Genomic DNA, 110,142 nt, shown 5'->3' with positions numbered 1-110,142 from the left:
GCACCCGTATAGGCGCCGCGCGGCGCCTGTTCCAGGGCCGCGATGATTTCCATGCAGCGCACCTTGGGGCAACCGGTGATGGTGCCGCCGGGGAACGTCGCGGCGATGACTTCGCCTGGCGTCACGTCGTCGCGCAGCCGTCCGCGCACATTGGACACGATGTGGTGAACGTGCGCGTAGCTTTCCACCACCATCAACTCGTTGACCTCGACCGAACCCGGCACGCAGACACGCCCCAGGTCGTTGCGTTCGAGATCGATCAGCATCACGTGTTCCGCGCGCTCCTTCGGGTGCGTGCTCAACTCGCGGATGCGTGCCACGTCGTCATCGCCCGGCGTGCGCGGCCGCGTGCCGGCGATCGGTCGCGTCTGCGCCAGGCCGTTGCGCACTTCCACCAGCCGCTCGGGCGACGAGCTGACCACGGCCCATCCAGGCTGCTGCACCATGCCTGCGAAGGGCGCGGGGTTGGCTTGCCGCAGCGATGCATACAGCTGGGCCGGCTGCGGCGGCAGCGCATAGTGCGCACGCCACTCGCGCGACAGATTCACCTGGAAGATGTCGCCGGCCAGCAGGTGTTCGTGGATGCGCGCCACGCCATCAAGGAACAGCGAGGGGTCATCCTCGTCGCAACGGTCCGGGCGAGTCACGGCAGGTGTCGGCGCGGCAGCAGCGAGATCGGCCTCCATCGCGTCGAGCAGGGCCTCGTGGCCCGGCTCGGCGACGAGCAGCGTGCGGTCGCCTTCGTGATCGACCACGATGGCCGCGGGACAACGCAACGCCAGCGCAACCGGCAGTGGCGCCGGCGAACTCAGCTGCAGGCGCGGCTCGACCTCTCCCGCCAGTTCGTAGGCAAGCAGCAACAGCCAGCCACCATGGAACGGCAGGTCGTCCGCGTCCCGGCACGAAGACCTGTCTGCGCGCCAGGCGTCATCGAGCGCATCGAGAAAATGGCCGGACCGCTCGTTGCCCTGCCCGTCCAGCAGCCGGCCATCCGCATGGAGCGTCAGCGACGCCTGCGGAAAGGCAAACAGGATGTCGTAACGCGACTGCGGGGTACCGCGCGTCACGCTTTCGAGCAGGCCGGGATAGCGATCCGGAAATGCAGCGGCCGGCGCGAGCAGATCGCGCCGGCCGTGCAAGTGACGACAATGGACGTTCAACGCGCCGCTCAAACGCGGCGGAATGCCAGCGTGCCGTTGGTACCGCCGAAGCCGAACGAGTTGGAGATGACGACGTCGAGCTTCGCTTCGCGCGCCACGTTCGGCACGAAATCGAGATCACAGCCTTCGCCCGGCTCATCCAGGTTCATGGTCGGCGGCAGCACCTGGTCGCGCAGTGCCAGGATGCTGAAGATGGCTTCCACGCCGCCGGCCGCGCCAAGCAGGTGGCCGGTCACGGACTTGGTGGAGCTCATCGCCAGCTTGTAGGCGTGATCGCCGAACACGCGCTTGGCGGCCAGCACCTCGCCGAGGTCACCCAGCGGCGTCGAGGTACCGTGTGCATTGACGTACTGCACCTCGGTCGGGTTGAGGCCGGCATCCTTCAATGCGCTTTCCATGCAACGCGCCGCACCTTCGCCGCCCTCGCTGGGCGCGGTGATGTGGAAGGCGTCGCCGCTCATGCCAAAGCCCACGAGCTCGGCATAGATCTTCGCGCCGCGCGCCTTGGCGTGTTCGTACTCTTCCAGCACCAGCACGCCGGCGCCATCGGACAGCACGAAGCCATCGCGGTCCTTGTCCCACGGACGGCTGGCCTTGGTCGGCTCGTCGTTGCGCGTGGACATGGCCTTGGCCGAGCAGAAGCCCGCCATCGCCGTGCCGGTGGTGGCGAACTCGGCGCCACCGGCGATCATCACGTCGGCATCGCCGTACTGGATCATGCGCGCGGCCAGGCCGATGTTGTGCGTACCGGTGGTGCACGCGGTCACGCAGGCGATGTTCGGGCCCTTCAGGCCGTACATGATCGACAGGTGGCCCGAGACCATGTTGATGATCGAGCTGGGCACGAAGAACGGCGACACGCGACGCGGGCCCTTGTCGTGCAGTTCGATCGAGGTGTGCTCGATGGTATGCAGGCCGCCGATGCCGGCAGCCACGGCCACGCCGATGCGCGGCGCGTTGGATTCGGTCACTTCCAGCCCGGAATCGCGCAGGGCTTGCGTGCCCGCGGCAATGCCGTAATGGATGAACGGATCCATCTTCTTGATCTCTTTCGGGGCAATCCACTGCGCCGGATCGAAATCGCGGACCTGACCGGCGATGCGCGTGGCATAGGCGGTGGCGTCGAAATGGGTAACCTCACCGATGCCGCTGACGCCCTTGAGGATGTTGTCCCAGGCGGTAGCGATCTCGTTGCCGACCGGCGAAATGATGCCGAGGCCGGTTACAACCACACGTCGTTTGCTCATGCTGATCTTCCCTCGTGTTTCCGTGGTGCTGCCGCCAGCGGCAGCGTTTCCGCGTCATCGCGGCCACGTCATCCGGGCCGGGTGGCCCGCTTGCGCGCACCATACGGGATCGGACGTTGCAAAATGCAGAAACGAAAACTGCGCCAATGTGGCGCAGCTTCCGGTATCGCCAGTGGGCAAGCGCATCACGTGGACGCGCCGGCCGCAACGGAGCGATCACTCCTTGGTATGGGCCTTGATGTAATCGACGGCCTGCTGCACCGTGGTGATCTTCTCGGCTTCTTCATCCGGAATCTCGGTCTCGAACTCTTCCTCGAGGGCCATCACCAGCTCGACGGTGTCCAGCGAATCCGCGCCCAGATCGTCCACGAACGAAGCGTTCGCCGTGACTTCATCCTCCTTCACGCCCAGCTGCTCGATGACGATTTTCTTGACGCGCTCTTCGATGGTGCTCATGTTGCCAATACCTCCCAAGGAGTAGTTACCTGTCAACGCCGGCCCGAGGCCGGCATATGGCCGGCGGATTGTAGTGGCTAAGCCCTGAGGCCGCCATGGTCCGCCAGCGATGGATGGGCGCAGGCCACGGGACCGGCGCGAAAGAAGCAATTGTCTCCTAAAACCGTTCCGCTGGCGACAATTCCTCGTTAAGCCGGCCCGCGCCGGCCCGCCGGGAGGCCATGGCACCCCGGCTGTTTCAAACAGAAGGGAGGTCGAACGCGTCGCCATCCCCGCCATTTCGCCCTTACGGCATGTACATGCCACCGTTGACGTGCAGCGTTTCGCCGGTGATGTAGGAGGCCGCCGGGGAGGCCAGGAAGGCGACCGCCTTCGCAATATCGGACGCTTCGCCCAGGCGACCCAGGGCGATCTGGCCAAGCAGGGCCTGCCTGGACTCTTCCGGCAGGGACCGCGTCATGTCGGTATCGATGAAGCCCGGCGCCACCACGTTCACCGTGATGCCACGCGAACCGATCTCGCGCGCCAGCGACTTGGAGAACGCGATGATGCCCGCCTTGGCAGCGGCATAGTTGGACTGCCCGGGATTGCCGGTCAGGCCGATCACCGACGCGATCGAAATGATGCGGCCCTTGCGCGCCTTCATCATGCCGCGCATCACCGCCTTGGAGGTGCGATAGACCGAGGTCAGGTTGGTGTCGAGAATGGCCTGCCAGTCGTCCTCGGGCATGCGCATCAGCAACTGGTCGCGCGTGATGCCTGCATTGTTGACCAGGATCGAGATGGCGCCGAATTCCTTGGTGATCTCGCCGATCAACGCCTCGACAGCCGCGCCATCGGTCACATTGAGCGCGCGGCCGTGGCCGCCGTGCGGCGCCAGTCGTTCGCCGATGGCCGCTGCACCACTCTCGCTGGTGGCGGTGCCGATCACGGTCGCGCCCTGCGCCGCCAGTTCATCGGCAATGGCCGCACCGATACCGCGGCTGGCGCCCGTGACGAGGACGATTTCACCCTGGAGTGTCTTGCTCATCTGTCATTTTCCTTTGGATGGCTGGACGTGCATACGTCCAGCCGCGTGAATCGTGCGAAGCCACCTGGCCTCGTCGCCATGGAGTTCGCCTGGCTCAGGCCCACTCGGTACGCGTGGCTTCGATCTCCGCCGGCGTGCCGATGGCGCGCGCTTCGACGGACTTGTCGATGCGCTTGATCAGGCCGGCCAGCACCTTGCCCGGGCCGGCCTCGGCAACGCGCGTGGCGCCACCGGCGACGAGCGCCTGCACGCATTCGGTCCAGCGCACCGGCAGGTAGAGCTGGCGCTGCAAGGCGCCGCGGATATCGTCCACCGTGGCATAACTGCGCGCCTCGGCGTTCTGCACCACCGGAATCGACGGCAGCGTCCACTGGATCGAACCCATGCGCTCGCCCAGGCGATCGGCGGCGTCGCGCATCAGCGCGCAGTGCGAGGGCACCGACACGGCCAGCTTGATGGCCTTCTTCACGCCCTGCTCGGCCAGCCTGGCCAGCGCGCGGTCCACCGCCTCGGCGTTGCCGGCGATCACCAGCTGCCCCGGCGAATTGAAGTTGGCCGGCGATACCACCTGCCCCTGCGCCACTTCTTCGCAGACGGCGGCGATCTGGGCATCGTCGCCACCAAGAATCGCGGCCATCGCGCCCACGCCCGGCGGCACGGCCGCCTGCATCAGGCGACCACGCTCGGCCACCAGCGCCGCCGCGTCATGCAGCGAAATGGCACCGGCGCACACCAGCGCGCTGTATTCGCCCAGGCTGTGGCCCGACAGCTGCGCCGGCTGCGCGCCGCCGAGCTTCTGCCACACGCGCCAGACGGCCACGCTGGCGGCCAGCAATGCCGGCTGCGTGTTTTCGGTGCGATTGAGGTCTTCCTCCGGACCCTGCTGGCTGAGCGCCCACAAGTCGACGCCGGCACCCTGCGAGGCTTCGTCGAAGGCAGCCTTCACTTCAGGGTGTACGGCGGCCAGTTCGGCCAGCATGCCGACGGATTGCGAGCCCTGGCCCGGGAACACGAAAGCGAGGGTGGCAGCGGTCTGAGTCATGGAGCGAGGGTTTTCCGGAAGCGAAAAACGGAATGGTGCCAGTAATGGCAGCCATACGCAGCTGTATATGGGCGCGGGAGGGGGTGAACGTGGGGTGCGTCACCCTTGGCGGGTGTCCTGGCCTGGCAGGACAAGCGGGGCCCGTGACGACCGCAAGGCGGCTTCGAAGGGGCCTTGCATTTCGTTTCGTCTCATGACCCTCGTCCTTGTGAAGGACGCGGCGACCGGGCTCGCCTGCGGCGGGCTTCCGACCTCCTGCCGGAGGCCGGGTCACTTTTCTCTGTGTGGCCAGAGAAAAGTAACCAAAAGAGAGGCCACCCCGATGTCGCGCCTTCCGGGCTGCGCCCTCCAGGTGCGCGGGCGGGTTCCGGCGGTTTGTCGACAGGGCCTCCTGCCCTGACGACAAACTGGCCGGCATCCCTGCCGGCCACCCTCCGGGCTTTTCCCTCCACCCGCCCGCCGCGCCACAGGGGAATGGAGGTCAAATGCAAAGTGCCACGAGCGACGAGCAACGAGCCACGAGCCTTCGGCTCTTGATCCACAAGGCCCCTGTGCGGCGGTGAGGGACGGACGATCAGGCCCCGCAGGGGTGCCTGGCAGGGATGCCAGGCACTTTTCGCCAGGGCAGGATGCCCTGTCGAAAAGCCCGGCCGGCCCTCACGGACTTGCCGGGCCATCGGCCCGGCAAGCGCCAAGCGGGGTGCTCTTTCTTTTGGTTACTTTTCTTTGAGCACGCAAAGAAAAGTAACCCGGCCTCCGGCAGGAGGGCGGAACCCCGCCGGAGGCGAGCCCGGTTGCCCCCGCGCTCACAAGCGCAGAAGGCGCTGGATCCCCACGTTCGCGGGCATGACGAACATCCGGACCAAAGCCAGGCGAAGAACATTCCGCGCTTCAAGCGAGTCCGGCTTGGGCCCAGATGACGCGCAACCGGATCAGCACATCGCGGAACACAAAAAAAATGCCGCCCACATAGGGCGGCATTCTCAAACCAGAGACCAGCGCGACGTATCAGTAGCGCAGCAACGCCGAAGCCCAGGTAAAACCGCCACCGAATGCCTCCAGCAGCAGGTTCTGCCCACGCTGCACCTTGCCCGAGCGCACGGCGTAATCGAGCGCCAGCGGCACCGAGCCGGACGAGGTGTTGGCGTGCTCGTGCACCGTTACGACTACCTGTTCCATCGGCATGTTCAAGCGCTTGGCCGTGGCTTCGATGATGCGCAGGTTGGCCTGGTGCGGGATCAGCCAGTCGATCTGCGAGGCTTCCATGCCGGCGGCCTGCAGGGTTTCGTCGACCAGCGAATCGAGCGTCTTCACCGCGACCTTGAACACTTCGCGGCCGGACATGTTGATGCGCACGCCATGGTTGGGCTCGTCCTTGAAACCGACCGAGACGCCAACCGGGTTGTACAGCAGGTGCTTGAAGCCGCCATCGGCGTGCAGGCAGGTGGCGAAGATGCCCGGCTCTTCCGAGGCTTCCAGCACGACGGCGCCGGCGCCATCGCCGAACAGCACGCAGGTCTCGCGCTCGTTCCAGTCGATCATGCGGGTCAGCGTTTCCGCGCCGATCACCAGCACCTTCTTCGAATGGCCGCTGCGGATGAACTTGTCGGCCACGCCCAGTGCGTAGACGAAGCCCGAGCAGGCGGCGTTGACGTCGAACGCCGCGCAGCCGTTGGCACCGAGGCGGTGCTGCACGAGGCAGGCGGTGGACGGGAAGATGATGTCGGGCGTGGTGGTGCCCAGCACGATCAAGTCGATCTCGGACGCCTTGACGCCAGCGGCATCGAGCGCGCGCTGCGCCGCGAGGGTCGCCAGGTCGCCGGTGGTTTCGCCGTCGGCGGCAATATGGCGCTTCTGGATACCGGTGCGCGTGCGGATCCACTCGTCACTGGTTTCGACGATCTTTTCGAGATCGGCGTTGGTCACCACGCGGTCGGGCAGCGCACTGCCGGTGCCGGTGATGCGGGCGTAAATCTGGGCCATTAACTTTCCATGAAGCTGTGGGGGCGAAGCAGGCTGCGCGCGGGCGCTGCAGCCGGTTGCCAGTCCGCCAACGTTACGTGGGTGATCGCCTAAACGCAAAGCGGCGCGAAATCGCGCCGCCCTGCGGAACCGTATCCCTTGCGGGAACGATCAATCCTCTTCGACCACCGAGGTGTTGGTGTCGATGACCTTCTTGCCGCGGTAGTAGCCATCCTTGGTGACGTGATGGCGCAGATGCACCTCGCCACTGGTCGGATCGGTGGCCAGCTGCACGGTCTTGAGCGCATCGTGCGAACGACGCATGCCGCGGGTGGACGGGGTCTTGCGGCTCTTGGCAACGGCCATGGCTACTCTCCAGCTAAATCAACGTTTCTTGAGTTCGCGCAAAATCGCGAACGGGTTATCGGAACGCCCTTCGCCCGAGGAGGTTTCCTCAGGCTCGTGGCCTACTACTTCATCGGGCAATGTGCTGTCCGGGTTCACCGGGACCAGCGGCAGTGCCAACAGCAATTCATCTTCGATCACATCCACCAGGTTCAGCTTGCCGTCGTCGGCCACGAGCAAGGGCTCGCAACCCGGCGGCAGGGCCGATTCCTCGCGCTCGAGGCGGATCAGGCCCAGGCGGCTGTCCAGCGTTACCGGCAGCACGAAGGGCTCCAGCGTACGTTGGCAAATCAGTGTCAGCGGGGCCTGGACACGCACGTCGAGGTACGCCGTACCAAACTCGTCCCGCCCAAAATCCAGCTCGTATTGCGCTGTCCCGTCAGTGCTCGCCAAGGCACCGCCCAGCCGCTGCATGGCGGCTATGGGCAATGATCCCTGGAACGAACGCCGCGCCGAGACCATGCGCCAAGCGTCCACGGACTCTGGCAGTGTCACGGACATAGACATGAAATCTTAGGATTACAACCCCTTGAAGTCAACGGGCCTGGCACACCGAAACACTCCGGGGGCGCCATTTTGCCTGAATGCGCCCAGTACGGCAGACTGCGAATACCTTCGAACTGCGAGCCGACCGTCCCGTGAATGCCTATCTGACGCTCGGCATGGCTGCCCTGGTGGCGCTCTCGGTGGTGGCGATCGGCCTGGCCATCTTCTATCGCCGTCGCCTCGACCGCCGCGCAGGCAGCCTGCACGTCCTGCTGCAGCTGGCGGACCGGCTGGAGGCGGATCTCAAGACCTGCCGGACCGGGCTGCAACAGGCCCATGCCGTGATGTCGGTGAACCCCGACCAGCCAGCCAGCGGGGAAAAAGAAGCGCGCCAGGCGATCGATGCGGGCCTGCGCTCCCTGCTGCAGCAACGCATATGGATCCGCGACAAGGCGCCCCGCGCCAGCCAGGAACAGCTGGATCAGGCAGTCCATGCCATGAACGAAACACGGGACAGGTTGCGCCCCTTGCTCGCCGCCCTGGATGACGCCCAGCACGAACTGGACAGCGCCATGCGCGAGCATATCCGGCGGGATTACGAAGCATGAGCGTGCCGCGGCTGGTCCTGGGCTCCACCTCGCGCTACCGCGCCGAGCTGCTGCGCCGCCTGTACGCCGACTTCGAGCAGCGTGCGCCCGGCACCGACGAAACCGCGCTCCCCGGCGAAACACCGCGCGCCCGTGCGCTGCGGCTGGCCGTGGCCAAGGCCCACGCCGCGGCGCAAGGGCTGGATGACGCGCTGGTGATCGGTTCGGACCAGGTCGCCGAGCTGTCAGGCGTGGTGCTGGACAAACCCGGCACCGAGGAGCGTGCGCGGGCCCAGCTGACGGCCAGCTCCGGCCGCGAAGTGCATTTTCATACCGCGCTGTGCCTGCACGACACGCGCAACGGGCAGGATCTCGTCCACGTCGACCACACGCTGGTGCGCTTTCGCAGCCTCGACGCCGGCGAAATCGCCCGATACATCGAACGCGAGCAACCGCTCGACTGCGCCGGCAGCTTCAAGTGCGAAGCGCTGGGCATCAGCCTGTTCGAGCGCATCGAGAACGACGACCCCACGGCGCTGATCGGACTGCCGCTGATTGCGCTGGGCCGCTTGCTGCGTGAAGCCGGCATCGCCCTGCCCTGACGCGCCAGCTCACTGCCCGGCCGCATGGGCAAGCTGCCAAAGCAGGCACTCGTCGCCCGTGCCTGAGGTCGTCGGACCCGCGGCAACGCGGCCCGCATAGAAAGCGATGCGCTTGCGCCCGGCGAACAGGTCCAGCCGGCGCAACGGTTGCGGCTGCTCGATGCGACGGCACAGTGAGCGCAGCCAGTCCGGCCGGTTGCGCTCCCGCACGGCGGTTTCCTCCACCGCCAGCAACATGGGCTCACCGGCATGCGCGGAGCGCAGCGCCGCTTCGTCGCGTCGCCACGCGGCCAGTTGCGGTGCGCGCCCATGCTTTACGTTGAGCGAGCTGTCGAGCACGTACACCGGCACGCGACCGTCCAGCTGGAAATCGATTTCCGCGGCGAGCATGAAATTGTCTGCCACCAGGACACCGGGATGACCGGCGAGCAACGACTGCGCCACCTCGCCACTCTCGCGCCAGCCGACGAAGCGCCCAGGGAAAGCCTTGACCCCGGCCAGCGCGCGCGTGCCACCGGCGTCGGTGGCCATGCCCAGGTAGAGCAGCCCGCCGAGCTGGCCGATCGTCGCCAGCACGAAGATCGCCACCAGCCATTTTTCATGCACCTGCCGCACGTCGCGAAGCAGCACCGGCAAGGCTGCCAGCAACGGCAGGTATCCAGGCAATGGCCAGTGCGCGCGAAAGCGCAGGTCGTCGGCGAACAGACCGAGCACGAAATAGCTGACGATAAAGACCAGCGAGACGACGGCGATGATGTCCCAGGGCGAACGCTCATCGCCGCGGAGCTTCCACGCACGCCAGGCCGTCCACAGCAACAGCAGGTACAGCGGCGGCGTGCAGGCGATGGCCTGCTCCAGTGGCTGAACCAGCGCATCGGCATGGAAGCTCCACGGATTGCGCTCGACCAGCTGGAACGCCACGCCCGCCCCGCGCTGTTCCCAGTTGGAGATCGCCAGCGGAACCAGTCCGATCGCGGCGACGCCCAGCGCCGCCCAGAAGCCGGGCCGACGCCACTGCCGGCGACCGCGCGGCGTGATCACGCATAGCAGCAACCCCGCCAGCATGGGCATGGCGGCGCGATAATGGCTAAGCCAGCACACGGCCAGCGCCGCGCCCAGCAGCAGCCAGTCGCGCAAGTGATCGCCGTCCATGGCCCGCGCCAGCGCCAGCACGGCCAGCATGGTCGCCACGGTCAGCGGCACATCCGGCACGGCCAGCACGCCCAGGCTGCCCGCCAGGGGCAAGGCGAGGCATAGCAGACCTGCCTGCCATCCTGCGCGTTCATCGAAGGCCTCGCGGGCAAAGGCGCGAACCAGCCATGGCAAGGCGCTGCCCAGCAGCAGGAACGGCCAGCGCATGCCGAGCAGGCCGTGCCCGGCCACGGTCTCGCCCAGGCGGATGAGCCAGGCGGTCAGTGGCGGGAGGTCGCTGTAACCCCAAGCAAGCTGCCGACTCTCCTGCCAGTAGAACGCCTCGTCACCAAACGGCGACAGACTTGCGGCAAGCATCAACTTGATGAGGAACAGCGCCAGGAACCCGGCCAGGAACGCCGCTCGCCAGCGCGCGAGGCCGACGACTACACTGGTGCCGTCACGCATGGGCCACGCCCTGCATCGTCATTCCCCACTGCCAGAAACCCATGTCCGCCATCACTCCGCTGCACGATGAATCGCTACGTACACGCCTGGATGCCGCCATGGCCCAGGTCAACCGCGTGCTGCTGGGCAAGCCGCGCCAGGTCAAGCTCGCCTTCACCTGCCTGATCGCCGGTGGACACCTGCTGCTGGAGGACGTGCCCGGCGTGGGCAAGACCACGCTGGCGCATGCACTGGCCGCCAGCTTTGCATTCGACTTCCAGCGCGTGCAATTCACCAGCGACCTGCTGCCGTCGGACATTATCGGGGTGAGCGTCTACGAGCGCGAGACGGGCCAGTTCCGTTTCCATCCCGGCCCGATCTTCACCGGCCTGCTGCTGGCCGATGAGATCAACCGCGCCACGCCCAAGACGCAGAGTGCCTTGCTGGAGGCGATGGCCGAAGGCCAGGTCACGGTGGACGGCCAGACGCACGTGCTGCCGCAACCCTTCTTCGTGGTGGCCACGCAGAACCCGCTCGACCTCGCCGGCACTTTTCCGCTGCCCGATTCGCAGCTGGACCGTTTCATGTTGCGCGTCTCGCTGGACTATCCCGACGCTGCCGCCGAACGCGCCCTGCTTACCGGCAGCGACCGCCGCGACCTGCTCGCCCAGCTCACGCCGCAGCTCGATGGCGCCGGCCTGGCCGAACTGTCGCGCCGTGCGCAGGCGATCACGGCCAGTGGTGCCCTGCTCGATTACCTGCAGGCACTGCTGGCGGCGAGCCGCCGGCACGCCGATATCCGCGTGGGCCTGTCGCCGCGCGCGGGCCTGGCCCTGCTCGGCGCCGCGCGCGCGTGGGCGCTGTTGAGCGGGCGCCAGCACGTGCTGCCCGAGGACATCCAGGCCTTGTTCGTGCCGCTGGCGGCGCATCGCCTGGTACCGACCCGCGGCGCCAGCGGAGACAGCCTGGCGCGCAGCCTGCTCGCCGACGTCGCGGTGGGCTGATGCTCGCCACGCTGCGTCGCGCGCAAGCGTGGGCCGAGCGACGCCTGCCCGCGCTGACCCGCTACAAGCGGCCGGAAAGCCTGCCCATCGTGCTGCACCGGCGACGCATCTACATCGTGCCCAGCGCGTTCGGGGGAGGCTTCACCGTGCTGCTGCTGGTGATGCTGATGGGCTCGCTCAACTACACCAACAACGCCGCCCTGCTGCTGACCTGCGCGCTCGGCTCCGCCGGCACGGCCAGCATGCTGGTGGCGTTCCGCAGCCTCAACGGCCTGCGCCTGACCGGCGTCCGCCAGGGGCATGCCATCGCCGGCGAACCGCTGTCGCTCCAGCTGGTCTTTGGCGGCAGCGATCATGCGCACCCGTCGCTGCACGCCGACATGGAAGGCCAGACCGAATCGTTCGCGCTTGCCGCGCATGGCGACCGGCTCGTCACCATGGACCTGGCCACCTCGCGGCGCGGCTGGCAGCGCCTGCCGCGGATCAAGCTGTGGACGCAGTGGCCACTTGGGTTGTTCCATGCGTGGAGCTGGATCCATCCCGACCAGGCCGTGCTGGTGTGGCCGCGCCCGGAGACGGGCGGGCCGCCGCCGTTTGCCTCGGGCGAACAGGGCCAGCGTCAGCGCCTGCACCAGGGCGAGGACCTCGCCGCGCTGCGTGACTATCGGCCCGGCGATCCGCCACGGCACATCGCATGGAAGACCAGCGCCCGCCACGATCAGCTGCTGGTGAAGGATTTCGAGCAACCCGAGTTGCGTGAGGAGTGGCGACTGGACTGGCGTCACCTGCCCCAGCTTGCGCCGGAAGCGCGCATTGCGCGGCTGGCGCGCTGGCTCGGCGAGGCCGAGTCGGCCGGTCGCGCCTTCAGCCTGTGGCTGCCCGACGAAGATATCGGCCTGGGCAGCGGTCGCAGTCACTACGCGCGTTGCATGAACGCGCTGGCACGCCTGCCGTGATCCGCTTCAGCCTGTTCCGGCGCAAGCCGCGGGCGCCCCTGGGCGCGCGCGCCTTCGACCTGCTGTGCCTCACGGTCGCCGTGGTGCTGCTCGTGCACCTGCCGCACATGCCGGCGTGGTTCGGCGCCGCCCTGGGCGTCGCGCTGGTCCTGCGCTGGTGGCAGCGTCGACGGCAGGGCGGGCGCGCTCCGCTCTACCTCAAGTTGCCGCTGGTGGCCCTGCTCTCGGCCGCGGTGATCTTCCACTACGGCACGCTGTTCGGGCGCGAACCGGGTGCGGCATTGGCCGTCGGCCTGCTGGTACTGAAGCTGCTGGAAACGGATGCGAGCCGTGACGCGCGCGTCGGCGCATCCTTCGCCTGCTTCGCCCTGATGACGGCGCTGTTGTTCGACCAGGGCATGCTCGCCACCGGGCTGGTGGCGCTGGGCCTGCTCCCGGCGCTGGCAACCTTGCGCGCGCTCGAACCCGCCCATGGCAGCACCAGCCTGCCGCGCGAACTGCTGCCCGCACTGCGGCTGCTGGTGGCGTCGCTGCCGCTGGCACTGCTTGCCTTCGTGCTGGTGCCGCGCCTGAGCTCGCCGCTCTGGGGCGCACCCAATTCACCGCAAGCGCGAACCGGCCTCAGCGACGAAATGTCGCCGGGTGATTTCTCCGAACTGCTGACCGACGACCGGCCGGCCATGCGGGTGAGCTTCGAGGACACGCCGCCACCGACCGCCCAGCGCTACTTCCGCGCCTACGTGATGTGGGACTACGACGGCCGCCGCTGGAGTCATCGCGAGACCGACGGCCAGCCGGCCGAAGTGGAGGCGCGCGGCCAGGCGGTGGCTTACACGGTGAACCTCGAGGCCAGCGGCCAACGGGTGCTGCCGGCGCTGGACGTGCCGGTCGATGCGCCGCCGCAGTCGCAACTGACGCCCGACCGCGAAATGCTGGCCGCGCAGCCCATCCATGATGTGCTCACCTATAGCGCGCGCTCGGCCCTGAGTTACCGCCTGCAAGCGCAGCTCGACGAGCAGGATCGCCATCACGGCCTGCAGCTGCCTGCCGGCGACAACCCGCGGGCACGGGCGCTTGCCGCGCGCTGGCGGACGCAATTCGGCCAGGACGATGCTGCCGTGGTGAAGGCGGCACTGAGTCTGTTCCACGATGGCGGGTTCAACTACACGCTGGCCCCCGCACCGCTGGGCCGCAACGCCGTGGACGACTTCCTGTTTTCCACCCGCGAAGGATTCTGCGAGCACTACGCGTCAGCCTTCACCGTGCTGATGCGTGCGGGCGGCATCCCTGCCCGTGTCGTCACCGGCTATCAGGGCGGCTACTGGAACAGCCTGGGGAACTACCTGCTGGTGCGTCAGTCGGATGCCCACGCGTGGAGCGAAGTGTGGCTGCAGGGTCGTGGCTGGCAGCGCGTCGATCCGACCGCGGCGGTGCGTCCGGAACGGGTAAGCCTTGGCATCGCGGCAGCGTCCGGCACGGCGACCGACTGGGCGCCCGATCGCTGGTGGCTGGGTGCGCGCAACCGCTGGGACATCGTCAACCGCTGGTGGAACCAAGGCGTTATCGGCTTCGACGCGCTTCGACAGCATGGACTGTTGACGCCGTTCGGATTGCGCGATACCGACGCAGGCATGCTCGGCCTGCTGTTGGCGGTCGGTGCATCGCTGTTCGCCGCCATCGGCCTGGCCTGGGCCATGTGGAAGCGGCCGCCAGCCGATCCGGCCCGTGCCGCGATGCAGTTGCTGGAGCGCCGGCTGGCATCGGTGGGCGTCGCGCGTCGCCACAGCGAAGGACCGCAACACTACCTCAGCCGCGCGGCGCGGGCGCTTCCGGCCCAGCGTGCCGAGCTGGAGCGATTGATGGGCACGTACCTGGAGCTGCGCTACGCCTACGACGAACCACCTGTGGACCTCTTGAGGAACTTTCGACAGGCTGCGCGGGACTTTCGACCGCGCCGCATGATCAAATGATCTTGAACCGTGGATGCCCCGCGTCCACTACACGATGGAGACTGTGTCATGTCCATGTACAAGCCGTTGATCCTCGCGACCGCCGTAACCATGCTGGCCGCCTGTGCAACGGTGCCGCAGCCATTGCAGGGCACGTTCACCGAGATCTCCTCGGTCGCCGCCCAGCAGGGTGGCGCCGGCGGCGCCCAGGTCCGCTGGGGTGGCCAGATCATCAAGACGGAGCCGGGTCCGCAGGAAACCTGCTTCTATGTGCTGTCGCTGCCGCTCGACGACCAGGCGCGCCCGAAGAGCACCAGCGACAACACCCAGACCCAGGGTCGTTTCGTGGCCTGCCGCGCCGGTTTCTATGATCCGGAAGTCTTCACGCGCGGCCGCGACATCACCGTCACCGGTGCGCTGCAGGGCGCGGTGTCGGAGAAGGTCGGCGAGTACACCTATGCCTATCCGCGCGTCGAGGCCAACGTGGTCTACCTGTGGCCCGAGCGCGTGTACTCGACCTATCCGGCTGGCTACTACGACCCGTTCTGGGGTCCGTACTGGGGCCCGTACTGGGGACCGTACTGGGGTGGCCCGTGGGGCTGGGGTGGCTATTACGGCGGCTATTACCGCACGCGCGTGATCGTTCCCCATCCCATTCCGCACCCCGCGCCGCGGGGATGAGCTTCGACGAAAACGCCGGCCCAGCGCCGGCGTTTTCTTTTCCCTTTCCGCTCGGGCGCGTGGGCGGGCGGCGAGCCGTCCGCAGGCGTCGATCAGCCGGGCGGCCAATGCATGGGGCGTCCGCCCAGCAGATGCACATGCAGGTGGAACACCGTCTGCCCGCCGTGCTCGTTGCAGTTGATCACGGTGCGATAGCCCCGTTCCGCCAGGCCCTGGCTGCGCGCATAGGCGGCGGCGGCCAGCAACAGCTTGCCCAGCAGGACGGCGTCCGCCGCCGTGGCATCGTCGAGGGTGGCGATAGCCTGCTTCGGCACGAACAGCACATGCACCGGCGCCTGCGGGTTGAGGTCGCGGAAGGCCAGCACGTCGTCGTCTTCATAGACGATGTCGGCGGGAATTTCGCGGCGGATGATCTTGCCGAAAATGGTGTCGCCCATGTGCAGACTCCTCGCTAGGACAGGCGCAGCAGCATACCGTGTGCTGCGGGCGCCACGAGCCTGAAACCGAATTGCTGGTAGAACTCGAACGCGGTGCCTTCGGCGATCAGGCCAATCATGGCGCGCGACGGCGCCCGCGCATGCACCTCGTCCATCAGGGCCTGCATGATGCGCCGGCCCCAACCCTGCCCCTGCCACGCCGGTGCCACGGCGATGTCGACCACGAACAGGAACAGTCCGCCATCGCCGACCACGCGGCCCATGCCGATCAGTTCGTCGCCCTCGCGCACGCAGACAGAGCACCAGCTGGCCGGCAGCCCCGTGGCGGCGGCCTCGGCACTCATCGCGCTCAGGCCCGCTGCGCTGCGCAGTGCACGATATTCGTCTGCGGCGGGCACCTCGAGCGCAAGCCGCGGTGCCATCGGCATCACTCCGCCGACTGGCGGCTGCCAAAGGCATGCGCCAGGGTGCCGCGATCGACGTATTCCAGTTCGCCGCCCAGCGGCACGCCATGCGCCAGGCGGGTCGGCCTGACGTTGGCGGCACGCGCGAGCTGGGCCAGGTAATGCGCAGTCGCCTCGCCTTCCACGGTGGGGTTGGTGGCAATGATCATTTCTTCGATCTCGCCTTCGCCCAGCCGTTCCGCCAGTTGGTCCAGGCCCAGCTCTTCCGGGCCCAGCCCGTCCAGCGGCGAGAGCCTTCCCAGCAGCACGAAATACTGCCCGCGATAGCCCGTAGCCTGCTCGATTGCGGCCAGCTCGGTGGGTGACTCCACCACGCACAGCACCTGCCGGTCGCGGCCGCTGCTGGCGCAGAGCGGACACACCGGGTCTTCGCTGAAATTGCGGCAGCGCGAGCAATTGCCGATCTGGCGCATCGCCTGGTCCAGCGCCTGCGCCAGGCGCAGGCCACGCTCGCGGTCGCGCTCCAGCAGATGGAAGGCCATCCGCTGCGCGCTCTTGCCGCCCACGCCGGGCAGGCAACGCAAGGCTTCGATCAGGTCGGTAAGGAGTTTGCTCATGAACCCAATGAGCGCTGCGCCGCAACGCGGATGTCAGGGGAAAGCCCGGCGCTGGCTGGCCGGGGGTTTGCCGCAGGAGCGGCCAGTCAGAACGGCATCTTGAAGCCGGGTGGCAGGTTCAGGCCCGAGGTGACCCCGCCGAGCTTGTTCTTGCTGACCTCGGCCACCTTGTTCACGGCGTCGTTGACGGCGGCAGCCACCAGGTCCTCGGCCATCTCCGGATCATCGGCGAACAGCTTGCGGTCGATCTGCACGCGGCGCACTTCATGGGCGCCCGTCATCAGCACGCTGACCAGCCCGCCACCCGCGCTGCCGGTGACCTCCAGCCTGGCGATCTCTTCCTGCGCACGCTTCATTTCGTCCTGCATGCGCTGGGCCTGCTGCATCAACTGCCCGATCTGTCCTCTCATGACGCGACTCCGTAATCTCTGTCAGTTCTCAAACGGCTTGATCGACTGGGGCACCACGCGCGCGCCGAATTCGCGCTTGAGCGACTGCACCAGCGGATCCTCTTCAATGGCCTGTTCGGCGGCCGACTGCGCGACCTCGCGCGCATTGGCGGCGCGCGCCGCCGGCGTCTCCGCCGCCGCGCCACGCTCCTCGACGAAGCGCAGGCGAATGCGCTCGCCCAACACCTGGCCGATGCGCTCTTCCATCTGGCTCACCATCGGCTCGACCGCCAGGTGCATGTGCGCCGGCTGCAGGGCCAATACCAGCGTGACCCCATCGCGCTCGCGCAGGGCCGCATTCTGGGCCAGCTGGCCCAACGGTCCCCGCAGGTTGGCCTGTTCGATCAGGCTGTCCCAATGCGGCAGGCCGCGCGCATCCAGCTTCAGCGTTTCGCGCGGCGCCACGACCGCAGGCGCCGCCGGGGCGGGCGCAGCGCGGGGTGTCGGCACCTCGGCCACGCTCGCCACGTGCATGCGCTCGTTCATGATGGGGGGCGCGGCGCGCGCCGGCGACGCCGGCGATGCAGATACGCGCGCTGCAGGGCTCGCCGCCGGGCGTTCGATCTGGCTGGCTCCGCCCTCGGCCGGACGGAACGCCAGCATGCGCAGCAGCGTCATCTCGAAGCCGGTGCGGGCGTCGGGCGCCAGCGCGAGGTCACGGCGACCCGTGGTGGCGATCTGGTAGTAGAGCTGCACGTCCTCGGGGGCGAGTTGCTGCGAAAGCGCCACCAGCGCGCTGTCGTTATTGCTGTCTTCGTCCGGTCGGTAACCGGGCACCAGCTGGGTCAGCTGGATGCGATGCAGGACGCTGGCGAGGTCGTCCAGCACGCCGCCGAAATCCGGCGAGTACGAGGCGATACGGGTGCATTCGGCCATGAGGGCCTCGCCACTGCCCGCCGCCAGCGCGTCGAGCAGACCGAGCACCTGGCCACGCGCGACGCTGCCGAGCATGGCGCGCACGTCGTCCACGCGCAGCGAGCCGCCGCCATAGGCAATCGCCTGGTCCAGCAACGACAGGCCGTCGCGCAGCGAGCCGTCGGCACCGCGTGCCAGCTCCGCGATCGCGGCGTCCTCGTAGGGAATGCTCTCCGCACCCAGGATGTGGCGCATCTGGCCCGAGATCTGTTCGGGCAGCAGCCGCTTCAGGTTGAACTTGAGGCAGCGCGACAGCACCGTCACCGGCAGCTTCTGCGGGTCGGTGGTCGCGAGCAGGAATTTCACGTGCGGCGGCGGCTCTTCCAGCGTCTTCAGCAGCGCATTGAACGCCGGCTTGGAGAGCATGTGCACTTCGTCGACCAGGTACACCTTGAAGCGACCCCGCGCCGGTGCGTACTGCGCGTTCTCGATGACCTCGCGCACGTCGTCCACACCGGTGTTGCTGGCCGCGTCGATTTCCAGCAGGTCCACGAAGCGGCCGGCATCGACCGCCGTGCAGACGGCGCATTCGCCACAGGGATCGGCCGATTCGCCACGCTCGCAGTTCAGCGACTTGGCGAAGATGCGCGCAATGGTGGTCTTGCCGACGCCGCGCGTACCGGTGAACAGATAGGCATGGTGCATGCGCCCGGTGTCGAGCGCATTGGTGAGCGCGCGCACGACATGTTCCTGACCGACGAGTTCGGCGAACTTGCGGGGGCGCCACTTGCGCGCGAGTACCTGATAGGACATGCCGGGATACCTTGGGGCGAAGACCGATTGTGCCAAGTCGCCGGGGGCAAGTCAGTAAGCTTCGCCAGGAATGGCCCGGCCGGCGGCACGACAGGCCCGAAAAGGCGGCGGCCCTGCCAGCCACACCCCGGCACCCGAATCATTCGCTACCGTTGCTCCCTTCCGGGCCTGGCGGAGTTTACGAACTATCGTCGCGGGGGGACCGACAGGGCCACCATAAACGTGGACGACGGCATCTGCCGATCGTCTTTTTGTCGCGCCGACCCTAGGTCGTCGCGCTGTTCAAACTGGCGGAGAGGGCGGGATTCGAACCCGCGATACGGGGATAAGCCGTATACACACTTTCCAGGCGTGCTCCTTCAACCACTCGGACACCTCTCCGCACGCAAAACCTGTACTTCGACCATCCACGCCGGGCGCAATGGTTCGGCCCGTCCTGGGCCTCACCCCTCGCTTACGCGAGGGGCCAGCCTGCGGCTGTCCAAATTCGTTCCAGACGAATTTGTCGAACCCGCGATACGGGGATAAGCCGTATACACAACTCCAGGCCGGCTGTTTCGACCACTCGGACACCTGTCCGCAATGGTGAAACCTCGTTGCCGGACGCCTGGCCCGGCAAAGAGGCGAAAGAATAGCGGCACGGGGCCTTTCGTACAAGATAGCCCGGCGGGCGAACGCGCTCAGCCGGCATCCGGTCTCAGCGGGGATGGCGGCGGCAAGGCCACGCGCTCATCCGGCCGTGCGATGGCGTAACCGCGTCCCTGCAATGCCGCACCGTCGGCCTCGCTGCCGTAGTGATACAGGCGCAGGCGCTGGCGCAGTGGCTCGGGGTACTCGCGTTCGATGTCATCGATGCCGGTATGCGACGGATTGCCGACCAGGCCGCAGTCGTGCGCAATCACTTCCGTATCGCCTGCCACGCGCGCCAGCACTTCCGGAATCGGTCGCGTGTCGCCGGTGTAGGCAAAGCTGCCCGCCAGTGCGACGCCGTAGGACGTCCCGGCCATGTGATGGCGCGTGCCGAACACATCGAACCAGTGCCCATCGAGCCAGAATCCGCGCGTGCACGGCACCAGCTGGAATGCTTCCCAGAAATTCGCGCCGCCCTCGGCCAGCACGTTCGGATAGTCCGCCACGCGCCCCTGCAGCCAGGTCAACAGCCCGGCATGGATGAAAACCCGCGTGCGTCCACGCCATTGCGCATCAAACCAGAGTCGGAAAAACAGCCGCTCCATGCCGCCCACGTGGTCCATGTGGGTGTGCGTGATGTACAGCGCGCGCGGTGGCTCGCCGTAGGCGGCGAGGTAACGATCCAGCGTGTCGGGGCCGCAGTCGATCAGCAGCAGCGGGGCGCCATCGCGCTCCAGCACGACGGCCGACGAACCCAGTTCAACGGCATGCGCGGCACCGACGCCAAGAAAGTGCAGATTCCAGTTCATGCGCGCAGGGTACGCTCGTAGCGATAGATCAGGGGCTTCCACAACGCCTCCTCGAACGCGGCCACGCCCTGCCCGGCCGCGCCCAGCTTCACCAGCGAGCGACGCAGTCGCTGCAGGTTGGCCTGCTGCCAGGCCTCGGCCGGCTGGCGCTGGCGACCGCGGTCGAAATCGATGAGGAACAGATCTTCGGCGGCCACCAGCACGTTGTGTGCGTTGAGATCGGCATGCCAGATGCCGGCGCGATGGAATCGCGCCACCAGCGCACCCACCAGTTCGGCCATCTCGGCATCGAGCCGGCCCGCCGCCAGGCATTCGGCCAGGGTCTGGACGTCGGCGATGCGGCGCGTGATCAGGTCGGCGGTATAGAACAGGCCGGTCCGGCGATAGCGGCAGGCCACGGGTTGCGGGCCCGGCAAGCCGAGCGAGGCGATGACGCCCAGCAGCCGAAACTCGGCGAACGCGCGCGTGCGCTCGGCACCCGTCCAGAGATAACGATCACCCATCAGGATCGCCACCCGGCCACCGCGCCGGTAGTGGCGCAACACGCATTCGCCCGCTGGCGTGTCGATGATGGAAACACCACCGCGACCGCCGCCCGCCTGGCGCAAGGCACCACGTTGCCGCCACGCATCGGGCTCGAACCAGTCGTTGTCGACTTGTGGTGACACCGCAGCGTCGAACAGAATCGCCCCAGCGGCGTCTTCGCGGATTCGCTCCTGCATCGCCACCCCCTTATCGACGCGCGCCCTGCCCCAAGTCCTGCGATTCTAGCCCAATGTCCCAGCCTTCCTCGATCTGCCTGCTGCGCACTTCCGCCATCGGCGACGTCACCCACGTGGTGCCGCTGGTGCGTACCCTGCAGGAAGCCTGGCCAGGGACCGAGCTGACCTGGATCGTGGGAAAGCTGGAACGCCGCCTGGTTGGCGACCTGCCGGGAGTGAAATTCCTCACCTTCGACAAGGGCGCCGGTTTCGCCGGCATGCGCGCGGTGGGCGCGGCCTTGCGCGGCCAACGCTTCGATGCCCTGCTGCAGATGCAGGTGGCGCTGCGCTCCAACATGCTGAGCCTGTTCGTCAAGGCACGCCAGCGCATCGGCTATGACCACGCGCGCGCGAAGGACGGCCACGGCCTGGTGATCAATGAGCGCATCCCGGCACGCACGGGCGAGCACGTCCTCGACGCCCTCGGCAGTTTCTGCGAACCGCTGGGACTGCGGCAGACCCAGGTGCGCTGGGATATCCCGATTCCCGACGAGGCCCATGCCTGGGCCGCAGGACAACTGCCGGGCGACCAGCCCACCCTGCTGGTCAGCCCCACCTCCAGCCACGTGCTGCGCAACTGGCGTCCCGAACGCTACGCAGCGGTGATGGACCATGCCAGCGCCCGCGGCTGGCGCGTCGTGCTGGTGGGCGGTCCGTCACCGCTCGAACGCACCATGGCCGATGCCGTGCTGGGCGCGTGCCGGCGGGCGCCGCTCGACCTAACCGGCAAGGACACGCTCAAGCAGCTGATGGCCATGCTGGCACGCGCCCCCATGCTGCTGACGCCCGACTCGGGCCCCATGCACATGGGCAATACCGTGGGCTGCAAGGTGCTCGGCCTGCACGCGGCCAGCAACCCCGACCGTTCCGGCCCCTACTCGGACCGTCGCTGGTGCGTCGACAAATACGACGAAGCCTCGCGCAAATACTTCGGCAAGCCAGCCAGCGAGATTGCCTGGGGCAGCAAGATCGAAAAGCCCGGCGTGATGGACCTGATCGGCGTGGACGAGGTGATCGACCGCTTCGAGGCCTGCGCGGCCTTCCTGCAACTGGCCTGAGCGATCCAGCCGGGCAACCGGTGTCCGCCACCAGCTCATCCCGGCCTTCGCCGGGATGACCTGCACGGCGCCGCTCAGGGCGCGCGGTAATCCTGGTACGACTTCTCTTCCACCAGCTGCGAGCCCAGCTTGAGATTGATCTCGCGCTTGACGGCCGCACGCTCGTCGTTGCGGAAATAGACCGCGCGGGCCAGCTCGATGAACTCCGCGTCGAAGGCCTGCGCCTTTTCCTTCAGGCGGATGCGGTCCTCGATATCCCACAGCGCCTCATTGACGGCCAGCAGGCGTCCGCGCTCGTCCGCGATATCGGTATGCGAGGCCGGATGGGCGGCCCAGGTGGCATTGAGCAGGTCCAGCTCGGTCCGCACATTGGCCAGCTTGGCGGGGTCGGCGATCTGCTTGGACTTGATCTCCAGGATGGTGATCTTGTCGATCAGCTCGCCATAGGAAACCGGGACTTGGATAAGGCTCATGGAAACTCCAAAGGGCTCGGCTGACGCGCCGTGATGGATTTATCACGACATCCCGCCAGTAATTCGTACATGATAATCGGTGTCTTGTCCGATGGTTCAGTCTGCCTCATTAGACTGATGCCAACTGACGCCACACCCGACCCCGAGGAGAGAGTTCATGCTACCCCCCCGTTTTATCGTGTTGCCCCTGGCCGCCCTGCTGGCCGTCGCTTCGTTTGGCGCCAACGCCGAGCAGGCCCGCAGCAACGGCAACGTGCTGGTCCGCAACGATGGCATCTTCATCCGCTGCGACCAGTGCGGCACGGTGGAATCGATCGACCAGAACATCACCCAGGGCAGTGACCACAGCATGGCCGGCACCATCATCGGCGGCATCGCCGGCGGCGTGCTGGGCAACCAGGTCGGCAAGGGCAAGGGCAACACCCTCGCCACCGTGGCCGGTGCCGTCGGCGGCGGCTACGCGGGCAACCGCATCGGCGCGAACAGCGGCGCCGGCAAGCAGAGCTTCTCGCTGCGCATCCGCATGGGCAATGGCGCGTCCAGCAATGTCCAGGTGGCGGACGCCAGCGCGATTCGCGTGGGCGACCTGGTGCAGATCGATCCGAACGGCAACATCACCCGCATCCAGTAATCGGGTAGGCGTCGCCGCGAACGAGCCGGCCCTCGCGGGCCGGCTTTTTCATGGGCGATCAACCGGCGCGAGGGGCTGCCAGCCGGGCCGCCAGATCGTCATGAAACGCAGGCGGCAACATCGCGCGCACCGGCACGGCCCACCAGTGCGCCTGGGCGAAAGGACGGCATTTCACCGCGTCTTTCTCGGTCATCAGCACCGGCTTGCCGTCCGCAAACGCGAGGTCGCCCGCCACGAAGGCGTGATGGTCGGGAAACGCATGCTCGATCACGCCCATGCCCAGTGCCCGCAGGCTGGCAAAGAAACGCTGGGGGTGACCGATGGCCGCCACCGCATGCACCGTCTGTCCCGCGAATTCGAACAGCGGCCGCGTGTGGTCGTCGACCAGGGCCCGCGCCAGGCCACCCTGCAACTGCATGGGCACGTCGCCGGGCGCAACCACACCGCCGTTGCAGATGCGGAAATCCACCTGCTGCAAGCGCGACATCGGCTCCCGCAGCGGGCCCGCAGGCAGCAGGCGACCGTTGCCGAACCGGCGCACGCCGTCGATCACGCAAATCTCCACGTCCCGCGCCAGCGCGTAATGCTGCAGGCCGTCATCGGCGATCACCACGTCGCAGCCGGCCGCGACCAGCAGGCGGGCCGCCGCCGGACGATCACGCCCCACCGCCACGGCCACGCCGCTGGCGCGGATCAGGCACGGTTCGTCGCCGACCATCGCCGGATCCGGCGCGGCGCCCAGCAACAGCGGCTCCTTCTGCTTGCCGCCATAGCCCCGGCTCACCACGCCCGGTGTGTGGCCGCGGCGGCGCAAGGCGTCTGCCACGGCAATGGTCACCGGCGTCTTGCCCGTGCCGCCCACGCTGAGATTGCCGATGACCACGACGGGCACGGGCAGCCGCACGCGGCGCAGCACGCCCACTCGATACAGGCCGCGCCGCAGGCGGATCGCCGCGCCGTAAAGCGCCGCCAGCGGATGCGTCCACCAGGGCACCCGTCCGATGCCATACCAGGCCGATTCGAGTCGTTCGGCCAGCGCCATGCCCGACTCCTCAGTCGCCACTCTGGCCATGGAACTGCATGCGATGCAGCGCCGCGTAGTGGCCATCGAAGGCCAGTAGTTCGTCGTGCGTGCCACGTTCCACGATGCGCCCCTGCTCCATCACGGCGATCTGGTCGGCGTGCTCGATGGTGGACAGGCGATGCGCGATCACCAGCGTGGTGCGATCGCGCATCAGGTGCTGCAGTGCCTGCTGGATCAGCCGCTCCGATTCGGTATCCAGCGCACTGGTCGCCTCGTCCAGCACCAGGATCGGCGCATTCTTCAGGATTGCGCGGGCAATCGCCAGGCGCTGGCGCTGCCCGCCGGACAGCAGGTTGCCGCCCTGCCCGATCGGGCTGTGGATGCCCTGCGGCATGCGCTGGATGAACTCCATCGCGTTCGCGGCTTCCGCGGCGGCCACGATGTCGGCCTCGCTGGCGCCGGCCAGCTCGCCATAGGCGATGTTCTCGGCCACGGTGCCGTCGAACAGCACCACGCTCTGTCCGACCCAGGCAATCTGCCGGCGCAACGATGGCAGGGTGAACGTTTCATAGTCGGCGCCGTCCAGCAGGATGCGACCACCGCTCGGCGCGTTGAAGCGCGGCAACAAGCTGACCAGGCTGCTCTTGCCGCTGCCCGAACGCCCCACCAGCGCGGTGACCGTGCCCGGGGCGCAATACAGGTCGACACCGCGCAATGCTTCGAAAGCGTTGCGCGAATAGACCAGCCGCACGTCCTCGAAGCGGATGTCGCCCCTGGCCCGCTCGAGCACCCGCGTGCCGGTGTCGACTTCGGGCGGCAGGTCGATGATCTCGAACAGGTTCTCGGCCGCGGAAATGCCGCTCTGGATGTTCGACTGGATGTTGGCCAGGCGCTTGAGCGACGGCATCATGCCGCCCATCGCCGTCAGCACGGCGATGAACACACCGGCGGAAATCTTGTCGATCTCGCCCGGCCGGGTCGCCAGGAACACCATCACGGCCAGCGCGAGCGCTGCCACCGTCTGGATCGCTGAACTGGACGATGCATTGGTCGCGGCGACCTTCAGGTTGAGGCGACGCGTGCGATTGGTGACATCGTCGAAACGCGACGCGGCGGACTGCTGGCCGCCGTAAATGCGAATTTCGCGGTTGGCCTCGACCGATTCTTCCACGGCGCCCGTCACCGAACCCATCATGCCCTGGATACGTCGGCTGATGGAGCGATAGCGACGGCTGACCACCGAGGCGATCAGCATGATCAGCGGCACCATGATGAACAGCACCATGGTCAGGTAGGCGCTGGTGCTGACCATGACGTACAGCATGCCGAGCACGGTGATGCCCTCGGTCACCACGACCTTAACCGCATCGGTGGAGGCCGATGCGACCTGCTCGCTGGTATAGGTGATGCGCGACACCTGGTGACCGGAGTGCTCTTCACCGAAAAAGGTCGCGGGCAGGCGCAGGTAGGAGGCGAACACGTCGCGCTGGAGCGACTGCACGACGTTGCGGCCGACGTAGGAGACCCCGTAGCTGCTCAGGAAGGTGCCGATGCCGCGCACGAGGAAGATCAGGATGATCCAGATCGGCATCCAGAAGATCAGGACCTGGTCCTTCTCCGCGAACAGCTTGTCGATCATCGGCACCAGCAGCTTGGTGAACACCGCCAGGCCGCCGCCATCGATGATCATGCCGACGATGGCGATCACGCCTACGATCCAGAAACGCGCGGTGTACCCCAGCAGGCGCCGGTAGATCTGGCGCGTGTGTGCGTCCCAGATCGCGACCTTGTTGCCGCTCATTGGCCCTTGTCCGCCTGGGCCGGCGTCGTGGCGATGGAAAGGCGGGTAAAGCCAAGCTGGCCCAGGGCGTCCATGGCCACCACCACGTTCTGGTGCGAGGTCATCGCATCGGCGCGGATGGTTACCTGGCGCTCGCGATCGTCGCCGGCTGCATTGGCGATGGCCTGCTTGAGCGGCTCGACGCCTTCACCGAGGACTTCATCGCTGCCCACGTAGTAGTGCCCGTCGCGGTCCACCACCACGGTGAGCGCGGGCGCCTGCATGTCGCGCTCCTCGGCGCTGGCCTTGGGCAGCGTCACCTGCATCCGCGAATGCTGGATGAAGGTGGTGGTGAGCACGAAGAACATCAGCAAGGTGAGCAGCACGTCGATCAGGGAGATCACGTTGATCTCGAAATCGTCGTGCCGACGATCATTACCGATACGCATGCGTCAGCTCGCGCTCGACTCGGTGGCGGCACGGCCGGTGACGCGCGGCCGCTGCGGCGCAGTCGGCTGGCTGAAGGTCAGCTCGTCCAGCAGGCTGGTGGCTTCCCTTTCCATGTCGACGCAGTAACCGGCCACCTTGGAGCGGAAGTAGCGGTGCAGCACGTAAGCCGGGATCGCCACCACCAGGCCGGTGGCGGTGCAGATCAGTGCCTCGCCGATGCCGCCGGCCATCTTCATCGGATCGCCCACGCCGCCCTTCATGACGTCCATGAACATGCGGATCAGGCCGATGACCGTGCCCAGCAGGCCGAGCAGTGGGCCGATCAGTGCGACGGTGCCGAGCGTATTGAGGTAACGCTCCATGCGGTGCACGACGTGGCGACCGGTGTCCTCGATGCGCTCCTTGATCAGCTCGCGCGGACGGTTGCGCACCGCCAGCGCCGAAGCCAGCAGCTCGCCCAGCGGCGAACCGTGGGCAAGCGCGGAGAGGTGATTGGCGTCGAGCTGGCCGGAACGGGCCCAGTTGCGCACTTCATCGCCCAGCCCGGGCGGCAGCACCGAGCGGCGACGCAAGGTCCAGCAACGCTCCAGCACGATCGCCAGGGCGACCGCAGAACAAATCAGGATGGGCAACATCGCCCAGCCACCAGCCATCAGGATTTCCAGCACAACGACTCCGCGCCACTCGATTGGTTAGGAAGGGCGCATCATAACAGTCTCGTCCGGCCGTTCCGCGGCACCGGTGGCAGTTGTGAAATGCCTCGCGCATGCCCGCGACGGCGCCGCCCGTTCATCGGGCCGGACCCGCCGAAACTCATTCGCGCCAGTAGCGAGACTGCCGCCGGCGCCAGGTCGCGGCCACATAGGGTGCCCGGTCCGGGGGAGCGTTGATCTGGACCGCGCCGGCGGTCGCCGTATTCAACCAGGGCACGCCGGCTGCCTCGTAGCGCTGCATGACGGCAGCGTTCGGGTGGTGGAAGCGATTGCGCCAACCAGCCGACACCAGGGCCTGCACGGGCGAGACGGCCTGCAGGAAGGCGGCGCTGGACGAGGTCCGGCTGCCATGATGCGGGACCGCCAGCACCAGCGGCGGTCCCGCTGGAATCGCCGCGGCCACCTTCGGCTCGACCGCGGCGGTGATGTCGCCCGTCAGCAGCGCCCGGCCGCCGCTCCCCTCCACCAGCAGGACGCAGGAACGGTCATTCGCGGGTCCGCCCGCCGCGCCGGAGGGCAACACGCGCAGGGTGACGCCGTCCCATTGCCACGCGCTCCCCGGCACACAATCGCCCATCGCGATGGGCAGCCGTTCAGGCTCGCCCGACACGCGCTCCGCCGCGGGAAATGCCGCGGCCACGGCGGGAATGCCCCCCGCATGATCGTTGTCGGCATGGCTGGCGACCAGCAGGTCCACGTGCCCGATGCCGAGCGCGTGCAGTGAGGGCAGCACCGCCGCCTCACCCAGGTCGAAGTCCGAGGGGTAGCGGGCGCCGGCGTCGTACACCAGCACATGCTGCCGGGTGCGCACGACCATCGACAGACCCTGCCCCACGTCCAGCATCCACAGCTGGAATCCGCCCGCCGCGGGCAGGTCCAGCCCGGGCCGCAACAGCGGCAGGAACAGCAGGGCCCCCAGCCAGCGCAGCGGCAGGCCACGCGGCGCGAAAACCCACAGCGCGCCCAGCGTGGCGAACAGCAACGCCCACCAGCTGACTTCGGGCAGATACCAGTGGGCGCCGGGCCAGGTCGCCATCCATTCGAGCAACCACCATTGGGCATGGGCCAGCCACGCAGCGCACCACAACACCGGCTGCGCCAGCGGGGGACACAGGCCCAGCAGGATCATGCCTACCAGGGTGACGGGCACGATGACGAAGCTGACGAAGGGCACCGCGATCAGGTTGGATAGCGCGCCCACCAGCGACGATTCGCCGAAGAACCACATGGTGAGCGGCAACAGCGAAAGCGTCATGACCAGCTGTCCGGCCGATAACTCGTGCAGGAAGCCACGCAGCCCCTTGCCGCGCCCGTTCATGCAGATCATGAGGAAGGCCACGCCGATGAACGACAGCCAGAATCCTGCCGCCAACACCGACAAGGGATCGACCAGCAACACCGCGATGAGCGCCAGCGCGAGGGTCTGGGGTCCGTCCGGATGGCGGCGCGAACAACGCGCCAGGGCCAACACGCTGATCATCAGCAAGCTGCGCACGGTCGGCAGGCCAAAGCCCGCCAGCGCACTGTAGACACCGGCCGCCAGCATGGCCGCCATGGCCTGGGCCTGCGGCCTGGGCAGGCGCAGGCCCAGCCGCGGCAACAACAGGTAGCCAAGCCGGACCAGCCAGATGCCGAACAGCCCGGCCACACCCACGTGGAAGCCCGAAATGGCGATCAGGTGCGGAATGCCGTTGGCCCGGGCCACCTCCCAATCGTGCTGGCTGAGCCCGCGCGTGTCGCCCACCGAGAATGCCTGCAGCAAGGCGACGTCGTGCGCATCGTCCACGCGGGTGGCGATGCCGTGGCTGATCGCATGGCGGACGGCGTTGATGCAAAAGCCCGCCCCGGCAAGCTGCACGTTGCCCGGATCGTCGCGCACATAGCCCACCGCCACGATGTTGCGCTCAAGCGCGCTGCGCTCGCTGTCGGTGCCACCGGGATTGAGCAGTCCCCGCGGACGCTTGAGCCGCAGGGTGAATTGCCAGCGGCTGCATGGCGCAACGTCGGCTGCCCCGCGGTACCAGTTGACCCGCACCCTTCCTGCCAATGGCAACGCTGTCCCGCCGAGCGAGGCGTGCTCGACGCGCAGCAGGAAGCCGGTGGCGTCGCTGCGCACCAGGGGCAGGTCGGCCACCTGCCCGACCACCGTGACATCCTGCCCCTCCTGGTCGCGCGGCAGGCGCGCGTCCATGGCCGTGCCGCCACGCCAGCAGGCCCAGGCGACACCAAGGAGGCACCATGCGAGGGCACGGCCGTAACGTCCCAGGCGAAACACCACCAGCGCCGCGACGGCCAGCAGGCCGCAGGCCCATGCGGGCGGCAGGCGCAGCAGCCACTGCACGACCAGTACGCCAAGCAGCAGCATGACGGCAGGTACCAGCGCCCCGTCCCTGCGCACCCTCCGTCCCCTGCTCGCCCGAAAGCAGCAGGTTAGTGTCTACGCAGGGATGGCGCGGCCGAAAAACCTGTAGGCGCCGGCAGCCAGGGCCGGCGCCGGCGATCAGGCGTGGACCTTGTCGACCAGGCTGCCGTTGTGCAGTTCGAGCGTGCGATCCATGCGCGCGGCCAGGCGGTTGTCATGCGTGACCAGGATGAAGCTGGTGCCGATCTCGCGATTGAGTTCGAGCATCAGGTCATACACCTGCGCGGCATTGCCCTCGTCGAGATTGCCGGTGGGCTCGTCGCCCAGCACCACGGCCGGCCGCGTCACCAGGGCGCGGGCCACCGCGCAGCGCTGGCGCTCACCGCCGGACAGCTCGCCGGGCTTGTGATGCGTGCGCCTGCCGAGGCCCACGCGACCGAGCAGGGCCGTGGCCTGGCGCTCTGCCTCGGCGATGCCGGTGCCGCGGATCAGCAACGGCATGCACACGTTTTCCAGCGCAGTGAACTCGGGCAGCAGGTGGTGGAACTGATAGATGAAGCCCATCGAACGGTTGCGGACCCGGCCACGATCGGCGTCGGACAGGCTGGAGAGATTCTGCCCTTCCACCTCCACCTCGCCGCGCGTGAGCGTATCGAGGCCGCCGATGATGTGCAGCAAGGTGCTCTTGCCCGAACCGGACGCGCCCACGATGGCCAGCGTCTCGCCACGCCTCAGCGTGAAACTGACATCGGCCAGCACGTCCGTCCTGAGGTCGCCTTCCTCGTAGGTCTTGGCGATGTGGCTGGCGCGAAGAACGATGTTGTTGGTGGCATTCATGGGTTTACTCATAGCGCAGCGCCTGCGCCGGCTGCGTGCGCGATGCGCGCCACGCGGGATAGAGGGTCGCCAGCAGCGCGAACAGGAAGGTGACCAGCGCCACCCAGCCAACGTCGCTGGCCAGCAGCTTGCTGGGCAACTCGCTGATGTAATAGACGTCCGGCGACAGGAAGGTCACGCCGCTGACATGCTCGATCCATTTCACGATGCCGGGCAGCTTCCACGACAGCAGCGAGCCCAGGCCCACGCCAAAGCCGATGCCGACGAAGCCGACGAGCACGCCCTGCACCATGAACATGCCCATGATGCTGCGCGGTGTGGAGCCCAGCGTGCGCAGGATGGCGATGTCGGCCTGCTTGTCGGTCACCAGCATCATCAGCATCGAGATGAGGTTGATCACCGCGACCAGGATGATCAGCGAGAGGATGATGAACATGACTTTCTTCTCCATCGAGATGGCGGAGAAGAAATTCGCGTGGCTGTCCATCCATGTATCCACGCGGTAGACCTGTCCCAGCTGGTCGGCCAGGTCGTGCGCGACGGAGCGGGCATTGAACATGTCGTCCAGGCGCAGGCGTATGCCGGTCGGCCCATCAAGGCCGTTGAGGCGCGCGGCATCGCTCATGTTGACCAGGGCGAGGCCCGAGTCGAACTCCTGCATGCCCATCTCGAACACGCCAACCACCTTGAAACCGCGCAGGTTCGGCACGCTGCCGGTGATCGGCGAGGAATGAAAGGCCGGCACCGCCATGATGACTTTGTCGCCCACGGCCACACCCAGCGTCATCGCCAGCTCGCGCCCCAGCACGACGTTCCAGCTGCCTGGCGTCAGGTCACTCAGCTGACCTTCGACCATGTGCTGGCCGAGGTCCGAGACCTTGGGCTCCTGCGCGGGCTCGATGCCGCGAACGACGGCGCCACTGGGCCGGCGGGCCTGCAGGAAGGCCTCGGTCTCCACATAAGGCGCCGCACCCTTCACGTGCGGATTGGCCTGCGCGATCTTCACCGCGCGCGGCCAGTCCTGCACGCTCTGGCCAGGCATGCCCGAGACGGTGGCGTGGGAGATGGCGCCGAGAATGCGCGAACGCAGCTCGTCGTCGAAGCCGTTCATCACCGACATCACCGTGATCAGTGCGGTGACGCTGATGGCGATGCAGACGATGGAAACGGTGGAAATGAAGGAAATGAACTGATTGCGACGCTTGGCACGCGTGTAACGCAGGCCGATGAAAAGCTCGAGCGGTCGGAACATGGACGGTTCGCTTATGGGATTCGAAGGGGCGGGCCGCCCGCTGGTTGCCGATTATGGCCTGATAAGCGGGTCAAACCGTAGGACCGCGTGACCGCGCAAGAGTGCCCCGGTCCGAAGACGCCGGCAGGGTCTCGCCGGAATCAAGGGTCGCCAGGCGCATCCGCAGGCGCCGCCTGATGTCCGCGTCGCTGTTGTCCGGTGCCAGCAGCAGCGACACGTTCTTGCGTCCGGCGACCTGAAGATGCAGCCAGACGGCGGCCTCACCCGCGACGCGGAACGATCGCAGCACCGCCGGCAGGTCCTCGCCCGTCGCCATGCGCAGACTCCATCCGCCATCGTGGGCCCAGCCCGCCGCCCTGACCTTCGGGCGGGTGGAAGTTGCGATCGCGCGCCATGTCGCCCATGCCGTGGCTCCCACCAGCGCGGCTTTCAGCCACGAGGGGATCGCGCTCAACAGCACGGCCAGCACCGCCAGCAGCGAGACGAACAGCAGCATGCGCGCGAGCCAGCGCGACGGTCGGCATTCAAAGCCGATGGCGGGAGCGGATGTCATCGATGATCGCCTGCCAGTCCGCCCTCGGCGCCCTTGCGTGGCCCATCACCCAGTCCCACAGGTCCGGGTCCTGCACGTCCAGCAGCTCATCGAAAGCCTGGCGCCTTGCCTCGTCGGCATCGACGAAGCGCTCATCCAGCCAGCCGCCGAACAGGGCATCGAGCTCGCGCGTACCACGGCGCGTGCGCCAGCGCAGGCGTTTGATGCGGGCTTCGTCCATAAAAAGCGGTGCGCCTCCTACTGATTGCCTCCTCTCCCCGGAGGGGAGAGGATGGAGGTGAGGGGCCAATCTTGCCTCAGTTTGGCAAGTGGAAGCTCTTTCGCAAGTACCCGCCCCTCACCCTACCCTCTCCCCAGGGGGAGAGGGAACAAGAGCATCAGGTCCGACGCTCGACGATCAGCTTCTTGATCTCCGCAATCGCCTTGGCCGGGTTCAGGCCCTTCGGGCAGGTACGCGCGCAGTTCATGATGGTGTGGCAGCGATACAGCTTGAACGGATCTTCCAGATCGTCCAGGCGGGCACCGGTGTCCTCGTCACGGCTGTCGACGATCCAGCGATAGGCCTGCAGCAGGATGGCAGGGCCGAGGTAGCGGTCGCCGTTCCACCAGTAGCTCGGGCAGCTGGTCGAGCAACAGGCGCACAGGATGCACTCGTAGAGACCGTCGAGCTTCTTGCGGTCCTCCGGCGACTGCAGGCGCTCCTTGTCGGCCGGCGCCGGGCTCTGCGTGCGCAGCCACGGCTTGATCGAGGCGAACTGTGCGTAGAAATGCGTGAGGTCGGGCACCAGGTCCTTCACCACCGGCATGTGCGGCAGCGGATAGATCTTCACGTCGCCCGAGGCGCAATCCTCGATGGCCTTGGTGCAGGCCAGCGTGTTGGTGCCGTCGATGTTCATGGCGCATGAACCGCAGATGCCTTCGCGGCACGAACGGCGCAGGGTCAGCGTCGAGTCGATCTCGTTCTTGATCTTCAGCAGGGCGTCCAGAACCATCGGACCGCACGCCGCCAGGTCGACTTCGTAAGTGTCGATGTGCGGGTTCTGGCCGTCGTCCGGGCTCCAGCGATAGACGCGGAACGTGCGCGGCTTCTTGGCGTCCTTGGCCGGGTAGTGCTTGCCGGGCTGGACCTTGGAATTCTTGGGTAGCGAAAACTCTGCCACGTTTGCCTCACTTAAATTCGTGCTTGCCGTAACAGCTCGTCTTGCGAGCGCCGGTACAACGATCGGGGAACCGCCAGGATTCCCCGCTTGCGATCAGTAAACGCGCTTCTTCGGCGGCACCACTTCGACGTCGCTCGTCATGGTGTACATGTGCACCGGACGGAAGTCGAAGTTGGTCTTCCCGTTCTCGTCGACCGCCACCAGCGTGTGCTTCTGCCAGTTCGCGTCGTCACGGTCCGGGAAGTCCTCGCGTGCATGCCCGCCACGGCTCTCGTGACGCTGCTCGGCCGAGTACATGGTCGCCACCGCCTGGTCGAGCAGGTTGGCCAGCTCCAGCGTCTCGATGAGGTCGGAGTTCCACACCAGCGAATGGTCGCTGACGCCCACGTCCCTGAACGAGTCACGGACCCTGGAGATCTTCTCGCAACCTTCCTTCAGCGATTCGCCGGTACGGAACACGGCGGCGTCGGACTGCATGATTCGCTGCATTTCGGCGCGGATCTTCGCGGTCGGCTGGCTACCCTTGGCATGGCGCAAGCCATCGAAGCGGGCGAGCGCCTTGTCCAGCACGCTGGCCGGCAGGTCCTTGTGCGCTATGTTCGGCTTGATGATCTCGGCGCAACGGTGCGCCACTGCGCGGCCGAACACGACCAGATCGAGCAGTGAGTTTGAGCCAAGGCGGTTGGCGCCGTGCACCGACACACAGGCCGCCTCGCCGATGGCGAACAGGCCCGGCACCACCGCGTCGACGTTGTCACCCTTCTTCTGTACCACTTCGCCGTGATAGTTGGTGGGGATGCCGCCCATGTTGTAGTGCACGGTCGGAATGACCGGGATCGGCTCCTTGGTCACGTCCACGCCGGCGAAGATGCGCGCCGACTCGGCGATGCCCGGCAGGCGCTCGTGGATCACGTCGGCGCCCAGGTGCATCAGGTTGATGTGGATGTGGTCCTTGTGCTCGCCGACGCCGCGGCCTTCGCGGATCTCCATCGTCATGGCGCGGCTGACCACGTCACGCGAGGCAAGGTCCTTGGCGTGCGGCGCATAGCGTTCCATGAAGCGCTCGCCGTTGGAGTTGGTGAGGAAACCACCCTCGCCACGTACGCCTTCGGTGATCAGGCAGCCCGAACCGTAGATGCCGGTCGGGTGGAACTGCACGAACTCCATGTCCTGCAGCGCGAGGCCCGCGCGCAGCACCATGCCGCCACCGTCGCCGGTGCAGGTGTGCGCCGAGGTGGCGCTGAAGTACGCGCGGCCGTAGCCGCCGGTGGCCAGCACCACGGCATGGCCGCGGAAGAAATGCAGGGTACCTTCGTTCATGTCCAGCGCGAGCACGCCGCGGCACACACCTTCTTCGTCGAAGATGAGGTCGATGGCGAAGTACTCGATGAAGAACGTGGCGTCATGCGCCAGCGCCTGCTGGTACAGCGTATGCAGGATGGCGTGGCCGGTACGGTCGGCCGCGGCGCAGGTGCGCTGGGCGGTGCCCTGGCCGTAGTGGGTGGTCATGCCGCCGAACGGACGCTGGTAGATCTTGCCTTCCTCGGTACGCGAGAACGGCACGCCGTAGTGTTCCAGCTCGATGATGGCCGGAATCGCCTCGCGGCACATGTACTCGATCGCGTCCTGGTCGCCGAGCCAGTCCGAACCCTTGATCGTGTCGTAGAAATGGAAGCGCCAGTCGTCCTCGCCCATGTTGCCCAGCGCGGCGGAAATGCCGCCCTGCGCCGCCACGGTGTGCGAGCGGGTCGGGAACACCTTGGTGATGCACGCGGCCTTGAGGCCCTTCTCGGCCAGGCCGAAGGTGGCGCGCAGGCCCGCGCCACCGGCGCCGACCACGATCACGTCGTACTTATGTTGTTGGATCTTGTAGCTTTCCATCGAATCAGGCTCCCAGCGCCACACGCAGCACGGCCATCAGCGTCGCCAATGTGCCCAACACGGCAATGAACTTCACCAGCAGCAGGAGGGCGACCTCCTTCCAGCGGGTATGCACGTAATCCTCGATCACGATCTGCAGGCCAAGCACCGCGTGCCAGCACACGGTCAGCACGAAGGCCACCAGCAGCACGGCATTCCACGGCCTTGCGACGATGCCGCGCGCGGTGGCGTAGTCGGCATGCAGGGCGCCCAGTACCGTCACCACGAACCACACGGCGAGGAACACCAGGGCCGCGGCGGTGACGCGCTGCGTCCACCAGTGGCCGACGCCCGACTGCGCCGACCCCAGGCCGCGGGCGCGCTTGAGCGGGTTGCGAAGGTCCTTGACGCTGCTCATGCCGCACCTCCGGAGGTCAGCACATAGGCCCAGACCACGAGGGTAAGCACGATGCTGACGATGATCGACAGCCAGCTGGAACGCACGAACTGGGGAATGGCATAACCCATGCCGCCGTCCTGGAACAGGTGCCGGATGCCGTTGCACAGGTGGTAGAACAGTGCCCAGCTCCAGCCGAACAGCAGGATCAGTCCGATCGGGCTGCCGATGCAGGTCTTGAACTGGTTGTAGCTGTCCTCGCCGCTGGCGAGGGAGAACACGCCCCACAGGACAAGCAGCGTGCCGACGGCCAGCGCGATGCCGGTGGCGCGATGCAGGATGGACGTGGCCATCTGCACTTGCCACTTATATATGTCCAGATGCGGGGAGAGCGGTCGTTGCGTGTCTGCCATGGCGGCTATCCTGGGTGGAATCGCTGATGCCCTTTGCCGCCCTTCCTGTACCCCACGGCGCCGACGCATGGCCGGCGCAGCGGATCAGAAGTCGATACAGCGTCCGTTCTTTTCCCAATCGCCGTAGCGAGTGGGATCCGGCGCCGGTCGCTCCACCGAAGCCTTCTCCGTTGCCGGAACTTTAGGCACGGTCACTTGCTCCGCAGGAACGGAAGCCGGCTTGGACTCTGGTTGGGAGGACGTATCGGACATGGTATGTGAAAGCCGTGAAAGCGTAATACTTGCGTAAATTCAGCACAACCTTGACGACCGGCCCAACGTCTGCCAGCCACTCCGGCACACTTGAGTCACGGATACCCCGCCCCTACTTCGCCCTGCGTATGCCGACATCTCACTCCGCACAAACCCTGCTCATCGAAGGTGCCGACGCCATCGCGTTCGCGCAGGCCCAATTCAGCAGCAAGGTCGAGCAGCTCGACGTCGGGCGCTGGCAGTTCAGTGCGTGGCTGGATGCACAGGGACGCGTACGCGCGCTGTTCCACCTTGCACGCATCGACGACGAGGTACTCCTGCTGCTCCTGCGCGGCGGCGAGGCCGAACCCATGGCAGAGGCACTCCGCCGTTTCGTGTTTCGCTCGCGAGTGAAACTTGCCGCGAACGAACCACGCGCCCTGGGCACCGGTCCCGCACGCGAGACTTACGCCGTGCATCGTGAAGGTGATGCCTACATCCTCGGCTGCGGTGAACACAGCCTCGTCATTGGCGCTGCACGCAGCGACAACACATGGCGGCTGCCGCAGGTTCGCGCGGGCTGGCCGTGGCTGCCCGACAGTGCGCTCCAACAGTGCCTTCCTCCCGCGCTGTCGCTGCATCGTTTGCAGGCCGTTGCGGTGGACAAGGGTTGCTATCCGGGCCAGGAAATCGTCGCGCGACTGCATTATCGCGGAGGTCACAAGCGGCATATGCATTGCGTCGTATTGTCGCAACCCTTGCCCGGGGGCACCGTGCTGCGCCATGGCGACAAGGAGGTTGCGCAACTGCTCGATGTGGCGTCCGACGCACAGCGCATCGAGGCACTCGCAATCATTGGTGATGACGTCGCTTCACAGTTCAAAGACGGCACGTTGACTGCAGTCGATGGCGACATGACGATGCTCGTTGAAGAAAGCTGGCCCGCCTGACGATTCGCATGCGCAAGGATTCGCGACACGGTCACGCCAACGTGAGCGCGACGTGAATCTGAATGGTCAGGCACTTGCCAGATGTGAAATGCACCACTAGGCTCCGCCGACGAATTGAATGACGCCCCCCAGCCCACGGGTGTCGATATACGCGACGAACCGGAAGGGTCCGGATCAGCGCGACCCGACAGCGATGTCGGAGTACATGCCGCCCATGGCGCGGATGAAGTTGCAGGCAACGAGGTCGTTAGTACCCGAGCAATGCCTTTGCAGCACAACAAGCAGAACAATCGAGAGTGGCACCGGATCAGCCGCTCGACTGGCCACAATCCCGTGGCAAACCGCCTGAACACAAGTTTCGGTTCGGCGTGATCAATCCAGGTGGAACGGCCTGCCCGCCCGTCCACCGCAACGGCGCAATGAAGCCAGCAGCATCGGCCTCATGCGTACAGCACGTTGGAGGCAGACAATGAAACTTTCCATGCTCTTGTGGCTGGCGTCCGTGCTACCACAACCCCTCGCGGACCAGACCTGCCTGGCCACGACGGTGTATCTCGAGGCACGCAGCGAGTCGACCATCGGCCAGTACGCCGTGGCCGAAGTGGCCCTTCGTCGCCGTGATCGCGGCACCTGGGGCGGCAGTGTCTGCAAGGTCGTGACTTCGCCCCGACAATTCGCGCTGACTACCACGGCGAGCAACTTCGAGGTCACCGACCTCAACTCGTGGACGAAGGCGTGGAAGATCGCCGGCGACTCCATCAACAACTGGAGCCTGCCCAAGGGCGAGCGCACCGTCTACGTGCCACAGGCAGACCACTTTGCCACGCTTGCCGTGTCACCTGCGTGGTCCACGCATCGCATCGTGAAGACCATCGGCGACCACGCCTTCTACGCAGTCAACTGACCGGCCATGGCATGAAAAAAGGCCCTCTTGCGAGGGCCTTTTTATTTGGACGTCCAGACGTCCGGATGGCTACATCCTGTAAACCAGATTGTTGCGGATCTGTACGTAGTCGCCCGGCCTGACCTGCGGGTCCGCCGCCTGCGTCACGGTGGCGTAACGCCCGTCGTCGAGCTTGACCGTGACCTGCCAGACCACATCGGGACTGCTGTTGTTCTTGCCGACCTGGTTGCCGATGGCGCCGCCAGCGACGGCGCCTGCCACCGTGGCAAGGGTCTTGCCGCTGCCTCCGCCGACCTGGTTGCCGAGCAGGCCGCCCGCCACGCCGCCGATGACCATGCCAAGCGGCGACGATTCCTTCTGGGCCTGGATCTGGCGGACATCACTGACCACGCCACATTGCTCGCAACGATTCGAACTGCCGCTGTAGGTCACTTGACGCTGCGGTGGCGTCTCGCACCCGGAAACAAGCGCGACAGCGGAAATCAATCCAACGACAGCCAAATGTCTAAGCAATGTCTGCATGGCGTGAATCCTCAGTGAGCGTCGGAAACGGCTACCACACCTTCCTGTACCTGCAGCCTGTCACCCGGATCGTGATCCATTCGTACAGTACGGGTGACGCCGTTGTACTCGTAACTCACGTCGTAAGCCACGACCTTGTCACCACCATTGCCCTGCACCGTCTCACACTTGCGCTGCGTGGTCTGCGTCGTGGCGTTGCGCTGGTGGTTCGCCTGGATCTCGTGGCCGGCGTAGCCACCGCCCACGGCGCCAGCCACCGTGGCAAGCGTGCGGCCCTTGCCGCCGCCGATCTGGTTGCCCAGCAGGCCGCCTGCGACGGCGCCAATGGCCGTACCGGCGATCTGATGCGTGTCCTGCACCGGCTTGTGCTGGGTCACGACCTCGTCATGGCACACCTGCTGGGGCGCGCTGGCCGCCTCGTGGACCGGCGTCACACTGACCACGCGAGCGTACTTGGCACCGTCCTGGGTGCCCTGCTGGGAGCCCTGCTGTGCCGTGCCGCCCACACCACCGTCGGCATTCGCTTCGCGATTGCAGGCCGACAGACCAAACACAAGTACGGCGCTGAGTCCAAGATTCAGCGCTGAAACGACCAACCTGCTCATAATGCTCTCCTGTCTGGATCGGCGGAGCACCCCGCTTCCGCCTGATTCGATCCGAACGTGCAACCATTGAACCTTTCGATGACTGAATATTCGCTTAGATCGAAGCTGGCCATTTTCCAGAGACAGGAAGCAGTCATCTGTGCTCGAACTCACTGATAGCCACGCCCACGTCGACGACGCCGGTTTCGACCCCGATCGCGACGACGTGTTTGCCCGCGCCAGCAGCCATGGCGTCCGGCACGTCATCGTGCCTGGCGTCGACCGCGCCTCCTGGCCCCGCATCGCGGCCCTTTGTTCCAGCCACCCGCAGGCGCATCCGGCTTACGGCCTGCACCCCATGTTCCTGGCGCAGCATCGCCCCGCCCATGTTGACGACCTCGTCACACATTTGAACGGCCACCACGCCGTGGCCGTGGGGGAGATCGGCCTCGACTTTTTCGTCGAAGGCCTGGACCCCGGCCTGCAGCGCGACTACTTCCAGCGACAGCTCCGCGTCGCGCGGGATTTCGACCTGCCGGTCATCGTGCACGCGCGCCGGGCCATGGACGAAGTCACCTCGACCATGAAGCGCATGGGCGGGCTGCGCGGCGTGGTTCACAGCTTTTCCGGCAGCCTGCAGCAGGCGGAGCGACTGTGGGAGATGGGCTTCCATATCGGCATTGGCGGCCCGGTGACGTATGAGCGCGCCCAGCGCCTTCGCCATATCGTGGCGACCATGCCGATCGAGCGATTGATGCTGGAGACGGACTCCCCCGACCAGCCTGGCGCGGGCCAGCGCGGCCAGCGCAACGAGCCCGCGCACCTCGTCGAAGTGCTTGCCGCCGTCGCACAGCTGCGCGACGAAGGCGAGGCATCCATTGCCGCCACGACCACGGCAAACGCGAAGCGACTATTCCGTATCTGACGCTTGTGGGTCGGCAGATCGCGATGCTAGCCTATTAGTTCACTGGCGAACTATTCTTTAGTGAAATGACCAGACTGCATGAATGCCTCGCGCTCATGGATGCCGGCACCGCCCGCGTGGGCGAAAGCATCCCCGACCTCCCCTTGCCCGAAGTGCGGCTCACGCGCCTGCTGCTGCTGGTGGGAGGCACCTTGCTCACCGAGCTGGAAGCCACGCTCAAGCCCCACGGCCTGAATGACAGCGACTTCCGCACCCTGATGCTGATCTACAGCAGCCCCCAGGGCAGCGCGACGCCCGGCGAACTGTGCGAGTACGCGCAACAAGGCCCCACCAACATGACGCGGATCGCCAACGTGCTGGTGAAGGCGGGGCTTGTCACACGCGCACCGAGCGCCGAAGACCGCCGCCGGGTCCTGCTGAGCATCACGCCGGCCGGCAAGCGCCTCGTGCGCAAGATCCTTCCACCACTGTTTCCCCGCGTGCTGGGTGCATTCGCGTCACTGAGCACCAGCGACAAGCGCACGCTCGACCGCCTGCTGCGGCAGGTCGCACTCAATATCGACACGCTCACTCAATCGGACCGTCGTCCATGACCTCTCGCTTCCTGATACACCGGGGTGTCGGCCGTACCGCGACGCTGGCGGGCGCCATCGCGCTCGCCGTCGCCGGATGCGCCATTCCCGCCCGGCTGGATCACCCGCCCATTCGCGACGATGTACCGCTCGCGGGACTGCAGGTTCCCGCCGGCGCCGGCTGGCCGGAAGCGGAGTGGTGGCGCCAGTACAACGATCCCCAGCTCGACGCGCTGATGACCCAGGCGATGAAGGGCTCTCCCGATCTCGAACAGGCGCGTGCGCGGGTCGATGCCGCCCAGCAGTCGATCCGCATTGCCGCGGCCCAGGCCGGGCTTACCGTCGGCGGAAACGCTCAATTCCAGCGCCAGCGCCTGAGCGAAACCGGGCTGATCCCGCCCAAGTTCCTCGGCTTCACCTGGTACAACCAGGCGGACCTCGGCGTGCAGGCGCAATACGATTTCGACTGGTGGGGCAAGCAGCGCGCCGCGATCGAGGCTGCCGTGGACCAGGCCCACATGGCCGAAGCGCAACACAGCGCAGCGGCACTGAGCATCCAGGGCAGCGTCGCCGACACCTACTTCGGCTGGCTCGCGGACGAGGCGCGCCTTGCCGTTGCGCGCGACGCCGTGGCGAACCAGGAGCAACTGGCACATCTGGCGGGACTGCGCGTGCGCCAGGGCGTGGACCTTCCCGACACGGCGCAGACGGCGACGGCGCAACTGGCCGCGAGCCGCGAACTGCAGGTGGCGCTGGAAGGGTCGGCGAAGATCCGCCTCGCCGCCCTGGCCAGCCTGCTGGGCGTGTCGCCGTCCGAGCTGCCTCCGTTACAGCCCCGTCCCCTGCCCGCCCTGGGCAACGGCCTGCCGGACAACGTGGGCGTGGACCTGATCGCGCGCCGCCCGGATATCGCCGCCAGCCGTTGGCAGGTGGAATCGGCCTTGCGCCAGACCGACGTGGCCCGCGCGGAATTTTTCCCCGACATCAGCATCAGCGCGATGGCGGGCCTGTCCAGCATCGACATGGACAAGTTCCTCAGTGCCGGCAGCCGCGTGTTTGCGCTGGCCCCGGCGCTGCACCTGCCCATTTTCACCAACGGTCTGCTCAAGGCCAATTACGGCGTCAGCAAGGCGCAGCTCGATGCCGCCGTGGCGCAGTACAACAGCACCGTGCTGGGGGCCGCGCGCGACGTCGCCACGCAAAGCCTCACCGCCCAGCAGATCGCCGGACGCCGCACCGAGCAGGCCACCCAGGTGGCCGCCGACCAACGGCTGCTCGCCAGCGCACAGGCGCGCAGCCGCCAGGGTGTTCGCGACATCCGCGAATCGCTGGGCGCCCGGGCGCAACTGCTGCAGCAGCGTGACACCGCCATCAACCTGCAGGCGCAGGCGCTGTCCACCGATATTGCGCTGATCAAGGCGCTGGGCGGCGGTTATCGCGCCGCAGCCCCCGGCCAGGCGTCCAGCGACGCTTCCTCCCCCACCCCACCCACGAACCTTGCCGGAGACGCCGTTCATGAGCGCCACTGATTCCGCTGCCAAACCGCAGGACAATGACAGCGGCATGGCCGCCAAGGATCCGGCCAAGCGCCGTCGCGCGCTGCTGATCGTGGCCTCCATCTTCATTGCGATCGCACTGATCTGGGTGTTGCTGTGGGTGTTCGTGTTCTCCACCCGCGAGAGCACCGACAACGCTTATGTGGGCGGCAACCAGGTGGCGATCTCCGCGCAGGTGCCCGGTACGGTCGTGGCCATCCTCGCCGACGACACGCAGCGCGTGGAAGCCGGACAGGTGCTGGTGAAGCTCGACAACACCGATGCCGACGTTCGCCTGCAGCAGGTCAGCAGTGCGCTCGCGCAGACGGTGCGGCAAGTGCGCCAGCAGACCGAAACGGCCTCCAGCAGCCTGGCCCAGGTCGCCAATGCCCGCGTCGACCTCAAGAAGGCACAGGCGGATCTTGCCCGTCGCCTGCCGCTGATCGCCGAGCAGGCCGAAGCGCCGGAGACCGTGCAGCATCTGCGCGATGCCGTCGAACAGGCGCAGGCCGCGTTGAACGCCGCCCAAGCGCAATCGGCTGCGTCGCATGCCTCGGTCGAGGGCACCGATGTCGCCAACAACCCGGCGGTCATGCAGGCCCGCGCCAACTTCCGCGCGGCGTGGGTTGCCGCGCAGCGCAACGCGATCTATGCGCCGGTCACCGGCTACGTTGCCCAGCGCAGCGTGCAGGTAGGCAACAGCGTGCAGGCGGGCCAGCAGCTGATGACGGTGGTGCCCCTGCACAACCTGTGGGTGGATGCGAACTTCAAGGAAAACCAGCTGCGCCACATTCGCGTCGGCCAGCCGGTGAAGATCGAAACCGATGTCTACGGCGGCAGCGTCGAGTACCACGGCAAGGTGGCCGGACTGGGTGCCGGCACCGGCAGCGTGTTCTCGCTGCTGCCGGCCCAGAACGCCACCGGCAACTGGATCAAGGTCGTGCAGCGCGTACCGGTTCGCATTGCCCTGGATGACAAGGAACTCGACCAGCATCCGTTGCGCGTGGGCCTGTCCACCGATGTCAAAGTCGACATTTCCGATGACCGGGGCCCGGTGATGGCGCCCGCCAACAACGGCCAGCCGGTGGCGCAGACGGATGTCTACGAGCAGATGGCCAGCAAGGCCGACGCGGAGGCCGAGAAGATCATCCAGGCCAACCTGGGCCAGCGCAGCGCGAACTGACCGGCGACCCCACCGACCATGGCCTCCACACCCAACGACGTCCAGCCGCTCGAGCCGCTGCATGGCAGCGCGCTTGTCCTGCTGACCATCGCCGTCGCGTTCAGCACCTTCATGGAGGTGCTGGACATGACCATCGTCAACGTTGCCGTGCCCCACATCTCGGGCAGCCTTGGCGTGAGCGCCAGCGAAGGCACCTGGACCATCAGCTCCTATTCGCTGGCCAGCGCGATCATGCAGCCGCTGACCGGCTGGATCGCGCGCCGTTTCGGCGAGGTGCGCACCTTCGTGGTCTCGGTGTTGCTGTTCGTGGTGTTCTCGATGCTGTGCGGCCTGGCCACCAGCATGCCGATGCTGGTGTTCGCGCGCCTGATGCAGGGCGCCGGCTCCGGCCCGATGGTGGCGTTGTCGCTCACCCTGTTGCTGTCGAGCTATCCCAAGGCGAAACAGGGCATCGCACTCGCGCTGTGGGCGATGACGGTGGTGGTCGCCCCGATCTTCGGCCCGATCCTCGGCGGCTGGCTTACCGACAACTTCTCGTGGCCGTGGATCTTCTATATCAACCTGCCCGTCGGCCTGCTGGCGGGCATCATCACCTGGACCCTGCTGCACAAGCGCGAGACCAAAACCTTCAAGGCACCGATCGATGCCATCGGCCTGTGCCTGCTGGTGCTTGGCGTGGGCTGCCTGCAGTTCATGCTGGACAACGGCAACGACAACGACTGGTTCGCCTCGCCGATGATCACCACGCTGGGCATCATTGCCCTGCTCTGCCTGACCTTCCTGGTGGTATGGGAGCTTCACGCCAGGCACCCGGTGGTCGATCTTTCGCTGTTCAGGCAGCGTAATTTCACCGTGGGCGTGACCAGCCTGTCGCTGGGCATGTTTGCCTTCTTCGGCATCAACGTGGTGTTTCCGCTCTGGCTGCAGACCACCATCGGCTACACCGCCACCTGGGCCGGCCTGGCCAGCGCACCGGTCGGCGTGCTCGCCTTCCTGCTCGCGCCGATCCTGGGCCGCAACCTGCACCGGCTCGACCTGCGCATGGTGGTGACGTTTGCCTTCGTGGTGTTCGCGGCGACGTCCTACTGGTTCTCCACCTTCGACAGCAGTGCCTCGTTCAGCACGCTGGTGCTGCCACGCTTCATCATGGGCATGGCCATCCCGTGCTTCTTCATCCCGCTCAACCAGATCTACCTGTCCGGCCTGCCCGCCTCGGAAATCGCCAGCGCCTCGGGCCTGTCCAACTTCTTCCGCACGCTGGGATCGAGCGTCTCCACGGCGGTGACGGTGACCCTGTGGCAGCACCGCGGCGAACTCCACCATGCCACGCTGACCGAATACGTGAGTCCCGGCCAGCCGGCAGCCACGCAGTTCGTGCAACAGCTGTCGCACACCAGCCTGTCCCACCAGCAGGCCCTGGGCCTGATCGACCAGCTGGTGACGCGGGAAGCCCTGACCCTGGCGGTGAACGACGTTTTCTGGATGTGCGCCATCCTGTTCCTGCTGCTGATTCCGGTGCTCTGGTTCGCCAAACCGCCGTTCGGCAGCGCCAGCGGGGCGATGGGCCACTGAGGACAGATGCCTGTTCCGGCTTGCCTTTGCTGCGATCCGGGGTGCAGCAATTGAATACCACTTGGGCGACTGGTGCGGCGCAATACCTTCTGCTAGTTTGTGCCGCATGGCACAAACTATCCGCACCATCAAGAAGTACCCGAACCGCCGGCTCTATGACACGGAGATCTCCAGCTATATCACGCTGGAAGAGGTCCGCCAGCTGGTCCTGGACGGCGAAACCTTCGAGGTTCGCGACGCCAAGAGCGGCGAGGACCTGACCCGCTCGGTCCTGCTGCAGATCATCTCCGAGCACGAGGAGAAGGGGCAGCCGATGCTCTCGCCCCAGCTGCTCAGCCAGATCATCCGCTTCTACGGCGATTCGCTGCAGGGCTTCATGGGGCCTTATCTGGAGCGCAGCCTGCAGGTCTTCCTGGACCAGCAACAGCAGTTCCGGACCCAGCTCAACAGCCTGCTCGGCCAGACGCCGTGGTCGATGCTGAACGAGCTGACCGAACGCAACATGGAAGCCTGGCGCAACATGCAGCGCGGCCTGATCGACTCCGCCGCCCAGGCGCAGACGCCACGCGGCGGCAAGAAGCCTGGCTGATCCCATCCGGCCGGTGCCCGTCGGCACCGGCCTCCCTTAATCCCACCTGCCGCTGCGGTACAGCATGTGCTGCCCTGCGGCATGGCCGTGCATGGAACCCGCATGACCTCCTCCGCAAATAGCCCGCGCGTTGCCATCGTGACCGGAGGCCTGGGCGGCCTCGGCACGGAAATCTGCCGCCAGCTGGCGCAGGCCGGCCGACAGGTGATCGCCGTCGACCTGGCCGGGCGCACGGAGCGCCTGGAGGCCTTCCGGCACGAACTGGCCGACCTCGATGGCGCGGTGGTGTTCGAGCCCGGCGACGTCAGCCATTTCGATGGCTGCGCGGAGTTGATCGGCCGGGTGGAGCAGCGCCACGGCAGCGTCGACATCCTGGTCAACGCCGCCGGCATCACCCGTGACACCAGCCTGCGCAAGATGACCCCGCAGCAATGGCACGAGCTGATGCGGGTGAACCTCGACGGCGTGTTCAATACCTGCCGCAACGTGGTTGAAGGCATGAGCGCGCGCGGCTTTGGCCGCATCGTGAACCTCAGCTCGGTGAACGGGCAGACCGGCCAGTTCGGCCAGACCAACTATTCCGCCGCCAAGGCCGGCGTCCATGGCTTCGGCATGGCGCTGGCGCGCGAGACGGCCCGCAAGGGCATCACGGTGAACACCGTCTCGCCGGGTTACTGCGACACCGCCCTGGTCGCCGCGGTGCCGACGGATATCCGTGAGCAGATCATCGCCGACATCCCGGTCGGCCGCCTCGGCTCGCCGGGCGACATCGCCCGCGCCGTGCGCTTCCTCACCGCCGACGATGCCGGCTACATCACCGGCGCGAACCTGCCGGTGAACGGTGGCTATTTCATGAGTTTCTGAGGCACCGCGTGGAATTGGCGCGCTCATGCTGCGGGCGCGTCACCACCGGCGGCGCACTCACGCTACGCTTGCAGGAATCGCACGACGACGTGCATCCATCACCGGCAGCAAGAGCCTCGGGAGCGGCATGACGCAACCTTCGATCACCCTTATCGGCGGCGGCCTGGTTGGCGCCCTGCTCGCGCAACAGCTCGCTGGACGCGGGTTCGTCGTGGATGTGTACGAGAAGCGGCCCGACCCGCGGATTGCCGGCTTCACCGGTGGACGATCCATCAATCTCGCCCTGGCCGAGCGTGGCCTGCAGGCCTTGCGCCAGGCCGGCCTGGCCGAGGACGTGCTCAGGCGCGCCGTGATGATGCGCGGCCGCATGGTGCACACGCGCGACGGCCGCTCCGGCCTGCAGCGCTACGGCGTGGACGACAGCGAGGTGATCTGGTCGGTCTCGCGCGGCGCGCTCAACATGTTGCTGCTCGACGCGGCCGAAGCGGCCGGCGTGCGCTTCCACTTCGGCCAGTCGCTGGTACATGCCGATTTCGATGCCGGGCGCATCCGCCTTGCCGATGAAGCGGGCGTGGAACGCGACGTCGCCGCCCCGGTGGTGATCGGCGCCGACGGCGCCGGATCGGCGCTGCGCGCCGCCATGAATGCGCATGCCCCGCTGGGCGAGCGGGTGGAATCGCTGGGTCACGCCTACAAGGAGCTGGAGATCCCACCCGCGGGCACGCTGCCCACGGCGCTCGTTGGCGACAGCGGCGGCCATGACCAGTTCGCGCTGGAGCCGCATGCGCTGCACATCTGGCCGCGCGGCGGCTACATGTGCATTGCCCTGCCCAATACCGAGGGCAGCTTCACCGTCACCCTGTTCCTGCCGGCCAGGGGCGCGCACCCGAGCTTTGCCACGATTCCGCAGGCGCAGGCGGCACGCGACTTCTTCCAGGACGACTTTCCGGACCTGCTGCCGCTGATCCCCGATTTTGCCGCCGACTACGACGGCCACCCGGTCGGCACACTCTCTACGCTTTACCTGCAACGCTGGCACCTGGACGGACGGGCGTTGCTGGTGGGCGATGCCGCGCACGCCATCGTGCCGTTCCACGGGCAAGGCATGAACTGCGGGTTCGAGGACACCGTGGTGCTGGCCTCCCTTCTGGCCGAGTCGCCGGGCGACACCGCCCGCGCCTTTGCCGAGTTCCAGCGCATCCGCCAGCCGAATGCGGACGCCATTGCCGCGATGGCGCTGGAAAACTACGTGGAGATGCGCGACTCGGTGGCCGATCCGCACTATCTCGCCAAGCGTGAGCTGGGCGCCTTGCTGGCCGAACGCGCGCCGCAGCATTTCATGGCCCGCTATCGCATGGTCACCTTCACGCACCTGCCGTACGTCTATGCGTACGAGCGCGGACGGGCGCAGGACGAGCTGTTGCAGCAATTGCTGCGCGGCTCGGCGCAGGCAAGCTCGGTTGACCTGGACGCCGCGGTCGCCACGCTCCGCGCCACCCTGCCGCCCTTGCCCGACCTGCGGCATGGATGAACACCTGCTCGCCGCCTTCCGGGCCACGGATTACCGGGTGCGCCTGGCCGGCGGCGGCAGCGCCAGCATCCGCATCGACCTCCCCTTGCCGGCCCCGCTGCGTCAGCTCGTCGGCCCGCGGCCCTGGGGTTTCATCACGGCGTGGAACCCGCGCTCGCAGCCTCGCTCACGCGAGGCGAACCGGCAGGCCCAGCGGCAACTGCTGAGCGCGCTGCGGCAACGAGCGGACACGCTAGGCGTCTCCGTAGGCCTGGGCGTGGGCAGCAACGGCTGGAAGGAACCGAGCCTGCTCGTGGTCGGCCCCCCGACGGACGCACTCGACCAGCTCGCCCGGCGTTTCGGGCAACTCGGCTACGTGCACGGGGTCGGCGACGGGCCCGCCGGGCTGCGCCTGCTGTCGTGGCCGTGATGCAGGTCGGACCGGCAGCAGACCCCGCCTTGCACGCTCCGTCGGCACGGTCCACCAGGCCCGAACCGCCTGGCGGCAGCGCGCCGCATGGACAAGCGCGCCAGCCATTGCGGACAATCCCGTCATGACTGCCCTGTCCGCTGTCGCCCCTATCCCGCAGGATGTGCTGCTGGAAGCCCGGGCGCTCTCCTTTTATCGCCTGGACGAACCGGTGTTCGGCCCGCTGGATTTTTGCCTGCGCGCGGGCGAGGTGGCGCTGGTCGAGGGCGACAACGGCAGTGGCAAGACCACCCTGCTGCGCATTCTCGCCGGCCTGCTGCACATCGACGAAGGCGAGCTGCAGTGGCGCGGCCAGCCGTGGCGCCGCGAGGAACACCTGGGCGACACGCTGTTCCTCGGCCATCACCTGGGCCTGAAATCCGATCTCAGTGCGCGCGAGAATCTCGCGGTTGCCGCAGGCACCTACGGCGTGCGCGACGGCGGCAGCATCGAGGGCGTGCTGGTCGACATCGGCCTGTCCGGCTACGAGGACGAGCCGGTGCGCCGCCTGTCAGCCGGCCAGAAAAAGCGCGCCGCGCTGGCCCGCCTGCTGCTGCTGCCGGCCACGCTGTGGCTGCTGGACGAGCCCTACGCCAACCTCGACCGCACCGGCATCGAGCTGGTCAATCGGCTGCTCGCCGACCACGCCTCACGGGGCGGCGCCGCGCTGGTGACCAGCCATGGCGCGGTGAGTTTCCTGGGCGGTGAGCCGAAACGGGTGCGCATGCACGCATGAGCCATGCGCCGCTCGCCTCCGCCTGCGCCGCCGTGCTGCGCCGCGACCTCACCCTGGCCTGGCGCCGCCGTGGCGATATCGTCATGCCGGTGCTGTATGCCTTGATCGTGATCACCCTGTTCCCGTTCGCGCTGGGTCCCGAAGACGCGCTGCTGCAGCGCATTGCCGGCGGCATCGTGCTGGTGACCATGCTGCTGGCCATGCTGCTGGCGCTCGATGCGATGTTCCGCAGCGACATCGAGGACGGCTCGCTCGAGCAGCTGATGCTGGCGCCGCAACCGCTGGCATTGATGATGGGCATGAAGATCCTCGCCCACTGGATCACCACGGCCCTGCCGTTGATCGTGATCTCGCCGCTGCTGGCCGGCATGCTGCACCTGCCGACGGCGGTCATGCCCGTGCTGGTCTATGCGCTGCTGCTCGCCACGCCGCTGCTCAGCCTGCTGGGCGCCGTGCTGGTGGCGCTGACAGCCGGCACCCGGCGCTCTGGTATGCTGCTGGCCCTGATGCTGCTGCCGCTTTGCGTGCCGGTAGTGATCTTTGCCGCCGGCGCTGTCGCCGCGGCACAACAGGGGCTGCCATGGCTCGCGCCCATTGCCTGGCTGGGCGCGGCACTGGTCATGGCCCTGGTGCTGGCACCGCTGGCCTGCGCCACCGCCCTCCGAATCGCCTTGGACGCCTGAACTTTATGGCCAACTGGATCCCGCTCTGGGTTCACAAGCTCAGCTCGCCGCCGAACTTCTATCGTTTCGCCGGCACGTTGCGCCCCTGGGCCATGGGCCTGGCGCTGCTGCTGGGCGCGATTGCGCTCTACGGCGGGCTGGTGATGGCGCCTGCCGATTACCAGCAGGGCGACGCGTACCGCATCATCTTCATCCACGTGCCCTGTGCCTGGATGGGCCTGTTCATCTACGGCCTGATGGCCGTCGCCTCGTTCATCTCACTGGTGTGGCGCATCAAGCTGGCCGAAGTGGTGGCGATGGAATCGGCGCCGATCGGCGCCGCCTTCACTTTCATCACTCTGGTCACCGGCTCGTTGTGGGGCAAGCCCATGTGGGGCACATGGTGGACGTGGGACGCCCGCCTGACCTCCGAGCTGGTACTTCTGTTCCTGTACCTGGGCGTGATCGGCCTGTACCACTCGTTCGAGGATCGTCGCCAGGGCGCGCGCGCCGCCGCCTTCCTCGCCATCATCGGCATCATCAACGTGCCAATCGTGCATTTCTCGGTGAACTGGTGGAACACCCTGCACCAGGGCTCCACCATCCGCATCCTCGGGCCGTCGAAGATGACCGGCGACATGCTGTGGCCGCTGCTGACCATGATGGCGGCCACCAAGTTCTATTACATCGCGAGCCTGTTCGGCCGCGTGCGCACCGACCTGCTGGCGATGGAAAGCGGCAAGGACTGGGTGCGCCAGATCGCGCAAGCGCAGGGAAGCACCGCGGCCCCAGGCGCCGGCGCGGCCAGGCCGGAGCGTCGCCCATGAACGGCTTCTCGTGGAGCAGCTTCATCGCGATGGGCGGTTACGCCGCGTATGTGTGGCCGGCCTATGCCGTGTTCTTCGTCGTGCTGATCGCCGACTACCTCAGCCCGGGCCTGCGCCGCCGTCGCGACCTGCGCGAGCTGCGTGCCCGCATGGCGCGACAGGGCGCGCGCCAGCAACGCAACCCATCACCACCTTGAGCGGCACTCACCGAGTCATCATGAATCCCACCCGCAAGCGCAGGCTCACCATCGTCCTCATCGTGATCGCGGCAGCCGCCGTGGCGATCGGGCTGACGGTGTTCGCTCTCCAGCAAAACATGAACTACCTGTTTACCCCCAGCCAGGTGCAGTCGGGCGAAGCTGGCAGCTACCGGAATTTCCGCCTGGGCGGCATGGTCAAGGCCGGCTCGATCCAGCGCGCGAGCGATTCGCTGAAGGTCACCTTCACCGTGATCGATGCCAACGGTTCGATGCCCGTGGAATACACCGGCATTCTGCCGGACCTGTTCCGCGACAACCAGTCGGTGATCGCCACCGGCCACATGGACAACGCCCGCTTCATCGCCACCGAAGTGCTGGCCAAGCATGACGAAACCTACATGCCCAAGGAGCTGAAGGACGCCATGGCCAAGGCGCACCAGGGCAAGCAGGTCAACGAGGCCGCCGGCCAGGACAAACCGCAATGACACCCGAACTTGGCCAACTTGCGCTGATCCTCGCGCTGCTGCTGGCATTCGCGCAGGGCGTGCTGCCCCTGATCGGCGCCTGGCGTGGCAGCCGCGCGCTGATGGCGGTGGCGCGCCCGGCCGCGGCCGGTCAGGCGGTATTCGTGGCGATGGCCTTCGGCCTGCTGGTGTGGGCGTTCCTGCAGTTCGATTTCTCGGTCCAGTACGTGGCCGACAATTCCAACCTCGCCCTGCCCTGGTACTACCGCGTGGCCGCGGTGTGGGGCGCGCATGAAGGCTCGCTGCTGCTGTGGATCTTCATCCTCAACCTGTGGACCCTGGCGCTGGCGATCCTCAGCCGCCGTCTGCCCGAGGTCTTCGTGGCCCGCGTGCTGGGCGTGCTCGGCCTGGTCGCGGTGGGCTTCCTCGCCTTCATCATCTTCACCTCCAATCCGTTCGCACGCATGCTGCCGATGCCTGCCGACGGTGGCGACCTCAACCCCGTGCTGCAGGACCCGGGCATGACCTTCCACCCGCCCGTGCTGTACATGGGCTATGTGGGCTTCTCGGTGGCGTTCGCGTTCTCCATCGCCGCACTGTTGGGCGGTGAGCTGGAACAGGCATGGGTGCGCTGGGCTCGGCCGTGGACCAACGTGGCCTGGGCCTTCCTGTCCGCCGGCATCGTGGCCGGCAGCTGGTGGGCGTACGCCGAGCTGGGCTGGGGCGGCTGGTGGTTCTGGGATCCGGTGGAGAACGCCAGCTTCATGCCGTGGCTGGTGGGTGCCGCGCTGATTCACGCGCAGGCGGTCACCGAGAAGCGCGGTGGCCTGCGCGCATGGACCATCCTGCTGTCGATCTTCGCGTTTTCGCTGTCGCTGCTGGGGACCTTCCTGGTGCGCTCGGGCGTGCTGACGTCGGTGCATGCGTTTGCGTCGGACCCGAAGCGCGGCCTGTTCATCCTGTGCTTCCTCGCCGTGGTGGTCGGCGGCTCGCTGCTGCTGTATGCGCTGCGCGCGCCGAAGGTGGCCGGCGGCAAGCCGTTCGGCGTCGTCTCGCGCGAGACCGCGATCCTCATCGGCAACCTGATGCTCACGGTGGCCGCGGCGATGGTGCTGCTGGGCACGCTGTTCCCGCTGCTCGGCGATGCGCTGAACCTGGGCAAGATCTCGGTGGGCCCGCCGTATTTCGGCTTCCTGTTCACCCTGCTGATGTTGCCGGTCGTGCTGCTGCTGCCGTTCGGTCCCTACCTGCGCTGGGGCAAGGGCGAGCCTGCGCTGCTCAAGGGCGTGCTGTGGCGCGCCGCACTGGCCGCAGCCGCGTGCGCGATCGCGGCGGCCATCATCACCGACGGCGCGGCCAGAGCCATTGCCGGCACGGCAGCGGCGGTATGGTGCGGTTTCGGCACCCTGCTCTATGTGATCAAGCGCTGGCGCGAGATGCCCGCTGGCCGCCGCTACCCGGCGGAGATGGCCGGCATGCTGCTGGCCCATTTTGGCGTCGGTGTCTTCCTCGCCGGCGTCCTGCTCACCAATGCACTGAGCGTCGAGCGCGACGTGCGGCTGTCACCGGGCCAGACCGAAAGCATCGGCGGCTACGATTTCCGTTTCGACGGCGTGCAGCAGACGCGCGGGCCGAACTGGCAAGGTGACCAGGGCACGGTCACGGTGATGCGCAACGGCAGCGAGATCGCGGTGATGCATCCGCAGAAGCGCACCTACCTGCGTGGACAGGTGCAGACGGAATCGGCGATCGACCCCGGGCTTTTCCGCGATCTCTACGTCGCCCTGGGCGAACCGATGGACCGCAGCCAGCCCGAGGGCGCGTGGGCGCTGCGCCTCTACGACAAGCCGTTCGTGCGCTGGATCTGGGCCGGTGGCCTGCTGATGATGCTGGGCGGCTTCTTCGCCGCCGCCGATCGTCGCTTCCGCACCAAGCGCGTGGCGGAAGCCGCCGCCGAGCCGGCCGGCGTGCTGCAGGAATCGCGCGCATGAGCCGCCTGATCCCGTTCTTCGGCTTCCTCCTGCTGGTCGCGCTGTTCGGCTTTGGCATCTGGTGGAACACCCAGCACGACCAGCGCGAAGTCCCCTCGCCCCTGATCAACAAGCCCGCGCCGGCCTTCGTGCTGCCCCGGCTGGAAGATCCCGCGCAGACCGTCAGCCGCGACGCCATGCTGGGCAAGCCCTATCTCATCAACGTATTCGCCAGCTGGTGCGTCGCCTGCGGCGAAGAGCACCCGGTGCTGATGACCGACGGCAAGTCCATCGGCGTGCCGCTGGTGGGCTACAACTACAAGGATGCGCCGGAAGACGCCAAGGCGTGGCTGTCGCGACACGGCAATCCCTATGACATGGTCATCGTCGACCAGGAAGGCCGCACGGCCATCGACTTCGGCGTGTACGGCGCACCGGAAAGCTTCCTCGTCGATGCCAAGGGCATCATTCGCTACAAGCGCATCGGTCCCCTCACGCCGGAAGTGATCGAAAAGGAACTCAAGCCCGCGATCGCCGCGCTCCGCAAGGAGGCGCCGTGATGCGCGCGCTGCTCCGCTGCTTGCTCGTCACGCTGCTGGTGATCGCCGGCACGGCGACCGCGCAGGCCATCGATCCGCTGCCGTTCAAGGATCACGCGCAGGAAGTCCGCTTCCAGAACCTCACGCGTGAACTGCGTTGCCTGGTGTGCCAGAACGAGAATCTCGCCGACTCCAATGCCGACCTCGCCCGCGACCTGCGCCACGAGGTGTTCGACCTGATGCAGTCGGGCAAGAGCGATGACCAGATCAAGCAGTACCTGGTCGATCGTTATTCGGATTTCGTGCTGTACGACCCGCCGGTGAAGACCAGCACGATGTTGTTGTGGTTCGGTCCGCTCGCCATCCTGCTCGCCGGTGCCGTGGTCGTTGTGTTCACCGTGCGCAAGCGCAGCCGCATTGCCCCGCCCGCCGGCGTGGATGACAAGCCGACCGACGAAGGGGACGACTGGTGAAACTGGCTTTCTATCTGATCGCCGCGGTGATGATTGCCGGGGCGCTGGTGCTGTTGTTGCTGCCGCTGGTGCGCCACGGTCGCCGGCAGGGCCGCTCGCGCAGCATTTTCATGCTGGCGATGGCGCTCGCTTTCGCGCTGCCGCTGGCCGCCGTTGGCCTGTACCTGGCCATTGGCACGCCGGTTGCCCTCGATGGCGTGCAGCCGCCCAACCGCGACATGAGCATCGACCAGGCCGTCGCCGAACTGAAAAGCCACCTCGCCGGGAAACCGGATGACCTGCAGGGCTGGTTGCTGCTGGCGCAGACCTACAGCGTCATGCGTCGCCCCGCCGAGGCGCGCGACGCCTACGACCAGGTGTTGCGGATTGATCCGGACAACAGCGTGGCCATGGTCGGCTGGGCGGAAACCGATTCGCTGGCCCGCGAGGACCATCGCATCGAAGGGCGCGCGCAGGCATTGCTGGAGCGAGCCGTGAAGCTCGATCCGCAAAGCCAGCGCGGCCTCTGGCTGCTCGGCATCGGCCAGTTCCAGCACGACCAGTTTGCGCAGGCCGCGGCCACCTGGCGCCAGTTGCAGCCGATGCTCGACCCGGGCTCCGCCGTCGCCAAGGCCGTGACCGAACAGATTGCCGTGGCCGACGCACGCGCGAGCGGCCGGGGCGAAACCGCGCCGGCAGCCGACACGCCCGCCGGACCCGCCCTGCAGGTGCAGGTGAGCCTGGCGCCCGCGCTCAAGGACAAGCTCGCCTCCGGCGACACGCTGTTTGTCTATGCGCGGGCCGAACAGGGCCCGCCGATGCCGCTGGCCGTGGCCAGGCTCGACGCGATGGCCCTGCCCGCCACGGTCACGCTCACCGACGCCATGGGCATGACGCCCCAGCTCAAACTATCCTCGGTGCCGCGCGTGTTCGTCGGTGCGCGCATCAGCAAGAGTGGCCAGGCGATGGCGCAAGCCGGCGACCTGGAGGGCAGCGCCGGCGTGGTCGACGTCAATACGCAAACTCCCATCAAGATCAGCATCGACAAGGTTCATTGATGAATCGCGACGCGCGCCGGTATTTCGCCCTGCCCTCGCCCTTTGCGATGAAGCGGGGCGGCGAACTCCACGGGGCCCGCGTTGCCTTCGAGACCTGGGGCGAGCTGAACCCGGCACGTGACAATGCCGTGCTCATCCTCACCGGCCTGTCGCCCAGCGCACATGCCGCCTCCAACGCGGAAGACCCGTCTGCCGGCTGGTGGGAGGCGATGATCGGCCCGGGCAAGGCGATCGACAGCTCGCGCTGGTTCGTCATCTGCGTGAATTCGCTCGGCAGCGACAAGGGTTCCACCTGCGCGGCTTCGGTCAATCCGGCCACGGGCGAACCCTACCGGCTGGACTTCCCCGAACTCTCGCTCGAAGACGTCGCCAACGCCGCGCATGCCGCGGTGAGCGGGCTGGGCATCGAACAGCTGGCCTGCCTGATCGGCTGCTCCATGGGCGGCATGAGCGCGCTGGCCTACATGGTGCTGCACCCTGGTAGCGTACGCGCCCACATCAGCGTGGACACGGCGCCGCAGGCGCAGCCGTTCGCCATCGCCATCCGCTCGCTGCAACGCGAGGCGATCCGGCTGGACCCGCACTGGAACCACGGCCGCTACGACGCCGACAGCTATCCCGAGGACGGCATGAGCATCGCGCGCAAGCTCGGCGTGATCACCTACCGCTCGGCGATGGAATGGAACGGTCGCTTCGCACGCATCCGGCTCGATCCGGAACAACGCGACGACAACCCGTTCGGCCTCGAGTTCGAAGTGGAGTCCTACCTCGAAGGCCATGCGCAACGCTTCGTGCACACCTTCGATCCGAACAGCTACCTGTACCTGTCGCGCGCCAGCGATTGGTTCGACATCGCCGAATATGGCGAAGGCAGCATCATGGAAGGCCTCCGGCGCATTCGCATCGAACAGGCCATGGTGATCGGCGTCAGTACCGACATCCTGTTCCCGCTGGAGCAGCAGGAGCAGATTGCCGAAGGCCTGCGCGCCGCCGGCGCCGCGGTGGAGTTCGTGGCACTCGATTCGCCCCAGGGTCACGATGCCTTCCTGGTCGATATCCCCAACTACAGCCGCGCCATCGGCGGCTTCCTCGCCAGACTGTGATCCCATGGCCGCCGGCCCCGGGACACGCTGTTAAGATGGGCCAGCAGAACCGCAACCCGAGAACGTCATGCTTACCCTGGAATTTCCCGGCTCCCGCCAATTGATCGACGCCATCGATGCCGCCGTGGCGCAGGACTCGACGCGCGCCGTCACCGACAGCCTGCGTAACAGCCTTTGCCGGCTTATCCGCAGCCAGGAAGTGAAGCTGCCCGAGTGCGTGTTCGAGACCGCCGAAGGCCGCTACGCCCGTCGCGAGCTGTACCGCAGCGACGAGCACGGCTATTGCGTGGTGGCCATGACCTGGGGTCCCGGCCAGGGCACGCCGATCCACGACCACTGCGGCATGTGGTGCGTGGAAGGCGTATGGAGCGGTGCGCTCGAGGTAGTGCAGTACGAGCGCCTTGAGGACGAAGACGGCCATTACCGCTTCCAGCCCGTCGGCTCGATCCAGGCCGGCCCCGGTTCCGCCGGCAGCCTGATCCCGCCGCACGAGTACCACACCATCCGCAACCCGAGCGACGACGCCATCGCGGTGAGCCTGCACATCTACTCCGGCCAGATGACGCATTGCGCGGTGTTCCAGCCACTGGGCCACGACCAGTACCAGCGCACCGATCGCCAGCTGGGGCTCGACCCGGTCCATTGAACCCGGCATAATCGACGGCTGCAGTGCCGGTGTGGCGGAATGGTAGACGCGGTGGACTCAAAATCCACTGGCAGCGATGTCGTGTAGGTTCGAGTCCTATCACCGGTACCACTGTTGGAAGAAAAAGGCTCGCCTCACGGCGGGCCTTTTTTGCATCTGGCCACTGGCTGCGCTGCAGGGCCGCCGGGCCAGAGGCATGGGACCCGGATCAACGCGCAGAACGCAGGGTCTCGCCGCATGGGCGACGGCACTCCTGCGGAATGCCCTGGCGGTTCGCATCCTCAGCGGGATCCAACAACAAGAAAGCCCGCTGGGGAGCGGGCTTTGCTGGGGCTGGCGGAGGCTCGCAGGGCCCGCAACGGTGTCGGCTGGCCCCGTTCTTCATGCGGGCAAGACAAGGCGAAATACGCCAGCGAACCACTCCACCAGGTCACGCAAGTGATTGAAATTGGTGCCCCCGATACGATTCGAACGTACGACCTTCCCCTTAGGAGGGGGACGCTCTATCCAGCTGAGCTACGGGGGCAACGCGTTAAATTCTGGCATGGATCGGGCGCCAACGCGATCCGGCCCGGAAGGGTGCCTGCTAGAATGGCCGTTTTCATCCAGGCGCGTCCCCCGCGCCACGCTCCAGGAGCACGCATGTCCCACGAAATCCTCACGGCACTCGGTCTCGGCAACGCGCATTCGGGCACGTATCTGGGTAACGGCGAATGGTCCAGGACCACCGACGCCGGCACGCTGCAGCCGGTGAACCCGGCGACCGGCGAAGTGATCGCCACCGTGCACGCCTCCAGCGCCGCGGACTATGACGTGCTGGTCAAGCGCGCGCAGGAAGCGTTCAAGACCTGGCGCACCACGCCGGCGCCGCGCCGTGGCGAAGCCGTGCGCCTGTGCGGCGAGGCGCTGCGCAAGCACAAGCACGAACTGGGCTCACTGGTTGCGCTGGAGATGGGCAAGATCAAGCCCGAGGGCGACGGCGAAGTGCAGGAGATGATCGACATCGCCGATTTCGCGGTGGGCCAGAGCCGCATGCTCTATGGCTACACCATGCACTCGGAGCGCCCGGGCCATCGCATGTATGAGCAGTACCAGCCGCTCGGCCTGGTGGGCATCATCAGCGCGTTCAACTTCCCCGTGGCAGTGTGGGCATGGAATGCGTTCCTCGCCGCCATCTGCGGTGACATCTGCATCTGGAAGCCGTCGCCGAAGACGCCACTGTCGGCCATCGCCAGCATGAAGATCTGCAACGAGGCGCTGAAGGCCGGCGGCTTCCCGGACATCTTCTTCCTGTTCAACGATGCCGGCACCGAGCTCTCGCAGGCGTTCGTGGACGACCACCGCATTCCGCTGATCAGCTTCACCGGTTCGACCAAGGTGGGCCGCCAGGTGGGCGAGCGCGTGGCCAGGCGCATGGGTCGCTCGCTGCTGGAGCTGGGCGGCAACAATGCCATCATCCTGGACGAGAGCGCCGACCTGAAGCTGGCCATTCCGGCCATCGTGTTCGGCGCCGTCGGCACCGCCGGCCAGCGCTGCACCACCACGCGCCGCCTGTTCGTGCACGAGTCGCTGATGAACGAAGTGACCGAGAAGCTGGTCACGGCGTACAAGCAGGTCGAAGGCAAGATCGGCGATCCGACGCTGTCCACCACGCTGATGGGGCCGCTCAACAGCAAGGATGCCGTGCAGGCTTACCTCGCTGCCGTGGCCAAGGCCAAGGCTGCCGGCGGCGACGTGCGCACCGGTGGTGCCGCGCTGTCCGACCGCCCGGGCAACTTCGTGCTGCCGACCATCGTCACCGGCCTGAAGAACAGCGACGAGGTGGTGCAGACGGAAACCTTCGCGCCGATCCTCTACGTCATGCCGTTCAAGACGCTGGACGAGGCCATCGAACTGCAGAACAGCGTGCCGCAGGGCCTGTCTTCGGCGATCTTCACGCAGAACCTGAAGTCGGCCGAGCAGTACCTGTCTGCCGCCGGTTCCGATTGCGGCATCGCCAACGTCAACATCGGTACGTCCGGCGCGGAAATCGGCGGCGCCTTCGGCGGCGAGAAGGAAACCGGTGGCGGTCGCGAGTCGGGTTCGGACGCATGGAAGGTCTACATGCGCCGCCAGACCAACACCATCAACTACTCCAATTCGCTGCCGCTGGCCCAGGGCATCAAGTTCGACCTGTAAGGCAATACCACGTTGCATCCCGGTGGACGCCGGGATGCATCGGGCACGGAAGTGGCTGCACCTGTAGCGGCATCGACGACAGGAGTTGCGACGATGGACGAGGCACGAGTGGTTCCGGAAGGACCGGCGTACAGCACGCTGGCGATTTTCAGCCTGATCTTTGCCGTTCTTGCATGGACCGTGCTGCCCTTCATGGGCCTGGCACTGGCGGGCCTTCACCTGATGAATGTCATCGCCTTGCCGCTGACCGGCTCGGTGATCGCCTCGGTCTGCGGCTGGCTGGCGCAGAAGCACATCCGCAGCTCGGCTGGCACCTTGCGCGGCGAGGGTATCGCCAAGGCCGGCCGGATCATGGCTTATACGCAATACCTGCTGGTCCTGATCCTGTGCCTGTTGGTGTTCCTGCAGGTGGTTCTCCTGCCTCGCCACTCGCCGTTCTAGCACGCCACCAGCCGCCCATGACGCCCCTGCCCCACGCTCCCTTCGACTTCCATGGCTACCGCGTCGTCGTGGCGGGCGGCAGCCGCGGCATCGGCCGCAGCATTGCCCTTGCCTTTGCCGAAGCCGGCGCCGCCGTCTCGGTGTGCGCGCGCGGCGCGGCGGCCCTGGACGAGGTGCGCCATGCCATCGCCTCGCGTGGTGTCACCGCACATACGCAACGCTGCGACCTGGCCGATGCGCAGGCCATCGATGCGTACATCGGCGAAGCTGCCGAGGTGCTCGGCGGCATCGACGTGCTGGTCAACAACGCCAGCGGCTACGGCTTCAGCGACGACGACGAGGGCTGGCTGGCGGGGTTCAACGTGGATCTGATGGCAGCGGTGCGCGCGTCACGTGCTGCCCTGGCCCATCTGAAAGCGTCACGGAATGCGTGCATTCTGCACACCTCGTCGATTGCGGCGTTTCGCCCCCGTGTGCGCGGTCCAGCCTATGCCGCCATCAAGGCTGCGTTGAGCCACTACACCACATCCCAGGCATTGCAGTTGGCGGAGCAGCGCATCCGCGTCAATGCCATCGCACCGGGTTCCATCGAGTTTGACGGCGGTCTGTGGGATCGCTGCAAGACCGAAGCACCCGAGCTTTACCAGCACACGCTGTCAAAGATCCCCTTCGGCCGCTACGGCAGGCCCGAGGAAATCGCCCATGCCGCCCTGTTCCTCGCCTCGCCCTACGCCAGCTGGATCACCGGGCAGACGCTGTGCGTGGATGGCGGCCAACTTCTGACGGGGTGACGACCCATGAGTGACCTCAGGTCCACCGAACGATTCAGCGATCGCGTCGCCGACTACGTGCGCTACCGTCCCGACTATCCCGTCGCCATGCTGGACTGGCTGCAAGGCGAGCATGGCGTGAACCCACACTGGTGGGTGGCCGACATCGGCGCCGGCACCGGCATTTCCTGCAAGCTGTTCCTGGACGGCGGCTATCGCGTCATTGCCGTGGAACCGAACGAGCCGATGCGCGCTGCCGCCCAGGGCTGGCTCGGCGACAACGCGCGCTTCCGCATCATCGACGGACACGCCACGGCGACCGGCCTGGACGACACCAGCGTCGACCTGGTCATCGTGGCGCAGGCCTTCCACTGGTTCGACCAGGCAGCCGCGCGACGCGAATTCCAGCGCATCCTGCGGCCCAACGGGCTGGTCGCGATCATCTGGAATTCCCGGCGGCTGGTCGGCACGCCGTTCCTCGAAGGATACGAGGCGCTGCTCAAGGCCTATGGCACCGACTACACCAGCGTCGCCGAGCGTTATGGCGACGAACCGCAGATGCGCCGCTGGTTCGGCGAGGACTATCGCGGCATGGGCCGCTTCGATCACGGCCAGTTGCTCGATCTCGATGCACTGAGCGGCCGGCTCATGTCATCCTCGTACGCACCGCGCGCCGGCCACCCTTCGCACGAACCGATGATGCAGGCACTGCGCGAGCTGTTCGATCGCTGCGCCGTGAACGGGCACGTCAGCTTCGACTACGACACCGTCATTTACGTGGGCAAGATGTCCTGACTATGTACGATCTGATCCGACCCCTGCTGTTCGCGCTCGACGCCGAAACCGCCCACCGGGTGACGCTGTACGGCCTCGACGTGGCCCAACGCAGCAACTTCATCCACCTCGCCGCCAAGCCGCCGGCCGAACTGCCGACCACGGCCTTCGGCATCCGCTTTCCCAACCCCGTGGGCCTTGCCGCGGGCCTGGACAAGAACGGCGACCACCTCGATGCCCTGGGTGCGCTCGGCTTCGGCTTTGTCGAAGTCGGCACCACCACGCCACGCCCGCAGCCGGGCAATGACAAGCCGCGCATGTTCCGCCTGCCCCGCCACGAGGCGGTGATCAACCGGCTGGGCTTCAACAACGCCGGCGTGGACGCGCTGGTGCGCAACGTGCAGCAGTCGGGCTATCGCGGCGTGCTCGGCATCAATATCGGCAAGAACAAGGACACGCCCAATGAAAAGGCCGTGGACGACTACCTGTTCTGCCTCGAGCGCGTGTACGCCCACGCCAGCTACGTGACGGTGAACATCTCCTCGCCCAATACCCAGGGCCTGCGCGACCTGCAGGAGGAAGCCACGCTGCGCCGCTTCATCGAGACGCTGCGCGAAGCGCAGGAGAGGCTGGGCTCGCAGAGTGGCGCACGCAAGCCGATGCTGCTGAAGATCGCGCCCGACCTTGCCGAAGCCGAGCTCGACGCGATCGCCGAGGTGCTGCTGGCGGCGCGCGTCGATGGCGTGATCTGCACCAATACCACCATCGACCACTCGGCCGTCGCCAGCGATCCGCACGGCAACGAGGCCGGCGGCCTCTCCGGCAAGCCGCTGTTCGCGCGCTCCACCGCCGTGCTGCGCGGCATGCGCCAGCGCGTGGGCGACCGCATCGGCATCATCGGCGTGGGCGGCATCATGGATGGCAGCGACGCCGCCGGGAAAATCGAGGCCGGCGCCTCGCTGGTGCAGCTCTATTCGGGCATGGTCTATCGCGGACCGGCGCTGGTCGCCGAATGCGTGGACGAGATCCGCCGCCAGCGCGGGGACACCTATGGTGGCTGAGCGCATCGACATGGGCGGCTACACGCTGATCGAAAACGCCTCGCTGGCGAATCGCAACACGCTGCGCGTGGATGCGCGCGCGACCCTGCTGGCCGAGGTGCGCGAAGCCTCCAGGCTGCCCGAGCTGCTGGATTTCCCCGTCGTGCGCGGCAGCCGCCTGCTGGTGCTCGGCGAAGGCAGCAACATGCTGTTCACCGGCGACTTCCACGGCACCGTGCTGGCCATGGCCACGCGCGGCGTACAGGTGGAACAGGACGGCGACACCGCACGCATCGCGGTGGCCGCAGGCGAGCGCTGGGACGATTTCGTGCGCTGGACCCTTGGCCAGGGCTTTGCGGGACTGGAAAACCTGATCCTGATTCCCGGCACGGTGGGTGCGGCTCCGATCCAGAACATCGGCGCCTATGGCACCGAGGTGGCCGAGTTCATCGAAAGCGTGGAGGCATGGGACACGCGCGAACGCCGCGTCGCCATCCTCGATCGCGCGGCCTGCGCATTTGCCTATCGTGACTCCGTGTTCAAGCGCGAACCGGGCCGCTTCATCGTCACGGCCGTACGCTTTGCCCTGCCCCGCTCGCGTGAACTGCGCCTGGACTACGCCGGCATTCGCGAGGAACTCGACCGCATGGGCGTGGCCAAGCCCGCGCCGTTCCACGTGGCCGAAGCGGTGGTGCACCTGCGCACGAGGAAACTGCCCGACCCGGCCGTGATCGGCAACGCGGGCAGCTTCTTCAAGAACCCCATGGTCGACGCCGCCACCGGTGAGGCGCTCAAGCGCGAACACCCCGAGTTGGTGGCATGGGTCGGCGGCGACGGTCGCTGGAAGCTATCTGCCGCGTGGCTGATCGAAACGAGCGGCTTCAAGGGCATGCGTGAGGGAGATGCGGGCATTTCCAATCGCCACGCGCTGGTACTTGTCAACCATGGCCATGCGAATGGCGCACAGTTGTGGGATTTTGCGCAGCGCGTGATCGAGGGCGTGAGAGCCAGGTTTGGTGTGACACTGGACCCGGAGCCAGTTGTGATCTGAGCCTTCCGCTTACCGCGGCGTCATCCCTGCCTTCGCAGGGATGACGAGCAAAAAACGGCTTCCATGTGCGTTCGGGGCAGCACCAGAATGGACGCCCATTGGCGCGTTTCAGGCTTCGCCACGAGCCATCGCCCCTCAAGCCACCCGCTTGCGCTCCAGATTCGGCAGGAACGCCGTGATCACGCCGATCAACGGCAAGTACGCACACAGCCCATAGACGTACTCGATACCTCGTGCATCGGCGACATGCCCCAGCACGGCCGCGCCAACGCCGCCCATGCCGAAGGCAAAGCCGAAGAACAGCCCCGAGATCATGCCCACCCGCCCCGGGATCAGCTCCTGCGCGTAGACCAGGATGGCCGAAAAGGCCGAGGCCAGCACCAGGCCGATGACCACCGTGAGTGCACCGGTCCAGAACAGGTTGGCGTGCGGCAGCAACAGCGTGAACGGGGCCACGCCGAGAATCGACGCCCAGATCACCCACTTGCGGCCGATGCGGTCGCCGACCGGGCCGCCGATCAGCGAGCCTGCGGCCACCGCAAACAGGAACACGAACAGGTGCGTCTGCGCGTTCTGCACCGACACGCCGAACTTGTGGATCAGGTAGAACGTGTAATAGCTGCTGATGCTGGCCAGGTAGAAGTACTTGGAAAAAATCAGCAGGCCCAGGATCAGCAGCGACCACGCCACCTGCGTCCGGGTCAGCGGCACCAGCAGCGCATGGTGCGCATGGGTCTTGCTGCGTACCACGTGATGGTCGCGATACCAGCGGCTCACCTGCAGCAACACCACCATGGCCAGCAGCGCCGCCAGCGAAAACCAGGCCACGCTGCCGCGACCGTGCGGCACGATGATCCACGCGGCCAGCAAGGGCCCCAGGGATGAGCCCGCGTTGCCGCCGACCTGGAACAGCGACTGCGCCAGGCCGTGCCGGCCACCCGACGCCATGCGCGCCACGCGCGAGGATTCGGGATGGAACACTGACGATCCCGTGCCGACCAGCGCCGCTGCGAGCAGCAGCACGGCGAAGTTCGGCGCCACGGCCAGCAACAACAGGCCGCACAGCGTGAAACCCATGCCCACCGGCAGCGAATACGGCATGGGCTTGCGGTCGGTGATCATGCCCACCGCCGGCTGCAGCAGCGACGCGGTCAACTGGTAGGTCAGCGTGATCAGGCCGATCTGCGCAAAGCTGAGGTCGAAACCGCTCTTGAGGATTGGATAGATCGCCAGGATCAGCGACTGGATCATGTCGTTGAGCAGATGCGAAAAGCTGATCGCCCCCAGGATGCGGAATTCGGTGGCGGGTGCTGCATGGCTGGCGGCGGGTGCCGCCGGCAAGGGCATGTCGTCAACGCGGGTCTGCATGGAAATTCGAGGCCTCGTAGGTGCGGTCGGGCATCACGGCTTGCGGTGCCAGGGACGCCACCTTAGAGTGGTCGGGGTCGGCCCGCACGCATCAGCGGGTCAATTTCCATTGAATCTGGGCCAAGACTGTGCGCAATACCCGCGCCGACGCCTACGAGAATACGCCGCGCGACGTGATCGCCACCGGCAACGAATACCCGACCCACTACGCGCTGCCGGCCCACTCGCACCGGCGCGGGCAGTTGCTCTACGCGTCCACCGGCGTGCTGACCGCCATCACCAGCGAAGGCAGCTGGGTGGTGCCGCCGCGCCGGGCCCTGTGGATCCCGCCCGGCGTCACCCACGAAGTGCACATGGGCGGGCGGGTGTCCACGCGCAGCGCCTACGTGACGCCCGAGGCAGCCCGCGCTGCCGGGCTGTCCGAGCGCTGCCAGGTCATCGCGGTGTCTCCCCTGCTGCATGAGTTGCTGCTGGAAGCCGTGGACCTTCCCGCCGAATACGATCTCGATGGTCGCGACGGGCGCGTGATGTCGCTGCTGCTCGACGAGATCCGCCGCATGCCGGTGCTGCCGCTGAGTGCCCCGCTGCCGCGGGAGAAGCGCCTGGCCGCACTGTGCCGCGAACTGCTCGTCCACCCTTCGCAGGAAGTGAAGATCGACGACATGGCGGCGCGCGCCGGCATGAGCCGCCGGCACTTCACGCGCACGTTCCGCGAAGACACCGGCATGAGTTTCACCGCGTGGCGCCAGCAGGCGTGCCTGCTCGCCGCGCTCACGCGACTGGGCAACGGGCAGTCCATCACCCAGGTGGCGGTCGATCTTGGCTATGGCAATCCCAGCGCCTTCGCCACCGCGTTCCGGCGCGTGCTGGGGCTCGCGCCCAGCCGCTATCTCGCCACGCCGCCGGCGTGAATGCATGCATCACGATGTCGTGACATGGGTCCAAGCATTGTCATGTGCATGTCAAACAATGCACGCAATATGTCGTTGACGTGACAGTGCCTGAACACGGACTGCACTGCCATGGCTCCGTCTTTGTCGGCGCCGTACTATGTTCCCTCGCGGTCCTGCGCGGCCCTCGCGCGCCCGCCCTTCGAACGGTGATCCGATGAGTACCGATGTCGTACGTCCCAACGAAGTACGCGACAGCGAAGCTCCGCGCGGCACGCTCGCGGAACCGGCGGCCATGGCGACTCCGCTGGCTCCGGTGGCTCCTGACCTGGGCGACGCCAGCCTCTATATCAACCGCGAACTGTCGCAGCTGCAGTTCAATATCCGTGTGCTGGACCAGGCGCTCGACGAGAGCAAGCCGATCCTGGAACGCCTCAAGTTCCTGCTGATCTTTTCCAGCAACATGGACGAATTCTTCGAGATCCGGGTGGCGGGCCTCAAGAGCCAGATCGCGTTCGATCACGAGATCGTCGGACTCGACGGGATTACACCGCGTCGCGCCCTCGCCGAGATCAGCGAGATAACGCACAAGCAGATCGAGCGGCAATACGCGATCCTCAATGACCGCATCCTGCCCGAGCTGGCGCGTCACGGCATACGCATCGTGCGGCGCAACGAGTGGTCGCACAAACAGAAGATGTGGGTGCGTCGCTATTTCCGCCAGGAGGTGGCGCCGCTGATTACCCCGATCGGGCTCGACCCGACCCACCCGTTTCCGCTGCTGGTCAACAAGAGCCTCAACTTCATCGTCCAGCTGGAAGGCGTCGACGCCTTCGGGCGCGATTCGGGCCTGGCCATCGTGCCGGCGCCGCGCGTGCTGCCGCGCCTGATCCGCCTGCCTGACGACGTCAGCGAAGGCGGCGAGAATTTCGTGCTGCTCTCGTCGATCATCCACGCCCATACCGAGGAACTGTTCCCGGGCATGTCCGTGCGGGGCTGCTACCAGTTCCGCCTGACGCGCAACGCCGACCTCACCATCGACCCGGAAGACGTCGAGGACCTCGCCCGCGCATTGCGCGGCGAGCTGTATTCGCGCCGTTTCGGCGACGCCGTCCGGCTGGAGGTCGCCGACAACTGCCCGCCCGAACTCACCGACTACCTGCTGCGCCAGTTTGGCCTCTCCGCCGCCGAGATGTATGAGGTCAACGGCCCGGTCAACCTGGCGCGGCTGTTCGGCCTGGCCAGCAAGACGCGTCGACCGGAGCTGGAATACCCGTCGTTCACGCCGGCGATCCCGAAGGCCCTGAAGAAAGCCGAAGACCTGTTCCAGGTGATCGGTCGCCAGGACGTGCTGTTGCTGCACCCCTATGAATCGTTCGCGCCCGTGGTGGACTTGCTGCACCAGGCGGCCAAGGATCCGAATGTCCTGGCCATCAAGCAGACGCTGTATCGCAGCGGCGCCAATTCCGAGATCGTCGATGCGCTGGTCGACGCGGCGCGCGCCGGCAAGGAAGTGACCGTCGTGATCGAACTGCGCGCGCGCTTCGACGAGGAGTCCAACCTCTCGCTCGCCTCGCGCCTGCAGCAGGCCGGCGCGATGGTGATCTATGGCGTGGTGGGCGTGAAGACGCACGCCAAGCTGATGATGATCCAGCGACGCGAGGGCGAGGAACTGGTGCGCTACGCGCACCTTGGCACCGGCAACTACCACACCGGCAATGCGCGCCTCTACACCGACTACAGCCTGCTCACCTCGGACCAGGCGTTGTGCGAGGACGTGCACAAGCTCTTCAGCCAGCTCACCGGCATGGGCAAGCTGCTGCAGATGAAGAAGCTGCTGCATGCGCCCTTCACGCTGAAGAAGACGCTGCTGGAACTGATCGCCCGCGAGACCGCCCACGCCCATGCGGGACGGCCGGCGCAGATCATCATCAAGGTCAACGCGATCACCGACGCGAAGATGATCCGCGCGCTGTACAAGGCCAGCATCGCCGGCGTGAAGGTGGACCTGATCGTGCGCGGCATGTGCTGCCTGCGCCCGGGCGTCGCCGGGGTTTCGCACAATATCCGCGTGCGCTCGCTGGTCGGCCGCTTCCTGGAACACAGCCGGGTGTACTGGTTCGCCAATAACGGCGACGAGCAGGTCTACCTCGCCAGCGCCGACCTGATGGAACGCAACCTGGATCGCCGCGTGGAAACCGGCTTCCCGGTGGAGGGCAAGAAACTGCATGCCCGCCTGAAGAAGGAGCTGGACATGTACCTGGCCGACAATTCCAACAGCTGGCTGCTGCAGCCGGATGGCACCTACGTGCACATGCATCCGGCGGCCAACAAGGAAGTCCGCAACGTGCAGTCGCAACTGCTCGACAAGCTGTGCGGCTGCGGGGCGGCCAACGACGCCTGAGCCGGCACTGGGCAATGACCCCGGCGGCCTAGCCCTTGCCGTGGGTCTTCACCCACGCGACATAGCGGTCCACGAAACCCTGCAGGAATTTCCGGGTGCCGTCGCTGCCGATCTTGTCATCGGCCTCGAACAGGCCTTCCTTGTGCTGGATGAAGACCTCGGGCTGCCCGAGCGTGGGCACGTCCAGGTAGGCCAGCACGTTGCGCAGCTGCTGCTGCGCCAGGGCGGTGCCGGTGGCACCGACGGAGATGCCGATCACCGCCCCGGGCTTGCCGGCAAAGGAGTTGGCGCCCCACGGTCGCGAGGCGATGTCGATGGCATTCTTCAGCACGCCGGGCAGCGAGCGGTTGTATTCCGGGGTGACAAACAGCAGCGCGTCGGCGCTTTCGATCTCCTGTTTCAGGCGCTTGCCTTCGGCCGGGTAGTCACCGTCGAAGTCCTGGTTGTACAGCGGAAGGTTGTCGATGCGGACGTAGTCGAAGCTGAAGTCGGAGGGCATCAGCTGCTCCACGGCCCGGGCCAGCTGACGGTTGAACGAGCCCTTGCGCAGGCTGCCTACCAGGACGGCGACTCGGATCTTGCTCATGCCTGTGTGCTCCTTCGGCGGGGAGGGAAACCACGAAACCTGTCCCCCGGAGCATGCCAGCGGGGGCGGTGAACCGCTCGTGATCGCCCTTTCCGGCGCCTCTGGACGCCTTGTGGCATGCTTCGTGCCTAGCCTTCTATACCTTTTGACGTAAAGAAGCCGGGGTGGCGATCCATGCATGATGGCGCGTCCCGGTCCGCAAGGACGAAGCCACCCCAGGCGCCGCCGGTGCGCGCGGGGAAACACGACCAGGGATGACCGGTAAGCCGGGGTCGTACGCACTGCCTTCAACAGGGAGGGGAGTGCCGGAACAGGGGACGGTGCATGGTCGGGCAGATCGCGTCACCAGCGAGGCGGTACCGATGGCGGATGCTGTGCATCCTCGCCATGGTGCTGTTCGCCGCGATCGCCCGCGCCAATACCCCGATGACCGGCGCCTCCCGTGACGTACGGCCGGGCGATACGCCACAGGGCGTGCTGGAGGAGTTTCGCCGTGGCGAGATGGCGAGCTTCGATCCGAACCTGCTGCAACGCTTCTCGCGCCAGGGACTGGGCACGTGGGTGATCCTGCAGCCACAGCCGCCGCTGGTGAGCGAAGAGCGCGTGCTGTCGATCTACCCTCCCCCGCTGGCAGCGGTGACCATGGTCGACCAGCACGGCGCGGCCCTCACCATGTCGCTGGACGACTTCACCGAAATCGCCCATGGCAATGGCCGCCTCGCCTACCGGCTTACCGAAGCCACGCCGGCCTCCGATCCCATCCTGCTCAAATTTGAACCTTCGTCGGGGCGTGCCACGCCGGTGAGCTTCCAGCTGCAGTCGTGGAGCGAATACCTGCAGAAGGACGCCCGCTGGCTGGTGTTCGCCAGCGCCTGCTTCGCGGTCATGCTGGCGATGTCGCTGATGGCGCTGTGCCTGGCGATGATGCTGCGCGATGCGACGTTCGCCTGGTATGCGGGCTACGTGCTCTGCTACGCCCTGATCCAGAGCATCCAGACCGGCTACCTGTTCCATCCGCTGGAAATGACTTCGCTGAGCGGCACGGCGGCCGTGGTCAGCTCGTCCTCGGTGGCGCTGTCGGTGGCGTTCGCGGCGATGTTCATGGCGCGCTTCTGCGAGCTCCAGCGCTATGCGCGCCTGCTGCACACGCCGACCCTCGCCCTTGCCGTGGGCATGCCGCTGGTGGTGTTGCTGCGCAGCTGCCAGATCCCCCTGTTGCAACAGATGGCCCAGGTGCTGATCGGGCCGCTGCTGATCCTGGGCACGGTGCTGCTGTTGCTGGCCGCCGTGGCGGCCGCCGTGCGCGGCGCGCGCCCCGCGTGGTTCTTCCTGGTCGGCTGGACCCCGCTGCTGGCGCTGACGGCACTCTCGAGCAGCCAGGGCAACGGCATGCTGGCCGACGTGATCTGGCTCAGCGATGCCTGCCTTGCCGCGGGCGCGTTCGAGGCCGTGGTGCTGTCGCTGGGCCTGGCCGACCGCGCCCTCATCATGCGGCGCGACCGCGACGTGGTGCAGGGGCTGGCGGACAACGACGCCCTCACCAATGTACTGAATCGTCGTGCATGGACCGAAAGTGTCAGCAAGCTGCTCGCCAGCGGCACCATGCAGCCGGTGGCGCTACTGTTCCTCGACCTCGACCATTTCAAGTTGCTCAATGACCGGCAGGGACACGCCGCCGGTGACCGGGCGCTGGTGGCCGTGGCCGAGGCGCTGCGCCACGAGCTGCGCCCGCACGACCTGCTGGGGCGCTACGGCGGCGAGGAGTTCGTGGCCATGCTGTACGGCGTCGAGCAGGGCCAGGCGATGCAGGTAGCCACGCGGCTCTGTCGCCGCGTGCATCGCCTGGACATTCCGGTCAATGACGATGGCCTGGTGCTGAGCGTGAGCATCGGCATCGCCATGCGCCTGCCCGACGACAGCGTGGAAGCCCTGATCGAGCGCTCCGACCATGCCATGTATCGCGCCAAGCTGGCGGGCCGAAATCGGGCCAGGCTGGACGAAAAGCTGGAGACGCCGATGCGCCGCGGCTGGCCGCGCGCGGTGGAAGGCGACCGCCACGCCTGAACCGGCGTGGCATCATGGCGGCCCCCAGGGATCCGCCCGATGTCCAAAGCCTCCGCACCCGCCGACCTGTTTGCCCCTGCACCGTCCCAAGGCCCTGCCTCGCGCATACGCGTGGGCATCGGCGGCTGGAATTTTGCACCGTGGCGCAACAACTTTTATCCCGCGGGCCTGGTGCAGCGGCGCGAGCTGGAGTTCGCCAGCCGCCAGCTGCGTGCCATCGAAATCAATGGCACGTTCTACGGCGCACAGAAGCCGGCCACTTATGCCCGTTGGGCAGCCGAGGCGCCGGACGGCTTCGTGTTCTCGCTCAAGGCCCCGCGCTACATCACCGAAGGCAAGCGCCTGGCCGATAGCGCCCGCGGCATCCACGGCTTCGTGTCCGGCGGGCTGGCGGAATTCGGCCATCGCCTTGGGCCGGTGCTGTGGCAGTTGCCGCCATCGCGCCCGTTCGATGCGGATGATCTCGCCGCCTTCCTCGGCCACCTGCCGCGCGAGCTCAACGGCCAGCCGATGCGACACGTGCTGGAAGTGCGCCACCCGAGTTTCCTGGACCCGCGCTATGTCGAACTGGCACGGGCCCGGTGCATCCCCACGGTATTCACCGATTCACCGCAGTATCCGTCGCTGGCCGACCTCACCGGTGACTTCGCCTATGCGCGCCTGATGCGCAGCGAGTCGCATGTCGACACCGGCTACGCAAGCGCCGACCTCGATGCCTGGACGGCGCGGGCACGGACCTGGGCCAATGGTGGCGACCCGGCCGAACTGCCGCACGTAGCACCCCCGTTGGCGCCACAGGCAGCCCGCGACGTCTTCGTCTATTTCATCAGCAGCGCGAAGGAGCGCAACCCGGCCGCGGCGATGGCGCTGCAGCACCGGGTCGACGCCGCGGGCTGACCGCCTCCGGGGTGAGTGCCTGCGCGCGGCGGAAGCTCTACACTCGCGCCACTCCGTCCGGACGTCCATCCATGCGCGTACTCAAGCCCCTGATCCTGCTGGCCGTGATGGCGGTGGCCGCGCTGCTGTGGAACCAGCGCGCCCCCGAGCCGTCACCCGTGGGTGCCGGTGGCCCGCAGCCCCATGCCACCGTGCCGGCGCCGGGCAGCAGGCTGCCGCCTTTCCTGCCGGCGGAAGCAGCCGACACGCTGGCGCGCATTGCCCATGGTGGTCCGTTCGAGCACCGGCAGGACGGCGTGGTATTCAACAACCGCGAAGGCCGGCTGCCCGCGATGCCGGAGGGCTACTACCACGAGTACACGGTGGAAACCCCGGGCCTCGACTATCGCGGCGCGCGACGCATCATCACTGGCGGCACGCCACCGCGCGTCTACTACTACACCGAAGACCACTACCGCACGTTTCGCCAGTTCGAGGTAAACCCATGAATGCGCAATTCGATCTCGATTTTGGCGATCCGTCGCATGGCGGCATCTTCTTCGTCACTTCCGACGACCTCGATCCGCTGGCGGACGCCGCCGGCATGCAGGGTCTGCGGGTCTGCCGGGTCAGCCTCGCCGACTACCCCGATCGCGAGGCGCTGTTCGACCGCCTGGTCGCCGCACTGCGCCTGCCCGCGGATTTCGGCCGCAATTGGGACGCACTGTCCGACAGCCTGCGCGACCTCTCCTGGCTGAAGGCACCGGGCATCATCCTGCTGTTCGATCACGCGCAGGACATGCGCGACAGCAACGAGGACGACTTCGATACCCTGCTGGACATCCTCGAGGAAGCCGTGGACTACTGGCAGGACGCCGAATCGCCCTTCTTCACCTTCTTCGCGCTGCCCGAAAGCGCCTTCGACGACACCGACGCCTGACTGCCCATGCACGAACTCGAATTTGAACTGGATCGCGACTACGTCGAACTCAACCAGCTGCTCAAGCTGGTTGGCCTGTGCGACAGCGGCGGCGCGGGCAAGGCCATCGTGGCCAGCGGCGCGGTATCCGTCGACGGCGCGCAGGAACTGCGCAAGACCTGCAAGATCCACGCGGGCCAGGTCGTACAGGTGGAAGACATCGTCATCCACGTGCACGCCGCGGAATGAACCACGGCAAGCGACGCTAGGCGGGCCGCGGCAACGCCGCCAGCCGGCGATCGAGCTCCGCCCCGGCGGGAAGCCGGATGCCGAATTCCTCCTGCAGCACCGCCTTGATCTCGGCCGTCGACGCCAGCGTGCGCCGCACCGATTCGCCGCCCAGCGGATGCACGGCGAACTCCCGGTTGCGCAGGCCGAGGCGACGGCCGGGCAAGGTGCGCGCGACGATCAGTCCCTGGGTGAAATGCGAACCGGGATAGGTCGAGGAGTAGTGGTTCGCCACCTGGTAGTCGATCAGGGGCCGCGGCTGCAGGTCGAAGTGATAGAGCGTGCGCCACTCGCCACGGACCAGGGCCTGCATGCGCCAGTCGCCGCCGTGGTTGAGCAGCCGGAACGGCTCGTGCGCCGTGGCCTGCTCGACCTGCGGCTGCAGGCGTAGCGCGCCGCTGAGCGCCATGCTCCCGAAGCCCACGTCGGCGAGCCAGCTGGCGCCATCCAGCTCCACCCGCAGCAGCATGTGGGTCTGGGGCGCGATGGTGTCCTCCGGCTGCATCCACAACACGCGTGCGATCAGGCCGGATACCTCGAAACCGATCGCCTTCAGTACCTCCATCAGCAGCCGGTTCTGCTCGAAGCAATAGCCACCTCGCCGTTGATCGACGAGCTTCCGCTCGATGGCTTCCGGTTCCACTGAAACGGTCACGCCCAGCAACGGGTCCAGGTTCTCGAACGGAATGGCTGCGACATGGGCGGTGGCAATCGCACGGAGGGTGGCCAGGTCGGCGGCCAGCGGACCGTCATGGCCAATGCGCTGCAGATACGCGTTCAGGTCGACGACGTGAGCCATGGATACACCCGCGGGGACGTGGAGGCGCACCATAGCACCGCGGCGCCGCCGATTCAGGGCGCCGCTGGCCGCAGCGGCGGGACCCAGGTAACCGGGTCGGGCCCGGCGACGAATAGACGATTGAAAGGCGGTTGCGCGAGCGTCCGCCGATGCCTCCCCGGCCAGCCAGCCTGCCGGGGTGCCTGATCCCGTCGCCGATGGAGCTTCCCCCATGAGCATCCGCCGTTTCAGACCCTTCTCCCTGCTTGCCGGCCTGGTGTTCGTGGCCGGCCTCGGCGCCTGCAGCCTGGCCGCAGCGGGCAGCGACGCCACCACCCTGCCCGACCCCAGCGTGGATGTCGCCGCGGCCCCGGGCGATCAGGTCGCCGTGCTGGCGGGCGGCTGCTTCTGGGGCCTGCAGGCGGTGTTCGAGCACGTGAAGGGCGTGAAGAAGGTCTGGGCCGGCTATTCCGGCGGCGCGGCCAATACAGCCGAATACGAGCGCGTGAGCGACGGCGACACCGGCCATGCCGAGTCCGTGAAGATCCTCTATGACCCTGCCAGGGTGAGCTATGGCCAGCTGCTGAAGGTGTTCTTCTCGGTCGCCACCGACCCGACCCAGCTCAACCGTCAGGGCCCGGACACCGGAACGCAATACCGCTCGGTGATCTTCTACGGCAACGACGAGCAGAAGCGAGTCGCCACGGCTTACATCGCGCAGCTCACCGCCGCCAGGTCATTCAACGATCCGATCGTCACGCAGGTGGTTCCGCTGAAGGCGTTCTACGTGGCCGAGCCCTATCACCAGGACTATGCGCAGCGGCACCCGAACGAGCCGTATATCGTGTTCAACGATGCCCCGAAGGTGGTCCACCTCAAGCAGCTGTTCCCGTCGCTGTACCAGCCGGACCAGATGGTGGTGGACGTGCAGCTGCACTGAGCCCGCGATCACCTCAGATCGATTCGGGCGGCACCAGTCGCAGGTGCGCGCCGACGTGGCGGCGGCCGGAACCCAGCAGCTGCAGTATTTCCTGCGGCTCGACCGGGCGGGAGTAAAGGAAGCCCTGCCCTTCGTTGCAGCCGGCGCGCACGAGGAAGCGATGCTGCTCTTCCGTCTCGATGCCCTCGGCAATCGGGCTGATGCCGAGGTTGCGGCATAGCGTGAGCATGGCCTCGACGATGGCCGCGTCGCTGCCGTCGTCAGGCAGGCCCGCCACGAAGCTCTGGTCGATCTTCAGATAGGCAATCGCGCGCAGCTTGAGGTAGCTCATCGACGAATAGCCGGTACCGAAGTCGTCGATGGCCACGCCGACACCCAACGCATGCAGGGCATGCAGGGTGCGTTCCATCTCCTCGCCCAGGCGCAGGATCGCACCCTCGGTGATTTCCAGCATCAGGCGCTCGGGCGCCAGCCGGCGCGACTCCAGCAACGCGCGGATGTCGTCCACGAAATTGGCCTGCCCGAACCAGTGTGCGGAGACATTGACCGCCATGCGCAACGGCGGCGCCCCCGCCCTGTCCCACAGGTGCATCTGGGTGCAGGCCGCTGCCAGCACCCACTGGTCGATACGCCGGATCAGGCCCAGCTTCTCGGCCATGGGAATGAACTCGCCGGGCTGGATTTCCCCGCGCTGGGGATGGCGCCAGCGCAACAGCGCCTCCACCGCCACGATGCGACCGCTGCGCAATTCCACCGTCGGCTGGTAGACCATGTGGAACTCGTTGTCGGCCAGTGCCTTGCGCAGCTCCGACGCCAGCGCAATGCGCCGCCGCGCATCGGCCTGCATGCGCGGCGAGTAGAAGCGGAAGGCGTTGCGCTCTTCGGTCTTCGCCGCGTACATGGCCGCATCGGCGTTGGTGATCAGGGTGGGCACGTCCACGCCGTCGAGCGGATAGCAGGCAATGCCGATGCTGGCGCTGAGCGCCACTTCGTAGTCGCCCACCACCACGGGAGCGGCCAGCGTGGTGAGCAGTCGCCCGGCCAGCGCGCTGGCCTGTTCGCGCGAATACAGCCGGCGCAACAGCACCGTGAACTCGTCGCCGCCGATGCGTCCCGCCAGGCCGTCGTCGCCCAGTTCATAGGCGATGCGTTCGGCCACCTTGACCAGCAGGTGATCGCCGATGGCGTGGGTATAGCTGTCGTTGACGGCCTTGAACGCGTCCAGGTCGATGAACATCACGGCGACCATGCCGCGCTCGCGCTCGGCCTCGGCCACGGCCTGCACGCAGCGACGCTCGAATTCGGCGCGGTTGGCCAGGCCCGTCAGCGGATCATGCGCCGCCATGTATTGCAGCCGCTGCTCGTTCGCCTTCGACGCGCTGATGTTGTTGATGACGGCGACGTAATGCTGCACGCGGCCTTCCTGGTCGCGGATGGCGCTGATGCTTAGCCACTCCGGATAGGCCATGCCGTCCAGCCGGCGGCTGCGCACCTCACTGACCCAGTTGCCGTCGATGTCGATGGTTTCCCATACCGAGGCCGGCAGCGGCGAGCCGTCAGGCAGGCTGCGCAAGTCATCGAAGCGCACGCCCTGCAGGGCCTGCGCGGTGAATCCGGTCATGCGGATGTGGGCGGCATTGACCCGCGTCACGCGCCGCTCGGCGTCGGTGATGATCACGCCTTCGGCAATGCCGGCCAGCGCCTCGGACGCGATGCGCCGCTGCTGCTCCAGGTTCACGCGCTCGGTGACGTCGCGCAGGATCGACTGGCGCACCGTCCTGCTGCCCCACTGCGCCACGCTGCTGCGCATTTCCACCGGACGCAGGCGCCCGCCGCGGCCGCGCAGCTCGCCTGTGATGGCGCCGTCGGCGCGATGCAGCAGCGGCACGAACAGGCTCGACAACGCCATGCCAAGCAGGGCGTGCGACTCCAGCCCGGTCCATTCCAGTGCCGTGCGATTGGCGCCCAGGATGCTGCCATTCGCATCGTCGACCATCACGATGGCATCGGCTGCGCTGTCGAACAGCAGGCTGTAGCGATCCTCGGTGCCACGAATGCGCGACAGCGCGCGTCGCGCCATGCTGAGCCAGAGCAGCGACGCCAGGCACGCGGCGAAGAACACGGCGGCAAACAGCAAGCCGCCAAGCCAGATCGCACCCTGCGCCACCTCAAGCGAAAACCGCTTGGTCAGCGGTTCCATTTGATCGTTGAGGGCGTTGATGCTCGCCAGCTTGCGCGCGATATCGCCCGGATCGGGCGGGCCCTGCGCGTAGGCCTGCTGCAACCCGGCGGCGATGTCGGCCAGCTGCCGTAGCGGGCGATCCGTTGCGCGCCATGCTTCGACGGCATCGCCCATGTGCCGCACGCCGGTGCAGCAGCGAAGCATGAAGATCATGCCCGGCTTGGCGGAAGGCAGGATATTTCCGCGCTCGAATGCGCGGTCCACCGCGGCGTGGTCGAAGTGCCCGGACGCGATGGCATCGCGCGCCCAGCCATCGGACACGAGCAGGTCGTAGTTGGACTGGAAGCTGGCCAGGCGACGGTTGTCGCCGGTCTGCGCGTAGGTGGAGAGGTCGATGACGGCCTGTTTCTGCGCCTTGCTCCAGACACTCTCGCCGTTGAGGAAGCCGGCGAGAGTGACCTGGACCTGGAGCGTGCCCCAGGTCAGCACCAGGATCAGACCAATGACGGCCACCAGCCCGTAGGCCAATGGCCGCAAGCGTCGCGACAGCGGTGTCTGAGAGGTGCTACGGATGGACTCCATGGCGTCCCTTTTACACGACCGCCGCATAAGCTACATCCGCATCCTCGTACTGTCGACGACCCGGCCATGGTCTTCAGGCCGCCTGCTCCTCGACCTCTTCGACCAACGGACGCGCCAGGCAGCGCTCGAGCCCGTAATGCAGGCTCGTATAGCTGCGCACGATGCACTCACGCAGGTGCTCCACCGCCTCGGCCGGCGGCCGCGTGCCCATGAGCGTGCAGACGATCTCCAGCGCCTCCCAGGGATGGGTATCGTCATAGGCCGCATGCAACTGTAGCCAGCGCAGCGTGGCCTTGCGGCCGGTGGCCGGCAGGCTCTCGGCATAAGCGAGGCTGTCGAACACCTTCTGCGACCATTCGCCGGTCACCCCCTCGATGGCGTAGTTGGTGGCGGCGATGCCGGCGGCCAGCGAGTCGCCACCGCAGACCTCGTGGCACCAGTCCGCCGCTGCCTGGGTGCCGCGCGGCGGCAGGCCATCCAGGACGGACTCGCGCGACACGCCCGCGCCTTCGGCCCAGTCCAGCCAGTATTCGGCATGGTTCTGCTCGACGCGGATATTGCGCACCAGCCAGCGCCGGGCGAGGTTGTCGCCTGGGCTGCGCCCGTACTGCGTCTTCAACAGGTTCAGCGCCATGAAGGAGGGAAAGCGCTCGATCAGCGACCAGGTGCCGACCATGAAATGGCGCATGGTCGCCGGGTCGATGCGCCCCTCGCGCATCTGGTCCCACATCACGTGGTCGCGCACGCTCCGGCGGGCGGGTTCGCAGGCGGCCACCATGTCCTGCGCCCATTGCGGGTAGCTGGTGAGCTCGGTCAGCGAGCCGGTGCGTTCAAATTGAGCATTCATGCAGTTCTCCAGTCTTGGCAAAGGAAAACCGCCGACCCCTTGCCGGCGGCCCGGCGCGTGGCGCCGGAGCCGCATAGTGGTCATGCCCTGGCTGCGTTGCGAACACCCATGCTGCCAGTGAACTGGAGAATTACGTTCTAACTTATTGATATTACGTGATTACACAAATGAAAGACGTGTCTGTCTCTGGGCCGGGACTGTCCCGCCAGGACAACACGCTGACGCCAAAAAGCCGCCGCGCGCCAGTAAATTGACGCGCAGCAGCCAGGTGGCAAGGGCTTGCCGTCGAGCGACCGGCGGCCGGGCCACCGGCCGCCGCGTCCCTCGCCCGGTGCTCAGCACACCGCGGCGAGCACCATGACGACACCTGCCAGCGATGCCGCCCAGACCAGTGTGCGCACGTAGGGAATGCCGATCGCATAGATCGGCAGGTAGGCCAGGCGCGCCCAGAAATAGATCTGCGCACCGAGCGCCGACATCGCGTTGCCGCGTTGCGCCAGCACCACCGACAACACGGCGGCAGCGAAGAACACGAAGGTTTCGAGGAAGTTGCGGCTGGCGCGATCCGTGCGCGCCGCGACGCCAACCAGGGGCTGTGGGTTCTCGCGGTTGCCCGCATGCCATGCCAGACCACGTTGCATGGTGGAAAACGTCGCCGCCACCAGCACATGCAGCAGCCCCAGCACGATCGACCAGACCAGCATCTTCAGCTCGACGGACATGTGACACCTCGCTTCGGGAAGTGTCCTCATCATGCCCCGGTATCGACGCAGCGCCAACGTGCCCCGCCCCGGACCGCCCTGCCGCAACGCCAGGTGGGCGCGCGCACCGTCGACTGCAACGGGAAGCGTGGCTGCCCGGACCATGGGCAAGACTCCGCGTGTGGGGTCAACAACGCGAATGCCGGCTCGGGGCCAGCGAGGCTAGGCCCGGCTCGCCGGCTTGCGCCTGGCCGCGCGGGCACGCGATGCGGACTGCACGCGATGCGCGTTGATGATGGCGGCGATCAGGCCCGGAAAGCGCTGCTCGAGTTCGCCGCAACGCGAGCTGTTGTGCATCTCCACGCCACGGCGTTCGCTGCGGATCAGGCCCGCCTCGCGCAGGGCGCGGAAATGCTGTGAAAGCGTAGACTTCGGAATGTTGCGGTCGCTGACCTGCAGGAAACTGGAACACGAGTGGGCACCGCCCGAACCGGCCAGTTCCACGTAAATCGCCACGCGGACAGGATCGGACAGCGCGTGCAGGATGCCCTCCACGGTAACGTCGTCGATCGATGGGTGAGTCAGGGGTCGCATGGCCGCATTTTAGCAGCTCTTGATAAATAGTTCTAAAGTTCATATGTTACGAACTATTGGATTCAAGAACTCGATCGTCCCTCCCCCACTAGCGGAAATCGCCATGAGCAAGCTCAAAGGTAAAGTCGCCCTCGTCACCGGTGCCTCCAAGGGCATCGGCGCCGCCATCGCCAGGTCACTGGCCGCCGAAGGCGCGTCCGTGGTCGTGAACTACGCTTCCAGCAAGGCCGGCGCCGACGCGGTCGTCGCCGACATCACCAGGAACGGCGGCAAGGCAGTCGCTGCCGGTGGCGACGTTTCAAAGGCCGCCGATGCGAAGGCCATCGTCGATGCGGCGATCAAGCAGTTCGGCCGCCTCGACGTGCTGGTGAACAACTCCGGCGTGTATGAATTCGGTGCCCTCGACGACATCACCGAAGAGCACTTCCACAAGCAGTTCAACGTCAATGTGCTCGGCCTGCTGCTGGTCACGCAGGCCGCCGCCAGGCATCTTGGCGAAGGGTCCAGCGTCATCAACATCGGTTCGCTGGTCACCCGCATCGTGCCGGCCACCAGCGCGGTGTATACGGGCACCAAGGGCGCGGTCGACGCCATCACCGGCGTACTCTCGCAGGAGCTTGGCCCGCGCAAGATCCGCGTCAATGCGGTGAACCCGGGCATGGTGGAAACGGAAGGCACCCATTCGGCGGGCTTCATCGGCTCCGACTTCGAGGCTCACGCCGTGTCGACCACGCCGCTCGGTCGCATCGGCCAGCCGAACGACATCGCGTCGATCGTGACCTTTCTCGCTTCCGATGACTCCTACTGGCTGACCGGCGAGCATCTGTTCGCAGGCGGCGGGTTGCGCTGATTCGATCAGGTGATGCAAGGGTGCATGCCGCAACGGCATGCACCCCACCGGCGATGCCACGGCGTGGCCCGGGCGGGTGGCGTCCGGCGCCTGCCGGCAGCGGACGCCCCGGCCATCAGATCATCGGCAACTTCAGGCCCTGCTCTTTCGCGCATTCGATGGCGATGTCATAGCCGGCATCGGCATGACGCATCACGCCCGTGCCCGGGTCGTTCCACAGCACGCGTGCAATGCGCTGGTCGGCCGCTTCGGTACCGTCGCAGACGATCACCACGCCCGAATGCTGCGAATAACCCATGCCGACGCCACCGCCGTGGTGCAGCGACACCCAGGTCGCACCACCGGCCACGTTGAGCATGGCATTCAACAACGGCCAGTCGCTGACCGCATCGGAGCCGTCGCGCATCGCCTCGGTCTCGCGGTTCGGGCTCGCCACCGAACCGGAATCGAGGTGGTCGCGGCCGATCACCACCGGCGCCTTCAGTTCACCGTTGCGCACCATCTCGTTGAACGCGAGGCCGAGCTTGTGGCGCAGGCCCAGGCCCACCCAGCAGATGCGCGCCGGCAAGCCCTGGAAGCTGATGCGCTCCTTCGCCATGTCGAGCCAGCGGTGCAGGTGCGGATCGTCGGGGATAAGCTCCTTGACCTTCTGGTCGGTCTTGTAGATGTCCTCCGGATCGCCGGACAGTGCCACCCAGCGGAACGGGCCGACGCCGCGGCAGAACAGCGAACGCACGTAGGCAGGCACGAAGCCCGGGAACGCGAACGCGTTCGCGCAGCCTTCGTCCTTCGCCATCTGGCGGATGTTGTTGCCGTAGTCGAACGTGGGAATGCCTTGCGCGTGGAACGCGAGCATCGCTTCCACGTGCTTCTTCATCGACTGCTTGGCCGCCTTCGCGGTGCCGGCCGGATCGCTCTTGCGCCGCTCGAACCACCGCTCCACCGTCCAGCCTTGCGGCAGGTAGCCGTTGACCGGATCGTGCGCGCTGGTCTGGTCGGTGACCGCATCCGGGCGCACGCCGCGGCGCACGAGTTCCGGCAGCACGTCGGCCGCATTGCCGAGCAACGCGATCGACTTCGCCTCGCCGGCGGCGGTGTACTTCGCGATGCGCGCGAGCGCGTCGTCCAGATCGGTCGCCTGCTCGTCCACGTAACGCGTCTTCAGGCGGAAATCGATGCTCTTCTGCTGGCACTCGATGTTGAGCGAACAGGCGCCAGCCAGCGTGGCCGCCAGCGGCTGCGCACCACCCATGCCGCCGAGGCCGGCGGTGAGGATCCACTTGCCCTTGAGGTTGCCGCCGTAGTGCTGGCGGCCCATCTCGACGAACGTCTCGTAGGTGCCCTGCACGATGCCCTGCGAGCCGATGTAGATCCACGAGCCGGCCGTCATCTGGCCGTACATCATCAGGCCCTTCTTATCGAGCTCGTTGAAGTGCTCCCAGTTCGCCCAGGCCGGCACGAGATTGGAATTGGCGAGCAGCACGCGCGGTGCATCCGCATGCGTCGGAAATACGCCGACCGGCTTGCCGGACTGGATCAGCAGCGTCTCGTTGTCGTTGAGCTCGCGCAGTGCGCGCAGGATCGCGTCGAAACACTCCCAATTGCGCGCCGCGCGCCCGATGCCGCCGTACACGACGAGTTCGGCCGGGTTTTCCGCCACCTCGGGGTCGAGGTTGTTCTGCAGCATGCGGAACGGCGCTTCGGTCAGCCAGCTCTTGCAGCTCAGTTCGGTCCCGCGCGGCGCGCGGACGGTTCGGGTCGTGTCAATGCGGGTCGGAGCGTTCATGGAAAGCGTCACAGCCGGGGAAAACCCCGATTGTGGCGACCTCGGCCGGCGCCCGCAAACCGCAGTGCGGCAAACCGCGCAGGACCGCCGCTCGGCAGCTACTCCGCCATCTGGCCGATTGATCGGCTTTTCCGTGCCGCCCAGACTGCCGAGGGGATCCAGGCTCGGCCGTCCGTGTCCTTATGGGAGAACCTCCATGACTGCGAACTGTCCGGTCCGGCCACTGGCCATGGCCGTCGTCGTCCTGCTTGGCGTCTGCGCGAGCGCGCAAGCGGCAGATAAGGCCCCATCCGACAAGGAACTGATCGCGAGCGCCCTGCGCGCGGCACCGCCTGGCGTGGCGAAGGACGCCACCGTCGTGGTGGCCGATGCCCAGGGCAAGATGCGCACGCTGCGCGAGGGCAAGAACGGTTTCACCTGCATGCCGGACAATCCCACCACGCCCGGCCCCGACCCGATGTGCATGGACAAGAACGCGCTGGAATGGGCGTCGGCCTGGATGGCGCACAAGCCGCCGCCGGCGGGCAAGATCGGCCTGATGTACATGCTGGAGGGCGGCACGGATGCGAGCAATACCGACCCGTACGCGACGCAACCGACGGCAAGCAACCACTGGATCAAGACCGGCGCGCACGTGATGGTGGTCGGCGCGGACGCGTCGTTCTACGACACCTATCCGAAGAGCGCCGATCCGGACACCAGCGCGCCGTATGTGATGTGGGCCGGCACGCCTTACCAGCACCTGATGGCGCCCATCAAATAGCGGGATCTCGCCAGATTCCGTGCCCGGGCATTGATGTCCGAAAACGGCGAGTCGAGCGGCCGCATGAGTGCTAGCCTGCACCCATGGACCACGCCCACGACTACCCGCTTCCCGACCCGCGCGCCTGCGAGCAGGCGCGCCTGAGCCGGGATGCGCGCTTCGACGGCCTGTTCTTCACCGCCGTCACCAGCACGCGCATCTATTGCCGCCCGATGTGTCCCGCGCCGGCGCCGAAACCGCACAACGTGCGCTATTACGCGAGCGCCGCGGCCGCCGAAGCGGCGGGCTTTCGTCCGTGCCTGCGTTGCCGGCCGGAGCTCTCGCCCGGCAACGACGCGTGGCAACGCGGCGACCACGTGATTGCGCGGACGCTGAAGCTGATGGAAGGCGGCGCGCTGGACGACTTGTCGATGGACGCGATGGCCGAGCGTGTCGGCGTCGGCTCGCGCCAACTGCGCCGCCTGTTTGTGGAACGCCTTGGCGCTCCGCCGATGAGCGTGCACACGACGCGCCGGCTGCTGTTTGCGAAGCAGTTGCTCACGGAGACCGCGTTGCCGGTCACGCAGGTTGCGCTGGCGTCCGGCTTTCGCAGCATCCGCCGCTTCAACGCGGCGTTCCTGCAGGCAAACCGGATGCCGCCACGCGAGTTGCGGCGGCATCCGCGGGCGACGCCGGGCAACGCGATCACGCTGAAGCTTGCGTATCGTCCGCCGTATGACTTCGCCGCGATCCTCGCGTTTCTGCGCGGCCGCGCATTGCCGGGCGTGGAAGTGGTGGACGAGCACAGCTACGCACGCGTATTCGGCGCCGCCGACACGCCGGGCTGGCTGCATCTGAGCGAATGGCCGGGCGGCGAGCATGCACTGCGCCTGCAACTGCATTGCCCGCAACCGGCGCAGATGCTTCACCTGGTGGCGCGCCTGCGGCGCATGTTCGACCTGGATGCGAACCCGCAATCGATCGGCGATGCGCTGCGCGAAAGCCCCGTGCTCCGGCCGTTGCTGCGCAAGTGGCCCGGCCTGCGGTTGCCGGGTGGCTGGGATGGCTTCGAGATCGCCGTGCGCGCGATTCTAGGCCAGCAGGTGAGCGTGGCCGCCGCGCGTACGCTCGCCACGCGCATCGTGCAGCGTTATGGAACGCCCGTGGCGGCGTCGCCGGTGCCGGGACTGGAGCGGCTGTTCCCGGGACCCGAGGCACTGGTTGACGTCGACCTGCGCGAGGTGGGCCTGACCACCGCGCGTGCCGCGACGGTTCGCGGCGTGGCGCGGGCGCTGCTGGACGGCCGCATCGATTTTCGCAGCGAGCAGCCACTCGATGAATTCGTCGCGCACTGGGTGGCGCTGCCCGGCATCGGCGAGTGGACGGCGCACTACATGGCGATGCGCGCGCTGAGTCATCCGGACGCGTTTCCCGCCGCGGACCTGATCCTGCGCCGCGCGGCGGCCCAGGGGGGCGCGGAGCTGTCGACGAAGGCGCTGCTTGCGCTGGCCGAGGCCTGGCGTCCCTGGCGCGCCTATACCGTGATGCACTTGTGGCGTAGCGCGAGCCAGGCGGCAGCCACGACACCGAGGAAGCCGCGCGCATGACGACCGACGCGAACACGCTCTGGTACGACGAATGGGCGAGTCCCGTGGGCGTGCTCCGGCTCGTCGCTGATGATGAATGCCTGCGCGAGATCTGGTTCCCGCATGGCCGGCACCGCCAGCTGCAGCCACCCCACTGGCGTCACGCCGCGGAGCCGCTGGCACGCGCGCGGCAGCAGCTGGAGGAATATTTCGCGGGCACGCGTGAACAGTTCGACTTGCCGTTGCGCCCTATCGGCACGCCATTCCAGCGGGAGGTCTGGTGGGAACTGGCGCGCATTCCGTATGGCGCCACCATCAGCTACGGCGAGTTGGCCAGGCGCATCGGGCAACCCGCCGCCGTGCGTGCGGTCGGCGCCGCGAATGGACGCAATCCGTTGCCGATCGTGCTGCCCTGTCATCGCGTGATCGGCAGCGACGGCAGCCTCACCGGCTTCGGCGGCGGCCTGCCGACCAAGCGCTTCCTGTTGTCACTGGAGAGCCGCGTGGCTCTGGGCGACCTGTTCGGGGTCGAGCAGCGCGCGCGCTGAGATCCGGCGGACGGGTAACTAGTGCCCGTTGCCCGCAGGCGGCGGCGTCAGCGCGTTCTGGTACGCGTCGATCGCACTGCGCTGGCGCAGCTGATGGCGATCGGCGATGCGTGCCTTGTCCGCCTGCGGTGTGGCCTCTGCCTGCGGTGCCTGCGTAGCGGCGGCCGCCGGACGCGCAAGCGTTCGCGCCGTTGCCGGCTGCTGGTTGCCCGGCCGTGCGCTGACCCGGGCGTTCGACGCATCGACACTCGCTGCGGAGCCCGCGCTTGCCGGCGCGGCGAGCGGCTGCGTCGGCACAGCGTGAACCGCACCAGACGCAGCGAGAAGCACGAGCCATGTCAAGTGGGAGATGGGGGGTGCAACAGTCATATGACTACGCGATCATGCGGGCTTCACTAAAGTCGATCGTACGGGCCCCTGCATGAAATTCCTGTTTCGCCTGCTGCTCTGTTCGTTGGTCGCGTTCAGTGCGGGTTGTGCCACCCAACCCACGCCAACACCGGCCGCGTCCACCGCTCCCACGGCGAAACCGGCCCCCACGCCGCTGCTGCTGATCTCCATCGATGGCTATCGCGCGGACTATATCGAGCGTGGACTCAGCCCGACGCTGACCGGCCTGGCGAAGGAAGGCGTGCGTGCGACCGGCATGCAGCCATCGTTTCCTTCGCTGACGTTTCCGAACCACTATTCCATCGTCACCGGCCTGCGCCCGGATCACCATGGCATCGTCAACAACACCATGCTCGATCCGGCACTGGGACGATTCTCGCTCGGCGATCGCAACGCGGTGAGCGATGGCCGCTGGTGGAACCAGGGCACGCCGCTGTGGGAGACCGCGGGCCACCATGGCCTCAGGAGCGCCACCATGTTCTGGCCGGGCTCCGAAGCGGATATCCGCGGCCGGCACCCGGATTTCTGGAAACCGTACGACGGCAACGTCACGCCCGCGCAGCGCGTGGACCAGGTGCTGGCGTGGCTGGACCTGCCGGCCGGCGAGCGGCCGAGCTTCCTCACCCTGTATTTCGACGACGTCGATCACGCCGGCCATACCTATGGGCCGGATTCGGCGCAGGTCGAACAGGCCTTGCGCGATACCGACGCCGCCCTCGCGCGCCTGGTGCAGGGCCTCGCGCAGCGCCAGCTGCTCGACCGCATCAACCTGATCGTGCTGTCCGACCACGGCATGGCGTCGGTGCCCCCCAACAACAGCGTGATGCTGGACAAGGTGATTCCGCTGACGCGCGTGGAACTGGTCAGCCTCGGCGTGCTCGCCGGCATGAACCCCACGCCGGGCCACGACTTCGCGAAGATCGAGCAGCAGCTGGAAAGGCCCCAGCGGCACATGACGTGCTGGGACAAGACGCGCGTGCCGGCGCGCCTGCTCTACGGCAGCAATGCGCGCGTACCGCAGTTGCTGTGCCTGGCCGACGTGGGCTGGCGCATCACCACCTCGGGCTACGTGGCGAAGAAGAACGGCAATCTCAGCCTGGGCGAACACGGTTACGACAATGCAGCGCCGCAGATGCAGGCCTTGTTCGTGGCGCACGGCCCGGCGTTCCGCCAGGGCGCCATGCTGCCGTCGTTCCCGAACGTGGACGTCTATCCGCTGATGGCGCACCTGCTCGACCTGCCCGCTGCCGCCAACGATGGCGACTACCAGGCGGTGAAGGACATGCTGAAACCGGAAGCGCAGTAAGCGGCGCCTCACTGCGGGATGGGTGGCTCGGTGCCGGGCGACGGCGGGCCCGGCAGCGGCGGCAGATGGTAGAGGTGCCAGGCGACCAGCAGGCCCGCCACCACCAGCGCCGCGACGAACAGCGCGACGCCGCTCCATCCGTACGATGCGTAGAACAGGCCACCACCCGCGCCGGCCAGGCTCGACCCCATGTAGTACGAGAACAGGTACATGGAGGACGCCTGCGCCTTGGCGATGCCGGCGCGACGCCCGACCCAGCTGCTGGCGATGGAGTGTCCGCCGAAGAAACCGAACGTGATCGCCACGATGCCCAGGATGATGAGCGCCAGCGGGCGCGTCATGCTGAGGCCCACGCCCAGCAGCATCAGTGCGAACGCCGTCCACAGCACCTTGCGCCGGCCCAGCTTGCCGGCCAGATGGCCCATCCAGGCCGAGCTGAAGGTACCGATGAGGTACACGCTGAAGATGCCGCCGACCGCGGCCTGGCTCAGGCCATACGGCGGTGCCAGCAGGTGGTAGCCGATGTAGTTGTAGATCGTGACGAACGCGCCCAGCAGCAGGAAGCCCTCGGCGAACAGCCACGGCAGGCCGGCATCGCGGAACGTGAGGGTGAAGCGCCCGAGCAGCGCGCCCAGGTGCAGCGGATGGCGCACGTGGTGCCGCGAAGGCGGCAGGCTGAGCCAGAAGATCACGCCCGATACGAGTCCGATCATGCCCACCGCGGCGACACCGATGCGCCAGCCCGCGAAGTCGGCCAGTACACCGGCCACCAGGCGGCCACCCATGCCACCGATGGCATTGCCGCTGATATACAGCCCCATGCCCAGCCCTATCGACTCCGGATGCATCTCCTCGCTGAGATAGGTCATCGCCACGGCCGGCAGGCCACTGAGGGTCAGCCCGAGCAGCGCGCGCAGGACCAGCAGCATGTGCCAGTCGGGCACCAGCGCCGTCAGCAGCACCAGCACCGCCGACGACAACAGCGACGCCGTCATCACCGACTTGCGGCCCAGGGCGTCGGAAACGCCGCCGGCGAACAGCATGGCAAAGGCCAGCACGCCGGTGGTCAGTGACAGCGACAGCGCCGCGGTGGCGGCGCTCACGCCATAGACCCGGCTGAACTCGGGCATCAGGGGCTGGGTGCAATAGAGCAACCCGAACGTGGCCACGCCCGCGGCAAACAAGGCCAGGTTGGTGCGGCGGAACACCGGCGTGCCGTGGCGGATATAGGGGGACGGTTCAAGTTCCGGCGAACCCGGCCGATGCCCCGACCGGGACACACTTTCCACGTCGCCCTGCCTGCCCATTCGCCTGCCGCCTTGCCCATGCCACCAGGCGACAAGCATAGGACCAGCCGACGCAGCGATCGAGGAATGGCTCAAACGACTGTTTGGATGGCAGTTTCCAGCACGCTGAAATTCGCCCGCAGGCGCCATGCCGACCGGCGAACGTGATACATAGTGCACAACGGGAGGTCATCCGGGGAAACGGCTGATCTCATGCACCGGCTACAGGGGGCCGGAAAAGGGGAAACTGTGTTTCGCGAACCCGTGGTGGTTTTCGTCGCATGCCTGTTCGCCGCGCTTTATGCGCTGGCAGGGCATGCCTCGGCCATGGCCGCGTACCACCCGCCCCTGCAGATTGCCGCGCTGCCCGCGGTGAAGCCGGCGCCCACGGCCGACCAGGTCGTGCACGGCGCCATGGACAAGTCGTTCCTCCCTGCGCTCTCGCCCTACACCCCCAATGCGGTCGAGGCACAGCGCTGGTATCGGCTGAGCATCGGTTCGGACTGGAACGCGCCGACTTCGCCGGTGCTGAACTTCACGGGCGCCACCTACATCCGCATCACCGTGTATGCCCCGCCGGAGTACCGGCCGCAGCAACTGTGGTTCGCCCGGACCGGGCCGACGCAGCGCTTCTCGCGGCATCACCTGGCGCTGGAACTGCCGCACGACCTGCGTGCCGGCCAGCCGGTCTACGTGCAGATCGCCGCGGACAGCTTCACGCGGCAGATCCGGCCCGCGCTCACCGACATGGCCACCTACCAGGCCGACGATCTCAACCACGTCCGCTGGACGACGCTGTTCGCCAGCGTGCAGGTCACCATGATCCTGGCCGCGCTGTGCCTGTGGATGGTCCTGCGCGACCGCGTGCTGATGTATTTCATCGGCTACGCCAGCTTCCAGCTGATGTACCAGATGCTGGTCAGCGGCGAGTTCTACGAACTGCCGGGCGCGCGCCTGCTGGTGCCCCTGGGCACCCATGCGCCGTGGCTGTTCGCGGCCCTGAGCGCGCCGCTGTCGATCTCCTTCATCCTGGAATTCTGCGACCTGCGCCAGATCACGCCGTCCGCCGCCCGCGTGCTCGGATGGATGCGCTGGCCGTTCGTGGTTGCCGCGCCGCTGTTGTGCCTGCCGTTTGCCGAGCGCGTGCACGCGCTGGCCAGCGCGTTCAACCTGTGGTTCATGATTTCGTCGCTGTGGGCGCTGGGCACGGTGATGCTCGCCGTCGCGCGCCATGGTCGCCAGGCGCGGTTCTTCCTGATCGCATGGATGCCGCAGGTCGTGCTCACCTTCCTGCGCGTCAGCCAGGTGCTGCTCGCGCTCGACCAGCCGCGCTGGCTCGAATATGGCTTCCCGTTCACCATGGCGTTTTCCAGCATCGTGGTCACCATCGGCCTGGCCGACCTGTCGCTGCGCGCGCGGCGCGAGCGCGACATGGCGCACCACCTGGCGGACCACGACGCGCTCACCGGCGTGCTCAACCGTCGCGCGCTGGTGCGCCGGCTGCACTCGGCCATTGCCGATGCGCGCCTGCAACGCGAGCCGCTGGCGCTGCTGTTCCTGGACATGGACCACTTCAAATCCATCAACGACCGCTACGGCCATCCGGTGGGCGATGCCTGCCTGCGCGCCGTGGTGGTGGCGATCGCCGACGAGCTTCGCCCGAGCGACTGGCTGGGCCGCTACGGCGGCGAGGAGTTCGTGGTAGGCCTGCCCGGCGCCACCCACGACAACGCCATGGCCATCGGCGAGCGCATCCGCCTGCGCATCGAAGCCCTGCACATCCACTCCCGTGGCTGTTCGCTGCAGACCACCGTGAGCATGGGCGTGGCGAGCCTGGACGGGCTTGCCGACACCGCAGACGAACTGCTCGCCCGCGCCGATGCCGCCCTGTATCGCGCCAAGACCGATGGCCGCAACCGCATCGTCGCCCATGCCCAACTCGCCGCTACCGGCACCTGACCCCCAAGGAACCCTGTGGATACACTGCATGTGCTCAATCCGCAGGACCTGGTACCCGGTGACGTGCTGCTGCACATGGGCCGCGGCGAACTTTCCCGGCTGATCGCCTGGGTCGGCGACAGCAGCTATAGCCATGCGGCGGTGGTGTTCGACGACACCCGCCTGATCGAGGCGGCGGCGAGCGGCGTGCGGCATGCGCCACTGGCGCAGCGCGCGACCATGGTCGCCGACTTCCACTACATCGACGTGTTCCGGCCATCGCGACTGCAGCAGCCGGATGGCGCCACCATGCCGGGCCTGCTGCGCGATGCACTGGTCCCGTACCTTGGCCGGCCTTACCCGATGACCTCGCTGTTCGTGCTCGGCGTGGTGTGCGCGGTGCGCAACAAGATCCCCGGCAGCCGCGACTTGCGCCGCGTGATCCGCATGGCGCTCGACCTGGTGGTCGAGAACGATCCGGGCAAGGTCGTCTGCAGCGAGCTGGTCTATCGCGGCTTCGACGAAGCGGCCACCGCGCCCAGGCATGCCTTGCGCCTGCCCATCGTCACCCGCTCGCGACAGCACACCCCGGTGCCGGACATCGACGTGCTGGCACTGGCGCACGAATGCCTCGACGACCTGCGCCGCGCCGATCGCAAGCCGAGCATCGCCAGCGAAATCGCCCTGCTCGCCGCGCCCATGCACGGCATGCACGACGTGGCCGCAGCGGCGATGGCCGACGTGCCCGACGACGCCGATCTCGAGCGATGCCTGCAACAGGCGCGCGCGCAGCTGGGCATCGACACGCCGGCGCATGCCCGGTTCCAGGCCAATGCGGCCGCGGCGTCGTTCTATCCCGCGCCCAACCCCAAGACCGTGCTGCCGGCCGACCTCGAATTCAGCAGCGGGCTGATGAAGGTCGGGCGCATGGCCATGGCCAGCGCCTGAGGCGACGGCGCGCGCTCACGGCTGGCGCGCCAACGCGCCACTGCCGTGGATTCCGTAGGCCCAGGCCAGGAACGGCGGCAGCATGCGCTTCCAGCTGGCCTGGTTGTGCTCGCCATCGGGCAACAGATAGAACGCCACCTCGGCGGCGCGTGAAGGGTGACGGGCATAGTCCATGTCCACGCGATAGCCGAGGTCGCGCAGCCCGCGCCCATGCGTTCCGTCCGGCCGACGATAGCCGGCCACCAGGTCCTGGGTATCCTCGACGGCATCGATGATGCCGTTGGCATTGCGATCGTTGGTTTCCTCGCGCCCGCCCACGGAAAACCAGAAGCGCACCGGCTCGCGCTTCGCCGCGTCGCTCACCATCGCCTGGGCCAGCCGCGTGCGTTCGACCGCCTGCGCATCGCTGCGGTCGGCGGCCAGCCAGAACGACGGCGAGAACGCGCCCACCCGCCCGAACACGTCCGGATAGCGCCAGCCGAGGTTGAACGCGTTGAGCCCGCCCAGCGACCAGCCCAGCATGGTGCGGCCGGCCGCCGTCGCACGCGTGCGGTAATGCGAGTCGATGTACGGGACCAGCTGCGTGGCCACCCATTCGGAATACTCGTAGGCCCGGCTACCGATCGGCCCGATGCGCGAATCACCGACCACGCTGCGCTTCGCGTCGCGGTCGGAGAGGCCGTAACCGGAAGCACGATCGGCCAGCATGTCGATGGCTACCACGATCACGGGCTCGATGGCGTGCGCCCGGTAGAGATCCGCCAGCGTCGCCCGCAGGCCGACCGCGGCCATGTCCTGCCCGTCGTTCGCATAGAGCACCGGATAGCGTCGGGATGTTGCATCGTGCCCGGCATAACCTGGCGGCAGGTAAACAGTGACGGTGATCTGCTGCGGCGCAAACGCCTGCGCATCCAACGCGAGCCGGCTCACTTCGATGCCATCGGCGGAAGGCATGGCCTCCGCCGCGACGGCCTCGTGCATGCCCATCAGCAACACCACCAGCACGAAAAGTCGCCGCCACGTTCTCCACATGCACTTCCCCATCGTCAGTCACTCCACCACGATCAGCCAGCCATTGCCGGGCTCGACCGGGATCGCATCGCCCGGCTTGAACATCGCCTGCGGCTGGAAACCCGCGACGGCCGGTGCCACCAGCCTCACCTTGCGCGGTGACAGGCCCAAGGCCTGCCAGTCGATCACCAGTTTCACGTCGGTCCTGGCGGGCGCCCACGAGGCCAGCGCGATCAGGGTCTTGCTGCCCCTGCGCACATAGCTGGTCGCCAGTACATCGTCCCGCCCCGTGCTTACCGGCGCGTCGTGCACCCACCAGCCGATCATGGCGGCCTGCTCGATGCCGAAGCCGTCCCACAGCTTCCACAGGCCGCGCGGATCGCTGCCCGGCGACCAGCCCAGACGATTGGTCATGCCAAACAGCATGCCGCGCCACGGGTTGCCGTCGTTCTGCAGCATCTCGCCCATCAGGCCATACGGTATGCCGGAGATTTCGGTGAGCCAGTACGCGGGTGACGTCTTCTCATAGTCGAACTCTTCGCCGAACCACAAGCGATCGATGTACGGAAACAGCTCCATGTAGAGCAGCGCGCTGTTGATGTAGCCATCGCGCGGGTTGTACTGGCTGGCCGAATGCAGGTCGATCAGCGGATGCGGCCGCCGCGCCTCCAGCACCTTGCGCACGCGCTTCATGGTGGTGCGATCGTAAGCGACGTCATCGAGATACAAGCCGTCGATGCCTTCGTTGCGCGCGAGCCAGTCCAGCCCTTCGATGTAAAAGTTGTGCCAGCGGCTCTGGCCGGCGTTGATCACGGCGGCGTCGCGGTTTTCCGGCACGTGCCATGCGGCGATGTAGTCGCCGTCCAGATGCTCCTGCAGCCAGGAGAAGCCACCGCCCTTGCCCGCACTGATGACCTCATGGCCGAGGCTTTCCAGCACCGGCAGCTCGGGCGAGCGGTCGGACAACTCGCGCACGGTGTCGTAGATCTTCACGCGCATGCCGCGGCCGTGCGCCGCGTCTATATACGCGCGCATCGCCGCGGGCTCCAGGAACGGATAGTTGATCCACGGATTGATCGGCGTGGCGTGATGGATGTTCACCACGTTCGCGCCATCGGCCTTGATCGCGTCGAGATCGCCGTACTTGTGGAAGAAGCGCTCGGCGAAATGCGCGGACGGCTTGATGGTCTTGAACGGGGTGATGCGCAGGACGAGGTCGTAGTGCAGCGTTTCGCCCACCTGCATCGTGCGGGGGCCGCTGAACGCCTCCACCGCGTACGCCTCGCGATCGTTGTGCAGGCGAATGCCACCCTGCCCCGCGTTGTCCCACGACACGGGCATGCGCAACGGCTGCTGGTGGTAGAAGTTCGTGTTCAACGGGCGCAGGTAGTGCTCGTCGCGCAGATGGAACTCCAGGCCGGCATTCACCGCGCCGATCCACGCGCCGTCCTGGTTGTTCTGTACGTTCCACTTCCACTGGAAATCCGCCGGCGCATGGTCGCCGGTACGCCCCAGGCCCAACTGGTACTGCGCCATGCCGTGGCTCAGCGGCATTTCCAGGCGGATGTCGCGCAACGTCACCGCGTGCTTCGCGGTCAAGGCGATGGAGTAGACCAGCGTGCCGTCGGCTTCAAGGCTGGCCTGCACGTCGCCCTGCAAGGGTCCCGCGACACCGGGCACCTGCCAGTGCACCTTCGCGGGGCCATCCGTTTGCACGCTCGGCGCTCGGGAGCCTTTCAGCACGTGCGTGCCACTGGCATCTTCGACGACAAGCCGCATCGGTGCCGCCAGCATCGCCGTCGGGCGGGCGGCGAATCCGGTCATGCGCTCGTTGAAATGACTGGTGATCTGGGCCGGCAGGCCATTGGCATCGAGCTTCACTTCACGGCCCAGCAGGTCCAGCGTTGCGCCCCTGGCCGTGATCGCGGTGAACGGCTTCACCAGTGCGTCGTCCTGCGCGAGCGTGGAGTCGAGCCAACGCAGTCGCGTGAGCCTGGTCGGATTGTCGTCGCCGTGCGCCACCGCCTGGCCGGCTTCCACCGTGATGGCCAGCGGAATCTTCTGCGCGGGCACGCCATCGGCCGCCACCGTGACCTCGCCGCGATACACGCCAGGCAGGGCCGACGCAGGAATATCCAATCCCACCCACAACGGCTGGACCCTTCCTTCCGGCACATCGACGCGCGTCGTGAACGGCTTGCCCGCGTAATCGACGCCACCGAGATTGAGGCAGGTCAGCGCCGTCGCCGGAATGCTGGCGCCCGAGTCATGGTGCAGATCACTGAAGGACACGCGCACGTCGTCCACCTTGCCGCGCGGCGCCCAAGCGCCCAGCTGGAAGCTCAGGTATTCGCCGCGCAGGGCGCTGTCGCTCAGCGCGCCGCCCGTGCCGCGCCTGGCCCAGCTCTCGGGCAAGGCATCGAACATGCGCACCGGATGCTCGCGCGTCTCCGGAAACACCAGCAGACGTTCGTTCGCGCGGGCAGCCAGCAGCGCGTTCACTTCCTCCGGCGTGGCGGTGCGTTCCATCGAGGTGTACGCATCAAAGTCGTCGACCGCTTCGTAGCGCGACACCTTCGCTTCCGGCAGCTTGCGCCAGGCGCGCGCATCCGTGCCGACCGTGTGCACCCAGGCCGCATCCGCCGTGTCCTTGGGCTCGGCGTAGTTCACCGTGGGGTAATTGCTGCGCCCCCTGCTGACGTAGGGCTGGTAGTAGACGGCGTAGCTTCCGGCCTGTGCCGCCTCGAACACCAGCTCGCCTTGTGCCTGGCTCATGCCGCCGCGCAGGACATTCGCCACCGGCTTGCCGTCGGGCCCGGTGACGATCACGGCCACCTGCTCGGGGTGCGCATCGCGACGGCGCCACGGAATCACCACGTGCACGGCCGCCGCGGGCGCAGCCACCTGCACCAGGTAACGGTGATTGCCCAGCGTCGAGGCGTCCCAGCGCAAGCGCTGCTGCGTGACGGGTTCCCCGGCGCTTGCCCACGGCGATGCCAACAGCAGCACGCCTGCCACGATCCATGCACCACGCCGATAACCCATCGCTACCCCGGTCTGCCAAAGGAAACCGGCGGCACGCGTCAGTGGCCGGCTCCCCGGTGTTTAACCCGAGCGGCGCATGGGGGCAAGTTCCAGAGGTGCCGGTCAGGCGCCGCGGTCGGTGCGCAAGGTACGCACGGCCTCGTCGTGTCCTGCCGCGGAGCGCCCGCTGACCCAGCCGAACAGCGCGATCCCGGCAATGATCATGAGCCCGCCCAACGCGGAGAATCCACGCGGCCACGCCTCGCCCAGGAAGCACGCGCCGATCACCGTGGCAAACAGCAACTCCGCCGCCTGCATGGCCTCCACCGCGGCAAGCGCGGTCGGCTCACTGCGCACCATGTCGGTCGCTCGGAAGAACAGCACCGTGGCGATGACGCCCGACGACAACGCCACGCCGCCCGCCAGCACGATCTCGCGCAGCCCGGGTGGTCCGATGGTGAACCACGCGAACGCCGCCAGCAGCAGCCAGAACGGCCAACTGCACAAGGTCATGCCGAACACGCGCTGCGTGGCGCCCATGCGCGTGCCGCTCTGCTCCAGGTGCAACAGCAGCATGCGATTGCCCAGTGGATAGGCGAACGCAGAGAACACCACGGCGGCGATCGCCAGCCAGTCGCCTGCGCGCAGCCGGCCCTGCGCATGCCCCCATTGCAGCGCGAACACGCCGACCACGATCAGCACGCCGATGCCCACGCTGCGCCAGGCCAACCGACGCCGTTCGTCGCGATAGATGAAGGGCGCGAGCAAGGGACCGGCCAATACCGTGGTCTGGAAACTGCCGGCCACCAGCCACGATGGTCCGCTGTTGGCGGCCCAGGTGAGCGGCAGGCCGAACATCACGAAGCCCACGGCGCTCCACAGCAGCCAGCTGCGCGGGTAACGCCGCAGTTCGGCCGGCAGCGGGCCGAGGCCGCCTTGCCACGGCAGCGCCAGGGCCAGCAGCGGCAAGGTGATCAGATAGCGCAGGATCACCGCCCACGCCCAGTGCCCACCACCCGCCACCAGGCTGCGGTTGAGCACGTAGGTCATGGTGAAGAACAGCGCCGCACAGAGCGCCAGACCCACCGCGGCGAAGGCGTTCGAGCGCATCGGCGTTCCATGGCAAAAGAAGCGAGTGTGGCAAAGTTGGCTGGCCTTTCGTAGCGCTCGCCGACCGCCGGTCGACCAGGGCTCAGGCGTCGTGCTCCGCCGCCAGCGGCAGGCGTAGCTGCACGACCAGGCCGCCACCCTCGGCGTTGCCGGCGTGGATATCGCCGCCATGGGCCCGTGCCACGCGCTGCACGATGGCGAGCCCGAGGCCGTGGCCATCGGCACGCGCGGCATTGCTGCCGCGAAACAACGGGCGAAACAGCGACTCCAGCTCCCCCGCCGGCACGCCCGGCCCGTGATCGCGGATCGCCAGCGTGGCCTGTCCGGCCTCGGCCTGGATCGACAGTTCGACCCTGCCGCCGACCGGGCTGAACTTGATCGCATTGGCGATCAGGTTGTCGATGGCACGCTCGAGCAACAACTCGTTGCCCGATACCGTCACGGCGCCGGCAGCCGACACGGCCAGGGTGATCGCACGCGCGCGCGCTTCCACGCCGGCACGCCGCACGCATTCGCCCAACAGACCCGCCAACTCGACCGGCTCGCGATTCACGCCGGGGATGCCGCCTTCCAGGCGCGAGAGCGCAAGCATTTCGCCGGTCATGCTGTCGAGCCGGCCGATCTCGTCTTCCGCCTGCTGGAAATAACCGGCCGCTTCGCGCGCGTCGTTGCTGCGGCGGGCCAGATCGAGGATCAGGTGCAGCCGCGCCAGTGGCGAGCGCAGTTCGTGCGACAAGTCCTGCAAGACGCTGCGGTCGTGTGCCACCAGCGCTTCGATGCGCTCGGCCATCGCGTCGAAATCGCGCGCCAGCTCGGCGAGTTCGTCGTGGGCGCGCCGGCCCCCGGGTCCGACCCGCGCCGACAGTTCGCCCGAGGCCATGCGCCGGGTGGCCCTGCTGATCGCCTCCACCGGACGCGCCACGCTGCGCGCCACCCACCAGCCCACCATGCCGATGAACAGCAGCGACAGCACGCCCTGGATCGCCAGGAAAATGGTCTGGCGCGTCTGCGGTCGCAGGCGCGAGTGGGTGCGGCTCAAGGCGACCAGCTGGCGCACCTGGCCATCGTCGCCACGTACCTGCTGCACGGCGACGTACAGATTGGGCCACGGTTGCAGCACTACGTCGCGCTTCTGCTCGAGCCAGGTCGGGATCGAGCCCTCGACCGCCTTGGGCAGGCGGATCGGCACCAGCGGCTGGCCCTGCTCGTACAGGGTGGCATCGATGCCCTCGCGGCGCTGCTGCGATGACCATTCCGCCAGCGCCGCCCTGCCGCCGCCTTCGTACGCCTGGTCGGCACCCTGGCCCAGCGTCGCCCAGTTGATTTCCACCGCCGTGGTGTACTCGATGAAGCGCCGGGTCAACATGCCGCCGACACCCAGTGCCAGCAGGTTCGCCGCGCAGAAGCTGATCAGCAGGCGCCAGTAAAGCGAGCTCTTGAACGGACTCACGGTGTCCCCGCGACCAGGCTGTAACCGGCACCGCGCACCGAATCGATGCGCGGCGATTGCGCCGATGCTTCGGCGAGCTTGTGGCGCAGGCGGCTGACGTGCACGTCGATGCTGCGATCGAAGCGTTCCAGTTCACGACCCAGCGCCATGCGCGTCAGGGTGGCCTTGTCCACCAGTTCGCCCGCACGCTGTCCCAGTGCCAGCAGCAACATGAACTCGGCGCCCGTCAGCGACAGCTCCTGCTCGCCCACGTAAGCGCGGCGCTCGCCCGGCTCCAGCCGCAGCGTGCCGACCTGCAGCGTGCCTGCCGCCACCGGCGTGTGGCGTCGAAGCTGCGCACGCACGCGGGCCAGCAATTCGCGCGGCAGGCAGGGCTTGGTGAGGTAATCGTCGGCGCCCAGTTCCAGCCCGATCACGCGGTCCACCGGCTCGCCGCGCGCCGACAGCATGATCACCGGCAGGCGATGCTTGAGCCGCAGTTCGCGCAGCGTCTCCAGGCCATCGCGCCCGGGCATCATCACGTCGAGGATCAACAGGTCGGGCCGCGAGGACGGGTTATGCAGTCGCGCCAGGCCACTGTCGCTGTCATGTGCGACATCCACCACAAAGCCTTCGCGTTGCAGGTATTCCGCCAGCAATCCAGCCAGGGCGCGGTCGTCGTCGACAATGAGGATTTTCGGCATGGTGTTCGGCAGCTCCGGGCCCATTCAAGCCGCGCCTCCCTGGGAACTCTACCGGCTTTACCCTTCTTTACCTTTGCGCAAAGAACATACACGCGGCGCCGTCGTCAAATGGACACACCCCAGTCCAACCGGACGACAGAGGAACTCCCCATGCGCAAGAACATCTCCCTCGCCCTGGCCCTGGCGTCAGCCGTGGCCCTCGCTCCGTTCGCCATCGCCGCGGCCGCCGGCCAGGATGGCGGCCAGCACGCGGGCTGGCATGGTCGCGGCCATGGCGGCGAATTCGAAGCGTTCAGCAAGCTCAACCTCACCGACGCGCAGAAGGCCAGCATCAAGCAGATCATGCAGACCGCACGCACGCAGAACCGGCCGCAACGCCAGGCCCTGCGCCAGCAGCGCGAGGCGTTCGAGGCAATGGCGCCGAACCAGGCCGGCTACCAGGCCGCCGCGGCCAGCCTCGCGCAGGCCGAAGGTGCTGCTATGCAGGCACGCGTGCAGCAGCGCGCGGCGATTCGCGCACAGGTCTATGCGGTGCTGAGCCCGGCCCAGCAGAACCAGCTTGCCGCCATGAAAGCGGCCCGCGTGGCGCGTCACCAGCAATGGGAGCAATTCAAGGCGCAGCACCCGGTGTCCGGCTCGACCACGGCCCAGTAACCGCCCCACGACAGCAATAATTACCCGGCGTCATCGCGACGCCTCACAACAAGCTCGGCGCCAGCCTGCATGCTGGCGCCTTTTCTTTGGCAGCGACGCTCGAAACGCTTAGTCGGCCTTGAAATTCCCCGTCAATGCCGCGGGTACGAACAGCGGCGGTGCATAGCCGCGCGGCTTGCTGCCCACGCTCACGCCGCCATGCAGGCGCGCCTGCTGCGCATCGCTGAAGAACCAGTACGGGAACGGCATTTCGATCGCGCTCGCTGCGGCCAGCCCCGCGCGCAGTTCATCGGGCAGCGCAAACGACAGCGCGGCAAGGTTGTCCTCGAGCTGGGCCAGCTTGGTCGCCCCCACGATCACCGAGGCCACGCCAGGCTGCGTCGCCACCCAGTTCAGCGCGACCTGCGCCATCGGCTTGTCCATCGCCCGGGCGACGTCTTCCAGCGCGGCGACGATGCGCCAGTTGCGTTCGGTGAAGCGATCGAAGCCCGGCAACCCCGACACCTTGGCCAGTCGCCCTTCATCCGCGCCGCCGGCCTCGCCGGGCCGGTACTTGCCCGACAGCAGGCCCATGCCCAGCGGACTCCAGGTCGTGATGCCCATGCCCAGCTCGGCCGCCATCGGCACGAACTCGTGCTCGATGTTGCGCTCGATCAATGAATATTCGAGCTGCAGGTTGACCAGCGGGGTCAGCGCATGGGCCTCGGCAAAGCTCTGCGCGCGCGACGCATACCACGCCGGGACGTCGGACAGGCCGGCGTAGCGGATCTTGCCTGCACGCACGAGGTCGTCGAACGTGCGCACGACCTCCTCCGCCGGCGTGAGCCGATCCCAGGTATGCAGCAGGTAGAGGTCGAGGTAGTCGGTGCGCAGCCGGCGCAGGGAGCCTTCCACCGCGCGCAGGATGTTCTTGCGACCGTTGCCGCCCGCGTTGGGATTGCCAGGCTGCGCGTTGTAGCTGAACTTGGTGGCCAGCACGACACGGTCGCGGGTGCCCGTCTCGGCGATAAAGCGGCCCAGCAGTTCCTCGCTCGCCCCCTCGGTGTAGAGATCGGCGGTGTCAATGAAGTTGCCGCCGGCGGCCAGGTAGCGATCGAACATGGCGCGTGCGGTGTCGGCGGCGGCGCCCCAGCCCCACTGCTCGCCGAACGTCATCGTGCCCAGCGCCAGGCGGCTGACGCGCAGGCCGGAACGGCCAAGGGTGTAGTAAGCATCGAGCGACATGGTCAGTTCCCTGCAGTGGTCGGATGGACGCAGTCTGCGCCTTGCCATTACGCGGAAAAACCACCATCTTGTGCATGCTTTATCAAGCATGGCTAAACAATGAGCCCTGACAACGCCAGCGCCCTGCGCGCCTTCCGGCTGATTGCCCGCCACGGCAGCTTCACCCGCGCCGCCGCCGAGCTGGAGGTCACCGCCTCTGCGCTGAGCCAGACCCTGCGCCAGCTGGAAGCCCATGTCGGCGTGCGACTGCTGCACCGGACCACCCGCCGGGTCGGCCTGACCGAGGCCGGCCGCGCCTTTCTCGAACGCATTTCGCCCGCACTCAGCGAGATCGACGACGCCATCGAGGCCATGCGCCAGCACGGTGACCGGCCCTCCGGCACGCTGCGCATCGCCGTGCCGCAAATGGTGCTCGATCAGCTGATCGCGCCGACGCTCGCCGAATTCATGCGCGCATGGCCCGAACTGAGGGTCGACATCCAGGTGGAAAACCGCCTCACCGACCTCATCGCCGAGGGTTTCGACGCCGGCATCCGGCTGGGCGAGCGCCTTGCCCGCGACATGGTCGCCATCCCGCTGGGCAGCCAACAGCGTGCGGTGGTGGCGGGCTCGCCAGCGTACTTCGCCGAACACGGCCGTCCGCAGCATCCGCGCGAACTGGCGGCGCATCGCTGCGTACGATTCCGTTTCAGCAGCGGCGTCATCTATCGCTGGGAGTTCGCCCATCCCGCCGGCCCCGCCCGCGGCCGCTGGTTCGAGCTCGACGTGGACGGCCCGCTGACCACCAACGATCCCACCCTGGCGATATGCGCCGCCATCGACGGCCTGGCGCTGACCCACATGGTCGAGCCCCCGCTGCGGGCCGCCATTGCCGCCGGCCAGCTGGAAACCGTGCTGGACGACTGGCTGCCGCCGTTCGACGGCTTCTACCTGTACTACCCCAGCCGCCTGCAGGTGCCACCGAAGCTGCGCGTATTCATCGACCACCTGCGCCGGCACATGGCGGCCAGTGCGTGAACGTGCACGCCGCCCCGCATCGGCGACACGGGCGCGGCCGGGGCCTTACACGCGACAAAATCTGCACCTGCAGCATGATTCCATGCCATGGTCGCTCACATCGGGCAGGACCGGACGGCCATCGTCCCGGCTGACAGGCAGCGAGGAACCTCATGTCCAGACTACGCGTCCAGAGCTTTGCCATTTCCCTCGACGGCTACGGTGCCGGCCCGCGCCAGGACCTGCAGAACCCGCTCGGCGTGCGCGGCCCGGAGTTGATGGAATGGTTCTTCCACACGCGCATGTGGCGCGGCATGCAGGGCCAGGAAGGCGGCGAAACCGGCATCGACCACCAGATGGTGGAACAGGGTTTCGCCGGCATCGGCGCGTGGATCCTCGGACGCAACATGTTCGGACCCGTGCGCGGTCCGTGGCCTGACGACAGCTGGAAGGGCTGGTGGGGCGACGAGCCTCCCTATCACGTACCGGTGTTCGTGCTGACCCACTATCCGCGCCCGTCCTTCCGCATGGCGGGAGGCACCGAGTTCCATTTCGTCACCGACGGCGTCGAAGCGGCCCTGGAACGTGCCACCGCCGCGGCCGCTGGCCTCGACATGCGCGTCGGTGGCGGCGTGGCAACCGTCCGGCAATACCTGCAGTTGGGCTTGATCGACGAGTTGCACCTGGCGGTCAGCCCGGTCCTGCTCGGCGCCGGCGAAAACATCTGGGATGGCCTCGACATGCCGGCCCTGGGCTATGCCTGCACGCGAAGCGTGGCCGGCGAGCGCGCCACCCATGTGTTCCTGACCCGGCGCCGCTGAACGCAGCGGCCACGCGCCCGCGCCGGCAAGGAACTTGAGCACGCCGGCGCGTCGTGAAACCATCATGCGGTGAGCAGCCGTCCATCCACCGCCACGTCATTGCGCGACCTCGCACGCCTCCGCCGCGTTCGCGACCGCATCGACCGGGAGTACGCGCAGCCGCTGGACGTCGAGGCGCTGGCTCGTGGCGTGCACATGTCCGCCGGTCACCTCAGCCGCCAGTTCCGGCTCGCCTATGGCGAGTCGCCTTACTCGTATCTGATGACGCGGCGCATCGAGCGCGCGATGGCCTTGCTTCGTCGCGGCGACCTCGGCGTCACCGACGTCTGCTTCGAGGTGGGCTGCGCATCGCTCGGCACGTTCACCACGCGCTTCACCGAACTGGTCGGCATCTCGCCCGGCGCCTATCGACGCCAGCAGGCGCAGGCGACGGCGGGGATGCCCTCATGCGTGGCCAGGCAGGTGACGCGACCGATCAGGAATCGAGAAGCGGCGCCCAGCGAGGCGGAACTAGACTGATCGCCATGGACTCCACCACCACCGAGAGCAACCCCATGGACATCACGATTCATTCGAGCTTCCTGCCGCAGAACGACCCGGACGCCGCGCTGGCCTTCTATCGCGACACCCTCGGCTTCGAGGTCCGCAACGATGTCGGCTACGGCGGAAAACGCTGGATCACGGTCGGACCGACCGGCCAGCCGGGCACCTCCATCGTGCTGTATCCGCCCGATGCCAGTCCTGGCGTCACCGACGACGAGCGCCGCACCATCGCCGAGATGATGGCCAAGGGCACCTTTGGCATCGTCCTGCTGGCCACGCGGGACCTGGCAGGCACCTTCGAGCGGCTGCAGGCCCGCGAAGCCGAGATCGTGCAGGAACCGACCGACCAGCCGTACGGCGTGCGCGACTGCGCCGTGCGCGATCCTGCAGGCAACATGATCCGCATCCAGCAGTTGCGCTGAACCATCGGTTGCTTCATGCGCCGCACGGCCGCGCAGGAACGAGCACCGCCCTGCGCGATGCCGCTGGCGGCACCGTGGATCCGTCATCCGGTGTGCGCCATCGCAGTGAAGCAGGCACTGCTTCCTTTCGATGCGCCCGTCGGCGAGCGGCGAAGGCAACGCGTCGTGGCCCGCTGCCTTCGCCGGTTCGTTCGGTCCGCATCCGGATCGCGACGAACACTTATTTCAGGATCAGCTCGCGGGTCAGCTGGCCACCGAGAAGTTCGCGCATGGATTCCCGGTCCGCGGCCGCCTTGTCGCGCGCGTCCCGTGCGCCAAGCACCTTGGCAGCGACCGCATCGGCCTCGTCGTTCCGATCCAGCGCCGCCATGTTGGCGAACGTGGTGGTGAGGATCAGGTCGGCATCATGCGGCGAACGCGCTTCCGTCTCGTAGACCGCATAGCCGGTGATGAGGCCGGCCTTCTTCATGGCTTCCATGTTGGCCTTGTACGGACCATCCAGGTACTTAATGTAGTTGTTGAACTGGCCCGGCTTGACCTTGACGAAGTTGACCCGGGTAACCGGGCCATCCTTGTAAGGCTTCGCGTCCTGCGCAAACGCCGTCCCCAGGGCCACGAGCATGAGCAACGACACGACCAGCATCGAGATTCGTTTCATGGTATTCCCCTTGCTGTGACTGCGCGGATGCGCAGCGGAGGCGACGCTACGCCGCAGGTCACGGGGTGTCTATCTTCCTTTGCGCTGTATCACCGGTGATACATGATCACCGGTGATGCATGCTGCGCTGGTTGCGCGGCATCACCCGCGCCAGTGCCCCGACACCCACACGCTGCCCGGCGCCCAGTAGCCGGGCACCCATACGCGTGCCGCGTAGTGCGGCCGTGGTGCCACCACGACGCAACCGGTAAGGGAAACACTGGCGCTGAACAAAGTGGCGAGGCCGAGACCGATCAGCATGAGTCGACGCATGGGGCGCTCCTGGGGGTGGATGTTCGAGCCCGGAGAACGCCAGCCCGGCTCGCCGCGATGACCGCGCGGCCGGATAGAGATGGCTGCGGTTCATCCCGCGCGCAGCCATCGTTCAGCTGCGGCGGTTCGACTAGTCCCGCGACAGCCGCGCCATGGTCGAGCGGTAACGTGCGGCGATGCGATCCTCGTCGCGGTGGGTGAAATCGCGCACCACCCATTCGCCGCCAACCATTACGTCGCGCACCAGCGGCACATTGCCGGCGAACAGGAATCCGTCGATCACCGAACGTTCGTTGCACGCGGCGAGCAACGGCGCGCGATCATCCAGCACCAGCAGGTCGGCGCGTGCGCCGGCGCGCAGTTCGCCCACCGGCAAACCGGCAGCCAGCGCACCACCGCGCAGTGCAGCGGGCCACAGCGTCTCGCCGACGCTGTCGCCCTGATGGCGCGCGGCGATGTTGCGATGGCGTGTCGCCAGGCGTTGGCCGTACTCCAGCCAGCGCAGTTCTTCCACCGGCGACACCGAGATGTGCGAATCCGAACCGATGCCCAGCGTGCCACCGGCGTCAAGGTACTCGGCCAGTGGAAACAGGCCATCGCCCAGGTTGGCTTCGGTGGTGGGACACAGGCCGGCGACGGCGCCACTGCGCGCGAGGCGCGACGTCTCCTGCGCGCTCAGATGCGTGGCGTGCACCAGCGTCCAGCGGGCGTCGACATTCGCGTGGTCGAGCAGCCATTCCACTGGGCGCGCCCCACGCGTGGCAAGGCAGTCCTGGACTTCGCCGATCTGTTCGGCGATATGGATATGGATGGGGCAGCCCTGCGCCGCATCGGCAGCAAGCACGTCACGCAGCGCCTGTTCCGGCACCGCGCGCAGCGAATGCAGCGCCACGCCCACGCGAAGCCTGTCGTTCTCGTGGGAACGCAAGGTCTCCAGCAGCCGCACATAGGACGGCACGTCATGGCCGAAGCGACGCTGGCGCGGCGCCAGCGGACGGTTGTCGAAGCCGCCGCTCATGTACAGCACCGGCAGCAGCGTCAGCGTGATGCCCGCCTCGCGCGCGGCCTCGATCAGGGCCAGCGACATCGCCTCGGGCTGCGCATACGGCGAGCCGTCGGGCTGGTGATGCAGGTAATGGAACTCGCACACCTGCGTGTACCCACTCTTGACCATCTCCACGTAGAGCTGTGCCGCGATGGCCTGCAACTCGTCCGGGCCGATGGTCGACGCGAACGCGTACATGGTTTCGCGCCAGGTCCAGAAGCTGTCGTCGCTCTTGCCCTTGCGTTCGGCCAGTCCCGCCATGGCCCGCTGGAACGCATGCGAGTGGAGGTTGGGCATGCCGGGAAGCACCCAGTGGCCGAGGCGCGAACCTTCGCCGCCGGCGAGGTCGGCGATGAAACCCCGATCATCGATCGACACGCCGCTGTCACGCACCCAGCCCTGCGGCGTCCATAGATGATCGGCGGTGTACCGGGTCGAAAGCGTGGCGCCCATCAGCCTGCTCCATGGGAAATGCCGCGAGTGTAACCGGCCCTTGGCCCGCTTCGTTCACGCGGCTGCGGCATAATGCGCGAATGGCGAAGAAAATCCGCGAAGACGCCCCGAAGCTGCTGGTGCGGCAGGCGACGCCTGCCGATGTGCCGGCCCTGGTCACGCTCACGGCCCGCGTCTATACGCCCGAATGGGGCCATTCGGCGGAAATGCTGCGCTCCCAGCAGACCCACTTCCCCGAAGGGCAGTTCGTGGTCGAGTACGAAGGCAAGGTCGTCGGTTATTGCGCCACCTTCCGCATCGACGAGGCCACCGCACTGGCGCCGCACACGTGGATGCAGATCACCGGCGGCGGCATGGGTTCGCGCCACAAGGTCGACGGCAACTGGCTTTACGGCATGGAAGTCGTGGTCCACCCCGACTACCGCAACATGCGCATCGGCCAGCGCCTGTACCAGGCCCGCAAGCGCCTGTGCACCGACCTGAAACTGCGCGGCATCGTGTTCGGCGGACGCATCCCCGGGCTGGCCCGCAACCTGCACCGCTACGGCAGCGCCGAGTCGTACGTGCAGGCGGTGGTGGAAGGCAAGCGCCGCGATCTCACGCTGAGCTTCCAGCTCGGCAACGATTTCGAAGTCATCGGCCTGCTGCGAGGCTACGTGCCTTCCGACTATGAGTCGCTGGGTTATGCGGCGCACCTGGTATGGCGCAACCCGGAATTGCTCAACCAGCCGGACATCCCGTCGATTCCCTCGACCCAGCGGCTGCCCGACCTCGTTCGCGTCGCCTCGGTGCAATACCTGCAGCGGCGCATCCGCTCGTTCGAGGAGTTTGCCACCCAGGTGGAGTACTTCACCGACATCGCCGCCGACTACAACGCCGACTTCGTCACCTTTCCCGAACTGATCACGCTGCAACTGCTGTCGATCGAGAACGAGGAGCTGTCGCCGGTCGATTCGATCCGCAAGCTCAGCCAGTACACGCCGCAGGTGAAGGAGCTCTTCAGCCGGCTGGCGGTGAACTTCAACATCAACATCATCGCCGGGTCGCACCCGACCGAGCAGGCCAACGGCGACATCCACAACGTCTGCTATGTATGCCTGCGCGACGGGTCGATCCACGAGCAGGAAAAAATCCACCCCACGCCCAGCGAACGCACCGTGTGGAACATCACCGGTGGCGACAGCGCGGCAACCATCCAGACCGACTGCGGCCCGATCGGCGTGATGATCTGCTACGACTCGGAGTTCCCCGAGGTGGCGCGCCATCTTACCGACCAGGGCGCGCTGATCCTGTTCGTGCCGTTCTGCACCGACGTGCGCGAAGGTTACCTGCGCGTGCGCTACTGCTCGCAGGCACGCGCCATCGAGAACCAGTGCTATGTCGTGCTTTCGGGCAACGTGGGCAACCTGCCCGGCGTGAACAACTTCGACATCCAGTACGGACAGAGCTGCATCCTTACGCCGAGTGACTTCCCGTTCGCGCGCGACGGCATCGCCGCCGACTCCACCCCGAACATCGAAACCGTGCTGTTCGCCGACCTTCACCTCGGCAGCCTTGCCCGCGCGCGCAACGCCGGCGCCGTGCAGAACCTGAAGGATCGCCGCTTCGATCTGTACGAGACCCGCTGGACGCGGACCTCCGAGGCGAAGCCGTGAGCAGTGCCGACGAGGACGACGCAGCCACATCGCCCACAGCAGCGAGCCGCCTGCGACGCCTGACCGACTCCGAGCTGTTTTCGCCCGTGGAGTGGCGCCGCCGCGTGCTGTTCTGGAGCGGCGCGGTGATGGTGGGACTGGCGGCCGTCGGTTTCGCACAGGCGGCCGACTACGTGTTCGGCCTCTTTCGCGGCATCGTCGCGCACAACCGGTTCTGGCCCTTCCTGATCACGCCTGTCACGTTCGCCCTGCTCGCCTGGCTGACGCAGGGCGTGCTCAGGCCCACGCGTGGCTCGGGCATTCCACAGGCGATCGCCGCCCTCAAGGTGGAAGACGAAGGCTTCCGCCAGGGACTGCTCTCGTTGCGCGTGGCCATCGGCAAGATGGCCCTGACGCTGGCGGCCCTGCTCGGCGGCGCGTCGGTGGGACGCGAAGGACCGACCGTGCACGTCGGTGCGGGCCTGCTGTATTCGCTGGGCCGGCGCTTCGGCTTTGCGGACCCCACGGCGGCAGGCCGGTTTATCCTCGCCGGGTCGGCTGCCGGCCTGGCAGCTGCCTTCAACACGCCGCTGGCCGGGGTGGTGTTCGCCATCGAGGAAATGAGCGGCGCCTTCGAGCACCGCATGAGCGGCACCCTGCTCACCGCCGTGATCATTGCCGGCGTCGTGTCGCTGGGCATCCTCGGCAACTATGCCTACTTCGGCCATGTCGACATCGGCCTGCCGCTGGGCAAGGCGTGGTGGGCGGTGCTGGCCACCGGCATCGTCTGCGGCCTGGCCGGTGGCTTGTTCGCCCGACTGATCCAGCCCAGCGACAGCGGGTTCCGCGGCATGGTCGGCCGCCTGCGCGGGCGCCAGCCGGTGGCGTTCGCCGCGGCCTGCGGCCTCGCCCTGGTGCTGCTGAGCCAGCTTACCCACACCGGCCTCTACGGCACCGGCTACGCGCAGGCCAGGGACATTCTCGAAGGCCATGCCGACACGGTGATGGGCTTCGGCGTGCTGAAGTTCCTGGGCAATATCGCCTCGTACTGGGCCGGCATCCCGGGCGGCATCTTCTCGCCGGCACTGGCCGTAGGCGCGGGGCTGGGCAACAACCTCAGCACCATCCTGCCCGGGGTCGATCCGGCGGCCGTGGCGCTGCTGGCGATGGCCGCCTATTTGTCGGGTGTCACGCAGGCGCCGCTCACCGCCACCGTGATCTCGATGGAGCTCACCGCCAACCAGCAGATGGTGCTGCCCATCATGGCTACCTGCCTGCTGGCGCGCGCGGCATCGTCCCTCCTGTCGCGCAAGCCGGTGTATCGGGCGCTGGCCGACAAGCTGATCGAAGGCTACGCGCACGAACTGGCGCTGCGTGCCGCGGAAGCCGCGCACGACGACGAGGCGGACGGCCTGGCGGATGACGATGCCGTCAGCGAGCGCACGGCACGGCCCATGGTGCAAGATCCGGCGACGCCGATGCCCCCGGCGCGCGAACCTCCCAACGACACCTCACCCGAAAACCACTCCACGCCATGACCACTCGCTGGGATCACCTGCTGCTCGATGCAACGCTGGCCACCTTTGCCGGCGACGAACCCTATGGACTGATCGAAGGCGGCGCCATTGCGCTGCACCGGGGACGCATTGCCTGGACCGGCCGGCGCAGTGAACTGCCGGACGACCCGGGGCACCTTGCCGGGCACGTCGACTACCTCGATGGCGCCCTGGTCACGCCCGGCCTGATCGATTGCCACACGCACCTTGTGTTTGGCGGCGATCGCGCGCACGAGTTCGACCTGCGCCTCAACGGCGCCAGTTACGAGGAGATCGCGCGCGCCGGCGGCGGCATCGTCTCCACCGTCCGGGCCACGCGCGCCGCCAGCGAAGACGCCTTGTTCGCCCAGGCGCTGCCGCGGGCGCACGCACTGCTGGCCGATGGCGTGACGACCATCGAGATCAAGTCCGGCTACGGGCTGGATCTCGACACCGAGCGCCGCATGCTGCGCGTGGCGCGCCGCCTCGGCAAGGCGCTGGGCATCACCGTGCGCACCACCTTCCTTGGCCTGCACGCCCTGCCGCCGGAATACCGCGACGACCGCGACGCCTATGTCGCGCAGGTATGCGACCACATGCTGCCCACGCTGGCCGGCGAAGGCCTGGTCGATGCCGTCGATGCGTTCTGCGAAACGATCGGCTTCACGCCCGCCGAAACGCGTCGCGTGTTCGAGCGCGCCGCGCAACTGGGGCTGCCGGTCAAATTGCATGCGGAACAGTTGTCCGACCTCGACGGCGCGGCCCTGGTGGCGGCGTTCGGTGGCCTGTCCGCCGATCACCTGGAGCATCTGAGTGACCACGGCCTGCGCGCCATGGCGCAGGCGGGCACGGTGGCCGTACTGCTGCCCGGCGCGTTCTACGCCTTGCGCGAAACCCGGCTGCCGCCGATCGCGGGCCTGCGCGAGCATGGCGTGCCGATGGCCGTGGCCACCGACTGCAATCCCGGTACCTCGCCGATGCTTTCGCTGCGCCTGGCCGCGGGCATGGCCTGCACGCTGTTCCGGCTGACGCCTGAAGAGGCGCTGCGCGGCGTGACGGTGCATGCCGCGCGGGCCCTGGGCCTGCCCGACCGCGGCACGCTCGCGCTCGGACAGCGCGCCGACCTTGCGGTGTGGAACGTGCGCACGCCGGCGGAACTCTGCTACTGGATCGGCGGCAGCCACGTGCTGCGCGACATGTTCATCGGCGGCGAACCGCTGTCGCCGGACGCCTGAGGCACGGCCGGGTCGCGCCCTCGCGACGGCGTATCACGCCGAGTGATCCGCTCCGGCGCGACGCAAAAAAAAAGCCCCGCTGGTGCGGGGCTTTTCGCAGGCCGATGAACTCAGGCCGACTTCTTCTTCGGTGCAGCCTTCTTGGCGGCGGCCGGCTTGGTCACGGTCGCCTTGGCACCTGCAACGGCCGGCTGCAGCGAATGCGCGCGGGTGTTGCCATAGCTACCACGGTAGGTCTTGCCACGACGGGTCTTGCGATCGCCCTTGCCCATGGGAGAACTCCTTGATTCGTTGGGATGAACGGCCGACCATCGTATCAGTGACGGCACAAATCGCAATAGTCAGCGGTGACCGTGCCCTGCGCAGCCACGTTCGTGATCCGGACAGTCGCCCGCATCGATCTGCACGGTCACGTGCTGGATGCCGAAACGCTCGGCCAGCACGCTGTTGATCGCGCTGATGGCGGCACCACTGTGGTCGCCCTCGTGCAGCTCGGCGTGCAACGTGGCCATGCGCGACCCGGATGCCAGCTGCCAGACATGCAGGTGGTGAATGTCACGGATCGACGGATCGGCCTGTCGCAAGGCCGCAGCGACATCGCCCGGGTCCATGCCGTCGGGCACGCCTTCCAGCAGGATGTGCGCCGACCGGCGCAGCAGGCGCCATGCACTGTTGAGGATCAGCAGCGACACCAGCAGCGAAAGCACCGGATCGGCCCAGTTCCACCCC

General features: G+C 67.2%; 113 protein-coding genes, 3 tRNA genes and 1 other RNA gene (2 of these 117 cut by a window edge). 60 read left to right on the top strand and 57 right to left on the bottom strand.

Going from position 1 to position 110,142, the window contains the following annotated elements:
- From ACXU4B_RS02175 to ACXU4B_RS02140, 8 genes are all read right to left on the bottom strand, one after another.
- On the bottom strand, positions 1 to 1,160 hold the 5' portion of the coding sequence (locus tag ACXU4B_RS02175; protein WP_131407343.1) for an aminodeoxychorismate synthase component I. 190 nt of this gene lie to the left of the window's left edge; the window shows 1,160 of its 1,350 coding nt (coding positions 1–1,160); the start codon lies at positions 1,158 to 1,160; its stop codon lies off the left edge, out of view.
- Between the two features lie 8 nt (positions 1,161 to 1,168).
- Positions 1,169 to 2,407, bottom strand: a complete 1,239-nt coding sequence (fabF, locus tag ACXU4B_RS02170) for a beta-ketoacyl-ACP synthase II (protein ID WP_131407341.1) — start codon at positions 2,405 to 2,407, stop codon at positions 1,169 to 1,171.
- Positions 2,408 to 2,623: 216 nt separating this feature from the next.
- Complete coding sequence (gene acpP / locus ACXU4B_RS02165; protein WP_114823364.1) at positions 2,624 to 2,863, bottom strand: acyl carrier protein; 240 nt, start codon at positions 2,861 to 2,863, stop codon at positions 2,624 to 2,626.
- Positions 2,864 to 3,149: 286 nt separating this feature from the next.
- The gene (gene fabG / locus ACXU4B_RS02160; RefSeq protein ID WP_131407339.1) at positions 3,150 to 3,893 is read right to left on the bottom strand and encodes a 3-oxoacyl-ACP reductase FabG; all 744 of its coding nucleotides are present in this window, start codon (positions 3,891 to 3,893) and stop codon (positions 3,150 to 3,152) included.
- A 94-nt stretch (positions 3,894 to 3,987) separates the two neighbouring features.
- Positions 3,988 to 4,935, bottom strand: a complete 948-nt coding sequence (fabD, locus tag ACXU4B_RS02155) for an ACP S-malonyltransferase (RefSeq protein ID WP_131407337.1) — start codon at positions 4,933 to 4,935, stop codon at positions 3,988 to 3,990.
- A 1,008-nt stretch (positions 4,936 to 5,943) separates the two neighbouring features.
- On the bottom strand, positions 5,944 to 6,918 hold the full coding sequence (locus ACXU4B_RS02150; protein WP_131407335.1) for a beta-ketoacyl-ACP synthase III: 975 nt from the start codon (positions 6,916 to 6,918) through the stop codon (positions 5,944 to 5,946).
- A gap of 150 nt (positions 6,919 to 7,068) precedes the next feature.
- Complete coding sequence (rpmF, locus tag ACXU4B_RS02145; RefSeq protein WP_019466219.1) at positions 7,069 to 7,263, bottom strand: 50S ribosomal protein L32; 195 nt, start codon at positions 7,261 to 7,263, stop codon at positions 7,069 to 7,071.
- Between the two features lie 18 nt (positions 7,264 to 7,281).
- A complete protein-coding gene (locus ACXU4B_RS02140) occupies positions 7,282 to 7,764 on the bottom strand; it encodes a YceD family protein (RefSeq protein WP_131410254.1) in 483 nt (160 codons plus the stop codon).
- 176 nt (positions 7,765 to 7,940) lie between these two features.
- Between ACXU4B_RS02140 and ACXU4B_RS02135 the strand changes: the two genes are divergently transcribed.
- Both ACXU4B_RS02135 and ACXU4B_RS02130 read left to right on the top strand, forming a co-directional pair.
- Complete coding sequence (locus tag ACXU4B_RS02135) at positions 7,941 to 8,396, top strand: hypothetical protein (RefSeq protein ID WP_131407333.1); 456 nt, start codon at positions 7,941 to 7,943, stop codon at positions 8,394 to 8,396.
- Positions 8,393 to 8,977 (top strand): Maf family protein, encoded by a 585-nt coding sequence (locus ACXU4B_RS02130; RefSeq protein WP_131407331.1) that lies wholly within the window; start codon positions 8,393 to 8,395, stop codon positions 8,975 to 8,977. Before ACXU4B_RS02135 ends, ACXU4B_RS02130 begins: the two co-directional genes overlap by 4 nt.
- A 9-nt stretch (positions 8,978 to 8,986) precedes the next feature.
- Here the strand turns inward: ACXU4B_RS02130 and ACXU4B_RS02125 are convergent, their stop codons facing one another.
- On the bottom strand, positions 8,987 to 10,576 hold the full coding sequence (locus tag ACXU4B_RS02125) for a glycosyltransferase family 39 protein (protein WP_131407329.1): 1,590 nt from the start codon (positions 10,574 to 10,576) through the stop codon (positions 8,987 to 8,989).
- Between the two features lie 41 nt (positions 10,577 to 10,617).
- On the opposite strand from ACXU4B_RS02125, the gene ACXU4B_RS02120 reads away from it, so the two are divergent.
- Genes ACXU4B_RS02120 through ACXU4B_RS02105 form a run of 4 tightly spaced genes read left to right on the top strand, consistent with a single transcriptional unit; the run spans position 10,618 to position 15,145 of the window.
- A complete protein-coding gene (locus ACXU4B_RS02120; protein WP_131407327.1) occupies positions 10,618 to 11,559 on the top strand; it encodes an AAA family ATPase in 942 nt (313 codons plus the stop codon).
- Positions 11,559 to 12,515 (top strand): DUF58 domain-containing protein, encoded by a 957-nt coding sequence (locus ACXU4B_RS02115; RefSeq protein WP_131407325.1) that lies wholly within the window; start codon positions 11,559 to 11,561, stop codon positions 12,513 to 12,515. The genes ACXU4B_RS02120 and ACXU4B_RS02115 overlap by 1 nt, the downstream gene beginning before the upstream one ends.
- Complete coding sequence (locus tag ACXU4B_RS02110) at positions 12,512 to 14,485, top strand: transglutaminase TgpA family protein (RefSeq protein ID WP_338069368.1); 1,974 nt, start codon at positions 12,512 to 12,514, stop codon at positions 14,483 to 14,485. The genes ACXU4B_RS02115 and ACXU4B_RS02110 overlap by 4 nt, the downstream gene beginning before the upstream one ends.
- A gap of 48 nt (positions 14,486 to 14,533) precedes the next feature.
- Positions 14,534 to 15,145, top strand: coding sequence for a Slp family lipoprotein (locus ACXU4B_RS02105; protein WP_131407323.1), 612 nt, complete (start codon positions 14,534 to 14,536; stop codon positions 15,143 to 15,145).
- Between the two features lie 92 nt (positions 15,146 to 15,237).
- Here ACXU4B_RS02105 and ACXU4B_RS02100 read toward each other — a convergent pair whose 3' ends face one another.
- The 9 genes from ACXU4B_RS02100 to ACXU4B_RS02060 form a co-directional block, all read right to left on the bottom strand.
- The gene (locus ACXU4B_RS02100; protein WP_131407321.1) at positions 15,238 to 15,582 is read right to left on the bottom strand and encodes a histidine triad nucleotide-binding protein; all 345 of its coding nucleotides are present in this window, start codon (positions 15,580 to 15,582) and stop codon (positions 15,238 to 15,240) included.
- Between the two features lie 14 nt (positions 15,583 to 15,596).
- Positions 15,597 to 16,004 carry a GNAT family N-acetyltransferase gene (locus ACXU4B_RS02095; RefSeq protein ID WP_131407319.1) on the bottom strand — a complete coding sequence of 136 codons (408 nt, stop codon included), beginning with the start codon at positions 16,002 to 16,004 and terminating at the stop codon, positions 15,597 to 15,599.
- A 5-nt stretch (positions 16,005 to 16,009) separates the two neighbouring features.
- Complete coding sequence (gene recR / locus ACXU4B_RS02090; protein WP_131407317.1) at positions 16,010 to 16,603, bottom strand: recombination mediator RecR; 594 nt, start codon at positions 16,601 to 16,603, stop codon at positions 16,010 to 16,012.
- Positions 16,604 to 16,689: 86 nt separating this feature from the next.
- Positions 16,690 to 17,013 (bottom strand): YbaB/EbfC family nucleoid-associated protein, encoded by a 324-nt coding sequence (locus ACXU4B_RS02085; protein WP_131407315.1) that lies wholly within the window; start codon positions 17,011 to 17,013, stop codon positions 16,690 to 16,692.
- Between the two features lie 21 nt (positions 17,014 to 17,034).
- Positions 17,035 to 18,720, bottom strand: coding sequence for a DNA polymerase III subunit gamma/tau (gene dnaX / locus ACXU4B_RS02080; protein ID WP_131407313.1), 1,686 nt, complete (start codon positions 18,718 to 18,720; stop codon positions 17,035 to 17,037).
- A 111-nt stretch (positions 18,721 to 18,831) separates the two neighbouring features.
- Positions 18,832 to 18,928: signal recognition particle sRNA small type (gene ffs, locus ACXU4B_RS02075), an RNA gene on the bottom strand.
- An 80-nt stretch (positions 18,929 to 19,008) separates the two neighbouring features.
- Positions 19,009 to 19,101 (bottom strand) — tRNA-Ser (locus tag ACXU4B_RS02070).
- 299 nt (positions 19,102 to 19,400) lie between these two features.
- Positions 19,401 to 20,159 (bottom strand): MBL fold metallo-hydrolase, encoded by a 759-nt coding sequence (locus tag ACXU4B_RS02065; protein ID WP_131407311.1) that lies wholly within the window; start codon positions 20,157 to 20,159, stop codon positions 19,401 to 19,403.
- Positions 20,156 to 20,887 carry a 3-deoxy-D-manno-octulosonic acid kinase gene (locus tag ACXU4B_RS02060; protein WP_131407309.1) on the bottom strand — a complete coding sequence of 244 codons (732 nt, stop codon included), beginning with the start codon at positions 20,885 to 20,887 and terminating at the stop codon, positions 20,156 to 20,158. The genes ACXU4B_RS02065 and ACXU4B_RS02060 overlap by 4 nt, the downstream gene beginning before the upstream one ends.
- 47 nt (positions 20,888 to 20,934) lie before the next feature.
- On the opposite strand from ACXU4B_RS02060, the gene ACXU4B_RS02055 reads away from it, so the two are divergent.
- Positions 20,935 to 21,978, top strand: coding sequence for a glycosyltransferase family 9 protein (locus tag ACXU4B_RS02055; RefSeq protein WP_131407307.1), 1,044 nt, complete (start codon positions 20,935 to 20,937; stop codon positions 21,976 to 21,978).
- Between the two features lie 74 nt (positions 21,979 to 22,052).
- Here the strand turns inward: ACXU4B_RS02055 and ACXU4B_RS02050 are convergent, their stop codons facing one another.
- Positions 22,053 to 22,451 (bottom strand): DUF6165 family protein, encoded by a 399-nt coding sequence (locus ACXU4B_RS02050; RefSeq protein WP_131407305.1) that lies wholly within the window; start codon positions 22,449 to 22,451, stop codon positions 22,053 to 22,055.
- Between the two features lie 157 nt (positions 22,452 to 22,608).
- On the opposite strand from ACXU4B_RS02050, the gene ACXU4B_RS02045 reads away from it, so the two are divergent.
- Positions 22,609 to 23,082: a glycine zipper 2TM domain-containing protein gene (locus ACXU4B_RS02045; RefSeq protein WP_131407303.1), complete on the top strand. Its 474-nt coding sequence runs from the start codon at positions 22,609 to 22,611 to the stop codon at positions 23,080 to 23,082.
- Between the two features lie 58 nt (positions 23,083 to 23,140).
- On the opposite strand, the gene lpxK is transcribed toward ACXU4B_RS02045, so the two are convergent.
- From lpxK to ACXU4B_RS01975, 14 genes are all read right to left on the bottom strand, one after another.
- A complete protein-coding gene (gene lpxK / locus ACXU4B_RS02040) occupies positions 23,141 to 24,124 on the bottom strand; it encodes a tetraacyldisaccharide 4'-kinase (protein WP_131407301.1) in 984 nt (327 codons plus the stop codon).
- Positions 24,125 to 24,134: 10 nt separating this feature from the next.
- The gene (gene msbA / locus ACXU4B_RS02035) at positions 24,135 to 25,907 is read right to left on the bottom strand and encodes a lipid A export permease/ATP-binding protein MsbA (protein ID WP_131407299.1); all 1,773 of its coding nucleotides are present in this window, start codon (positions 25,905 to 25,907) and stop codon (positions 24,135 to 24,137) included.
- Positions 25,904 to 26,335 (bottom strand): ExbD/TolR family protein, encoded by a 432-nt coding sequence (locus ACXU4B_RS02030; protein WP_131407297.1) that lies wholly within the window; start codon positions 26,333 to 26,335, stop codon positions 25,904 to 25,906. Before ACXU4B_RS02030 ends, msbA begins: the two co-directional genes overlap by 4 nt.
- A gap of 3 nt (positions 26,336 to 26,338) precedes the next feature.
- Entirely contained in the window at positions 26,339 to 27,004 is a 666-nt protein-coding gene (locus ACXU4B_RS02025) for a MotA/TolQ/ExbB proton channel family protein (RefSeq protein ID WP_205746492.1), read from the bottom strand.
- 145 nt (positions 27,005 to 27,149) lie between these two features.
- Positions 27,150 to 29,447, bottom strand: a complete 2,298-nt coding sequence (locus ACXU4B_RS02020; protein ID WP_131407293.1) for a DNA internalization-related competence protein ComEC/Rec2 — start codon at positions 29,445 to 29,447, stop codon at positions 27,150 to 27,152.
- A gap of 102 nt (positions 29,448 to 29,549) precedes the next feature.
- Positions 29,550 to 30,248 carry a lipoprotein-releasing ABC transporter ATP-binding protein LolD gene (gene lolD / locus ACXU4B_RS02015; protein ID WP_131407291.1) on the bottom strand — a complete coding sequence of 233 codons (699 nt, stop codon included), beginning with the start codon at positions 30,246 to 30,248 and terminating at the stop codon, positions 29,550 to 29,552.
- Positions 30,249 to 30,252: 4 nt separating this feature from the next.
- On the bottom strand, positions 30,253 to 31,500 hold the full coding sequence (locus ACXU4B_RS02010) for a lipoprotein-releasing ABC transporter permease subunit (RefSeq protein WP_131407289.1): 1,248 nt from the start codon (positions 31,498 to 31,500) through the stop codon (positions 30,253 to 30,255).
- A 70-nt stretch (positions 31,501 to 31,570) separates the two neighbouring features.
- Positions 31,571 to 31,996 (bottom strand): hypothetical protein, encoded by a 426-nt coding sequence (locus ACXU4B_RS02005; protein ID WP_240733988.1) that lies wholly within the window; start codon positions 31,994 to 31,996, stop codon positions 31,571 to 31,573.
- A 28-nt stretch (positions 31,997 to 32,024) separates the two neighbouring features.
- Complete coding sequence (locus ACXU4B_RS02000) at positions 32,025 to 32,273, bottom strand: FAD assembly factor SdhE (RefSeq protein WP_131407285.1); 249 nt, start codon at positions 32,271 to 32,273, stop codon at positions 32,025 to 32,027.
- Positions 32,274 to 32,430: 157 nt separating this feature from the next.
- A complete protein-coding gene (locus ACXU4B_RS01995) occupies positions 32,431 to 33,213 on the bottom strand; it encodes a succinate dehydrogenase iron-sulfur subunit (RefSeq protein ID WP_131407283.1) in 783 nt (260 codons plus the stop codon).
- 93 nt (positions 33,214 to 33,306) lie between these two features.
- Positions 33,307 to 35,094 carry a succinate dehydrogenase flavoprotein subunit gene (sdhA, locus tag ACXU4B_RS01990; protein ID WP_131407281.1) on the bottom strand — a complete coding sequence of 596 codons (1,788 nt, stop codon included), beginning with the start codon at positions 35,092 to 35,094 and terminating at the stop codon, positions 33,307 to 33,309.
- A gap of 4 nt (positions 35,095 to 35,098) precedes the next feature.
- Entirely contained in the window at positions 35,099 to 35,491 is a 393-nt protein-coding gene (sdhD, locus tag ACXU4B_RS01985; protein ID WP_131407279.1) for a succinate dehydrogenase, hydrophobic membrane anchor protein, read from the bottom strand.
- Positions 35,488 to 35,883, bottom strand: a complete 396-nt coding sequence (sdhC, locus tag ACXU4B_RS01980) for a succinate dehydrogenase, cytochrome b556 subunit (protein ID WP_131407277.1) — start codon at positions 35,881 to 35,883, stop codon at positions 35,488 to 35,490. The genes sdhD and sdhC overlap by 4 nt, the downstream gene beginning before the upstream one ends.
- 84 nt (positions 35,884 to 35,967) lie before the next feature.
- Positions 35,968 to 36,135, bottom strand: coding sequence for a DUF1674 domain-containing protein (locus ACXU4B_RS01975; RefSeq protein ID WP_131407275.1), 168 nt, complete (start codon positions 36,133 to 36,135; stop codon positions 35,968 to 35,970).
- A gap of 29 nt (positions 36,136 to 36,164) precedes the next feature.
- Here ACXU4B_RS01975 and ygfZ point away from each other — a divergent pair, with 29 nt between their 5' ends.
- Both ygfZ and ACXU4B_RS01965 read left to right on the top strand, forming a co-directional pair.
- Positions 36,165 to 37,064, top strand: coding sequence for a CAF17-like 4Fe-4S cluster assembly/insertion protein YgfZ (ygfZ, locus tag ACXU4B_RS01970; protein ID WP_240733987.1), 900 nt, complete (start codon positions 36,165 to 36,167; stop codon positions 37,062 to 37,064).
- Between the two features lie 469 nt (positions 37,065 to 37,533).
- On the top strand, positions 37,534 to 37,968 hold the full coding sequence (locus ACXU4B_RS01965) for a cell wall hydrolase (protein ID WP_240733986.1): 435 nt from the start codon (positions 37,534 to 37,536) through the stop codon (positions 37,966 to 37,968).
- 69 nt (positions 37,969 to 38,037) lie between these two features.
- Here the strand turns inward: ACXU4B_RS01965 and ACXU4B_RS01960 are convergent, their stop codons facing one another.
- Positions 38,038 to 38,490 carry an outer membrane lipoprotein gene (locus ACXU4B_RS01960; RefSeq protein ID WP_131407273.1) on the bottom strand — a complete coding sequence of 151 codons (453 nt, stop codon included), beginning with the start codon at positions 38,488 to 38,490 and terminating at the stop codon, positions 38,038 to 38,040.
- Positions 38,491 to 38,501: 11 nt separating this feature from the next.
- Entirely contained in the window at positions 38,502 to 39,095 is a 594-nt protein-coding gene (locus ACXU4B_RS01955) for a glycine zipper 2TM domain-containing protein (protein ID WP_131407271.1), read from the bottom strand.
- Between the two features lie 139 nt (positions 39,096 to 39,234).
- Here ACXU4B_RS01955 and ACXU4B_RS01950 point away from each other — a divergent pair, with 139 nt between their 5' ends.
- The 21 genes from ACXU4B_RS01950 (at position 39,235) to ACXU4B_RS01850 (ending at position 57,061) form a co-directional block, all read left to right on the top strand.
- Positions 39,235 to 39,999, top strand: coding sequence for a TatD family hydrolase (locus ACXU4B_RS01950; RefSeq protein WP_131407269.1), 765 nt, complete (start codon positions 39,235 to 39,237; stop codon positions 39,997 to 39,999).
- Between the two features lie 95 nt (positions 40,000 to 40,094).
- Positions 40,095 to 40,592 carry a MarR family winged helix-turn-helix transcriptional regulator gene (locus tag ACXU4B_RS01945; protein ID WP_458910826.1) on the top strand — a complete coding sequence of 166 codons (498 nt, stop codon included), beginning with the start codon at positions 40,095 to 40,097 and terminating at the stop codon, positions 40,590 to 40,592.
- Positions 40,589 to 42,100, top strand: coding sequence for an efflux transporter outer membrane subunit (locus ACXU4B_RS01940; protein ID WP_131407264.1), 1,512 nt, complete (start codon positions 40,589 to 40,591; stop codon positions 42,098 to 42,100). Before ACXU4B_RS01945 ends, ACXU4B_RS01940 begins: the two co-directional genes overlap by 4 nt.
- Entirely contained in the window at positions 42,087 to 43,289 is a 1,203-nt protein-coding gene (locus ACXU4B_RS01935) for an HlyD family secretion protein (protein WP_131407262.1), read from the top strand. Before ACXU4B_RS01940 ends, ACXU4B_RS01935 begins: the two co-directional genes overlap by 14 nt.
- Positions 43,290 to 43,307: 18 nt before the next feature.
- Positions 43,308 to 44,861, top strand: a complete 1,554-nt coding sequence (locus ACXU4B_RS01930) for a DHA2 family efflux MFS transporter permease subunit (RefSeq protein ID WP_131407260.1) — start codon at positions 43,308 to 43,310, stop codon at positions 44,859 to 44,861.
- A gap of 106 nt (positions 44,862 to 44,967) precedes the next feature.
- The gene (phaR, locus tag ACXU4B_RS01925; RefSeq protein ID WP_131407257.1) at positions 44,968 to 45,450 is read left to right on the top strand and encodes a polyhydroxyalkanoate synthesis repressor PhaR; all 483 of its coding nucleotides are present in this window, start codon (positions 44,968 to 44,970) and stop codon (positions 45,448 to 45,450) included.
- A 102-nt stretch (positions 45,451 to 45,552) separates the two neighbouring features.
- Entirely contained in the window at positions 45,553 to 46,314 is a 762-nt protein-coding gene (gene phbB / locus ACXU4B_RS01920) for an acetoacetyl-CoA reductase (protein WP_131407254.1), read from the top strand.
- Positions 46,315 to 46,441: 127 nt separating this feature from the next.
- Entirely contained in the window at positions 46,442 to 47,845 is a 1,404-nt protein-coding gene (locus ACXU4B_RS01915; protein ID WP_131407252.1) for an FAD-dependent oxidoreductase, read from the top strand.
- Positions 47,838 to 48,254 (top strand): DUF3293 domain-containing protein, encoded by a 417-nt coding sequence (locus ACXU4B_RS01910; protein ID WP_131407250.1) that lies wholly within the window; start codon positions 47,838 to 47,840, stop codon positions 48,252 to 48,254. Before ACXU4B_RS01915 ends, ACXU4B_RS01910 begins: the two co-directional genes overlap by 8 nt.
- Before the next feature lie 124 nt (positions 48,255 to 48,378).
- Positions 48,379 to 49,029: a cytochrome c biogenesis heme-transporting ATPase CcmA gene (gene ccmA, locus ACXU4B_RS01905; RefSeq protein ID WP_131407248.1), complete on the top strand. Its 651-nt coding sequence runs from the start codon at positions 48,379 to 48,381 to the stop codon at positions 49,027 to 49,029.
- Entirely contained in the window at positions 49,026 to 49,712 is a 687-nt protein-coding gene (gene ccmB / locus ACXU4B_RS01900) for a heme exporter protein CcmB (RefSeq protein WP_131407246.1), read from the top strand. The genes ccmA and ccmB overlap by 4 nt, the downstream gene beginning before the upstream one ends.
- Before the next feature lie 5 nt (positions 49,713 to 49,717).
- Positions 49,718 to 50,518 carry a heme ABC transporter permease gene (locus tag ACXU4B_RS01895; protein WP_131407244.1) on the top strand — a complete coding sequence of 267 codons (801 nt, stop codon included), beginning with the start codon at positions 49,718 to 49,720 and terminating at the stop codon, positions 50,516 to 50,518.
- Entirely contained in the window at positions 50,515 to 50,715 is a 201-nt protein-coding gene (ccmD, locus tag ACXU4B_RS01890; RefSeq protein ID WP_131407242.1) for a heme exporter protein CcmD, read from the top strand. The genes ACXU4B_RS01895 and ccmD overlap by 4 nt, the downstream gene beginning before the upstream one ends.
- 20 nt (positions 50,716 to 50,735) lie before the next feature.
- Positions 50,736 to 51,203 (top strand): cytochrome c maturation protein CcmE, encoded by a 468-nt coding sequence (gene ccmE, locus ACXU4B_RS01885; RefSeq protein ID WP_131407240.1) that lies wholly within the window; start codon positions 50,736 to 50,738, stop codon positions 51,201 to 51,203.
- Positions 51,200 to 53,173, top strand: a complete 1,974-nt coding sequence (locus ACXU4B_RS01880) for a heme lyase CcmF/NrfE family subunit (RefSeq protein ID WP_131407238.1) — start codon at positions 51,200 to 51,202, stop codon at positions 53,171 to 53,173. Before ccmE ends, ACXU4B_RS01880 begins: the two co-directional genes overlap by 4 nt.
- On the top strand, positions 53,170 to 53,712 hold the full coding sequence (locus ACXU4B_RS01875; protein WP_131407236.1) for a DsbE family thiol:disulfide interchange protein: 543 nt from the start codon (positions 53,170 to 53,172) through the stop codon (positions 53,710 to 53,712). The genes ACXU4B_RS01880 and ACXU4B_RS01875 overlap by 4 nt, the downstream gene beginning before the upstream one ends.
- Positions 53,712 to 54,164: a cytochrome c-type biogenesis protein gene (locus ACXU4B_RS01870; RefSeq protein ID WP_131407234.1), complete on the top strand. Its 453-nt coding sequence runs from the start codon at positions 53,712 to 53,714 to the stop codon at positions 54,162 to 54,164. Before ACXU4B_RS01875 ends, ACXU4B_RS01870 begins: the two co-directional genes overlap by 1 nt.
- Positions 54,161 to 55,201, top strand: coding sequence for a tetratricopeptide repeat protein (locus ACXU4B_RS01865; RefSeq protein ID WP_131407232.1), 1,041 nt, complete (start codon positions 54,161 to 54,163; stop codon positions 55,199 to 55,201). Before ACXU4B_RS01870 ends, ACXU4B_RS01865 begins: the two co-directional genes overlap by 4 nt.
- Entirely contained in the window at positions 55,201 to 56,304 is a 1,104-nt protein-coding gene (metX, locus tag ACXU4B_RS01860) for a homoserine O-acetyltransferase MetX (RefSeq protein WP_131407230.1), read from the top strand. Before ACXU4B_RS01865 ends, metX begins: the two co-directional genes overlap by 1 nt.
- Positions 56,305 to 56,371: 67 nt before the next feature.
- Positions 56,372 to 56,950 carry a cysteine dioxygenase family protein gene (locus ACXU4B_RS01855; protein WP_131407228.1) on the top strand — a complete coding sequence of 193 codons (579 nt, stop codon included), beginning with the start codon at positions 56,372 to 56,374 and terminating at the stop codon, positions 56,948 to 56,950.
- A gap of 25 nt (positions 56,951 to 56,975) precedes the next feature.
- Positions 56,976 to 57,061: transfer RNA gene (locus tag ACXU4B_RS01850), tRNA-Leu, on the top strand.
- Between the two features lie 338 nt (positions 57,062 to 57,399).
- Here ACXU4B_RS01850 and ACXU4B_RS01845 read toward each other — a convergent pair.
- A tRNA-Arg gene (locus ACXU4B_RS01845) sits at positions 57,400 to 57,476 on the bottom strand.
- A gap of 116 nt (positions 57,477 to 57,592) precedes the next feature.
- Here ACXU4B_RS01845 and amaB point away from each other — a divergent pair.
- The 6 genes from amaB (at position 57,593) to murB (ending at position 63,204) form a co-directional block, all read left to right on the top strand.
- Entirely contained in the window at positions 57,593 to 59,128 is a 1,536-nt protein-coding gene (gene amaB, locus ACXU4B_RS01840) for an L-piperidine-6-carboxylate dehydrogenase (RefSeq protein WP_131407226.1), read from the top strand.
- Between the two features lie 93 nt (positions 59,129 to 59,221).
- Entirely contained in the window at positions 59,222 to 59,569 is a 348-nt protein-coding gene (locus ACXU4B_RS01835) for a hypothetical protein (protein ID WP_131407224.1), read from the top strand.
- 17 nt (positions 59,570 to 59,586) lie between these two features.
- Positions 59,587 to 60,360: an SDR family NAD(P)-dependent oxidoreductase gene (locus ACXU4B_RS01830; protein WP_131407222.1), complete on the top strand. Its 774-nt coding sequence runs from the start codon at positions 59,587 to 59,589 to the stop codon at positions 60,358 to 60,360.
- A 6-nt stretch (positions 60,361 to 60,366) separates the two neighbouring features.
- Positions 60,367 to 61,134: a class I SAM-dependent methyltransferase gene (locus ACXU4B_RS01825; RefSeq protein ID WP_131407220.1), complete on the top strand. Its 768-nt coding sequence runs from the start codon at positions 60,367 to 60,369 to the stop codon at positions 61,132 to 61,134.
- A gap of 2 nt (positions 61,135 to 61,136) precedes the next feature.
- The gene (locus ACXU4B_RS01820; protein WP_131407218.1) at positions 61,137 to 62,174 is read left to right on the top strand and encodes a quinone-dependent dihydroorotate dehydrogenase; all 1,038 of its coding nucleotides are present in this window, start codon (positions 61,137 to 61,139) and stop codon (positions 62,172 to 62,174) included.
- A 10-nt stretch (positions 62,175 to 62,184) separates the two neighbouring features.
- A complete protein-coding gene (gene murB, locus ACXU4B_RS01815; RefSeq protein WP_131410246.1) occupies positions 62,185 to 63,204 on the top strand; it encodes a UDP-N-acetylmuramate dehydrogenase in 1,020 nt (339 codons plus the stop codon).
- Between the two features lie 135 nt (positions 63,205 to 63,339).
- On the opposite strand, the gene ACXU4B_RS01810 is transcribed toward murB, so the two are convergent.
- On the bottom strand, positions 63,340 to 64,572 hold the full coding sequence (locus tag ACXU4B_RS01810) for an MFS transporter (RefSeq protein WP_131407216.1): 1,233 nt from the start codon (positions 64,570 to 64,572) through the stop codon (positions 63,340 to 63,342).
- Positions 64,573 to 64,700: 128 nt separating this feature from the next.
- Between ACXU4B_RS01810 and ACXU4B_RS01805 the strand changes: the two genes are divergently transcribed.
- Positions 64,701 to 65,483, top strand: a complete 783-nt coding sequence (locus tag ACXU4B_RS01805; protein ID WP_131407214.1) for an AraC family transcriptional regulator — start codon at positions 64,701 to 64,703, stop codon at positions 65,481 to 65,483.
- A 274-nt stretch (positions 65,484 to 65,757) separates the two neighbouring features.
- Positions 65,758 to 67,866: a polyphosphate kinase 1 gene (gene ppk1, locus ACXU4B_RS01800; protein WP_425481401.1), complete on the top strand. Its 2,109-nt coding sequence runs from the start codon at positions 65,758 to 65,760 to the stop codon at positions 67,864 to 67,866.
- A gap of 28 nt (positions 67,867 to 67,894) precedes the next feature.
- Here the strand turns inward: ppk1 and ACXU4B_RS01795 are convergent, their stop codons facing one another.
- Positions 67,895 to 68,452: an NADPH-dependent FMN reductase gene (locus ACXU4B_RS01795; protein ID WP_131407210.1), complete on the bottom strand. Its 558-nt coding sequence runs from the start codon at positions 68,450 to 68,452 to the stop codon at positions 67,895 to 67,897.
- Between the two features lie 369 nt (positions 68,453 to 68,821).
- Between ACXU4B_RS01795 and ACXU4B_RS01790 the strand changes: the two genes are divergently transcribed.
- From ACXU4B_RS01790 to ACXU4B_RS01770, 5 genes are all read left to right on the top strand, one after another.
- Positions 68,822 to 70,516, top strand: coding sequence for a GGDEF domain-containing protein (locus ACXU4B_RS01790; protein ID WP_240733985.1), 1,695 nt, complete (start codon positions 68,822 to 68,824; stop codon positions 70,514 to 70,516).
- Between the two features lie 39 nt (positions 70,517 to 70,555).
- Positions 70,556 to 71,413 carry a DUF72 domain-containing protein gene (locus ACXU4B_RS01785; protein ID WP_131407206.1) on the top strand — a complete coding sequence of 286 codons (858 nt, stop codon included), beginning with the start codon at positions 70,556 to 70,558 and terminating at the stop codon, positions 71,411 to 71,413.
- A 71-nt stretch (positions 71,414 to 71,484) separates the two neighbouring features.
- Entirely contained in the window at positions 71,485 to 71,901 is a 417-nt protein-coding gene (locus tag ACXU4B_RS01780) for a guanyl-specific ribonuclease (protein WP_131407204.1), read from the top strand.
- Positions 71,898 to 72,332 carry a barstar family protein gene (locus ACXU4B_RS01775; protein ID WP_131407202.1) on the top strand — a complete coding sequence of 145 codons (435 nt, stop codon included), beginning with the start codon at positions 71,898 to 71,900 and terminating at the stop codon, positions 72,330 to 72,332. Before ACXU4B_RS01780 ends, ACXU4B_RS01775 begins: the two co-directional genes overlap by 4 nt.
- A 6-nt stretch (positions 72,333 to 72,338) precedes the next feature.
- Entirely contained in the window at positions 72,339 to 72,560 is a 222-nt protein-coding gene (locus ACXU4B_RS01770) for an RNA-binding S4 domain-containing protein (RefSeq protein WP_131407200.1), read from the top strand.
- A 16-nt stretch (positions 72,561 to 72,576) separates the two neighbouring features.
- Here the strand turns inward: ACXU4B_RS01770 and ACXU4B_RS01765 are convergent, their stop codons facing one another.
- Positions 72,577 to 73,398 carry an arylamine N-acetyltransferase family protein gene (locus tag ACXU4B_RS01765; RefSeq protein ID WP_131407198.1) on the bottom strand — a complete coding sequence of 274 codons (822 nt, stop codon included), beginning with the start codon at positions 73,396 to 73,398 and terminating at the stop codon, positions 72,577 to 72,579.
- Positions 73,399 to 73,609: 211 nt separating this feature from the next.
- On the opposite strand from ACXU4B_RS01765, the gene msrA reads away from it, so the two are divergent.
- Positions 73,610 to 74,317, top strand: a complete 708-nt coding sequence (msrA, locus tag ACXU4B_RS01760) for a peptide-methionine (S)-S-oxide reductase MsrA (RefSeq protein ID WP_131407196.1) — start codon at positions 73,610 to 73,612, stop codon at positions 74,315 to 74,317.
- A 13-nt stretch (positions 74,318 to 74,330) separates the two neighbouring features.
- Here msrA and ACXU4B_RS01755 read toward each other — a convergent pair whose 3' ends face one another.
- From ACXU4B_RS01755 to ACXU4B_RS01740, 4 genes are all read right to left on the bottom strand, one after another.
- Complete coding sequence (locus ACXU4B_RS01755; RefSeq protein ID WP_165583119.1) at positions 74,331 to 77,081, bottom strand: putative bifunctional diguanylate cyclase/phosphodiesterase; 2,751 nt, start codon at positions 77,079 to 77,081, stop codon at positions 74,331 to 74,333.
- A gap of 73 nt (positions 77,082 to 77,154) precedes the next feature.
- The gene (locus ACXU4B_RS01750; protein WP_131407194.1) at positions 77,155 to 77,928 is read right to left on the bottom strand and encodes a TenA family transcriptional regulator; all 774 of its coding nucleotides are present in this window, start codon (positions 77,926 to 77,928) and stop codon (positions 77,155 to 77,157) included.
- A 335-nt stretch (positions 77,929 to 78,263) separates the two neighbouring features.
- A complete protein-coding gene (locus ACXU4B_RS01745) occupies positions 78,264 to 78,650 on the bottom strand; it encodes an MAPEG family protein (RefSeq protein ID WP_131407192.1) in 387 nt (128 codons plus the stop codon).
- A 201-nt stretch (positions 78,651 to 78,851) separates the two neighbouring features.
- A complete protein-coding gene (locus ACXU4B_RS01740; RefSeq protein ID WP_131407190.1) occupies positions 78,852 to 79,223 on the bottom strand; it encodes an ArsR/SmtB family transcription factor in 372 nt (123 codons plus the stop codon).
- Positions 79,224 to 79,326: 103 nt separating this feature from the next.
- On the opposite strand from ACXU4B_RS01740, the gene ACXU4B_RS01735 reads away from it, so the two are divergent.
- Positions 79,327 to 80,073, top strand: coding sequence for a glucose 1-dehydrogenase (locus tag ACXU4B_RS01735; RefSeq protein WP_131407188.1), 747 nt, complete (start codon positions 79,327 to 79,329; stop codon positions 80,071 to 80,073).
- A 115-nt stretch (positions 80,074 to 80,188) separates the two neighbouring features.
- Here the strand turns inward: ACXU4B_RS01735 and hutU are convergent, their stop codons facing one another.
- Positions 80,189 to 81,859: a urocanate hydratase gene (gene hutU / locus ACXU4B_RS01730; RefSeq protein WP_131407186.1), complete on the bottom strand. Its 1,671-nt coding sequence runs from the start codon at positions 81,857 to 81,859 to the stop codon at positions 80,189 to 80,191.
- Positions 81,860 to 82,055: 196 nt separating this feature from the next.
- On the opposite strand from hutU, the gene ACXU4B_RS01725 reads away from it, so the two are divergent.
- The 3 genes from ACXU4B_RS01725 to ACXU4B_RS01715 all read left to right on the top strand — a co-directional run bounded on the left by ACXU4B_RS01725 (position 82,056) and on the right by ACXU4B_RS01715 (position 84,735).
- Positions 82,056 to 82,622 (top strand): hypothetical protein, encoded by a 567-nt coding sequence (locus tag ACXU4B_RS01725; protein WP_131407184.1) that lies wholly within the window; start codon positions 82,056 to 82,058, stop codon positions 82,620 to 82,622.
- Positions 82,623 to 82,705: 83 nt separating this feature from the next.
- A complete protein-coding gene (locus ACXU4B_RS01720) occupies positions 82,706 to 84,208 on the top strand; it encodes a DNA-3-methyladenine glycosylase 2 family protein (protein WP_131407182.1) in 1,503 nt (500 codons plus the stop codon).
- Positions 84,205 to 84,735, top strand: a complete 531-nt coding sequence (locus ACXU4B_RS01715; protein ID WP_131407180.1) for a methylated-DNA--[protein]-cysteine S-methyltransferase — start codon at positions 84,205 to 84,207, stop codon at positions 84,733 to 84,735. The genes ACXU4B_RS01720 and ACXU4B_RS01715 overlap by 4 nt, the downstream gene beginning before the upstream one ends.
- Positions 84,736 to 84,753: 18 nt before the next feature.
- Here ACXU4B_RS01715 and ACXU4B_RS01710 read toward each other — a convergent pair whose 3' ends face one another.
- Positions 84,754 to 85,032: a hypothetical protein gene (locus ACXU4B_RS01710; protein ID WP_131407178.1), complete on the bottom strand. Its 279-nt coding sequence runs from the start codon at positions 85,030 to 85,032 to the stop codon at positions 84,754 to 84,756.
- Between the two features lie 124 nt (positions 85,033 to 85,156).
- Here ACXU4B_RS01710 and ACXU4B_RS01705 point away from each other — a divergent pair, with 124 nt between their 5' ends.
- Positions 85,157 to 86,431, top strand: a complete 1,275-nt coding sequence (locus tag ACXU4B_RS01705; RefSeq protein WP_131407176.1) for an alkaline phosphatase family protein — start codon at positions 85,157 to 85,159, stop codon at positions 86,429 to 86,431.
- Between the two features lie 8 nt (positions 86,432 to 86,439).
- Here the strand turns inward: ACXU4B_RS01705 and ACXU4B_RS01700 are convergent, their stop codons facing one another.
- Positions 86,440 to 87,738 (bottom strand): MFS transporter, encoded by a 1,299-nt coding sequence (locus tag ACXU4B_RS01700; protein ID WP_131407174.1) that lies wholly within the window; start codon positions 87,736 to 87,738, stop codon positions 86,440 to 86,442.
- A 228-nt stretch (positions 87,739 to 87,966) separates the two neighbouring features.
- Here ACXU4B_RS01700 and ACXU4B_RS01695 point away from each other — a divergent pair, with 228 nt between their 5' ends.
- Positions 87,967 to 89,676 carry a sensor domain-containing diguanylate cyclase gene (locus ACXU4B_RS01695; RefSeq protein ID WP_165583118.1) on the top strand — a complete coding sequence of 570 codons (1,710 nt, stop codon included), beginning with the start codon at positions 87,967 to 87,969 and terminating at the stop codon, positions 89,674 to 89,676.
- Positions 89,677 to 89,691: 15 nt separating this feature from the next.
- Positions 89,692 to 90,603 carry a C40 family peptidase gene (locus ACXU4B_RS01690; protein ID WP_131407170.1) on the top strand — a complete coding sequence of 304 codons (912 nt, stop codon included), beginning with the start codon at positions 89,692 to 89,694 and terminating at the stop codon, positions 90,601 to 90,603.
- A 15-nt stretch (positions 90,604 to 90,618) separates the two neighbouring features.
- Here the strand turns inward: ACXU4B_RS01690 and ACXU4B_RS01685 are convergent, their stop codons facing one another.
- The 5 genes from ACXU4B_RS01685 to ACXU4B_RS01665 all read right to left on the bottom strand — a co-directional run bounded on the left by ACXU4B_RS01685 (position 90,619) and on the right by ACXU4B_RS01665 (position 97,881).
- Positions 90,619 to 91,635 (bottom strand): alpha/beta hydrolase, encoded by a 1,017-nt coding sequence (locus tag ACXU4B_RS01685; RefSeq protein ID WP_240733984.1) that lies wholly within the window; start codon positions 91,633 to 91,635, stop codon positions 90,619 to 90,621.
- 18 nt (positions 91,636 to 91,653) lie between these two features.
- Entirely contained in the window at positions 91,654 to 94,659 is a 3,006-nt protein-coding gene (locus tag ACXU4B_RS01680) for a glycoside hydrolase domain-containing protein (protein ID WP_131407166.1), read from the bottom strand.
- Between the two features lie 102 nt (positions 94,660 to 94,761).
- Positions 94,762 to 95,748 carry a multidrug resistance efflux transporter family protein gene (locus tag ACXU4B_RS01675; protein ID WP_131407164.1) on the bottom strand — a complete coding sequence of 329 codons (987 nt, stop codon included), beginning with the start codon at positions 95,746 to 95,748 and terminating at the stop codon, positions 94,762 to 94,764.
- An 82-nt stretch (positions 95,749 to 95,830) separates the two neighbouring features.
- Positions 95,831 to 97,198, bottom strand: coding sequence for a sensor histidine kinase (locus ACXU4B_RS01670; protein WP_131407162.1), 1,368 nt, complete (start codon positions 97,196 to 97,198; stop codon positions 95,831 to 95,833).
- Positions 97,195 to 97,881: a response regulator transcription factor gene (locus tag ACXU4B_RS01665; RefSeq protein ID WP_131407160.1), complete on the bottom strand. Its 687-nt coding sequence runs from the start codon at positions 97,879 to 97,881 to the stop codon at positions 97,195 to 97,197. The genes ACXU4B_RS01670 and ACXU4B_RS01665 overlap by 4 nt, the downstream gene beginning before the upstream one ends.
- A gap of 150 nt (positions 97,882 to 98,031) precedes the next feature.
- Here ACXU4B_RS01665 and ACXU4B_RS01660 point away from each other — a divergent pair, with 150 nt between their 5' ends.
- Positions 98,032 to 98,535 carry a Spy/CpxP family protein refolding chaperone gene (locus tag ACXU4B_RS01660; protein ID WP_131407158.1) on the top strand — a complete coding sequence of 168 codons (504 nt, stop codon included), beginning with the start codon at positions 98,032 to 98,034 and terminating at the stop codon, positions 98,533 to 98,535.
- A gap of 108 nt (positions 98,536 to 98,643) precedes the next feature.
- Here the strand turns inward: ACXU4B_RS01660 and ACXU4B_RS01655 are convergent, their stop codons facing one another.
- Entirely contained in the window at positions 98,644 to 99,759 is a 1,116-nt protein-coding gene (locus ACXU4B_RS01655) for an aldo/keto reductase (RefSeq protein ID WP_131407156.1), read from the bottom strand.
- A gap of 99 nt (positions 99,760 to 99,858) precedes the next feature.
- On the opposite strand from ACXU4B_RS01655, the gene ACXU4B_RS01650 reads away from it, so the two are divergent.
- The 4 genes from ACXU4B_RS01650 to ACXU4B_RS01635 all read left to right on the top strand — a co-directional run bounded on the left by ACXU4B_RS01650 (position 99,859) and on the right by ACXU4B_RS01635 (position 102,541).
- The gene (locus tag ACXU4B_RS01650; protein ID WP_131407154.1) at positions 99,859 to 100,776 is read left to right on the top strand and encodes a LysR family transcriptional regulator; all 918 of its coding nucleotides are present in this window, start codon (positions 99,859 to 99,861) and stop codon (positions 100,774 to 100,776) included.
- 152 nt (positions 100,777 to 100,928) lie between these two features.
- Entirely contained in the window at positions 100,929 to 101,576 is a 648-nt protein-coding gene (locus ACXU4B_RS01645; protein ID WP_131407152.1) for a dihydrofolate reductase family protein, read from the top strand.
- A 69-nt stretch (positions 101,577 to 101,645) separates the two neighbouring features.
- On the top strand, positions 101,646 to 102,095 hold the full coding sequence (locus ACXU4B_RS01640) for a helix-turn-helix transcriptional regulator (RefSeq protein ID WP_131407150.1): 450 nt from the start codon (positions 101,646 to 101,648) through the stop codon (positions 102,093 to 102,095).
- A gap of 5 nt (positions 102,096 to 102,100) precedes the next feature.
- Positions 102,101 to 102,541 (top strand): VOC family protein, encoded by a 441-nt coding sequence (locus ACXU4B_RS01635; RefSeq protein WP_240733983.1) that lies wholly within the window; start codon positions 102,101 to 102,103, stop codon positions 102,539 to 102,541.
- 220 nt (positions 102,542 to 102,761) lie between these two features.
- Here the strand turns inward: ACXU4B_RS01635 and ACXU4B_RS01630 are convergent, their stop codons facing one another.
- The 3 genes from ACXU4B_RS01630 to ACXU4B_RS01620 form a co-directional block, all read right to left on the bottom strand.
- On the bottom strand, positions 102,762 to 103,199 hold the full coding sequence (locus tag ACXU4B_RS01630) for a hypothetical protein (RefSeq protein WP_131407148.1): 438 nt from the start codon (positions 103,197 to 103,199) through the stop codon (positions 102,762 to 102,764).
- 141 nt (positions 103,200 to 103,340) lie between these two features.
- On the bottom strand, positions 103,341 to 103,511 hold the full coding sequence (locus ACXU4B_RS01625; protein WP_131407146.1) for a YXWGXW repeat-containing protein: 171 nt from the start codon (positions 103,509 to 103,511) through the stop codon (positions 103,341 to 103,343).
- Positions 103,512 to 103,641: 130 nt separating this feature from the next.
- Positions 103,642 to 105,009, bottom strand: coding sequence for a formimidoylglutamate deiminase (locus ACXU4B_RS01620; RefSeq protein WP_131407144.1), 1,368 nt, complete (start codon positions 105,007 to 105,009; stop codon positions 103,642 to 103,644).
- An 80-nt stretch (positions 105,010 to 105,089) separates the two neighbouring features.
- Here ACXU4B_RS01620 and ACXU4B_RS01615 point away from each other — a divergent pair, with 80 nt between their 5' ends.
- From ACXU4B_RS01615 to hutI, 3 genes are read left to right on the top strand one after another with little or no spacing between them, the layout of a single operon-like run.
- Entirely contained in the window at positions 105,090 to 106,664 is a 1,575-nt protein-coding gene (locus tag ACXU4B_RS01615) for a carbon-nitrogen hydrolase family protein (RefSeq protein WP_131407142.1), read from the top strand.
- The gene (locus ACXU4B_RS01610; protein WP_131407139.1) at positions 106,661 to 108,181 is read left to right on the top strand and encodes a chloride channel protein; all 1,521 of its coding nucleotides are present in this window, start codon (positions 106,661 to 106,663) and stop codon (positions 108,179 to 108,181) included. Before ACXU4B_RS01615 ends, ACXU4B_RS01610 begins: the two co-directional genes overlap by 4 nt.
- The gene (gene hutI / locus ACXU4B_RS01605) at positions 108,178 to 109,413 is read left to right on the top strand and encodes an imidazolonepropionase (RefSeq protein WP_131407137.1); all 1,236 of its coding nucleotides are present in this window, start codon (positions 108,178 to 108,180) and stop codon (positions 109,411 to 109,413) included. Before ACXU4B_RS01610 ends, hutI begins: the two co-directional genes overlap by 4 nt.
- A gap of 110 nt (positions 109,414 to 109,523) precedes the next feature.
- On the opposite strand, the gene ACXU4B_RS01600 is transcribed toward hutI, so the two are convergent.
- Together ACXU4B_RS01600 and ACXU4B_RS01595 are read right to left on the bottom strand one after the other, a co-directional pair.
- On the bottom strand, positions 109,524 to 109,685 hold the full coding sequence (locus ACXU4B_RS01600; protein WP_111982235.1) for a 30S ribosomal protein THX: 162 nt from the start codon (positions 109,683 to 109,685) through the stop codon (positions 109,524 to 109,526).
- A 69-nt stretch (positions 109,686 to 109,754) separates the two neighbouring features.
- Positions 109,755 to 110,142, bottom strand: the 3' end of a protein-coding gene (locus ACXU4B_RS01595; RefSeq protein ID WP_131407135.1) for a cation diffusion facilitator family transporter. Its footprint extends 593 nt past the window's final position; only the last 388 of its 981 coding nucleotides appear in the window; the start codon falls outside the window, past its right edge; it ends in the stop codon at positions 109,755 to 109,757.

It is taken from the genome of Dyella soli, assembly GCF_054482295.1.
The sequence above is the reverse complement of the archived record's forward strand: the minus strand, read 5'-3'. Positions and strand labels throughout refer to the sequence as shown.

Bases quoted from the DNA above. Each gene is read 5' to 3' on its own strand.
- fabF (WP_131407341.1), bottom strand. From the start codon at position 2,407: ATGAGCAAACGACGTGTGGTTGTAACCGGCCTCGGCATCATTTCGCCG.
- acpP (WP_114823364.1), bottom strand. From the start codon at position 2,863: ATGAGCACCATCGAAGAGCGCGTCAAGAAAATCGTCATCGAGCAGCTG.
- fabG (WP_131407339.1), bottom strand. From the start codon at position 3,893: ATGAGCAAGACACTCCAGGGTGAAATCGTCCTCGTCACGGGCGCCAGC.
- fabD (WP_131407337.1), bottom strand. From the start codon at position 4,935: ATGACTCAGACCGCTGCCACCCTCGCTTTCGTGTTCCCGGGCCAGGGC.
- ACXU4B_RS02150 (WP_131407335.1), bottom strand. From the start codon at position 6,918: ATGGCCCAGATTTACGCCCGCATCACCGGCACCGGCAGTGCGCTGCCC.
- rpmF (WP_019466219.1), bottom strand. From the start codon at position 7,263: ATGGCCGTTGCCAAGAGCCGCAAGACCCCGTCCACCCGCGGCATGCGT.
- ACXU4B_RS02140 (WP_131410254.1), bottom strand. From the start codon at position 7,764: ATGGTCTCGGCGCGGCGTTCGTTCCAGGGATCATTGCCCATAGCCGCC.
- ACXU4B_RS02130 (WP_131407331.1), top strand. From the start codon at position 8,393: ATGAGCGTGCCGCGGCTGGTCCTGGGCTCCACCTCGCGCTACCGCGCC.
- ACXU4B_RS02125 (WP_131407329.1), bottom strand. From the start codon at position 10,576: ATGCGTGACGGCACCAGTGTAGTCGTCGGCCTCGCGCGCTGGCGAGCG.
- ACXU4B_RS02120 (WP_131407327.1), top strand. From the start codon at position 10,618: ATGTCCGCCATCACTCCGCTGCACGATGAATCGCTACGTACACGCCTG.
- ACXU4B_RS02115 (WP_131407325.1), top strand. From the start codon at position 11,559: ATGCTCGCCACGCTGCGTCGCGCGCAAGCGTGGGCCGAGCGACGCCTG.
- ACXU4B_RS02105 (WP_131407323.1), top strand. From the start codon at position 14,534: ATGTCCATGTACAAGCCGTTGATCCTCGCGACCGCCGTAACCATGCTG.
- ACXU4B_RS02100 (WP_131407321.1), bottom strand. From the start codon at position 15,582: ATGGGCGACACCATTTTCGGCAAGATCATCCGCCGCGAAATTCCCGCC.
- ACXU4B_RS02095 (WP_131407319.1), bottom strand. From the start codon at position 16,004: ATGGCACCGCGGCTTGCGCTCGAGGTGCCCGCCGCAGACGAATATCGT.
- recR (WP_131407317.1), bottom strand. From the start codon at position 16,603: ATGAGCAAACTCCTTACCGACCTGATCGAAGCCTTGCGTTGCCTGCCC.
- ACXU4B_RS02085 (WP_131407315.1), bottom strand. From the start codon at position 17,013: ATGAGAGGACAGATCGGGCAGTTGATGCAGCAGGCCCAGCGCATGCAG.
- dnaX (WP_131407313.1), bottom strand. From the start codon at position 18,720: ATGTCCTATCAGGTACTCGCGCGCAAGTGGCGCCCCCGCAAGTTCGCC.
- ACXU4B_RS02065 (WP_131407311.1), bottom strand. From the start codon at position 20,159: ATGAACTGGAATCTGCACTTTCTTGGCGTCGGTGCCGCGCATGCCGTT.
- ACXU4B_RS02055 (WP_131407307.1), top strand. From the start codon at position 20,935: ATGTCCCAGCCTTCCTCGATCTGCCTGCTGCGCACTTCCGCCATCGGC.
- ACXU4B_RS02050 (WP_131407305.1), bottom strand. From the start codon at position 22,451: ATGAGCCTTATCCAAGTCCCGGTTTCCTATGGCGAGCTGATCGACAAG.
- ACXU4B_RS02045 (WP_131407303.1), top strand. From the start codon at position 22,609: ATGCTACCCCCCCGTTTTATCGTGTTGCCCCTGGCCGCCCTGCTGGCC.
- lpxK (WP_131407301.1), bottom strand. From the start codon at position 24,124: ATGGCGCTGGCCGAACGACTCGAATCGGCCTGGTATGGCATCGGACGG.
- msbA (WP_131407299.1), bottom strand. From the start codon at position 25,907: ATGAGCGGCAACAAGGTCGCGATCTGGGACGCACACACGCGCCAGATC.
- ACXU4B_RS02030 (WP_131407297.1), bottom strand. From the start codon at position 26,335: ATGCGTATCGGTAATGATCGTCGGCACGACGATTTCGAGATCAACGTG.
- lolD (WP_131407291.1), bottom strand. From the start codon at position 30,248: ATGAATGCCACCAACAACATCGTTCTTCGCGCCAGCCACATCGCCAAG.
- ACXU4B_RS02010 (WP_131407289.1), bottom strand. From the start codon at position 31,500: ATGTTCCGACCGCTCGAGCTTTTCATCGGCCTGCGTTACACGCGTGCC.
- ACXU4B_RS02005 (WP_240733988.1), bottom strand. From the start codon at position 31,996: ATGCTGCTGTTCGTCTCGCTGCTGGCGGTGCTGGCCGTGCTGTTGAGC.
- ACXU4B_RS02000 (WP_131407285.1), bottom strand. From the start codon at position 32,273: ATGGACGAAGCCCGCATCAAACGCCTGCGCTGGCGCACGCGCCGTGGT.
- sdhA (WP_131407281.1), bottom strand. From the start codon at position 35,094: ATGGAAAGCTACAAGATCCAACAACATAAGTACGACGTGATCGTGGTC.
- sdhD (WP_131407279.1), bottom strand. From the start codon at position 35,491: ATGAGCAGCGTCAAGGACCTTCGCAACCCGCTCAAGCGCGCCCGCGGC.
- sdhC (WP_131407277.1), bottom strand. From the start codon at position 35,883: ATGGCAGACACGCAACGACCGCTCTCCCCGCATCTGGACATATATAAG.
- ACXU4B_RS01975 (WP_131407275.1), bottom strand. From the start codon at position 36,135: ATGTCCGATACGTCCTCCCAACCAGAGTCCAAGCCGGCTTCCGTTCCT.
- ACXU4B_RS01965 (WP_240733986.1), top strand. From the start codon at position 37,534: ATGAAACTTTCCATGCTCTTGTGGCTGGCGTCCGTGCTACCACAACCC.
- ACXU4B_RS01960 (WP_131407273.1), bottom strand. From the start codon at position 38,490: ATGCAGACATTGCTTAGACATTTGGCTGTCGTTGGATTGATTTCCGCT.
- ACXU4B_RS01955 (WP_131407271.1), bottom strand. From the start codon at position 39,095: ATGAGCAGGTTGGTCGTTTCAGCGCTGAATCTTGGACTCAGCGCCGTA.
- ACXU4B_RS01945 (WP_458910826.1), top strand. From the start codon at position 40,095: ATGGATGCCGGCACCGCCCGCGTGGGCGAAAGCATCCCCGACCTCCCC.
- ACXU4B_RS01940 (WP_131407264.1), top strand. From the start codon at position 40,589: ATGACCTCTCGCTTCCTGATACACCGGGGTGTCGGCCGTACCGCGACG.
- ACXU4B_RS01935 (WP_131407262.1), top strand. From the start codon at position 42,087: ATGAGCGCCACTGATTCCGCTGCCAAACCGCAGGACAATGACAGCGGC.
- ACXU4B_RS01930 (WP_131407260.1), top strand. From the start codon at position 43,308: ATGGCCTCCACACCCAACGACGTCCAGCCGCTCGAGCCGCTGCATGGC.
- phaR (WP_131407257.1), top strand. From the start codon at position 44,968: ATGGCACAAACTATCCGCACCATCAAGAAGTACCCGAACCGCCGGCTC.
- phbB (WP_131407254.1), top strand. From the start codon at position 45,553: ATGACCTCCTCCGCAAATAGCCCGCGCGTTGCCATCGTGACCGGAGGC.
- ACXU4B_RS01915 (WP_131407252.1), top strand. From the start codon at position 46,442: ATGACGCAACCTTCGATCACCCTTATCGGCGGCGGCCTGGTTGGCGCC.
- ACXU4B_RS01910 (WP_131407250.1), top strand. From the start codon at position 47,838: ATGGATGAACACCTGCTCGCCGCCTTCCGGGCCACGGATTACCGGGTG.
- ccmA (WP_131407248.1), top strand. From the start codon at position 48,379: ATGACTGCCCTGTCCGCTGTCGCCCCTATCCCGCAGGATGTGCTGCTG.
- ccmB (WP_131407246.1), top strand. From the start codon at position 49,026: ATGAGCCATGCGCCGCTCGCCTCCGCCTGCGCCGCCGTGCTGCGCCGC.
- ACXU4B_RS01895 (WP_131407244.1), top strand. From the start codon at position 49,718: ATGGCCAACTGGATCCCGCTCTGGGTTCACAAGCTCAGCTCGCCGCCG.
- ccmD (WP_131407242.1), top strand. From the start codon at position 50,515: ATGAACGGCTTCTCGTGGAGCAGCTTCATCGCGATGGGCGGTTACGCC.
- ccmE (WP_131407240.1), top strand. From the start codon at position 50,736: ATGAATCCCACCCGCAAGCGCAGGCTCACCATCGTCCTCATCGTGATC.
- ACXU4B_RS01880 (WP_131407238.1), top strand. From the start codon at position 51,200: ATGACACCCGAACTTGGCCAACTTGCGCTGATCCTCGCGCTGCTGCTG.
- ACXU4B_RS01875 (WP_131407236.1), top strand. From the start codon at position 53,170: ATGAGCCGCCTGATCCCGTTCTTCGGCTTCCTCCTGCTGGTCGCGCTG.
- ACXU4B_RS01870 (WP_131407234.1), top strand. From the start codon at position 53,712: ATGCGCGCGCTGCTCCGCTGCTTGCTCGTCACGCTGCTGGTGATCGCC.
- metX (WP_131407230.1), top strand. From the start codon at position 55,201: ATGAATCGCGACGCGCGCCGGTATTTCGCCCTGCCCTCGCCCTTTGCG.
- ACXU4B_RS01855 (WP_131407228.1), top strand. From the start codon at position 56,372: ATGCTTACCCTGGAATTTCCCGGCTCCCGCCAATTGATCGACGCCATC.
- amaB (WP_131407226.1), top strand. From the start codon at position 57,593: ATGTCCCACGAAATCCTCACGGCACTCGGTCTCGGCAACGCGCATTCG.
- ACXU4B_RS01835 (WP_131407224.1), top strand. From the start codon at position 59,222: ATGGACGAGGCACGAGTGGTTCCGGAAGGACCGGCGTACAGCACGCTG.
- ACXU4B_RS01830 (WP_131407222.1), top strand. From the start codon at position 59,587: ATGACGCCCCTGCCCCACGCTCCCTTCGACTTCCATGGCTACCGCGTC.
- ACXU4B_RS01825 (WP_131407220.1), top strand. From the start codon at position 60,367: ATGAGTGACCTCAGGTCCACCGAACGATTCAGCGATCGCGTCGCCGAC.
- ACXU4B_RS01820 (WP_131407218.1), top strand. From the start codon at position 61,137: ATGTACGATCTGATCCGACCCCTGCTGTTCGCGCTCGACGCCGAAACC.
- murB (WP_131410246.1), top strand. From the start codon at position 62,185: ATGGGCGGCTACACGCTGATCGAAAACGCCTCGCTGGCGAATCGCAAC.
- ACXU4B_RS01810 (WP_131407216.1), bottom strand. From the start codon at position 64,572: ATGCAGACCCGCGTTGACGACATGCCCTTGCCGGCGGCACCCGCCGCC.
- ppk1 (WP_425481401.1), top strand. From the start codon at position 65,758: ATGGCGACTCCGCTGGCTCCGGTGGCTCCTGACCTGGGCGACGCCAGC.
- ACXU4B_RS01795 (WP_131407210.1), bottom strand. From the start codon at position 68,452: ATGAGCAAGATCCGAGTCGCCGTCCTGGTAGGCAGCCTGCGCAAGGGC.
- ACXU4B_RS01790 (WP_240733985.1), top strand. From the start codon at position 68,822: ATGCTGTGCATCCTCGCCATGGTGCTGTTCGCCGCGATCGCCCGCGCC.
- ACXU4B_RS01785 (WP_131407206.1), top strand. From the start codon at position 70,556: ATGTCCAAAGCCTCCGCACCCGCCGACCTGTTTGCCCCTGCACCGTCC.
- ACXU4B_RS01780 (WP_131407204.1), top strand. From the start codon at position 71,485: ATGCGCGTACTCAAGCCCCTGATCCTGCTGGCCGTGATGGCGGTGGCC.
- ACXU4B_RS01775 (WP_131407202.1), top strand. From the start codon at position 71,898: ATGAATGCGCAATTCGATCTCGATTTTGGCGATCCGTCGCATGGCGGC.
- ACXU4B_RS01770 (WP_131407200.1), top strand. From the start codon at position 72,339: ATGCACGAACTCGAATTTGAACTGGATCGCGACTACGTCGAACTCAAC.
- ACXU4B_RS01765 (WP_131407198.1), bottom strand. From the start codon at position 73,398: ATGGCTCACGTCGTCGACCTGAACGCGTATCTGCAGCGCATTGGCCAT.
- msrA (WP_131407196.1), top strand. From the start codon at position 73,610: ATGAGCATCCGCCGTTTCAGACCCTTCTCCCTGCTTGCCGGCCTGGTG.
- ACXU4B_RS01755 (WP_165583119.1), bottom strand. From the start codon at position 77,081: ATGGAGTCCATCCGTAGCACCTCTCAGACACCGCTGTCGCGACGCTTG.
- ACXU4B_RS01750 (WP_131407194.1), bottom strand. From the start codon at position 77,928: ATGAATGCTCAATTTGAACGCACCGGCTCGCTGACCGAGCTCACCAGC.
- ACXU4B_RS01745 (WP_131407192.1), bottom strand. From the start codon at position 78,650: ATGTCCGTCGAGCTGAAGATGCTGGTCTGGTCGATCGTGCTGGGGCTG.
- ACXU4B_RS01740 (WP_131407190.1), bottom strand. From the start codon at position 79,223: ATGCGACCCCTGACTCACCCATCGATCGACGACGTTACCGTGGAGGGC.
- ACXU4B_RS01735 (WP_131407188.1), top strand. From the start codon at position 79,327: ATGAGCAAGCTCAAAGGTAAAGTCGCCCTCGTCACCGGTGCCTCCAAG.
- hutU (WP_131407186.1), bottom strand. From the start codon at position 81,859: ATGAACGCTCCGACCCGCATTGACACGACCCGAACCGTCCGCGCGCCG.
- ACXU4B_RS01725 (WP_131407184.1), top strand. From the start codon at position 82,056: ATGACTGCGAACTGTCCGGTCCGGCCACTGGCCATGGCCGTCGTCGTC.
- ACXU4B_RS01720 (WP_131407182.1), top strand. From the start codon at position 82,706: ATGGACCACGCCCACGACTACCCGCTTCCCGACCCGCGCGCCTGCGAG.
- ACXU4B_RS01715 (WP_131407180.1), top strand. From the start codon at position 84,205: ATGACGACCGACGCGAACACGCTCTGGTACGACGAATGGGCGAGTCCC.
- ACXU4B_RS01705 (WP_131407176.1), top strand. From the start codon at position 85,157: ATGAAATTCCTGTTTCGCCTGCTGCTCTGTTCGTTGGTCGCGTTCAGT.
- ACXU4B_RS01700 (WP_131407174.1), bottom strand. From the start codon at position 87,738: ATGGGCAGGCAGGGCGACGTGGAAAGTGTGTCCCGGTCGGGGCATCGG.
- ACXU4B_RS01685 (WP_240733984.1), bottom strand. From the start codon at position 91,635: ATGTGGAGAACGTGGCGGCGACTTTTCGTGCTGGTGGTGTTGCTGATG.
- ACXU4B_RS01680 (WP_131407166.1), bottom strand. From the start codon at position 94,659: ATGGGTTATCGGCGTGGTGCATGGATCGTGGCAGGCGTGCTGCTGTTG.
- ACXU4B_RS01675 (WP_131407164.1), bottom strand. From the start codon at position 95,748: ATGCGCTCGAACGCCTTCGCCGCGGTGGGTCTGGCGCTCTGTGCGGCG.
- ACXU4B_RS01665 (WP_131407160.1), bottom strand. From the start codon at position 97,881: ATGCCGAAAATCCTCATTGTCGACGACGACCGCGCCCTGGCTGGATTG.
- ACXU4B_RS01660 (WP_131407158.1), top strand. From the start codon at position 98,032: ATGCGCAAGAACATCTCCCTCGCCCTGGCCCTGGCGTCAGCCGTGGCC.
- ACXU4B_RS01655 (WP_131407156.1), bottom strand. From the start codon at position 99,759: ATGTCGCTCGATGCTTACTACACCCTTGGCCGTTCCGGCCTGCGCGTC.
- ACXU4B_RS01650 (WP_131407154.1), top strand. From the start codon at position 99,859: ATGAGCCCTGACAACGCCAGCGCCCTGCGCGCCTTCCGGCTGATTGCC.
- ACXU4B_RS01645 (WP_131407152.1), top strand. From the start codon at position 100,929: ATGTCCAGACTACGCGTCCAGAGCTTTGCCATTTCCCTCGACGGCTAC.
- ACXU4B_RS01635 (WP_240733983.1), top strand. From the start codon at position 102,101: ATGGACTCCACCACCACCGAGAGCAACCCCATGGACATCACGATTCAT.
- ACXU4B_RS01630 (WP_131407148.1), bottom strand. From the start codon at position 103,199: ATGAAACGAATCTCGATGCTGGTCGTGTCGTTGCTCATGCTCGTGGCC.
- ACXU4B_RS01625 (WP_131407146.1), bottom strand. From the start codon at position 103,511: ATGCGTCGACTCATGCTGATCGGTCTCGGCCTCGCCACTTTGTTCAGC.
- ACXU4B_RS01620 (WP_131407144.1), bottom strand. From the start codon at position 105,009: ATGGGCGCCACGCTTTCGACCCGGTACACCGCCGATCATCTATGGACG.
- ACXU4B_RS01615 (WP_131407142.1), top strand. From the start codon at position 105,090: ATGGCGAAGAAAATCCGCGAAGACGCCCCGAAGCTGCTGGTGCGGCAG.
- hutI (WP_131407137.1), top strand. From the start codon at position 108,178: ATGACCACTCGCTGGGATCACCTGCTGCTCGATGCAACGCTGGCCACC.
- ACXU4B_RS01600 (WP_111982235.1), bottom strand. From the start codon at position 109,685: ATGGGCAAGGGCGATCGCAAGACCCGTCGTGGCAAGACCTACCGTGGT.